This window comes from Rhodococcus sp. KB6 (assembly GCF_001445685.1).
GTDB classification, from domain to species: domain Bacteria; phylum Actinomycetota; class Actinomycetes; order Mycobacteriales; family Mycobacteriaceae; genus Rhodococcus_F; species Rhodococcus_F qingshengii.
In genome coordinates this window covers 372,724-486,092 of sequence record NZ_LNAK01000120.1, presented here as the reverse complement: position 1 = coordinate 486,092, position 113,369 = coordinate 372,724, and the positions used below count along the sequence as shown (strand labels likewise).

113 protein-coding genes (2 of these 113 only partly in view) are annotated in these 113,369 nt (G+C 62.2%); 58 read left to right on the top strand and 55 right to left on the bottom strand.

The annotated features are described in order from the left end of the window. Both ASU23_RS18670 and ASU23_RS34020 read right to left on the bottom strand, forming a co-directional pair. A protein-coding gene (locus ASU23_RS18670) for an ATP/GTP-binding protein (RefSeq protein ID WP_058038462.1) crosses the window boundary here: on the bottom strand, positions 1-916 show its 5' portion. Its footprint begins 335 nt before the window's first position; only the first 916 of its 1,251 coding nucleotides appear in the window; its start codon is at positions 914-916; the stop codon falls past the left edge of the window. Between the two features lie 4 nt (positions 917-920). Beyond that, a complete protein-coding gene (locus ASU23_RS34020) occupies positions 921-1,187 on the bottom strand; it encodes a hypothetical protein (RefSeq protein ID WP_156423173.1) in 267 nt (88 codons plus the stop codon). Positions 1,188-1,276: 89 nt separating this feature from the next. On the opposite strand from ASU23_RS34020, the gene ASU23_RS34015 reads away from it, so the two are divergent. The 3 genes from ASU23_RS34015 (at position 1,277) to ASU23_RS18650 (ending at position 3,274) form a co-directional block, all read left to right on the top strand. Next, positions 1,277-1,474, top strand: coding sequence for a hypothetical protein (locus ASU23_RS34015; RefSeq protein ID WP_156423172.1), 198 nt, complete (start codon positions 1,277-1,279; stop codon positions 1,472-1,474). A 70-nt stretch (positions 1,475-1,544) separates the two neighbouring features. Further along, complete coding sequence (locus ASU23_RS18655; RefSeq protein ID WP_058038460.1) at positions 1,545-2,573, top strand: nitronate monooxygenase family protein; 1,029 nt, start codon at positions 1,545-1,547, stop codon at positions 2,571-2,573. After that, on the top strand, positions 2,570-3,274 hold the full coding sequence (locus ASU23_RS18650; RefSeq protein WP_058038459.1) for a hypothetical protein: 705 nt from the start codon (positions 2,570-2,572) through the stop codon (positions 3,272-3,274). The genes ASU23_RS18655 and ASU23_RS18650 overlap by 4 nt, the downstream gene beginning before the upstream one ends. A gap of 18 nt (positions 3,275-3,292) precedes the next feature. On the opposite strand, the gene ASU23_RS18645 is transcribed toward ASU23_RS18650, so the two are convergent. The 3 genes from ASU23_RS18645 to ASU23_RS18635 form a co-directional block, all read right to left on the bottom strand. Further along, positions 3,293-3,778 carry a hypothetical protein gene (locus tag ASU23_RS18645; protein WP_007735610.1) on the bottom strand — a complete coding sequence of 162 codons (486 nt, stop codon included), beginning with the start codon at positions 3,776-3,778 and terminating at the stop codon, positions 3,293-3,295. A gap of 20 nt (positions 3,779-3,798) precedes the next feature. Then, on the bottom strand, positions 3,799-5,634 hold the full coding sequence (locus ASU23_RS18640; RefSeq protein ID WP_050654947.1) for an acyl-CoA dehydrogenase: 1,836 nt from the start codon (positions 5,632-5,634) through the stop codon (positions 3,799-3,801). A 397-nt stretch (positions 5,635-6,031) separates the two neighbouring features. Beyond that, entirely contained in the window at positions 6,032-7,054 is a 1,023-nt protein-coding gene (locus ASU23_RS18635) for a zinc-dependent alcohol dehydrogenase family protein (RefSeq protein ID WP_058038458.1), read from the bottom strand. A gap of 134 nt (positions 7,055-7,188) precedes the next feature. Between ASU23_RS18635 and ASU23_RS18630 the strand changes: the two genes are divergently transcribed. Further along, positions 7,189-8,085 carry a helix-turn-helix transcriptional regulator gene (locus ASU23_RS18630; RefSeq protein WP_058038457.1) on the top strand — a complete coding sequence of 299 codons (897 nt, stop codon included), beginning with the start codon at positions 7,189-7,191 and terminating at the stop codon, positions 8,083-8,085. A gap of 27 nt (positions 8,086-8,112) precedes the next feature. Here the strand turns inward: ASU23_RS18630 and ASU23_RS18625 are convergent, their stop codons facing one another. Continuing rightward, positions 8,113-9,321: an MFS transporter gene (locus tag ASU23_RS18625; protein WP_058038495.1), complete on the bottom strand. Its 1,209-nt coding sequence runs from the start codon at positions 9,319-9,321 to the stop codon at positions 8,113-8,115. A gap of 178 nt (positions 9,322-9,499) precedes the next feature. Here ASU23_RS18625 and ASU23_RS18620 point away from each other — a divergent pair, with 178 nt between their 5' ends. Next, the gene (locus ASU23_RS18620) at positions 9,500-10,585 is read left to right on the top strand and encodes a sorbosone dehydrogenase family protein (RefSeq protein ID WP_058038456.1); all 1,086 of its coding nucleotides are present in this window, start codon (positions 9,500-9,502) and stop codon (positions 10,583-10,585) included. A gap of 109 nt (positions 10,586-10,694) precedes the next feature. Next, entirely contained in the window at positions 10,695-11,099 is a 405-nt protein-coding gene (locus ASU23_RS18615) for a DUF4259 domain-containing protein (protein WP_042448139.1), read from the top strand. 25 nt (positions 11,100-11,124) lie between these two features. Here ASU23_RS18615 and ASU23_RS18610 read toward each other — a convergent pair whose 3' ends face one another. Next, positions 11,125-11,808 (bottom strand): SDR family oxidoreductase, encoded by a 684-nt coding sequence (locus tag ASU23_RS18610; protein WP_058038455.1) that lies wholly within the window; start codon positions 11,806-11,808, stop codon positions 11,125-11,127. A 77-nt stretch (positions 11,809-11,885) separates the two neighbouring features. On the opposite strand from ASU23_RS18610, the gene ASU23_RS18605 reads away from it, so the two are divergent. After that, entirely contained in the window at positions 11,886-12,494 is a 609-nt protein-coding gene (locus tag ASU23_RS18605; RefSeq protein WP_216637130.1) for a TetR/AcrR family transcriptional regulator, read from the top strand. 93 nt (positions 12,495-12,587) lie between these two features. Here the strand turns inward: ASU23_RS18605 and ASU23_RS18600 are convergent, their stop codons facing one another. Beyond that, on the bottom strand, positions 12,588-13,553 hold the full coding sequence (locus ASU23_RS18600) for a hypothetical protein (protein ID WP_058038454.1): 966 nt from the start codon (positions 13,551-13,553) through the stop codon (positions 12,588-12,590). Positions 13,554-13,836: 283 nt separating this feature from the next. Between ASU23_RS18600 and ASU23_RS18595 the strand changes: the two genes are divergently transcribed. Further along, complete coding sequence (locus ASU23_RS18595; protein ID WP_058038453.1) at positions 13,837-14,733, top strand: SDR family oxidoreductase; 897 nt, start codon at positions 13,837-13,839, stop codon at positions 14,731-14,733. A gap of 39 nt (positions 14,734-14,772) precedes the next feature. Here the strand turns inward: ASU23_RS18595 and ASU23_RS18590 are convergent, their stop codons facing one another. Next, positions 14,773-15,399, bottom strand: a complete 627-nt coding sequence (locus tag ASU23_RS18590; RefSeq protein WP_047889521.1) for an FMN-binding negative transcriptional regulator — start codon at positions 15,397-15,399, stop codon at positions 14,773-14,775. A gap of 79 nt (positions 15,400-15,478) precedes the next feature. Here ASU23_RS18590 and ASU23_RS18585 point away from each other — a divergent pair, with 79 nt between their 5' ends. Both ASU23_RS18585 and ASU23_RS18580 read left to right on the top strand, forming a co-directional pair. After that, entirely contained in the window at positions 15,479-16,813 is a 1,335-nt protein-coding gene (locus ASU23_RS18585) for an aminotransferase class I/II-fold pyridoxal phosphate-dependent enzyme (protein WP_231915169.1), read from the top strand. Positions 16,814-16,921: 108 nt separating this feature from the next. After that, positions 16,922-17,626, top strand: coding sequence for an SDR family oxidoreductase (locus ASU23_RS18580; RefSeq protein WP_058038452.1), 705 nt, complete (start codon positions 16,922-16,924; stop codon positions 17,624-17,626). Positions 17,627-17,676: 50 nt separating this feature from the next. Here the strand turns inward: ASU23_RS18580 and ASU23_RS18575 are convergent, their stop codons facing one another. After that, positions 17,677-18,045 (bottom strand): hypothetical protein, encoded by a 369-nt coding sequence (locus tag ASU23_RS18575; protein ID WP_058038451.1) that lies wholly within the window; start codon positions 18,043-18,045, stop codon positions 17,677-17,679. Between the two features lie 25 nt (positions 18,046-18,070). Beyond that, the gene (locus ASU23_RS18570) at positions 18,071-19,417 is read right to left on the bottom strand and encodes an APC family permease (RefSeq protein ID WP_172827074.1); all 1,347 of its coding nucleotides are present in this window, start codon (positions 19,415-19,417) and stop codon (positions 18,071-18,073) included. Between the two features lie 146 nt (positions 19,418-19,563). Between ASU23_RS18570 and ASU23_RS18565 the strand changes: the two genes are divergently transcribed. Together ASU23_RS18565 and ASU23_RS18560 are read left to right on the top strand one after the other, a co-directional pair. Beyond that, positions 19,564-20,235 (top strand): DNA alkylation repair protein, encoded by a 672-nt coding sequence (locus tag ASU23_RS18565; protein WP_253741393.1) that lies wholly within the window; start codon positions 19,564-19,566, stop codon positions 20,233-20,235. Positions 20,236-20,397: 162 nt separating this feature from the next. After that, positions 20,398-21,450, top strand: coding sequence for an ABC transporter substrate-binding protein (locus tag ASU23_RS18560; protein ID WP_058038450.1), 1,053 nt, complete (start codon positions 20,398-20,400; stop codon positions 21,448-21,450). A gap of 8 nt (positions 21,451-21,458) precedes the next feature. Here the strand turns inward: ASU23_RS18560 and ASU23_RS18555 are convergent, their stop codons facing one another. Beyond that, positions 21,459-22,403 carry a GlxA family transcriptional regulator gene (locus ASU23_RS18555; protein WP_047889416.1) on the bottom strand — a complete coding sequence of 315 codons (945 nt, stop codon included), beginning with the start codon at positions 22,401-22,403 and terminating at the stop codon, positions 21,459-21,461. 205 nt (positions 22,404-22,608) lie between these two features. Here ASU23_RS18555 and ASU23_RS18550 point away from each other — a divergent pair, with 205 nt between their 5' ends. The 4 genes from ASU23_RS18550 to ASU23_RS18535 all read left to right on the top strand — a co-directional run bounded on the left by ASU23_RS18550 (position 22,609) and on the right by ASU23_RS18535 (position 25,584). Next, the gene (locus tag ASU23_RS18550; protein ID WP_058038449.1) at positions 22,609-23,283 is read left to right on the top strand and encodes a DJ-1/PfpI family protein; all 675 of its coding nucleotides are present in this window, start codon (positions 22,609-22,611) and stop codon (positions 23,281-23,283) included. Between the two features lie 34 nt (positions 23,284-23,317). After that, the gene (locus ASU23_RS18545; RefSeq protein WP_003943264.1) at positions 23,318-23,788 is read left to right on the top strand and encodes a DUF2269 family protein; all 471 of its coding nucleotides are present in this window, start codon (positions 23,318-23,320) and stop codon (positions 23,786-23,788) included. An 82-nt stretch (positions 23,789-23,870) separates the two neighbouring features. Beyond that, positions 23,871-24,536 (top strand): HEAT repeat domain-containing protein, encoded by a 666-nt coding sequence (locus ASU23_RS18540; RefSeq protein ID WP_172827070.1) that lies wholly within the window; start codon positions 23,871-23,873, stop codon positions 24,534-24,536. 13 nt (positions 24,537-24,549) lie between these two features. Continuing rightward, complete coding sequence (locus ASU23_RS18535; protein WP_058038448.1) at positions 24,550-25,584, top strand: HEAT repeat domain-containing protein; 1,035 nt, start codon at positions 24,550-24,552, stop codon at positions 25,582-25,584. A gap of 44 nt (positions 25,585-25,628) precedes the next feature. Here the strand turns inward: ASU23_RS18535 and ASU23_RS33470 are convergent, their stop codons facing one another. Further along, entirely contained in the window at positions 25,629-26,000 is a 372-nt protein-coding gene (locus ASU23_RS33470; RefSeq protein WP_172827069.1) for an SdpI family protein, read from the bottom strand. A gap of 174 nt (positions 26,001-26,174) precedes the next feature. Then, positions 26,175-26,516, bottom strand: coding sequence for a VOC family protein (locus tag ASU23_RS18525; protein ID WP_198402560.1), 342 nt, complete (start codon positions 26,514-26,516; stop codon positions 26,175-26,177). A 123-nt stretch (positions 26,517-26,639) separates the two neighbouring features. Between ASU23_RS18525 and ASU23_RS18520 the strand changes: the two genes are divergently transcribed. Then, a complete protein-coding gene (locus tag ASU23_RS18520; RefSeq protein ID WP_058038446.1) occupies positions 26,640-27,134 on the top strand; it encodes a hypothetical protein in 495 nt (164 codons plus the stop codon). A 133-nt stretch (positions 27,135-27,267) separates the two neighbouring features. Then, positions 27,268-27,762 (top strand): DinB family protein, encoded by a 495-nt coding sequence (locus ASU23_RS18515; protein ID WP_058038445.1) that lies wholly within the window; start codon positions 27,268-27,270, stop codon positions 27,760-27,762. A gap of 182 nt (positions 27,763-27,944) precedes the next feature. Here ASU23_RS18515 and ASU23_RS18510 read toward each other — a convergent pair whose 3' ends face one another. Both ASU23_RS18510 and ASU23_RS18505 read right to left on the bottom strand, forming a co-directional pair. Beyond that, positions 27,945-28,202: a hypothetical protein gene (locus ASU23_RS18510; RefSeq protein WP_058038444.1), complete on the bottom strand. Its 258-nt coding sequence runs from the start codon at positions 28,200-28,202 to the stop codon at positions 27,945-27,947. Positions 28,203-28,325: 123 nt separating this feature from the next. Continuing rightward, positions 28,326-29,894, bottom strand: coding sequence for a M28 family peptidase (locus tag ASU23_RS18505; protein WP_058038443.1), 1,569 nt, complete (start codon positions 29,892-29,894; stop codon positions 28,326-28,328). Between the two features lie 940 nt (positions 29,895-30,834). Between ASU23_RS18505 and ASU23_RS18500 the strand changes: the two genes are divergently transcribed. After that, positions 30,835-31,500 carry a TetR/AcrR family transcriptional regulator gene (locus ASU23_RS18500; RefSeq protein ID WP_054782007.1) on the top strand — a complete coding sequence of 222 codons (666 nt, stop codon included), beginning with the start codon at positions 30,835-30,837 and terminating at the stop codon, positions 31,498-31,500. 722 nt (positions 31,501-32,222) lie between these two features. Here the strand turns inward: ASU23_RS18500 and dmpG are convergent. From dmpG to ASU23_RS18485, 3 genes are read right to left on the bottom strand one after another with little or no spacing between them, the layout of a single operon-like run. Beyond that, positions 32,223-33,251 (bottom strand): 4-hydroxy-2-oxovalerate aldolase, encoded by a 1,029-nt coding sequence (dmpG, locus tag ASU23_RS18495; RefSeq protein ID WP_020909650.1) that lies wholly within the window; start codon positions 33,249-33,251, stop codon positions 32,223-32,225. Next, on the bottom strand, positions 33,248-34,192 hold the full coding sequence (locus tag ASU23_RS18490; protein ID WP_054825055.1) for an acetaldehyde dehydrogenase (acetylating): 945 nt from the start codon (positions 34,190-34,192) through the stop codon (positions 33,248-33,250). Before ASU23_RS18490 ends, dmpG begins: the two co-directional genes overlap by 4 nt. Continuing rightward, entirely contained in the window at positions 34,189-35,016 is an 828-nt protein-coding gene (locus tag ASU23_RS18485) for a 2-keto-4-pentenoate hydratase (RefSeq protein WP_058038442.1), read from the bottom strand. Before ASU23_RS18485 ends, ASU23_RS18490 begins: the two co-directional genes overlap by 4 nt. Before the next feature lie 69 nt (positions 35,017-35,085). Here ASU23_RS18485 and ASU23_RS18480 point away from each other — a divergent pair, with 69 nt between their 5' ends. Beyond that, positions 35,086-35,847 carry an IclR family transcriptional regulator gene (locus ASU23_RS18480; protein ID WP_003942865.1) on the top strand — a complete coding sequence of 254 codons (762 nt, stop codon included), beginning with the start codon at positions 35,086-35,088 and terminating at the stop codon, positions 35,845-35,847. Here ASU23_RS18480 and helR read toward each other — a convergent pair. Further along, positions 35,809-38,031: an RNA polymerase recycling motor ATPase HelR gene (gene helR, locus ASU23_RS18475; protein ID WP_082661422.1), complete on the bottom strand. Its 2,223-nt coding sequence runs from the start codon at positions 38,029-38,031 to the stop codon at positions 35,809-35,811. The two genes, ASU23_RS18480 and helR, sit on opposite strands and share 39 nt — an antisense overlap. A gap of 281 nt (positions 38,032-38,312) precedes the next feature. Between helR and ASU23_RS18470 the strand changes: the two genes are divergently transcribed. From ASU23_RS18470 to ASU23_RS18455, 4 genes are all read left to right on the top strand, one after another. Beyond that, entirely contained in the window at positions 38,313-38,777 is a 465-nt protein-coding gene (locus ASU23_RS18470) for a hypothetical protein (RefSeq protein WP_225320190.1), read from the top strand. Between the two features lie 302 nt (positions 38,778-39,079). Then, positions 39,080-39,316 (top strand): CsbD family protein, encoded by a 237-nt coding sequence (locus ASU23_RS18465; protein WP_003943084.1) that lies wholly within the window; start codon positions 39,080-39,082, stop codon positions 39,314-39,316. Positions 39,317-39,459: 143 nt separating this feature from the next. Next, positions 39,460-41,628, top strand: a complete 2,169-nt coding sequence (locus ASU23_RS18460; protein WP_058038441.1) for a catalase — start codon at positions 39,460-39,462, stop codon at positions 41,626-41,628. Between the two features lie 87 nt (positions 41,629-41,715). Then, positions 41,716-41,985, top strand: a complete 270-nt coding sequence (locus tag ASU23_RS18455) for a Rho termination factor N-terminal domain-containing protein (protein ID WP_058038440.1) — start codon at positions 41,716-41,718, stop codon at positions 41,983-41,985. A gap of 57 nt (positions 41,986-42,042) precedes the next feature. On the opposite strand, the gene ASU23_RS18450 is transcribed toward ASU23_RS18455, so the two are convergent. After that, on the bottom strand, positions 42,043-42,348 hold the full coding sequence (locus tag ASU23_RS18450; protein ID WP_007735689.1) for a hypothetical protein: 306 nt from the start codon (positions 42,346-42,348) through the stop codon (positions 42,043-42,045). Positions 42,349-42,508: 160 nt separating this feature from the next. Between ASU23_RS18450 and ASU23_RS18445 the strand changes: the two genes are divergently transcribed. Continuing rightward, positions 42,509-43,657 (top strand): glutamate--cysteine ligase, encoded by a 1,149-nt coding sequence (locus tag ASU23_RS18445; RefSeq protein ID WP_058038439.1) that lies wholly within the window; start codon positions 42,509-42,511, stop codon positions 43,655-43,657. Between the two features lie 77 nt (positions 43,658-43,734). Then, a complete protein-coding gene (locus tag ASU23_RS18440; RefSeq protein ID WP_058038438.1) occupies positions 43,735-44,262 on the top strand; it encodes a CinA family protein in 528 nt (175 codons plus the stop codon). A 298-nt stretch (positions 44,263-44,560) separates the two neighbouring features. Here the strand turns inward: ASU23_RS18440 and ASU23_RS18430 are convergent, their stop codons facing one another. After that, positions 44,561-45,181 (bottom strand): hypothetical protein, encoded by a 621-nt coding sequence (locus ASU23_RS18430; RefSeq protein ID WP_253741391.1) that lies wholly within the window; start codon positions 45,179-45,181, stop codon positions 44,561-44,563. Positions 45,182-45,319: 138 nt separating this feature from the next. Further along, on the bottom strand, positions 45,320-46,009 hold the full coding sequence (locus ASU23_RS18425) for a TetR/AcrR family transcriptional regulator (RefSeq protein WP_007735696.1): 690 nt from the start codon (positions 46,007-46,009) through the stop codon (positions 45,320-45,322). Positions 46,010-46,237: 228 nt separating this feature from the next. Between ASU23_RS18425 and ASU23_RS18420 the strand changes: the two genes are divergently transcribed. From ASU23_RS18420 to ASU23_RS18410, 3 genes are read left to right on the top strand one after another with little or no spacing between them, the layout of a single operon-like run. Next, on the top strand, positions 46,238-47,608 hold the full coding sequence (locus ASU23_RS18420) for an MFS transporter (protein ID WP_058038437.1): 1,371 nt from the start codon (positions 46,238-46,240) through the stop codon (positions 47,606-47,608). A 14-nt stretch (positions 47,609-47,622) separates the two neighbouring features. Beyond that, complete coding sequence (locus tag ASU23_RS18415) at positions 47,623-48,087, top strand: MaoC/PaaZ C-terminal domain-containing protein (RefSeq protein WP_003943225.1); 465 nt, start codon at positions 47,623-47,625, stop codon at positions 48,085-48,087. Next, on the top strand, positions 48,084-49,739 hold the full coding sequence (locus ASU23_RS18410; protein ID WP_253741389.1) for an AMP-binding protein: 1,656 nt from the start codon (positions 48,084-48,086) through the stop codon (positions 49,737-49,739). The genes ASU23_RS18415 and ASU23_RS18410 overlap by 4 nt, the downstream gene beginning before the upstream one ends. 7 nt (positions 49,740-49,746) lie before the next feature. Here ASU23_RS18410 and ASU23_RS18405 read toward each other — a convergent pair whose 3' ends face one another. The 3 genes from ASU23_RS18405 to ASU23_RS18395 all read right to left on the bottom strand — a co-directional run bounded on the left by ASU23_RS18405 (position 49,747) and on the right by ASU23_RS18395 (position 51,357). Continuing rightward, positions 49,747-50,109 (bottom strand): hypothetical protein, encoded by a 363-nt coding sequence (locus ASU23_RS18405; RefSeq protein ID WP_225320185.1) that lies wholly within the window; start codon positions 50,107-50,109, stop codon positions 49,747-49,749. A gap of 88 nt (positions 50,110-50,197) precedes the next feature. Beyond that, positions 50,198-50,635, bottom strand: a complete 438-nt coding sequence (locus ASU23_RS18400) for a hypothetical protein (RefSeq protein ID WP_058038435.1) — start codon at positions 50,633-50,635, stop codon at positions 50,198-50,200. Next, complete coding sequence (locus ASU23_RS18395) at positions 50,632-51,357, bottom strand: TetR/AcrR family transcriptional regulator (RefSeq protein WP_058038434.1); 726 nt, start codon at positions 51,355-51,357, stop codon at positions 50,632-50,634. Before ASU23_RS18395 ends, ASU23_RS18400 begins: the two co-directional genes overlap by 4 nt. A 100-nt stretch (positions 51,358-51,457) precedes the next feature. Here ASU23_RS18395 and ASU23_RS18390 point away from each other — a divergent pair, with 100 nt between their 5' ends. Then, the gene (locus tag ASU23_RS18390; protein ID WP_030537422.1) at positions 51,458-51,835 is read left to right on the top strand and encodes a glyoxalase/bleomycin resistance/extradiol dioxygenase family protein; all 378 of its coding nucleotides are present in this window, start codon (positions 51,458-51,460) and stop codon (positions 51,833-51,835) included. Here the strand turns inward: ASU23_RS18390 and ASU23_RS18385 are convergent. Beyond that, positions 51,823-53,439: an AraC family transcriptional regulator gene (locus tag ASU23_RS18385; protein ID WP_058038433.1), complete on the bottom strand. Its 1,617-nt coding sequence runs from the start codon at positions 53,437-53,439 to the stop codon at positions 51,823-51,825. The genes ASU23_RS18390 and ASU23_RS18385 overlap by 13 nt on opposite strands. A 105-nt stretch (positions 53,440-53,544) precedes the next feature. Between ASU23_RS18385 and fepB the strand changes: the two genes are divergently transcribed. From fepB to ASU23_RS18360, 5 genes are read left to right on the top strand one after another with little or no spacing between them, the layout of a single operon-like run. Then, positions 53,545-54,558: a Fe2+-enterobactin ABC transporter substrate-binding protein gene (gene fepB, locus ASU23_RS18380; protein ID WP_058038432.1), complete on the top strand. Its 1,014-nt coding sequence runs from the start codon at positions 53,545-53,547 to the stop codon at positions 54,556-54,558. 4 nt (positions 54,559-54,562) lie between these two features. After that, positions 54,563-55,609, top strand: a complete 1,047-nt coding sequence (locus ASU23_RS18375; protein WP_253741387.1) for an iron ABC transporter permease — start codon at positions 54,563-54,565, stop codon at positions 55,607-55,609. After that, entirely contained in the window at positions 55,606-56,661 is a 1,056-nt protein-coding gene (locus tag ASU23_RS18370; protein ID WP_082661421.1) for an iron chelate uptake ABC transporter family permease subunit, read from the top strand. The genes ASU23_RS18375 and ASU23_RS18370 overlap by 4 nt, the downstream gene beginning before the upstream one ends. A 24-nt stretch (positions 56,662-56,685) precedes the next feature. Beyond that, positions 56,686-57,510: an ABC transporter ATP-binding protein gene (locus tag ASU23_RS18365; protein WP_058038430.1), complete on the top strand. Its 825-nt coding sequence runs from the start codon at positions 56,686-56,688 to the stop codon at positions 57,508-57,510. A gap of 21 nt (positions 57,511-57,531) precedes the next feature. Further along, complete coding sequence (locus ASU23_RS18360) at positions 57,532-58,374, top strand: siderophore-interacting protein (RefSeq protein ID WP_058038429.1); 843 nt, start codon at positions 57,532-57,534, stop codon at positions 58,372-58,374. 17 nt (positions 58,375-58,391) lie between these two features. On the opposite strand, the gene ASU23_RS18355 is transcribed toward ASU23_RS18360, so the two are convergent. After that, positions 58,392-59,741: a lipase family protein gene (locus tag ASU23_RS18355; RefSeq protein WP_058038488.1), complete on the bottom strand. Its 1,350-nt coding sequence runs from the start codon at positions 59,739-59,741 to the stop codon at positions 58,392-58,394. A 293-nt stretch (positions 59,742-60,034) separates the two neighbouring features. On the opposite strand from ASU23_RS18355, the gene ASU23_RS18350 reads away from it, so the two are divergent. Next, the gene (locus tag ASU23_RS18350) at positions 60,035-60,676 is read left to right on the top strand and encodes a TetR/AcrR family transcriptional regulator (RefSeq protein ID WP_058038428.1); all 642 of its coding nucleotides are present in this window, start codon (positions 60,035-60,037) and stop codon (positions 60,674-60,676) included. An 82-nt stretch (positions 60,677-60,758) separates the two neighbouring features. Here the strand turns inward: ASU23_RS18350 and ASU23_RS18345 are convergent, their stop codons facing one another. The 5 genes from ASU23_RS18345 to ASU23_RS18325 all read right to left on the bottom strand — a co-directional run bounded on the left by ASU23_RS18345 (position 60,759) and on the right by ASU23_RS18325 (position 66,348). Further along, positions 60,759-61,496: an SDR family oxidoreductase gene (locus ASU23_RS18345; RefSeq protein WP_054188305.1), complete on the bottom strand. Its 738-nt coding sequence runs from the start codon at positions 61,494-61,496 to the stop codon at positions 60,759-60,761. After that, entirely contained in the window at positions 61,493-62,968 is a 1,476-nt protein-coding gene (locus tag ASU23_RS18340) for an aldehyde dehydrogenase (protein WP_058038427.1), read from the bottom strand. Before ASU23_RS18340 ends, ASU23_RS18345 begins: the two co-directional genes overlap by 4 nt. A 133-nt stretch (positions 62,969-63,101) precedes the next feature. Continuing rightward, on the bottom strand, positions 63,102-64,286 hold the full coding sequence (locus ASU23_RS18335; RefSeq protein WP_058038426.1) for a winged helix DNA-binding domain-containing protein: 1,185 nt from the start codon (positions 64,284-64,286) through the stop codon (positions 63,102-63,104). Beyond that, complete coding sequence (locus ASU23_RS18330; protein ID WP_050654967.1) at positions 64,286-64,927, bottom strand: histidine phosphatase family protein; 642 nt, start codon at positions 64,925-64,927, stop codon at positions 64,286-64,288. Before ASU23_RS18330 ends, ASU23_RS18335 begins: the two co-directional genes overlap by 1 nt. 14 nt (positions 64,928-64,941) lie before the next feature. Continuing rightward, on the bottom strand, positions 64,942-66,348 hold the full coding sequence (locus ASU23_RS18325; protein ID WP_058038425.1) for an FAD-binding oxidoreductase: 1,407 nt from the start codon (positions 66,346-66,348) through the stop codon (positions 64,942-64,944). 140 nt (positions 66,349-66,488) lie between these two features. Here ASU23_RS18325 and ASU23_RS18320 point away from each other — a divergent pair, with 140 nt between their 5' ends. Then, on the top strand, positions 66,489-67,388 hold the full coding sequence (locus ASU23_RS18320) for a LysR family transcriptional regulator (RefSeq protein ID WP_042922908.1): 900 nt from the start codon (positions 66,489-66,491) through the stop codon (positions 67,386-67,388). A gap of 22 nt (positions 67,389-67,410) precedes the next feature. Here the strand turns inward: ASU23_RS18320 and ASU23_RS18315 are convergent, their stop codons facing one another. Next, positions 67,411-68,490, bottom strand: coding sequence for a helix-turn-helix domain-containing protein (locus tag ASU23_RS18315; protein WP_233405604.1), 1,080 nt, complete (start codon positions 68,488-68,490; stop codon positions 67,411-67,413). 9 nt (positions 68,491-68,499) lie between these two features. Next, entirely contained in the window at positions 68,500-69,471 is a 972-nt protein-coding gene (locus ASU23_RS18310; RefSeq protein ID WP_058038424.1) for an alpha/beta hydrolase, read from the bottom strand. A gap of 93 nt (positions 69,472-69,564) precedes the next feature. On the opposite strand from ASU23_RS18310, the gene ASU23_RS18305 reads away from it, so the two are divergent. The 3 genes from ASU23_RS18305 to ASU23_RS18295 all read left to right on the top strand — a co-directional run bounded on the left by ASU23_RS18305 (position 69,565) and on the right by ASU23_RS18295 (position 72,026). Continuing rightward, on the top strand, positions 69,565-70,158 hold the full coding sequence (locus tag ASU23_RS18305) for a hypothetical protein (RefSeq protein WP_054188299.1): 594 nt from the start codon (positions 69,565-69,567) through the stop codon (positions 70,156-70,158). A 161-nt stretch (positions 70,159-70,319) separates the two neighbouring features. Beyond that, positions 70,320-70,748, top strand: a complete 429-nt coding sequence (locus ASU23_RS18300; RefSeq protein WP_007735729.1) for a YciI family protein — start codon at positions 70,320-70,322, stop codon at positions 70,746-70,748. A 3-nt stretch (positions 70,749-70,751) separates the two neighbouring features. After that, a complete protein-coding gene (locus tag ASU23_RS18295) occupies positions 70,752-72,026 on the top strand; it encodes an RNA polymerase sigma factor (RefSeq protein WP_058038423.1) in 1,275 nt (424 codons plus the stop codon). Positions 72,027-72,041: 15 nt separating this feature from the next. Here the strand turns inward: ASU23_RS18295 and ASU23_RS18290 are convergent, their stop codons facing one another. Further along, positions 72,042-72,455: a hypothetical protein gene (locus ASU23_RS18290; RefSeq protein ID WP_058038422.1), complete on the bottom strand. Its 414-nt coding sequence runs from the start codon at positions 72,453-72,455 to the stop codon at positions 72,042-72,044. A 154-nt stretch (positions 72,456-72,609) separates the two neighbouring features. Between ASU23_RS18290 and ASU23_RS34280 the strand changes: the two genes are divergently transcribed. The 4 genes from ASU23_RS34280 (at position 72,610) to ASU23_RS18275 (ending at position 75,948) form a co-directional block, all read left to right on the top strand. After that, positions 72,610-72,780 carry a hypothetical protein gene (locus ASU23_RS34280; protein WP_007735738.1) on the top strand — a complete coding sequence of 57 codons (171 nt, stop codon included), beginning with the start codon at positions 72,610-72,612 and terminating at the stop codon, positions 72,778-72,780. A gap of 79 nt (positions 72,781-72,859) precedes the next feature. Continuing rightward, positions 72,860-73,531: a TetR/AcrR family transcriptional regulator gene (locus ASU23_RS18285; protein ID WP_172827073.1), complete on the top strand. Its 672-nt coding sequence runs from the start codon at positions 72,860-72,862 to the stop codon at positions 73,529-73,531. A gap of 145 nt (positions 73,532-73,676) precedes the next feature. After that, the gene (locus ASU23_RS18280; RefSeq protein ID WP_116057683.1) at positions 73,677-75,110 is read left to right on the top strand and encodes a lipase family protein; all 1,434 of its coding nucleotides are present in this window, start codon (positions 73,677-73,679) and stop codon (positions 75,108-75,110) included. 139 nt (positions 75,111-75,249) lie between these two features. Beyond that, positions 75,250-75,948, top strand: coding sequence for a type 1 glutamine amidotransferase domain-containing protein (locus ASU23_RS18275; protein WP_047272333.1), 699 nt, complete (start codon positions 75,250-75,252; stop codon positions 75,946-75,948). 81 nt (positions 75,949-76,029) lie between these two features. Here the strand turns inward: ASU23_RS18275 and ASU23_RS18270 are convergent, their stop codons facing one another. The 3 genes from ASU23_RS18270 to ASU23_RS18260 are packed head-to-tail and all read right to left on the bottom strand — an operon-like array spanning position 76,030 to position 78,829. Further along, the gene (locus tag ASU23_RS18270) at positions 76,030-77,334 is read right to left on the bottom strand and encodes an HNH endonuclease signature motif containing protein (RefSeq protein WP_058038421.1); all 1,305 of its coding nucleotides are present in this window, start codon (positions 77,332-77,334) and stop codon (positions 76,030-76,032) included. Positions 77,335-77,393: 59 nt separating this feature from the next. Continuing rightward, positions 77,394-78,248 (bottom strand): alpha/beta fold hydrolase, encoded by an 855-nt coding sequence (locus tag ASU23_RS18265; protein WP_058038420.1) that lies wholly within the window; start codon positions 78,246-78,248, stop codon positions 77,394-77,396. Continuing rightward, a complete protein-coding gene (locus ASU23_RS18260) occupies positions 78,245-78,829 on the bottom strand; it encodes a TetR/AcrR family transcriptional regulator (RefSeq protein ID WP_230359246.1) in 585 nt (194 codons plus the stop codon). The genes ASU23_RS18265 and ASU23_RS18260 overlap by 4 nt, the downstream gene beginning before the upstream one ends. 116 nt (positions 78,830-78,945) lie before the next feature. Between ASU23_RS18260 and ASU23_RS18255 the strand changes: the two genes are divergently transcribed. Further along, a complete protein-coding gene (locus ASU23_RS18255; RefSeq protein WP_058038418.1) occupies positions 78,946-80,379 on the top strand; it encodes an amidase in 1,434 nt (477 codons plus the stop codon). Here the strand turns inward: ASU23_RS18255 and ASU23_RS18250 are convergent. From ASU23_RS18250 to ASU23_RS18235, 4 genes are read right to left on the bottom strand one after another with little or no spacing between them, the layout of a single operon-like run. Beyond that, entirely contained in the window at positions 80,376-81,011 is a 636-nt protein-coding gene (locus ASU23_RS18250) for a DUF5701 family protein (RefSeq protein WP_058038417.1), read from the bottom strand. The genes ASU23_RS18255 and ASU23_RS18250 overlap by 4 nt on opposite strands. A gap of 10 nt (positions 81,012-81,021) precedes the next feature. Then, the gene (locus tag ASU23_RS18245; RefSeq protein WP_058038416.1) at positions 81,022-81,666 is read right to left on the bottom strand and encodes a TetR/AcrR family transcriptional regulator; all 645 of its coding nucleotides are present in this window, start codon (positions 81,664-81,666) and stop codon (positions 81,022-81,024) included. After that, the gene (locus ASU23_RS18240; RefSeq protein ID WP_007730221.1) at positions 81,654-81,917 is read right to left on the bottom strand and encodes a hypothetical protein; all 264 of its coding nucleotides are present in this window, start codon (positions 81,915-81,917) and stop codon (positions 81,654-81,656) included. The genes ASU23_RS18245 and ASU23_RS18240 overlap by 13 nt, the downstream gene beginning before the upstream one ends. Beyond that, positions 81,914-82,348, bottom strand: coding sequence for a hypothetical protein (locus ASU23_RS18235; protein WP_058038415.1), 435 nt, complete (start codon positions 82,346-82,348; stop codon positions 81,914-81,916). The genes ASU23_RS18240 and ASU23_RS18235 overlap by 4 nt, the downstream gene beginning before the upstream one ends. Before the next feature lie 140 nt (positions 82,349-82,488). Between ASU23_RS18235 and ASU23_RS18230 the strand changes: the two genes are divergently transcribed. After that, the gene (locus tag ASU23_RS18230; RefSeq protein ID WP_058038414.1) at positions 82,489-83,817 is read left to right on the top strand and encodes a diacylglycerol kinase family protein; all 1,329 of its coding nucleotides are present in this window, start codon (positions 82,489-82,491) and stop codon (positions 83,815-83,817) included. On the opposite strand, the gene ASU23_RS18225 is transcribed toward ASU23_RS18230, so the two are convergent. The 3 genes from ASU23_RS18225 to ASU23_RS18215 form a co-directional block, all read right to left on the bottom strand. Then, positions 83,798-85,183 (bottom strand): FAD-binding oxidoreductase, encoded by a 1,386-nt coding sequence (locus ASU23_RS18225; RefSeq protein ID WP_054188288.1) that lies wholly within the window; start codon positions 85,181-85,183, stop codon positions 83,798-83,800. The two genes, ASU23_RS18230 and ASU23_RS18225, sit on opposite strands and share 20 nt — an antisense overlap. Positions 85,184-85,301: 118 nt before the next feature. Beyond that, entirely contained in the window at positions 85,302-88,697 is a 3,396-nt protein-coding gene (locus ASU23_RS18220; protein WP_082661420.1) for a BTAD domain-containing putative transcriptional regulator, read from the bottom strand. 76 nt (positions 88,698-88,773) lie between these two features. Beyond that, the gene (locus ASU23_RS18215; RefSeq protein WP_058038413.1) at positions 88,774-90,219 is read right to left on the bottom strand and encodes an MFS transporter; all 1,446 of its coding nucleotides are present in this window, start codon (positions 90,217-90,219) and stop codon (positions 88,774-88,776) included. A gap of 173 nt (positions 90,220-90,392) precedes the next feature. Here ASU23_RS18215 and ASU23_RS18210 point away from each other — a divergent pair, with 173 nt between their 5' ends. The 4 genes from ASU23_RS18210 (at position 90,393) to ASU23_RS18195 (ending at position 95,095) form a co-directional block, all read left to right on the top strand. Further along, positions 90,393-91,052: a response regulator gene (locus ASU23_RS18210; protein WP_058038412.1), complete on the top strand. Its 660-nt coding sequence runs from the start codon at positions 90,393-90,395 to the stop codon at positions 91,050-91,052. Next, positions 91,049-92,743 (top strand): hypothetical protein, encoded by a 1,695-nt coding sequence (locus ASU23_RS18205; RefSeq protein WP_058038411.1) that lies wholly within the window; start codon positions 91,049-91,051, stop codon positions 92,741-92,743. Before ASU23_RS18210 ends, ASU23_RS18205 begins: the two co-directional genes overlap by 4 nt. Positions 92,744-92,817: 74 nt before the next feature. Then, the gene (locus ASU23_RS18200; RefSeq protein ID WP_003942973.1) at positions 92,818-93,495 is read left to right on the top strand and encodes a GAP family protein; all 678 of its coding nucleotides are present in this window, start codon (positions 92,818-92,820) and stop codon (positions 93,493-93,495) included. Between the two features lie 25 nt (positions 93,496-93,520). Next, positions 93,521-95,095, top strand: coding sequence for a carboxylesterase/lipase family protein (locus tag ASU23_RS18195; protein WP_003943103.1), 1,575 nt, complete (start codon positions 93,521-93,523; stop codon positions 95,093-95,095). A 4-nt stretch (positions 95,096-95,099) separates the two neighbouring features. Here the strand turns inward: ASU23_RS18195 and ASU23_RS18190 are convergent, their stop codons facing one another. Then, positions 95,100-97,058: a BTAD domain-containing putative transcriptional regulator gene (locus tag ASU23_RS18190; protein ID WP_058038410.1), complete on the bottom strand. Its 1,959-nt coding sequence runs from the start codon at positions 97,056-97,058 to the stop codon at positions 95,100-95,102. A gap of 98 nt (positions 97,059-97,156) precedes the next feature. Here ASU23_RS18190 and ASU23_RS18185 point away from each other — a divergent pair, with 98 nt between their 5' ends. Then, complete coding sequence (locus ASU23_RS18185; RefSeq protein WP_003942926.1) at positions 97,157-98,035, top strand: alpha/beta fold hydrolase; 879 nt, start codon at positions 97,157-97,159, stop codon at positions 98,033-98,035. Positions 98,036-98,106: 71 nt separating this feature from the next. Continuing rightward, positions 98,107-98,592, top strand: coding sequence for a hypothetical protein (locus tag ASU23_RS18180; RefSeq protein ID WP_042922885.1), 486 nt, complete (start codon positions 98,107-98,109; stop codon positions 98,590-98,592). Between the two features lie 33 nt (positions 98,593-98,625). On the opposite strand, the gene ASU23_RS18175 is transcribed toward ASU23_RS18180, so the two are convergent. After that, entirely contained in the window at positions 98,626-99,603 is a 978-nt protein-coding gene (locus ASU23_RS18175) for an ABC transporter substrate-binding protein (RefSeq protein ID WP_003942949.1), read from the bottom strand. A 244-nt stretch (positions 99,604-99,847) separates the two neighbouring features. On the opposite strand from ASU23_RS18175, the gene ASU23_RS18170 reads away from it, so the two are divergent. The 3 genes from ASU23_RS18170 to ASU23_RS18160 are packed head-to-tail and all read left to right on the top strand — an operon-like array spanning position 99,848 to position 103,746. Beyond that, a complete protein-coding gene (locus tag ASU23_RS18170; protein ID WP_003942885.1) occupies positions 99,848-101,401 on the top strand; it encodes an MBL fold metallo-hydrolase in 1,554 nt (517 codons plus the stop codon). Positions 101,402-101,415: 14 nt separating this feature from the next. Continuing rightward, positions 101,416-102,081, top strand: coding sequence for a YoaK family protein (locus ASU23_RS18165; protein WP_003943143.1), 666 nt, complete (start codon positions 101,416-101,418; stop codon positions 102,079-102,081). Positions 102,082-102,120: 39 nt separating this feature from the next. Continuing rightward, positions 102,121-103,746: a sodium:proton antiporter gene (locus tag ASU23_RS18160; RefSeq protein ID WP_054781195.1), complete on the top strand. Its 1,626-nt coding sequence runs from the start codon at positions 102,121-102,123 to the stop codon at positions 103,744-103,746. On the opposite strand, the gene ASU23_RS18155 is transcribed toward ASU23_RS18160, so the two are convergent. Then, positions 103,747-104,184, bottom strand: a complete 438-nt coding sequence (locus ASU23_RS18155; RefSeq protein WP_058038409.1) for a DUF2867 domain-containing protein — start codon at positions 104,182-104,184, stop codon at positions 103,747-103,749. Between the two features lie 53 nt (positions 104,185-104,237). Between ASU23_RS18155 and ASU23_RS18150 the strand changes: the two genes are divergently transcribed. Together ASU23_RS18150 and ASU23_RS35115 are read left to right on the top strand one after the other, a co-directional pair. Continuing rightward, the gene (locus tag ASU23_RS18150; protein ID WP_050654987.1) at positions 104,238-104,810 is read left to right on the top strand and encodes a TetR/AcrR family transcriptional regulator; all 573 of its coding nucleotides are present in this window, start codon (positions 104,238-104,240) and stop codon (positions 104,808-104,810) included. Positions 104,811-104,989: 179 nt separating this feature from the next. Continuing rightward, entirely contained in the window at positions 104,990-105,118 is a 129-nt protein-coding gene (locus ASU23_RS35115; RefSeq protein WP_003943237.1) for a hypothetical protein, read from the top strand. A gap of 61 nt (positions 105,119-105,179) precedes the next feature. On the opposite strand, the gene ASU23_RS18145 is transcribed toward ASU23_RS35115, so the two are convergent. Next, positions 105,180-106,064 carry an SDR family oxidoreductase gene (locus ASU23_RS18145; protein WP_058038408.1) on the bottom strand — a complete coding sequence of 295 codons (885 nt, stop codon included), beginning with the start codon at positions 106,062-106,064 and terminating at the stop codon, positions 105,180-105,182. Positions 106,065-106,120: 56 nt separating this feature from the next. On the opposite strand from ASU23_RS18145, the gene ASU23_RS18140 reads away from it, so the two are divergent. After that, positions 106,121-106,447 carry a helix-turn-helix domain-containing protein gene (locus ASU23_RS18140; protein ID WP_007730275.1) on the top strand — a complete coding sequence of 109 codons (327 nt, stop codon included), beginning with the start codon at positions 106,121-106,123 and terminating at the stop codon, positions 106,445-106,447. Between the two features lie 8 nt (positions 106,448-106,455). On the opposite strand, the gene ASU23_RS18135 is transcribed toward ASU23_RS18140, so the two are convergent. From ASU23_RS18135 to ASU23_RS18115, 5 genes are all read right to left on the bottom strand, one after another. Then, on the bottom strand, positions 106,456-107,517 hold the full coding sequence (locus ASU23_RS18135; RefSeq protein WP_082661428.1) for an alpha/beta hydrolase: 1,062 nt from the start codon (positions 107,515-107,517) through the stop codon (positions 106,456-106,458). A gap of 83 nt (positions 107,518-107,600) precedes the next feature. Then, complete coding sequence (locus tag ASU23_RS18130; RefSeq protein ID WP_058038483.1) at positions 107,601-109,070, bottom strand: cellulase family glycosylhydrolase; 1,470 nt, start codon at positions 109,068-109,070, stop codon at positions 107,601-107,603. 80 nt (positions 109,071-109,150) lie between these two features. After that, positions 109,151-111,274, bottom strand: coding sequence for a phosphocholine-specific phospholipase C (locus ASU23_RS18125; protein ID WP_058038407.1), 2,124 nt, complete (start codon positions 111,272-111,274; stop codon positions 109,151-109,153). Positions 111,275-111,378: 104 nt separating this feature from the next. After that, positions 111,379-113,124 (bottom strand): Ig-like domain-containing protein, encoded by a 1,746-nt coding sequence (locus ASU23_RS18120; RefSeq protein ID WP_228401465.1) that lies wholly within the window; start codon positions 113,122-113,124, stop codon positions 111,379-111,381. A gap of 29 nt (positions 113,125-113,153) precedes the next feature. Next, positions 113,154-113,369: the 3' portion of an Ig-like domain-containing protein gene (locus tag ASU23_RS18115; protein WP_030536192.1), read on the bottom strand. 927 nt of this gene lie beyond the right edge of the window; the window shows 216 of its 1,143 coding nt (coding positions 928-1,143); its start codon lies beyond the right edge, outside the window — the gene reads right to left on this strand; its stop codon occupies positions 113,154-113,156.

The following is a 113,369-nucleotide window of genomic DNA, read 5'->3' as shown; positions in this document are numbered from 1 at the left end:
GGAACACCTTTCCGGTCGATCCGTCCGCGACGTGCCATCCTTCCTCGACGATCAACACGGTCTGCATGTGCTGTGCGGACCGGGAAGCAAGCACGTTCGCGAGCCAGGTGTTGATCACGGTCATGATCACCCGCAACGCGGGCCCCTTGTTCGGCAGTGCGGAGACGTCGAAGTGCACGAACGGATGCTCGAGCGCCTCGCGAACCTCCGGTGAGGTGGCGCCGTCGACGAGGCCCTTGAGGTCGCCTTCGCACAGCTTGCGCAGCGCCAGACCTGGTGTCAGACCCCAGCGCTTGGCGTCCTCGGCCCACAGCTGCCCGAACGTCGCTCCGCTACCGGGGGTTGATTCGAGTAGTTCGTTGGCGAGCTCGCGCAGAATCGGCTCGCGTCCTTCCTTCGCGGCTCGTTCGTTGACGACCTGCAATGCCAACCGCAGTGCAGCGTCTTCTTTCTCGACCAATGGGCGGCCGATGGTGTCCTCGATGACGGCGCCGACGAGCGCTTCCTGCCCTGCCGGGGCGAGGCCGTCGGTTCGTTCGATTCCGCTGGCGATCGCCGGGTCGAGGAGGTTGAGGCGGATCCCGATTACGTCGGCGCCGCCGGCGTGGAAACGGATCGAGCGAGCACCGACGGAGTCGGCAATTCCGGAGTATTCGCCACCCTTGTTTCCTTGGCGCTTTTTGTCGACGACCACGACCTGTCGGTTCGGCAGGGCGAGTTGGCGCAGGCAGAATGCGGTTTTGATGAGCGAGGACTTCGCTTTGCCGATGTCTCCGATGACGGCGATGTTGATGTTCTCGATTTCCGTTCCGTACAGCTCGAACGGGTCGACGATCTCCATCGTCTGGCTGATCTTGTTCAGCCCCGTCATCAGGCCCTCGTGACGGACCGAGCGGCGCATCGTGGCCAGGTTCAAGGCCTCACCTTGGCAGGTGGACGTCCAGGCACCTTCGGTGCGGATCTCGTACCAACCCCACCGGTCCAGCCATTTGTTGCGCTTGGGGGGGCTGGCGCCGAACGGTGATCCGGTCCGAAGCGACCACGGCGTCGATCCTTGCGTCGATATCCGCGGTTTCCTCCGGGCTCTCGATCCGGACCTTCTTCTTTCCGAGCGAGGGCGCGAAAGACCACCGGCTGGTCTTCTTGTGTCCGCGTCGGTACTCGGTGCGCTGCTGTGTGTTCGTCATGAGGTGTCCTTCGCTCGCTACTTGGCGCGGGTCCACTTGGTGGCCGCGAGTCCGCGGCCGAGCGGGAGGGTCAGCAAGGAGGCGAAGTCGTGGCGGTTGTCCTGCCATTCGATTTCGCCGATACCGCAGTCCGCGGCAGCCTGTTCGACGCGAGTGCACGCACGCAGGGCGTCGTCTCTGTTGCTCGGCAGTGCGATCGTCCTTGCCGCGGCAGTGGCCGCCGCAGCATTGCGGTTCCGATTCCCTTCCGATCTCGATGCGGACCCTCGGACGGCTACCTCGACTGAGGAGGTAGTTTTTGATGTCAGATGACGAAACGGCCGGAGCACTATCCGACGTAGGACTGGAGATGTTCGAATGAGCGCACTCACAACCGATCTCGACCTGAAGGTCCCTGTCATCGCAGCGCCCATGGCCGGCGGCGCTTCCACACCGGCACTTGTTGCTGCTGCCTCTCGCGCAGGCGGTCTCGGCTTCCTCGCCGCCGGGTACAAGACGCCTCAGGCTCTGTCCGAACAGATCGACGCCGTGCGCGCCGAGGGAGTGTCGTTCGGTGTCAACGTTTTTGCGCCCAACCCGGTGCCTGTCGATGTCGATGCCTACCGTGCCTATGCCAGGGCGATCCAGGTCGAGGCGGATCGCTACGGCATCACACTGGCTGACGGTGAGCCTGTCGAAGACGACGACTATTTCGCGGACAAGATCGACCTGCTTCTGGCCAGCCCGGTTCCGGTAGTGAGCTTCACCTTCGGCATTCCCAGCCCTGTCGTCGTCAATGCGCTGCGCGCTGCCGGTTCGCTGGTCGTGTTGACGGTTACCTCAGCGGCAGAAGCGCTCCTTGCCGTCGAAGCCGGTGCCGATCTGCTTGTCGTGCAATCGTCAGCTGCCGGTGGTCACTCCGGAACGCTCACTCCTCTGGAGGTTCCGGCAGAAACACCGATCGCCGAACTTATCGCTCAGATCCGTCATCGCACCTCTGTTCCGTTGTTGGCGGCAGGTGGGCTGGCGACCCCAGCCGACGTCGCTGCGGCATTGCGTGCCGGAGCCGAGGCGGCGGTGGTCGGTACCGTACTGCTGCGCACCGAGGAGAGTGGCGCCTCGGCTCCGCACAAGGCAGCTCTGGCCGACACGTCCCGCGGGAACACGGTCGTTACAAGAGCTTTCACGGGACGTCCTGCACGGGCGCTTCGGAACGAGTTCATCGATCGCTACGACGCACAAGCGCCCATCGGGTACCCGGCCATCCATCACCTGACCAACCCGATGCGCAAAGCCGCTGTTGCGCAGGCAGATCCCGAGCGAATGCACCTGTGGGCCGGTACTGGCTATCGCCACGCGACGGAGGAACCAGTCGGGGTAGTGCTTTCGCGATTGGCTAACCTGTGACGGTGCGGACACCGGAAGCCGGATTGCCGGAAGTAGTGACATACGACGGGTTGCCCGGGTCCGCCGGTGGTGCACACTCGCTTCGAGTCAAGCGTCCCGATGTTGCATTTCAGCGGCTGCAGACGTTCCTGGAATCCTGCACCGAACCAGTGTCGTTGCCGTCGTGGACGTTCGAGATCTACCAGAGTGGGCCATCCGAGCCGACCGCGCAGTTGTCATCGTTCGCTACCGAGCTCTTCGGTGGGCCCCGCTACAAAGCGCAAACCCATACCGAATGGAACGTCCCACCTGGTTCTGTCAACGAAGCGCTCGATACCCTCGTTGGTTCCGATGCGGTCACAACCCACGGACGTTCTGTGGCGGCACTGACCTACAGTGCGCCCGTACGCCTGATCGACCCGGACAACCACGCGCCGTATCCCGACATCACGCCCGACGCGTTCGGCCGCTTTGCCGTCGACGGATACGGCCGGACTCTCGGCGAGTCAGGCATACGCGCAACCCTTGGGAACGCGGCATCCTCACTGTCCCTGTGGCTCAACCTGCCAGCAGACGAACGGTTGTCGTCCGGTGCTCGTCACCTACAAGACCATCTCCCGTTCCGGCTGTCCGCGAAGCACTGGCGTCTCTGGCGGCCGAACCGGAGCGCAGACTCTTATCGTTCCAACAAGATTCCGTCGCCGGTTCACGACCACGTTTGAATCACGCAGCAAGCATTCTCATCTCGGGCAGAGTTCGCCGATCTCGGAGACAATGCGATCAGTGCTGCGAACCACCCATACCGCGCGTCCGGCACGCAATGTCGGCATCAAGAATCGGTCCTTCTCGATGGGCCAGTGCACAAAGGGAAATCCGCCGGCCAGCTCGTCCTGGACTTCGCCGGCGATCAGGGCCGTCAACTCCTGTACAGGCTGTTCGGTGTGCGGCCCGCCAAACCCGAAGCCCCTCAACGGGCTGGTTCCTGCACTCTTGTGCTTCGGCCGTGGTCCAGCGTCGAGCGCGAGGTGGCAGTGGCCGTCATCGAGCAACGAGACCGTCCACAGGCAGTTCTCCATGTACGTATCGGGGCCGTGCCAGCGGCATTGCAGATCCTTGCCGACAGCCTGGCACGCCTCGACGACGTTGGCGGGAGCGTCGTCTGGTGCATCCGGCCCCATGATCGGAAAGCTCCAGACCCCTACGTACTCGATGTCGGGCAGATACATGCCTTCACTGTGGCACGTTGTCAGAATGCGTCTTCCTCGAGTTCCATGATCTCGTTGTCGAGGGAACCCAGGATTTCTTTGGTCGACGCCAGGACGGGCAGGATGTTCTTGGCGAAGTATGACGCGATGACCACCTTGCCCCGATAGAACGACCGGTCCTTTGCCGACGCGTCACGGTCCAAGGCTGCCAACGCGACTTCCGCTTGCACCAACAGGCGCCATCCGATGAGCAGGTCGCCTACCGCGTACAGAAAGCGCACCGAGCCGAGGCCTATCTTGTACAACTCGGAGGGTTGGTCCTGGGAAGCCATCAGATACCCGGTGAGCGTCCCGGCCATCTCCTGCACGTCGGTCAAGGCGATCTCGAGTAGGACTCGCTCGGCCTTGAGTCGACCGTTCCCGGCCTCACTGTCGATGAACTCTCGTATGCGACCGGCTACGTGAGCGAGTGCAACGCCGCGGTCGCGTGCGATCTTCCGAAAGAAGAAGTCCTGCGCCTGGATTGCCGTGGTGCCCTCGTACAGGGTGTCGATCTTGGCATCGCGGATGTACTGCTCGATGGGGTAGTCCTGAAGATAACCGGAGCCGCCCAGGGTCTGCAGGCTCTCGGTGAGCAGTTCGTAGGCCTTTTCGGAACCGACGCCCTTGACGATCGGCAGCAGCAGATCGTTGACCCGCGCCGCCAGTTCGGCATCCGCCCCCGAAACCAACTCGGCGACATCGGCATTCTGGTGTGCAGCGGTGTAGAGGTAGACCGCTCGGAGGCCTTCGGCGTAGGCCTTCTGCATCGCCAGGCTGCGTCGGACGTCGGGGTGATGCGTAATGGCCACACGGGGTGCGGTCTTGTTTGTCAGCTCGGTAAGGTCTGCACCTTGAATTCGTTCTTTCGCATACTCGAGGGCGTTGAGATAGCCGGTGGACAGTGTTCCGGTAGCCTTGGTGCCCACCATCATTCGAGCGTTCTCGATGACCTGGAACATCTGGGCGATACCGTTGTGGACATCACCCACGAGCCAGCCGACGGCAGGAACGTCCGTCGCTCCGAAGGTGAGCTCGCAAGTTGGGGAAGACTTGAGACCCATCTTGTGCTCGACGCCGGTGACGTACACGCCGTTGCGCTCTCCCAGTTCAAGTGTCTCCGAGTCGAAATGGGACTTCGGAACGTAGAACAGGCTCAAACCTTTGGTTCCTGGACCGGCGCCCTCGGGCCGGGCAAGTACCAAGTGGAAGAGGTTCTCGGCCGTGTCTCCGACATCGCCGCCCGAGATGAATCGCTTGACGCCCTCGATGTGCCACGTGCCGTCGTCCTGCGCGATTGCTTTTGTTCGGCCTGCGCCTACATCGGATCCCGCGTCTGGTTCGGTGAGCACCATCGTTCCGGCCCATCCGCGCTCGAATCCTTCTTTGGCCCAGTGTTTTTGCTGTTCGTTTCCGATGGTGTAGAGCACGCTCGCCATCAGTGGACCCATGTTGAAAAAGCTTGCGGATCCGTTTGCCGCGACCAACATTTCGCCGATCGCCCAGACCAATGGCGCGGGAGCAGGAACGCCACCCATGCCTTCCGGTAGACCGAGTCGCGACCAACCGGCCTCGTTCACCGCCTCGACCGTCTTGCGCAGAGGTTCCGGGACCACGACGGCGTGATTGGGTGCGTCGAATTCGACAGGGTTTCGATCCGCGTCGGCGAAGGACGCGGCGACCGGGCCTTCTGCCAGCCTCGATACTTCCGCAAGAATGTTGCGCACGGTGTCGGTGTCGAGGTCCCCGTAAGCGCCGGCATCCAGCAGTTCGCCGATCCCGAGTACCTCGAACAGATTGAACTCGATATCACGCACGTTGCTTTTGTAGTGACCCATTGTTCTCCGACCTTGGTTCGTCAGCAATACGATTCGTCAGCAGATACGGCTCGTCAGCAGTACACAAGAAAGCCTGCCCCACAAGGAATTCAGTACGCAACCGTAGGTAGAGACGAGTGCCGTTGCTACAAAGTAGCGCCGAGTCGCTCTCATTGAAACATTCACTCGTACAATCGGTTTCCGCTGGTGGGGGCGCATATCAGTCGCGAAGCATCCTCTTGGGTCAAAGCAGCTGCGCACCAATCGAAGTGCCCGTCCTCACCTTCGGCGTCATACGCATTCGGTGTGATCAGTGAACATGCTGATCGGTAGACCAAGAGCGCCTCTCGTTGGTAGCCGAGACGTTCCTCGACCGGCGTGTAGAGCCCAGTTCTGTCTCGTGAGCCTTTGGTATCGGTCAGAGGGTGAGTAGCACTTTGGTGGCGCGCCGCTCGTCCATCGCCCGGTAGCCTGCGGCGGCGTCCTCCAACGGGAGAGTGAGGTCGAAGACGATGCCTGGGTCGATCTGGTCGGTCATGATGAGCTCGATCAGTTCGGGTAGGAATCGCCTGACCGGCGCGGGACCGCCGAGCAGGCTCACCGTCGCGAAGAACAGGTTCATGCCGTCGAGTTCGACGCCGTGGGATACCCCGACGTAGCCGACATGTCCGCCGGGGCGGGTAGCTCCGATAGCCTGCATCATCGATTCTTGGGTGCCTACGGCTTCGACGGTCGAGTGGGCGCCGTAGCCGCCGGTGAGTTCCTTGATCTTCGCGATGCCCGCGTCGCCCCGCTCTTCGACGATGTCGGTGGCGCCGAATTGTGTGGCGAGTGCCTGCCGGTCGGCGTGACGTGACATGGCAATGAGCCGCTCGGCGCCGAGTTGTCTGGCAGCGAGGATCGCCAAAAGTCCGACTGCGCCGTCGCCGACGACGGCGACCGTTTTGCCAGGTCCGGCTTCCGCAGCTACGGCGGCGAACCAACCGGTGCCGAGTACGTCGGAGGCTGCAAGGAGGCTGCGGGCCTGCCGCTCGGTCGGCTCTCCGTGGACAGGGACGAGGGTGCCGTCCGCGAGCGGGATGCGAGCGTATTCGGATTGGGTGCCGACCGAGCCCATCATGACCTGGTGGATACAGCGAGACTGAAAGCCGGCCTCGCAGATTTCGCAGGTGTTGTCCGACGCGACGAACGAGCCCACGACGAAGTCCCCAACTTCGATGTCGTTGACGTCGGGGCCGACCTGTTCGACGACGCCCACGTATTCGTGTCCCATCGGCGTCGGGCCATTCAGCTCTTCGATGCCGCGGTACGGCCAGAGGTCGGAACCGCAGACGCAGGTGGCTGTAACGCGAATGATCGCGTCGGTCGGTTCGACGATCACCGGCGCTTCGATCTCTTCGACCCGGACGTCGCCGGGGGCATGCATGACGACAGCGCGCATGACGTGGCTCCTCACCATCGGTTTTCTCGTGTCACTTCAACCTGATCACGATTCGGCGGCGTGCGGGAGTCCCGCGCGATAGTGGTACTGCGAGGGACTCCCTCGCTACCGGTCACTGACTTACGCTCGATGGCATGGACGATCGAGCGCAAGTACGCGAATTCCTGACCTCGCGGCGCGCCCGAGTCACGCCCGAACAAGTTGGACTTCCGGCCGGATCGAACCGCCGCGTGGAAGGTCTACGTCGAAGTGAAGTGGCAACCCTCGCCGGCGTGAGCGTCGAGTACTACACGAGGCTCGAGCGCGGAGCGATCAGCGGCGCATCGCCGGGTGTACTCGACAGTATCGCGAAGGCCTTACGACTCGACGGCGCCGAGCGCGCCCACCTTTTTGATCTCGCGCACGCGGCAAGCCCGGTAGCCAGGCCCCCGCGTCGGCGAAATGCGAAGGGCTGGAAGCCCCATCAGAGCCTGCAGTGGGCGCTCGATGCAGTCACCGCGGGACCCGCTTTCGTGCGGAACGGTCGCATGGATCTTCTTGCTGTCAACCCACTCGCGCGTGCGTTTTACAAGGACCTGTACGACATGCCGGGGCAGCCCCCGAACATCGCGCGCTTCACGTTCCTCGACGATAGGGCTTTCGAGTTTTATCCGGACTGGAACGAGTTTGCCGAGGTGACCGTCTCGATTCTGCGAACCGAGGCTGGGCGAGATCCTCACAACAAGGAATTGCACGATCTGATCGGTGAACTCAGCACTCGGAGTGAGGAATTCCGGCGTCGGTGGGGCGCGCACGACGTCCGCCATCACGGCACCGGATTCAAGACTTTTCACCACTCCGCCGTGGGCGAGCTGACGCTTGCCTTCGAAGGTTTGGAGATGGCCGCCGAGCCAGGGTTGACACTCACGATCTACACCGCGGAGCCGGGATCGCCGTCCGCGGAACGGATGCAGCTACTCGCCTCGTTGGCAGCCAGTGAGGATGCGGACTCTGCGCCTCACGTGTCGGAGCGGTCGCTGACGGACGGCTGACGAACTGCGCGACGGTTGATCGGGTCGTCAGTTGACGACTTCGACGGCGGTGCGCTTCGTGCGTTCATTGCGCAACAGGATCATCAGCGGCAGAAAGTAGAGAGCGGCAACGCCGGTGCCTACCAACACCGGCCCAGTGGCACCGAGACTCGAGGCGAACGCGAACCCGGCGATCCAGGAGCCGACCGCCGTGCCCAGATTGAATGACGAGGTGCTGAGGGCAGAAGCCATCGTCGGCGCCTGATCGGCATAACGCACAGCCATCCCGATCAGGATGGGATTGGTCGACATGCCGAACAGTCCCAGCATGACTACGAGAATCACCGTCACGATCACGTTGTGCGAGAAGAGGCAGAGCGCCCCGAGTACGAGAAACGTCATCGCTGCCGAGACGAACAAGACCCCGTACTGATGCTTCGCACCGAGTCGACCGCCGAGATTGGAGCCGACGAACGCACCGAGTCCGTAGCCGACAAGCACTAGCGGCACTGCCGACGCAGCAAGTCCCGTGTTCTCGGTCAACAGCGGAGAGATGAAGCTGTACGCCGCCAGCGACGACCCGCACACGACGGCGCAACCGGACAGAACGAGCCAGATGCGTCCGTCCCGTAGACTCGCGATCTCCGCTCGCCAGGACGGCACCGCACCGGAGTCGGTGTCGGCGGGTACCAATCGGTGGACGACGGCCGCGGCAACGAGTGCGAGGGCGGCGAGGGCCCAGAAAGGACCACGCCACCCGACGGTCTGACCGGCCAGAGCGCCGAGCGGAACACCGATGACGTTCGCGAGCATGCCTCCGCCCAAGACGATGCCGAGCGCGCGCGAGGAAGACGCCGGGCCGGCCGCTTTTGCTCCGACCACTGCGGCGACTGCCCAGAATGCGCCCGTCGCCACGGCTGTGAGGAAGCGGGCGCCGAGAATGAGTCCGAAGTTGGACGAGAGCGCGACGATGACGTGTCCGATCGCGAAAACAACCAGCGCCGAGCTCAAGGTCACGCGTCGAGGAACCCTGAGTGTCAAGATCGCCATCGCCGGCGTGCCGACGATCATTCCGATCGCGAAGACGGTGATCATCAGGCCGACGTTCGCTATCGACGTACCGAGGTCACCCGCGATCTCGGGAAGAATGCCGGCGACGACGAATTCGGTTGTACCCATCAAGAAAACTCCGACGGCCAGCACGTAGATCACGAGCGGCAGGCGGCCGGTTTCTTCGACGGTCGGGGCGGAAATCATGAGGTGGTCAGTTCTCTTTCTGTTGACGACGCGCATGTCGTGGCGCACCCGTCCAGGGCATCACGCCTGTCGCCTGCGAGGGAGTCCCGGTCGTTGGGGGTACTCGAAGGGACTCCCGGTGTGGCCGATTGCGCGCTACCGTCGGCGCAAAGACTGCCTGAACCCGGGAGGCGCGCCCATGACACGACGACAGATCCGAGGGCTTGGCGCCGCCGTGCTCCTTTCGGCCTTCCTGACGGCCTGCGGTAGCGAGGATCCTGAAGGGCCCGGTCCGCAGGCAAGCACGACAACACGATCGGCGCCCGCCGCGGCCTTCGGTGAACCCGAGACCGTCGCCGACGGCTTGGACGCGCCCTGGTCGATCGAATTCCACGGCGATACACCACTTGTCAGTGAGCGCGACAGCGCGCGAATCCTCGAACTCGACGCCGGCGGAAACAGCCGCGAGGTGGGTGTCGTCGCCGGCGTCAGCCCCAGGGGTGAGGGCGGTTTACTAGGGATCGCAGCACGTGAAAACCGCCTGTACGCGTACTTCACCGCGAACGGGGAGAACCGGATCGAACGCTTCGACATCATCGGTGCTCCGGGGGAATTCGCGCTCGGGCCGGCCGAGACGATTCTCGACGGGCTCGCTTCGGCCAACTACCACAACGGTGGTCGCATCGCGTTCGGCCCGGACGGGATGCTGTACGCCACTGTCGGTGATGCCGGTAGTCGAGACAGAGCTCAGGACCTCGACTCGATGTCCGGGAAAATCCTTCGAATGACTCCGGATGGCGATGTGCCGCTAGATAATCCATTTCCGAACTCGTTTGTCTACAGCTACGGCCACCGCAACTCCCAGGGCATTGCCTGGACCGAGGACGGCACGATGTACGCCAGCGAGTTCGGGCAGGACACCTGGGACGAGCTCAACAAGATCGAAGCAGGCGGAAACTACGGGTGGCCCGAGGTCGAAGGGATTGCGGGTGAAGACGGATTCATCGACCCGCTCCAACAATGGTCACCTGACGATGCCAGTCCCAGCGGAATCGCCATCCACGACGGCACGATCTACATCGCCAATCTTCGTGGTGAGCGACTCCGCACGGTGCCCTTGACCGATCCCGCGACCGCCGACGAGCAATTCGTCGACGAATACGGGCGCCTCCGTGATGTTGTAGTCGCACCGGACGGGTCGCTGTGGATACTGACGAACAACACCGACGGACGCGGCGACCCCAACCCCGGTGATGACCGCATCCTTCGCGTGCCGTTGCGCTGATGTCGATTTCCGGCGAACGCAGTACTTCCAGCCCGAGGGTCCTGGCCGAAGCCTGTGATTCACTAATATCTTTACGACAGGTGCGCCGGGTACGGATCGGAGAGACAGCATGGGGACTTGGGGTTCAGGACCTTTCGACAACGACGTAGCGGGCGACCTGCTCAGCGCAGTACAGGCGGGTGACTACGACATCGACGATTACGCTAGCCACCCCGATGGCGGTTATCTCGATGCCGATGATGCTCAAACAGCAATTGCCGTCGCCGAGATTCTTGCGGTTGCGCACGGCGTTGCGCCGAAGCCTGTGCAGCTGGATGGAATTGACGCCGCCGGGTACGTCAGCACCTTGAGCCCGGAGCAGAAGAGTTGGGTCCTCGCCGCACTCGAGCGTGCAGTTTCCGACAGTGACACTTCGGAGTTGTACGAGTTGTGGGAAGAGAACGGTCCGGAAGACCTCGCAGCTTGGCGGGCACCGATCCTGAGCAGATTGGCCAGCCTCAAAACGGTGGGGTAAGCGTCACTAGTCTGCAGTCCCTTGCTTACTCGGAGTTCGACGAGGACAGACTCCCCTTGACGTACCGGGTGGTGTCGTCAGCGAGGATCTCGGCGAGCCCGCTTTCGATACCGTCCAGTGCTTGCGCGGCGACGTCGGCAGGATCGATCTTCTGTTCGGCGGGTACGCCAGCGGCCATGTCGGTATCCATGTATGCGACATGCAGTGCCGATACGGAGATTTTGCGCGGCGCAAGTTCTTCTCGAACGGCGTCGGTCATCGCCCAGGCCGCTGCTTTCGACGACGCGTAAGACCCGAGCGCGGCTGGATGGAACCAGGACAGCACCGACAGAACATTGAGTATTGTTCCGCCGTCGTTGTTTTCGATGACAGGAGCAAACGCCCGGGTCACGGCGAGCGGGCCGTAGAAGTTGACGTCCATCTCTCGTCGAATGTCATCGATGTCGCCCCCGATCAAGGGCGCCGAGGTAGAGATGCCTGCGTTGTTGACCAGCAAGGTCACATCCGATGCGATTTGCGCGGCGGCGGTTATCGATTCGGCGTCCGTCACGTCCAACCTCAGGGGGATGACACCGGGTAGATCGACAGATTCCGGATTGCGCGCAGCCGCGTACACCTTTGCGCCGCGCTCGACGAGTCCCGCAGCCAGATGGCGTCCGAGCCCGCGATTGGCTCCTGTGACGACCGCAACCGTCTTGTTCAGGTCCATGATTCTCCCAGAGTTGTGATTGCTCGTGACATTTAGATTATGAATCAAATCTAATTATCAGCTAGGATAGATGTCAAGTGAAATCCAAACTGGAAGGCGTTGTGATGGGCCGCGTATCGCAGCAACAAGCGGAAGAGAACCGTCGGCGCGTCGTGGAAACCGCAGCCCGACTGTTCCGAGAGAAGGGCACTCACCTCAGCGTCGCCGACCTGATGAAGGCGTCGGGGCTGACCCACGGTGGCTTCTACAAGCAGTTCGCGTCCAAGGACGCTCTCATCGACGAAGCGACCACCCACGCCTTCAAGGAACTGGCTCAGCTGCACTCTGCGGGACTCGAAGAGTATGTAGGGCAACGTGACTCCGCCCGAAAAGCTTTGATCGATACCTATCTCTCGGTGGCGCATCGCGACAACCCGGCAGACGGATGCCCCGCTGCTGCGCTCGCCGCCGACATGGCGCGCGAGCCTGCAGACAGCGAGGCCCGTCGGGTTTACACGGAGGGAGTGGGGGATTTTGCCGCAGCTCTTGCCGACGACGAAGCTGTCGGTCTCCTCCGGCTCTCCACCATGCTCGGTGCACTGGTTCTTTCGCGAGCTACCAAGGGTTCCCCGCTCTCCGAGGAAATTCTCGATTCCGCGCGCGTCGAACTGATCAGAGGGCTTCGAGAGCCGCTGTCATCTTCTTGACGGTCTCGGGTGCCCTGGCCGCGAATCCCGCTTTCACGAGGTCCAGTGCTCGCGGTTCCGAGAGTCGGACTCTCGATATGTCGATTGAACGCTCTAGTTGATTCCGACGACTTCCTGGGCGATCGCTGCGAGTCTTGCCTGGGCAGCGGATACGACGCCGTGTCGGTTCTTGTGCGCTTCCTCGTACGCAACGATGTCCCGCACCTGTGCGGCGTCGGTCAGTTCCTTCACGGCGGAGACGGCTTGGGTGACGTTGAGTTCGTCGAAGTCTTCGATGGGAAGTTCAGTGGGGTCGAGTAGCCCACTCGACTTCCGTACCGAACGGAAGACGTCGGCGGCACCGTCAGCACCTTCTCGGCGAGTGACCTTCTCAGCCGTGGCGATGGCCGCATCCCTACTGGCCGAGAGTGTTTTCACAGTCACGTCACCGGCATATGCGCCCCAGCTGATCAGCTCACCCAGTACCGGCGGTGAGGTGCGAACAGCGTCGATGGCACGGTCGAGACTGCGGGTGGACCAGGAGACCGGAACGTTGACCAGCCGTATCGCCGCGCCGGTGGCAGCTTGCATCGGTGTGCGGCGCAAAGCTGCCGGTCCACCGAGCGCCTCTTCGGCCAAGACAGTCGTGAGCCAGTCCACGGTCGCGGAGTGTGCAGCGATGAGGCGGTCGGCCAACACCGCGACGGTCTGATCGCCGCCGGCAGTGGCCAGGGCCTTGAGGTAGCGGGAGCGGTCGAGGAGTTGATGTTCGAGCGCAAGGTCTCCCAATACCGCTTCGTCGAAGGGCTGAGCCTGTTCGACCATCGCTTTCACTCCGGCTGTCGCGCGTCCGATGAACGGACCGATCAATTCCGGCACGCCCCCCAGATCGCGAACAGTGGACTCTATGGAACTCGCCCTTTCACGGCCGTTCTCTGCGTTTTCCGTCAATTCGCGTCGAACAGCCTCGGTTCTGGCCTGTGCGACGCGCGTTTCGGCGACCTGGATCTCGGTGTGCGTCAGACCGAGGAGGATGCGTAACTGGGTGATCAAGGCGGACGTGGTTTCGGAGTTGCTCATATCGGGGTCGTCCCTTCGTCGGTGCGTGCTTTACGTGATGTTCAGCTTCTGCTCGACGAGTGCTCCGCGGGTCGCGGAGCCACCGCCGCTACGCGGGCTACCCCGACCTACCGCGTAGTAACCACAACGAACAAGTGGGGTCGACGCACCGAGATCGTCGGCGCCAGGACGAGTGAGATCCCGGCCACCCCGAGGTTTCGATTTCTATTCGGCGGGAAGGAGGCATGTGCGGTGCATCCATCCAGAAGCCCACGAGAAACTGCGTCACCTGAGGAGTATCGATATGCCGGACCAGTACGCAATGCAGGACCCGACCACGCGGTTCCCCGCTCCTGTGCGTGAGCGGCAGGCGGAGATCGCACACCCCGGTCTCACCGCAGACATGATTTCTCCTCCCGACCACGGTGAAAACACCTATCGAGGAAGCGGTCGACTCGAAGGAAGGCGTGCGATTGTCACCGGAGCAGATTCGGGCATCGGACGTGCGGTCGCGATTGCATTTGCCAGAGAAGGCGCGGACGTTGTCCTGAGTTATCTCGACGAGGAAGAACAGGACGCTCGGGAAACCGCTCGCTGGGTCGAGGAGGCAGGTCGCAAAGCCGTCTCGGTGCCGGGAGATCTCCGAAGCGAGGAACACTGTTCTGCTTTGGTCGAAACCGCGGTGCGTGAACTCGGCGGACTCGACATCTTGGTGAACAACGCCGCGTTTCAGATGGTGCAGATGGGCGGCATCGCCGATATCACCACCGAACAATTCGACCGTGTGATGAAAACCAACCTCTACGCACTATTCTGGCTCTCCAAAGCAGCGATCGCGCAGATGGAGCCCGGATCGACGATCGTGAATACCTCGTCCATCCAAGGTGCGTCCCCGTCGCCCGAGCTGCTCGATTACGCCACGACAAAGGCGGGCATCATCGACTTCACCAAGGGGCTGGCCGCCGATGTCGCACGGAAGGGAATCAGGGTCAATGCCGTTGCACCTGGAGCGATTTGGACGCCACTGATTCCGGCGACGATGCCCAAGGAGAAGTTCGAGACGTTCGGGGACGACGTTCCGCTCGGGCGCGCAGGTCAGCCGGCCGAGCTTGCTCCCGCCTATGTATTTCTCGCCTCTGGCGAATCCAGTTACACCACTGGGGAAGTCATCGGCGTGACGGGTGGAAAACCGCTCACCTGAATGTGCGACTAGACAAGGCGTACGACGACGGCGTAACGGTCAACCGTTGTCGAGGCCGGCGGCGACCATCGCTGCGGCGGTCTCTCGTTCGGAGAATGAGCCCTTCTCCAGACCCCGGATGACGCCGGAGCGATCAGCGGGGGAACGGTTTTGGTTCAACTTCGCTTTTCCGTAGACACGGGCCACGTGCAGTTCGATCCCCACAATCCCTCGCAGCTGCGCATCGACGAACTGCGGCGGCGCGTCGGTGACCTTCCATTCGTTCTCACGGCCGGATTCATGTCGAGCTGTCAGTGCGGTGACATGAGCACGCAGCCACTGCTCGTCGTCGTGCGCAACCAGTTGGCCGTAGACGTAGAGAACTTCGTAGTTCCACGTCGGGACAACCTTCCCGTGGACGCTCTTGCTCGGGTAGAACTCGGGGCTCACGTAGGCGTCGGCGCCGGGGAGGATCACCAGAGACTCCGATGTCCCGGTGTATCGCCAATGCGGATTCGTCCGGGCGAGATGCCCCTCCAACACGTTTCCTTCGGCGTTGTACAGCAGTGGCATCGACGTGACTTCGAGGGTCTCGGGGCCCGGTGTGACCAGGTGTCCGAATCCACCGGCGCGGAGAGAGTCGGCGACCGCGTCGTCCGAGAGGCGGAATTGTCCGGGCAGTATCATGTGTCTCCTCGCAGATTTTTTGTCATGTGACAATGTGTCACAGCGTGGAGGTTTTGTCATGTGCTAATAGAGTGAGCCTGTGACCAGCACTGTGGCGGACCAGGTGAGGCTCTATGTCGTCCGCGGGACAGCGGGCGAGATTTCCGAGGGCATCCGCAATCTCATCAGTGCTGGGGTACTGGCTCCAGGGGATGCGTTGCCGCCCATACGGGCCTTGGCCGACGATCTCGAGGTTCACCGGAACACAGTTGCCGGAGCCTATCGCTTGCTCGTGGCGGCGGGAGTTGTGGAGACACAGGGCCGGCGCGGCAGCTTCGTGCGAGCCATACCGTCCCTGGAAGGAGAAGGCGGTATCGCTCTTCCTGGCAGCGTGGATCTCGCCAGCGGAAATCCTGATCCGGCATTGCTGCCTGATCTCAGAGCCTCGTTGGACCGGACCACTTACACGCCCCGGTTGTACGGCGCCGCAGCCACCGAGCCTCTACTCGATTCCTGGGCACGTTCCTCGATCGAGGACGAGGTTCCAAGGCCGTGTTCGATCACCATCACCAACGGTGCCGTTGACGCGGTCGAGCGACTGTTGACCGCTCATTTGACCCGAGGTGACGCCGTCGCGATCGAGGATCCGTGCTTCCTGGCGAGCATCGGAACGCTCAAAGCCAACAGCTTCCGAGCGGTACCGATGGACATCGACACTTCGGGTATTACCCCGCAAGGGCTGCTGCGTGCTCTCGAAAGTGGTGTGCGCGCGATTATTTGCACCCCTCGTGCGCACAACCCCACCGGGGTCAGCATGAGCGCCGACCGAGCGGCGATTCTCGGAAGCATCCTGGCCGAGTTCCCTCACGTTCTGGTAATCGAGGACGATCACTTCTCTGCCGTGTCCAGCAATCGGTACTGTCGGCTCGCTCCGATGAGCACGACGCGGTGGGCGCTTGTTCGTTCCGTGTCGAAATTTCTCGGGCCCGACCTGCGCGTGGCAGTGGTCGCCTCGGACCTCGACACCGGCATTCGGCTGAGCACTCATCTCCGGTCGGGCGCCAACTGGGTCAGTCACCTGCAGCAGCGCTTGAGTGCTGAACTGCTGAGTGATCCGACGGTGATCGACGGCCTCGCCAATGCTCGCGCTGTCTACGAGCGCCGCCGAACCCTTCTGAAATCTGCACTGTCAGAACATGATATCGAGGTTCCTGACACTTTCGACGGACTCAATGTCTGGGTTCCGCTGGATCGGGATTCCGAACCGATTGTCGAGCGACTCGCCGAGTCTGGCTGGCTCGTGCGGGACGGAAGTCAGTTCTCGGCGACGCCGGGTCAGTGCCACCGGGCACTTCGTGTGACCGCCTCCACCATCACCTCTGACCAAGCACGCGAGTTCGCCAGTGCCCTGGCTGAAATATTGGCGAGCCCGTAGTTGTCCAGCTGCACTACGGTGCGAATCTGAGTCTCTCGCTTCTCGACGAAACTACCGGCGACGGCTGGATCGATAGGATCGGTTCGAGCGACGACGAAGGGTGTAATTGTGGCGAGGGCGGTTGTTGTCGGTGCGAGCCGAGGTCTTGGTCGTGCTTTGATCGAGGGTCTGAGAAGCGATGGCGACGAAGTTCTCGGCATATCGCGTCGGCGTCCTGACGGGTTCGACGTCTCCGAGTGGATCGAAGCCGACCTGACCGATCCTGTTACGGAAGCGAATTCGATCGATCAGGAGCTTGTCGGTGGTGTAGATACCCTGATCTGCAACGTCGGAATTTGGGAAGGGGATGCCTTCACTTCCGATTATGCGTTCACAGATCAATCCGATGTCGAAATGCTCGAAATGATCAACGCCAACATCACGGCCACAATTCTCCTGCTCAAGCGCCTGATCCCGAGAATGATCGGCCGTCCTCGACCTCGGATCATCTTGACCGGGTCCACCTCGGGACTCCCGCGAAGCGGTAGGCCGGAGGTTGCGTTCGGTGCATCGAAGTTCGCGATCAACGGCATTGCCGACGCGTTGAGAGAGGGCTACCGGAAGGACAGACTCGCAGTGACTGTCCTTCATCTCGGATATCTCAATACAGAAGACGGACTCGACGTGCCCCGAGACGTCGCTGCCGCCAGGGGAGAGGGATCTCTGGTCCCGGTACATGACGTTGTGGATACGGTGCGCTCGATCTCGAGTTTGTCGTCTTCGACGTCAGTGCGGGAAGTAGTCCTCACTGCGATCGACGATCCGCGATTCTGATTTGCGGCTGTCGACTCAATCTGGTTGCTGAACAGACGTATTCAGAGAATCTAAACCCCGATCAAGAAGTAAGCTCCGGTCAGATACGTCAGGGTGAGGCCCGCCAAGGCCCACGCCATGTACGGCCGAATGTAGAGGCGCCGCAGGCGGTGCAATCGCAGGGAGGCTCGCAAGAACGCGCCCACGGTCCCGAGCAGCAACATCAGGCTCGGGACGAAGACCGCCAGTCGGCGATCCTTCTGTGAGCACAGCAAGGTGTCGGTACCGAAGCATTCGCCCCGCCGGGAGCCCAACCACACGATCGCGATAACCAAAACCGCGGTAGCCAGAACGACTGACAAGCCGTACGTCAGGGTTCGCCTGTTGATCTTTCGCTCTCGACGCTGAATTACATCTGACGCGTCAGAACTGTCGGTCATCACACCGGCTCCTGTACATCGCACCTCACTTCGTGGATCGGCGGTGGGAGAGGGCGTACAGCACTACTCCGACGGCCAAGAGTAATGATGCGCGTAACCACGTCGCAGCGCTCTGCTGGGTGAGCAACGCAACGCACGTACCGAGAGCGAGGATCGGGAAGATGATCGGCGTTCGGAAGTGTTTGTGTTGCACTGCGTCACGGCGCAGAACCAGGACGGCGATGTTGGTGCTGATGAATACGAAAAGCAGCAGGAGTACCACCGTCTCCGCCAGGGCTGACAGCGATCCGGTGACGCAGAGAGCCATGGCAACTGCTGTGGTCGCGATAATCGCCACCCAGGGGGTCCGTCGCTGCGGCAGTACCCGAGCGAAGACGCTCGGGAGCAAGCCTTCCGATGCCATCCCGTATGTCAGCCTGCTCGCCATGATCATTGTCAGCAGTGCGCCGTTGGCGACGGCGACCAACGCGATCAGGCTGAACAGGCGAGGCGGAACGCCGACGTCGGCAGCTGACACAACTTCCAGCAGTGGCCCGGAGGATGCGGCAAGTTCGTCGGCGGGCAGGACCACCGAGACAGCCAGGCCGACAAGGACATAGGCGGCGCCGGCTGTCAGTAATGCTCCGAACAGTGCGCGTGGGTAGACCTTGCTCACGGTCTTCACTTCTTCGGCGACGTTCGCGGACGTTTCGAAGCCGACAAAAGAGTAGTACGCGAGGAGTGCCGCAGCCAGCACCGCGAGTGCAGGCGATCGGCTGTCGTCGAACTCCACGACGCGGCTCAGGGTTCCGTCGCCGCGCCCGAGAACTATGCAAGCGAGGACGACAACGAGGACGAGCCCGGTGACCTCCACGACTGTCATGACGACGTTGGCGCGCATCGACTCCTTGATGCCTCTGGCATTGAGAAGTCCCACCAGGAGCAGGAAGACGAGCGCCGCTGGAACGGTTGGGACGTCGATGAAGGCTTTGAGATAGTCGCCCGAGAATGCGAGGGCGAGTCCCGCCGCACTGGTTACGCCGGCCGCCAGCATCGAGAAGCCGACAAGGAACGAGATCAGTGGTTTCCGATACGCCCGTTGGGCGAATACTGCTGCACCGCCCGCCCGCGGATATTTGGTGACCAGTTCGGCATACGACGTTGCTGTCAGCAATGCCATGACGAGCGCTACGAGCAGTGGTACCCAGACGGCTCCACCAACTTCACCGGCGATGACGCCCACCAATGCGTAGATGCCGGCACCCAGAACGTCTCCGAGGATGAACACGAAAAGGAGTGGGCCGGTTATGGCCCGAGTGAGAACGCTCTTACCGCCGTCTTCATCTCCGCGTGCGGTTTCGTCCACGTTCTCAGCACCCGCGGCGCGTCGCATATGCAAGGTTCGTCCTGTCTTCATGGTGACGTGCCGCCACCTCAGGAGCAGACATGTACCCAGTGGTCGAAGTTTCAAACGTGGGTCGCTCGCCTTCTCGCGCTTTGCTTGTAGGTGAATCGCAGAAGTAGTGACTGGAGGACGACGTGGCTGAAACGACGGTTGCCGCGGTGATGGACGAGCTGGCTGCGCTCGAGGATCCGAAGGCGCGCGCGGTGAACAAGAAACACGGTGACGATCACGGTGTGAACCTCACAAAACTGCGCGCTGTTGCGAAGCGATTGAAGACTCAGCAGGAACTCGCACAACAGCTTTGGGCGACGGGCGATACCGCGGCGCGATTGTTGGCCCTTTTGATCTGCCGCCCGAAGGCGTTCGAGCGTGACGAGTTGGATGTCATGTTGCGAGAGGCCCGCACTCCCAAGGTGCAGGACTGGCTCGTCAATTACGTGGTGAAGAAGAACCCGCATGCCGAGGAGTTGCGGGTGGCCTGGACCGCTGACCCTGATCCTGTGGTCGCTAGCGCCGGGTGGGCTCTGACTACCGAGCGCGTAGCGAAGAAGCCTGAGGGACTTGATCTTTCAGGATCGCTCGACGTCATCGAGGCGGAGATGAAGGATGCTCCTGATCGCCTGCAATGGGCGATGAATCACTGCCTGGCTCAGATCGGGATCGAACATGCCGAGTACCGCGCCCGGGCAATCGAGATCGGTGAGCGACTGCGGGTGCTCGAGGATTACCCGACTCCACCGAACTGCACCTCGCCGTTTGCGCCCATCTGGATCGCGGAGATGGTGCGACGACAGAGGGCAAAGTAGAGCGCACGACAACTGAGGATAGGGTTACCTTCGTGCTACGTTAGGCGCCGTCACCCGCTCGGGGTGTCTGAGCAGGTCGATCGACCGGGAGGTCCTGGCGTGGCGAGAATTTTGGGACGAGGGCTGTCAGAGCGACGAAGTGGTGGCAGCCGTGTCCGCCGGATGGTAGCCGTCGTGGCGGCGTGCGGGCTGGCGGCCGGAATGGCGGCCTGCAGCAGCAACGGCGACAAAGACAGCACCGACGACAAAGACAGCACCCGGACTTCATCCGCAGTCGACGCCGCGTTCCCGGTGACGATCACGTCGGCCCTCGGCACGGCCGAGATCAAGGAGGAGCCCAGGCGGGTCGCAACCTGGGGATGGTCCAATCAGGACGCCCTCCTGGCGCTCGGTGTCGTCCCGGTCGCGATGCCCACTTTCTCCGGACCTCAGTACGGGGCCGACGCGCAGGGCATTCTGAAGTGGGACGCCGAGGCACTCGACAAGCTCGGTGGCGAGCAGCCGATCTTGTTGTCGGGTGACGGAACGGGCGAAGCACCTGTCGAGCAGTTCGCCAGGGCTGAACCAGATCTCATCTTCGCCCCGTACTCCGGGCTCACTCAGCAGGAATTCGACGCACTGTCGAAGATCGCGCCGGTGGTTTCCTTCCAGGACGAGCCGTGGACCGCGTCGTGGCAGGACCAGGTGACCATCGCTGGTCAGGCGCTGGGTAAACAGGCCGAGGCCGGCACGCTCATCGACAAGACCAACGCCGCGATCAGCGCGACGGCTGCGAAGAACCCTGCGTTGCAAGGTAAGACCGTCACCATCGGACTCCCGAACAGTCCGAGCACCTTCGCGGTGAGTAAGAACGCCGACGTGCGTGTCGAGTTCCTCGAGCAGCTGGGTCTGAAGAACGAGCCGACGATCCAGCAGGCCGATCCCGCCAAGGATCCCGAGGCCGTGTACTTCGAGCTGAGCACCGAGCAGGCGCCGCTGATTGCGTCTGACGTGCTGTTCGTGGTGGCCTACGAGAAGGACTCTCTGAACGCGTTCCTCGCCGAGCCACTGGTGGCAGCTCAGCCGGTGATCGTCGATGGGCGTACGGCATCCACCAAGGACTTCAGCGTCGACAAGAACTTCGCGTTCGGCGGACTGACGGTCCTGACCATCCCGTACATCCTCGACGACGTCGCCACAGTTCTGAACACCGCTGCCGGCAACGTCAAGGGCTGACCGGCCCGCTAGCGGGAAGTTCGAAACTGTGTCCGGTATCGCTGTGGACTGGTGCCGACCAAGTCTCGGAAGCGTTCGCGGAACGTGGTGACGGCATTGAATCCGACTTGTCCCGCAACACGTTCGATGGAGTGGTCGGTGGTCTCGAGCAGAAATTGCGCTTGACGGAGCCGCGCGTGATGGAGCCACTGCAACGGCGTCGTACCGATTTGTTCCTGGAAGCGGCGGTTGAGCGTGCGAGTGCTCATCGTTGCCTTGGCCGCGATTGTCGTGATGTCGAGTTGCTCCCCGAGGTTCTCTTCCATCCAGTTCAGTAGTGGTCGAAGGGTTGTTCCGCTGGGTACGGGAGGCTCGTGAACGATGAATTGTGCTTGCCCTCCGGCACGTTCGAGCGGCATCACACTCAGCCGCGCCGTGTCGGCGGCGACCGCGGACCCGTAGTCCTGACGAACCATGTACAGACACAGGTCGAGTGCGGCCGCGGCGCCGGCGGAAGTCAGGACGTGCCCGTTGTCTACGTAGAGAACGGCAGCGTCGACGTCGATAGCCGGGTGCCGGCGGGCCAACTCCGACGCAGCCGCCCAGTGCGTCGTCGCGCGAAGTCCGTCGAGCAGGCCTGTGTCGGCGAGGGTGAATGCGCCGACGCACAGTGAGGCGATGCGCGTGCCGCGATCCGCGGCAGTTCTGAGGGCTTCGATGATCTCGGGGTCGATCGGCACGTCGAGATCGGCGGTGCCCGGGATGATGATCGTGCTTGCCTGGGCGAGGCGTGAGAGTCCGTGCGGTACTCGCATCGTGAACGTTCCGGTCTCCACCTCCTCGGTGAGCGCGCACACGGAGGTCCGGTACGCCGGTGCACCCGAGGGGAGCCTGCATCGTCCGAAGACTTCGAGGGGTGCCGCCAGGTCCATCGGCACCACCCCGGGCAACGCGAGAACTGCAACGTCATGCATGTCTGAAACGTAGCGTATGTCACGCGAGATTCGGTGATCTCGTGTCTTGAAATATCCTCTCAACTGGTATTTCGCAGAATATGTGAGGTTGGCTGAAATCCGTCGAAGGTTGGCTTTCAGCCGTCGCCATAGAGGTCAACTTCCTCCTACTGTCGTGGGAACAGCGACGTGCACAGGAGCGCGTCGCACAAAATCGGAGGTTGCAGTGCACGCGCAGATCGTGTTGTTCGACGGATTCGATCCCATGGATGTCGTGGGTCCGTACGAGGTGCTCTACGCCGGGGGTCTCGCCAGCGGTGGGGCGTTGAGTGTCGAACTCGTCAGTGCGGAGGGGCCTGGGACCGTCCTGAGCGGAAGTGGTGAACTCGCTATGACCGCCACTGCAACCCTCGATGTCGAACACGCGGATCTGATTATCGTTCCCGGAGCATCGGGTCTCTTTGAACCCGATGCGGACCAGCCGGGCACCAGTTTGCCGGAAAGACTCGCGGCCACAACGGAAACCGAACTGCCTGTCATGATGCGGCGTGCACTTGACGATCCTGGTGTTCTTGTTGCGACCGTCTGTGGAGGATCTTTGGCGCTGGCGATGGCGGGGCTTCTCGAAGGGCGCCGCGCCGTGACGCACCATCTTGCCGTGGACGCACTGGCGGCCGGCGGCGTTATTCCGATCCAGGCGCGAATCGTCGACGACGGTGACCTGATCACCGCCGGCGGTGTGACATCCGGTCTCGACCTTGGCCTGTACCTGTTGGAACGATGCCTCGGGCCCCGGATAAGTCTCGAGGTCGAAGCGCTCTTCGACTACGAGCGTCGTGGAACGGTGTGGTCGGCCAATGGCGCCGAGCCTGTAATCACCTTCGCCCCGGACGCTGCGTGAATACGCTTGTGCGTACCGAAACGCGAGAAATCCCATGACCGGAATCCTGCTGTCCCTCCACGTGATTGCGGCCATTCTTGCCATCGGCCCCGTCGCGGTGGCGGCGAGTATGTTCCCGGTGGCGAGCCGCGCCGCGCTCGCCGATCCGGACAGCGCCAGTGTTGCGACGACGGGCATGCTGCATCGCATCGTTCGGGTGTATGCCACGATCGGCGTTGTCGTTCCGATGCTCGGTGTCGCCACCGCCGTCAATCTCGGAGTGCTCGGTGACCTGTGGATCCTCACCTCGATCGCACTCACCGTCGTTGCCGCCGTGATACTCACCGCGGTCGTGCTTCCCGCCCAACGGCTGACAATGGCGGCGATCGAAGGAACCGGGTCCGTTGTGGATGTCGCAACGCGGCTCACCCGTCGACTGGGCACAGCGACGGGGATCTTCAATCTGCTCTGGGTCGTTGTCGTCGTGCTGATGATCTTTCGGCCAGGATCGACCACCGGCGTGTGATCCGAGGCGATATTTCCCGTGTCGGAGACAGCGACGCTTGACCTTGACACAGTGACAAGGACTCCAATGGTCGACGAAGGAGGTGGTTGTCGTGAACACAACCAACCATGGTGGGCAGAATGCTCACCTCGTCGACGCATTGGCCGCGGCTGATCCCTCGGTTCGGCTGCGTGCCGCGCTCGCTGTCGGCACGCGCCCGGACCCTGAGCTGACGGATGCCCTGATCGATCGGTGCGCCGTCGAGCCGGACTTCTTCGTCCGCGACATGCTGACCTGGGCATTGTGCCGCTTGCCGGCCGAAATTACGGTGCCGAGGCTGATCCGTGAGCTCGGGTCCGATGGTTCGCAAGCCCGCAGTCAGGCGCTCCACACCTTGTCCAAGATCGGCGATCCGATCGCGTGGCCCGAGGTCTCTGCGCTGGTGCACGACCAGGACGACGAGGTCGCGCGCAGTGCGTGGCGCGCCGCAGTGGCACTCGTGCCGGCAGGAGTCGAGGGTGCACTCGCAGCGGATCTGGCGACCGAACTCGGGCGGGGTGAACTGCAGATGCAGCTCAGTCTGAGCCGTGCTTTGACCGGGCTCGGCGAGGCTGTACTCCCGGTGCTCGACGCGGCCGGTATGAGCCCGAATCCGCGTGTCCGGGCGCATGCTGATGCTACAAAGCAACTCTGGCACGACCCCGACGGTGGGTTCGCTCTCTCACACGAGTTGGCGAAGCGCGTCGCGGCAATCGGCCCGGACGCGTAGGAAGGGCAGACGGATGTTGATCGGCGAGGTGTCGCGGCGTTGTGGTGTCAGCACACGGATGCTGCGTCACTACGACACGTTGGGACTGGTGAAGCCGACGGGCCGCACGTCCGGCGGTTACCGCGAGTACTCCGCCGACGACATCCGTCGACTCTTCCACGTCGAGAGCCTGAGGACGTTGGGGCTTTCGCTGAACGAGGCCAAGCGTGCACTGGACGAACCCGACTTCGCGCCGGCCGATTTGGTGGGTGAACTCATGCAACACACTCGGCAACGGATCGCGGCGGAGGAGGAATTGCTGACCAAACTCGAAAGGGTCGATGCCAGCGCCCCTTCGGAGTGGGACGACGTCCTGCGCATGGTCTCGCTGTTGCGTGCACTCGAATCCGAGTTCGCTGCTCATCGTCAGCAAGCGATCCTGTCGCAGGAGCTGAATGCGGCGTTGCCCGTCGACGCACTCGTCGAGGCCATCCTGTCGGAGAAGGATGCCAACGTGGCCGGAGCGTTACAGTGGGCGTTGGCGAGGACCGAAGGTGCGGGCCTTGCAGGTCTCACGAAGGGGCTCGAATCGGAGGACGTCGAGGTTCGACGCCGCGCGACGTCGGCCATCTCCGGGATCCACACCGAGGAAGCAACTCGGGCGCTGAAGCGAGCTCTCGATGATTCGGACGCGATAGTCCGCGCTGATGCCGCTCTCACCCTCGGATCTCGCGGAGAGGCCGTCTCGATGCCCGCTCTCCTCGAGATGGTCGCCGACGGGCGACGCGACGTCGAGGCCGGCGAGGTGCTCGGTCTTCTCGCGGAGCACTCACCGACAAGCGGTGAGGTCGTCGATGCCGTGCAGGCAAGGCTCGACGGCACTGACAACGCCCCGACGAGGTTGCGAATCACGCAGGCACTCGCTGAGATTCCCGGCGCGGCGGCCCGGGAAGCGCTTGCCCGGCTGACACGCGACGACGACAAGACGGTCGCGTCCACGGCAGCGGCGATCCTCGCGATGCGGGACCGTGGACCACGCCGACGCGAACGACCGCGTATCGGGAACTGAAATCGGAGAACTAGGGCACCTCTGAAAAATGCGGGCCCGGGTGGTCAGCGCCGCAACGATTTTGCCGCGGCGTTGCCCTTCAACGCTGCACAGAGCAGGACAAGGAGCACCGCTAGAAACACGACTGTTGAGGCGACAGCCGACACCACAGATCCGAAACCTGTCACGACACCGATGGCGACCTGCATGCACAGTCCCACTACGGCTGTCCACACCGTCCGGCGTAGAAGGGGCCACGCAATCCGATGGGCCAATTGCCACGCCTCGGGGCTCGAGATCGTTGCCTTCGTTCGTATGCCGACAACGGGATTCGGTTCATCACCGACCAGTCGCGGCATGAGCCCAGCAACGAAGGCGAGGATAAGCGTCGACGACGACAGCGAGGCCGTCAGACCCAGTAAGTCAGGCGATCCCACCCGTCCAGCCCCCCTGTCGGCAGATTTGACACAGCGGACATTCCAGTCTGGGTTGCCGCTGGGACACACCCGACCGTATGCGAACGAATGCATGTACGGCTGTGCGGGTGACGCACTTTCAAGCTTTGCCGAATGAGCAGTGGACTCGATCTCGGACTGGTTGTCGGACAGACCCTAATGCGGATCACCCACGCAGAAAAGGTTTCCCGCCGGATCCGCCAACACGTCCCAAATTGATCCGCCCGACTCATGGCGCTCGATGTGGGCTGCTCCTGCCGCGACAAACGTCGCGACGACCTCGTCCCGCGGAGGATCCTGCGGTTCGAGGTCGAAGTCGAGGTGAACCGTATTCCTTTGGCTGCGAGCCTGATCGATCCGTTGGAAACCGAGAGTGAGTGGGAGATCCGGGGCCGTCACCGTCAGGAAATCTTCGTCACCATCGGTACTCGCCTCGCCGAATCGCTCCGACCACCAGGTGGCAAGTGATCGGGCATCCGTTGCATCGAACGTAACCATGGCCAATCGCACCATCACACACCACAACCTCTTTACACGTGACTGCCTTTCGATCGATCTTAGGCAAAGCCCTGCAGCTGCTGCGCACCCGCTGCGGAGTGATCGGCGGATAGGGTTTCTTGCGTGGTAGATCAACGGCGAAAGAGTTTGCGACGCAGGTACCTGAGCCTCGGCCTCGGCGAACTGGCGGCCGCGGCCGTATTTGCCGCTGTGGCTGTCGGCGTCGTGATGCCTCGGCTCGAAGGTCCGAAAGACTCCGCTGCGTTGTGGTCGGCGCTGGCCCCACTGCTTGTGATACTCGTACAAGCAGGTGTCTACTGGCTGCTTGCGCGAGGCTGGGTCGAGCAGGCACCGATGCCGGTCCGCCTCGCAGCGCTCTACCGCGTGTTTCGGGTCCTCGATGTTCTCTTGTTGGCGATAGCTCTTCTCGGCGTTGTCATCTGGCTACCAGATCACTCCGGCGCGGCTGTGGGAGTCGTGGCGGTGTGGGCTTTCGGCGTCGCCGAGTACGCCAATTATTTCGTGGCTCGTCTCGCCTATCCGCTGCGGCGGTGGCCTTTCGAGGTCGGCAAGTTGCGGAGGCCCCAACTTGTGCACGACCTGCATTCGGCGCGGTGATACCGGCGATGAAGCCGGCCCTTGCCGCAACAGCAAAATTTGATGCGGGATCGGAGTGAATTCGGAAGGATCGGTTCTGCCCACCCAGGAATGAAGCCTCTATGTCGTTCTTCACCGAGGAAGGAGAACCACCATGGCAGCGTCGCGTCGCAGCCGCCGTGATGCCCCACCGCCCCGGGCCGGAAACAGCGAGGTCGATACGCCACGCGCGTTTCTCGACTACTTGCGTGATTCGATCGCTGCCAAGGTCGAGGGTGCTCCGGAACCTCAGGTGTGCACCACAATTGTTCCGTCGGGGACAACCTTGCTCGGGCTGGTCAATCACTTGATCTTTGTCGAACGATCGATGTTTCTCGCAGAAAACGTGACGGATTGGAAAGCGACGTTTCAGCCGTCATCGGAAGACAGCGTGGACGGTGTCGTCAGTCGCTATCGCGAGACGGTCGAGCGTGCCAACGCAGTTCTCGACGGATGCACAGATCTTGCCGCGCCCATCCCGCGACCGGGGGCGAAACGACCCGCTCCCAGTGTCCGCTGGGCGCTCGTGCACATGATCGAAGAGACCGGACGCCATGCCGGCCACGCTGACATCCTCCGCGAACTGATCGACGGTTCGACCGGCCGGTGACGCTGTAACAAGGAATAGAGTTCCCGGTGAAGACGATAGGTCTCGCCGAAGTTGAATCTGTCTGAAGCAGAGGGTAATTGGTTTCACATCGAGAGTGACCAGCCTCTCTGGTCGCACGCGTCGACGTTGCCGCTGGGACTCAAGGCTATGGACGCCAATCCTGGAAACGAAGCACCGACCGACTACTCGCCGCAGCGGTAGAGTGTGACGACGACCACGTGGCATTCCTCGGCAGATGGGACGGTTGCTTCGATCAGCGAGGCCGGCTGCGACAGGAACTGGGTGACGACGAGGTAGCCGGGCGCGGCATGGATCTTTACTCCGTCGAACTCGGCGGTTTCGGCCACCGCCGACGCGGTAACGAACCGACCGATGATTTCGAGGATCTCCAGTTCGGTCAGGGCACGGGGCGCGACATTGCCGGAGACCCTCGCCCGCAATCGCTCTGGCCGCGACGGGCTTCGTCCAGCTGAGCCGATGAGATTGCCGAACAGGGTGATTGATCTGCATCCACGGCGCGGTGTCGGCTCAGTGTCATAGCCCGTCGAGGTTCTTGATTCGTCTCAGCAACATCCACGCACTGCGCCTCGAACAGGTGTCGAGTTGCCGTCACCGCCGACGGGTTGAGCGTTTCGGATCAGATCACTATCGACAGTGTGCAGCGCGTCTACAACGTCTCTCAGGACGAGGGTCATTTGCCGAAGTGAGGCCGGAGGGATCCGGTCGATCGTGTCTTCGATCGTGTGATACCGCGAATGCGCTGTCGTTATGTCAAAGCTCGGGACGAAATCGGGGACTCGCGCCAGAGATGACTTGATCGGGAGCGGAATGGGCGGGACGACTCCATTCTGAACGCACTCCTGAAGTACGAGGTTCAGCAACACAGGATTGAAAGAGCCGAGTACGCCCCTGATCTCGTCCAGCCCGGTGGGGATATCGACCGAGGACTGGGTCACACGAATGGTGCCCGCGGCGGCGAGGTGGTCAAGCCATGCGAACGTGATCACGCGCGGCAGCATGTCCTCTAGATGGGTTTGCATAAAGTGCGTGAGGTCGAAGTCCCCGCAGTCGTGACCTCCTGCCGCGAGAAACACCAATGTTCTCGGACGCTCGCTCCTGGCTTTCGCTGCGTAATGACGCATCAGCGCCAACATGCCCGCAACACCGGTGCCGTTATCCATTGCGCCGCCGTAGGTGCTGTCGTAATGCGCGCCAATGAGAACAATTTCGTCACTGACCCCGGGAAGTACACCCACGACGTCTTCCATGACTGCGCGCAGCTCGTGAGTTCCAGGGCCCAACGATCCCCCGGTAACGGAGCGGGTTCCACCGAAGGGGGGATTCTCGGTCCGAATCTCGAGCGACATGGTCACCGGTCCGCCACCGAGAGCGGTGCGGATTGCGTTGAAGTCATCCGATCCCAGGACAAGCCCTGGGATCGACGCTTCCGTTCTCTGCCGAAAGGTGTTCTTGTCGATACCTTTTCCGTGCGTCAGCCGCGTCAGATTGTTCGGAGCATCGGCAGTTCTGATGTAGCCGACGGCGCCGTGGGCGACGGCTGACTCGTATGCATCGAGCATTCCATCGGTGTTCATCACATTGATCAGATATACGGATTCGACCATTGCGATCTTGCCTCTGACGTCGACACGGTCGAAGTCGCGCGCAGTTCCGGCACCGACGTGGACAACCTCGGCCTCGACCTGTCCTGCACTGGTGTACCAGATCGGGTACGAGTTCGTTTCCCACGGCAACGCCGGGGCAGGGGACGCCGCATTGGTTACCTTCGCGTGCCACACGCTCGGGTAGTACACATCGAAATCCCATTCCTCGGTGTGGGTCTGGAGCCCGGATTGCTCGAATGACTCGCGCACCCATCGCGCCGCGTCGCGAACTGCGGGAGATCCCGGACGACGCCAGCCAAAGGACGTCATCGTCTCTACGTCACTCATCAGGGCGTTCTCAGAGAACACGTCGCCGGGCGAGGTGCCTGGAGTTGATGCTTTGGGAATCAGATCGGCCGCAGCCGAATTATGCGTGGCCAATGGCAGTCCGATACCGGCGGCTGCCGCCCCAGCCATCTGCATCATGCGGCGGCGACTGAGTGCTTTGCTATGTGTTTCGTCGTTCATCTTGGGGTCCTTACTATCTCGGGTTGACGATCGCTACTGAGTCCGCGTGACGGTCAAGGCTGGTCCCCTGCATCTCCAGCGCTGGGAGTCCTGCGAGCTCGAGCTGTCACGATGACCCCGTGTCCTGTACGTAGACGCGGACTCGGGGTAGGCCACGACACGCGCGAACGAACCCGACGAACTGGACGACAGCACTGCGCCTGACGTGGCGAGGCACGTGTCGGCGAGTGTGGCGGCGGTCGCGAGAGTCGGTATCGCACGGTCAAGGATCATGGGGTCTCCGGCTTTCGAGCTATAAAAGTTACGTGCGATTCTTTTATACAGTGTCGGGGTGGCCTGTGTCACTATCGGATGGCAGTGGAGTCGACGCCGAACAGGCGGCGAGGTGGAAATCCGATATCAAAGTTCGTTCGACTTCACGAGGAGTAAACCTCGATCAAGGGTGCTGCATCGGACCCAACGCAGAATGCCCCCTTCGGGATCGTCGAGAATATCCGAGGCCACCAGCTAATGGCGCATACGTCACGCACGTGGCGGTGCAACACAAACGTAGGCAGCACTCAGGATGCGTCAATTCTATCCTGAATTTGTTGCGCCATAATGTGTTCCGAACTCCTGGCGGCTAGGTAACCCAGCGTGATCGACGTAACTGTGTGGCCGGACTCCATCGCCACACTCAGCATGAGTTCACAGATGCGCGTGACAAAATTCCGGCACTAAGCCTGACATCATCAACTCGATCAGGGTGATGTCGTCAACCTAGGAACCTTCCCCTCAAAGATCTGAACTGGCTGTTTCACCAATCGTTGCGCTGACGTGAACGAGCACGTCAGTACGCACGGTGTGCCTGGCATCCGGTCATCCCTCATCGTTTTCCCTCATCCTTCATTGGCTACTCTCACTGGATCGGTTCGTGTCTGCGGCAGGGGAAGGTGTGGTCTTGACTTCGAGAATCACGGAGGGTGTCTTCTTCAGTGCTCCGGCGGACCTGCCTCGAGGCAGGCACGAGTTGAGTAGGGACAAGGTCCTTTCCGCTCAGCGTGAGCGGCTCATGATCGCGACAACTGAGTTGATGGCGGAGTCCGGATATCAGGGCGTGGCAGTCCGTCGGATAGCCAAGCGCGCGAAGGTCTCACCCGCGGCCTTCTACGAATGTTTCCCCGACAAAGATGCGTGCGTGTTCGCTGCCTACGGTCGGTTCATCGAAGTATTGCTCAACCGCATTCGTGATGTCCTGCCGACCGCATCCTTCGCCTGGGATCATCGAACCATCGCAGTGGTGGTCGACGGTTACTTGAGTGCTTTGAATGCAGATCCTGTGGTGGCGAGGGCATTCCAGGTGGAGATGGACACTGTTGGGCGACGCGCACGTGTACAACGCCGAGCGGCGCTGGTGGGCATGGCGCAGGCATTGAAGTCAGAGCGCGAGCGCTCTCCCGGTAACCCGCGCGCACCCCTCAGTGCATATGTGGGCGCGGTATACGCAATCCGACAGCTCGCGTCCGATGCACTGGACGAACCTGAAGAAGGATCGGTTACCGATCTGTCAGCGGAGGCCGGCGTGTGGATCGCTGCAATGCTCTCCTCTGCGCAGGATGGAACGTGACCTGGGCGTTGGGCGCGGAGTAATCGATTAGGCGGTTGATCGCCTGAGCAAGCTCTGTCTGGTCGACAGATTGCGGCAGCTGCAAGTCGAGTGCCGCAATCGGGCGTCGTATCTGGTGACATAACGGCCCACTGCGAGCCGCGCCGCATTCACCGCATGTACCCAACGTCGCTGCATGTTGACCAAATCGGAGGAATTCAAAGCCTTCTGGCCCGGTGGCACGAGAACCGCGACAGTCGACGCGATCATCCGAATCGCCGGGTACGCCCCTGTCTGAACTAACTCACAGAAGGCGGAGCACTTGCCGGTAGCGTCCATCCTCAACCCTGGAAGTACTTGTCCACCACACACCGCGCACTTGGGTATGTGGACCGGAATGCCGACGAAGCCTACCGTCCGCGTCCCAACGAGCAGTGGGGCGCGATGAACGTTGAGCGGACCTCCCCGTGCTCGGAAACTGAATCCGTACCGAATTCCTCGCGGTAGACGGATCTTACTCGGATGACGAGTCTCTCTGAATTCGACTGCAGCGGAAAAGGTTCAGTTCCGGCAGTCGGAGGCGCGGTGGGAAGGGCCCGATCAACTGTTCGAGTACTCTGCCGGCGGGTTCAGGCTGATCGCGCGTATGACAGCGAGGCGAAATGTTCTCAGCGGAACTGAGAAGTCCCGCCCCCGTCCGGAGACGGGAGCGGGACTCGGGTGTCAGCGAACTCGGCAGCGCGTCAGACTGCTTCCTTTGTCGCCTGCGCTGCGAGGGTGAGCGCGATGTCGACGATCATGTCCTCCTGACCACCCACCAGACGGCGGCGTCCAGCTTCGAGCAGCAGTGTGCGAACGTCGATTCCGTAGCGCTCCGACGCAGCTTCGGCGTGGCGCAGGAAGCTCGAGTACACGCCGGCGTAGCCGAGAGTGAGGGTTTCGCGATCGACGCGGACCGGCCGGTCCTGCAGCGGTCGGACGATGTCGTCGGCGGCATCCTGCAGGGCGAACAGGTCGCAGCCGTGCTCCCACTCCTCGATGTTGGCGACGGCGATGAAGGCCTCGAGGGGGCAGTTGCCGGCACCGGCGCCGTGACCGGCAAGCGAAGCATCGACGCGGGTGACGCCGTTCTGCACTGCAACAACGGAATTGGCAACCGAGAGCGAGAGATTCTCATGGGCGTGGATACCGATTTCGGTGCCCTCGTCGAGGATGTCGCGGTATGCACGAACACGATCCGCGACGTCGTTCATCACCAGACGTCCACCCGAGTCGGTGACGTAGACGCAGTGCGCGCCATACGATTCCATCAACTTGGCCTGCTTGGCCAGTTCCTCGGCAGGCGCCATGTGGCTCATCATCAGGAAGCCCGAGACGTCCATGCCGATCTCGCGGGCGGTTTCGATGTGCTGCGCGGAGACGTCGGCCTCGGTGCAGTGCGTGGCAACGCGAACCGAGCGAACACCGAGGTCGTAAGCATGCTTGAGTTCACTGATCGTGCCGACACCCGGAAGCAGCAGCGTGGTGAGACGAGCGTGCTCGAGTACCTCGGCCGCTGCTTCGATCCATTCCCAGTCGGTGTTCGAGCCGGGGCCGTAGTTGAGCGAGCCGCCGGCGAGGCCGTCACCGTGTGCTACTTCGATCGCGTCGACGCCGGCAGCGTCGAGAGCTGTGACGATCCGCTTGACGTCGGTGGGCGAAATGCGGTGGCGGACAGCGTGCATGCCGTCACGAAGGGTGACGTCCTGGACGAAGATCTTGCGGTTGCTCACTTGGTTGCTTCCTTCTGCTGGGCGATGCGCTCCGCGATCTGCATTCCGGCGGACGTCATGATGTCGAGATTGCCGGCGTACGCAGGCAGGTAGTGTGCCGCGCCCTCGACCTCGAGGAACACCGACACCTGGTGGGTGGGGCGATTGCCGTCGACGAGCAACGTCTCGACGGGCTGGTCGGCCGGGATCTCGGTGATCTGGACTTCCTGCTTGAGCCGGTAGCCGGGGACATACGCGGAGACGTCGCCGACCATCTTCTCGATCGACTGACGGATCTCGTCGTGAACAGCCGGGTCCGGTGCGTCGACGAGGCAGAAGACCGTGTCGCGCATGATGAGCGGCGGCTCAGCGGGGTTGAGGATGATGATGGCCTTGCCGCGACGAGCGCCGCCGACTGCCACGATCGCCTCGGACGTGGTCTCGGTGAACTCGTCGATGTTGGCGCGCGTTCCGGGACCGGCCGACTTGGAGGCGATGGACGCGACGATCTCCGCATACGCCACCGGGACGACCCGAGAAACAGCGGCAACCATCGGGATGGTGGCCTGGCCGCCACACGTCACCATGTTGACGTTGGGTGCGTCCAAGTGCTCGTCCGCGTTGACAGCCGGTACGACGTACGGTCCGATCGCGGCAGGCGTCAGGTCGATCATGCGCTTGCCGAGGGGAGCCAGCCGCGCGTTGTTGGCCACGTGAGCCTTTGCCGAGGTGGCGTCGAAGACGATCTCGATCTCGTCGAAGTTCGGCAGACCGACAAGGCCTTCGACGCCTTCTGCCGTGATTGGCACGTTCAGACGCGCGGCGCGAGCGAGGCCGTCGGACGCGGGGTCGATACCGACCATCGCGCCCATCTCCAGATGGTCGGAGTTGCGCAGCACCTTGATCATCAGATCCGTGCCGATGTTGCCCGATCCGATGATCGCGACCTTGACCTTGCTCATGCGTTGTCCTCTTCGCTGGAGAAACTGGTGGTGACGGAACCGAGCCCGGAGACGGTCACGGTGACTACGTTGCCTGCGGTGACCGGTGCCATGGGGCCAAGAGCGCCGGACAGGATCACCTGCCCTGCGGTCAGCGGCTGCCCCAACTCACGTGCAGTGCGGGCGAGCCAGACGACGGCTTCGATCGGATCGCCCAGGCAGGCGGTTCCGACGCCGGTGGACACCTCGGTGCCGTCGACGGACATCGACATGACGACGCCGGCGGGTTCCACCTCGTCGAGGGTGCGTCGTTCGGTTCCCAGGACGTACACGCCCGAGGACGCATTGTCGGCGACGGTGTCACCGAACTTGATGTCCCACGACTCGATGCGGCTGTCGCAGATCTCGATCGCGGCGACGGCGTAGTCGATCGCACCGCGCACCTGCGCACTGTCCAGCGGTCCGTCCACGAGGTCGGCACCGAGTACGAAGGCAACTTCCGCTTCGACCTTGGGCTGGATCAAACGGCTCATGGGGATGGCGCCGTCGGCGGGGAACTCCATGTCGGCGTACAGCACGCCGAGGTCGGGCTGGTCGACACCGAGCTGCTGCTGGACTGCCACCGAGGTCAGGCCGATCTTGCGGCCTACGACCACGGCCCCTGCCTGCCGACGGATTTCGTCGACGCGGCGCTGGACGGCGTAGGCGGCGACGAGGTCGTCGGCGCCGATCAGATCGCGCACGGGCGCGCAGGGAGTGCCGCTCGCGATGGCGGCTGCGAGGCGGTCCGCAGCAGCTGCGATGTCGGTCTCGCTAGCTGTACTGGTATTCGTGGGCTGGCTCATGGCCACTACTTTCGCCGCGGCACCGAGATTGCGCCAGGGAACTGTCTCACTCAGCGATACGCTGGGGAGGTGACTGGCAGCGCGAACCTCGACACCGTGCTCGGCAAGGCGGTGACGATCCTGCGCGCCTTCCGGGCCGACGACCACGTGTTGCCTCTGGCCACCCTGGTCCAGCGGACGGGCCTGCACAAGGCGACGGTGCACCGCCTGGCCAACGAACTGGTCGCGAACCGGCTACTCGACCGTATCGACGGTGGCTACCGGCTCAGCGGCGGCCTCTTCGAACTCGGCATGCTCGCCTCTCTCGAACGTAGCCTCCTGGAGATGGCGATGCCGTTCCTCCAGGACCTGTACGAGCGGACCCACGAGACAGTCCACCTGGGGGTCCGTGACGGCCACGACGTCGTATACGTCGCGAAGATCGGCGGACACCGGCAAGCCAACTCGCCGTCCCGGACCGGTGGCCGGATACCGCTGTATTGCACCGCAATCGGCAAGGCGCTCCTGGCATTCTCCGACAACGAGTTTCGCCGCGAGGTGCTGTCGGAGCCGATGACGCGCCGAACCCCGCACACAATTGTTGCGCCCGGCATTCTCAACACCCAACTGAACCGAGTGGTCGAGACCGGTATTGCGTTCGAGCGCGAGGAATCAGCGCCGGGTCTCGCATGCGTTGCGGCGCCGGTATTCGGAACCAATGACAAACCCGTCGCGGCCATCAGTGTCACCGGTCCCACCAGTCGCTTCGTCCCCGAGAGCCAGGTGTCCTACGTGCGCGCTGCTGCCGAAGGCCTACACAGCACGATCGCTCGCCGCGAACGATTGCGGTGATCTGGCCGTCCCGACCCGGACGAGCCCGGTCAATGCGTGCGGCAATGGCCTCTCGTGTAAGACGCCGAGACGTTGGGTCGCGCGGGTGAGGGCGACATAGAGTTCAGACGCACCGCGTGGGCCGTCGGCGATGATTCGCTCCGGTTCCACGACGAACACGGCATCGAACTCGAGGCCCTTCGTTTCCGAAACCGGCACAGCGCCGGGCACGTCCTCAGGTCCGATGACGACGCTCGTACCCTCGCGTCCGGCCTCGTCCTGATTGAATTCGTCGATGGCGGAGGCTAGTTCGTCGGCGGATATTTGTCTGGACCACGGTTGGACCCCGCAGGCGCGGACGGACTCGGGTGGCTGGACGTCTGGCGCGAACTCGGCGAGCAAGGCGGCGGCGACGCTCATGATCTCGGCGGGGGTGCGATAGTTCACCGTCAGGGATCGGTAGATCCAGCGGCCGGGGACGTACGGCTCCATCATCGTCGCCCACGAGCGAGCACCTGCGGGCGAACGTCGTTGCGCGAGATCACCTACCACCGTGAAAGACCGGTCCGGGCAGCGGCGCATCAGGACTCGCCAGTCCATCTCGGACAGCTCTTGTGCCTCGTCGACCACGATATGCCTGTACGTCCAGTCTCGGTCAGCAGCAGCGCGTTCGGCGAGCTCCCGGGTATCGCGTTCGACGAAACGATCCGCCAGGTCCTCGGCGTACAGCATGTCCTGGGCGAGGAGATGATCCTCGTCGTCCATCAAGTCTTCACGACTGATCATCATGTCCAGCACGCCCGCTGCATACGCAGCCTCGTCGCGGCGTTCACGTTCGGCACTCTGGTCGACGGGCTTGTCCCGGCCGAGCATGTCCACCAATTCGTCGAGAAGCGGAACGTCGGACACCGTCCAGGCATCGCCCTCTCGGCGCAACAGTGTCTCGTCTGCGCCTGCCTTGCGTAGGCGTTCCGGCGAAGTAAACAGCTGTGTCAGTAGCTCTTTCGGTGTCAGGATCGGCCAGAGTGCGTCGAGTGCGGCGGCAAATGCGTCATTCTCCGCCAACTCTGCGGTCAGATCTGCGCGCACTTGTTCCCAGGCTTCACGGTCACTGCGTGTCAACCATCCCTTGCCGATCCGCGCTATCGCCCGCTCGGTCAGTGCCCAGGTGACGATTTCGGTGAACACAGTGCGAGCGTCGTTGTGGGGGAGTCCGCTCGAACGAGCTTCTTCTCGGGCCCACTCCGCCATTTCGGCGTCGATTCGCACTGTGACGTCCGCCAATTCGATCAACAACGGGTTCTCGGGCAATCGCTGATGATCGGCAATCGCTGCGCCGAGAACGTCCAGGATCTTCAGCGAGCCTTTGAGCCCAGCGGCCTCAGGAGCGTCCTCGGCGGTGACGCGTAAACCCGGAACGAGATCACCGGTGGTCATGAACACCACGTCGGACTCGCCCAGCGAGGGCAGCACGCGGCCGATGTGGTTCAGGAACGCCGGGTTCGGCCCGACCACGAGAACGCCATGACGTTCCATTCGCTCTCGCTGCGTGTAGAGCAGGTAGGCGACGCGGTGCAAGGCGACGACGGTTTTCCCGGTACCGGGGCCACCTTCGATCACCAGAACCCCGGGGTGTTCGAGTCGGACGATGTCGTCCTGCTCGGCCTGGATCGTGGCCACGATGTCGCGCATGCCCTCACCTCGCGGTGCGTTAACCGCAGCGAGCAAGGCGGAATCGCTGTGGGTGTCGTGTTCTGCGCCGTCAGGGCGCCCGAGTACCTCGTCGGTGAATTCGACCACGTGTCGACTGCGTGTGTGGAACTGACGGCGTCGACGCATGCTCTCCGGGTTTGCAGCGGTGGCAACGTAGAACGGGCGAGATGCCGGCGCCCGCCAATCGAGCAGCACCGGTTCGTAGTCGTTGTCCGCATCGAGAAGGCCGATTCGGCCGATGTACGAAGTCTCACCCGACAGCGAGTCCAACCGGCCGAAGCACAGGCCGTTGTCGGCTACGTCCAGCCTCTTCACCTCTTTGGCGAGCGCGCGCACCTCGGCGTCGCGTTCCATGAGTGCTTCGCCGTTTCCGCGCAGAGCGGTGTTGTACCTGCCCTTGACTCGGGCGCGCTCCGCATCGAGGCGAGCGTAGAGCCCCTCCACATAGTTCCGCTCGGACCGCAGTTCTTCTTCGTATCCCTGGGTTGGCACGTGCCCTCACTTCCGCTGGCTGTTCCGATCCCGTAGTGGGTCGTGCGGGATCGGAAGAGCCATTTTGCGGCACTACCCGGGCCTTGCCGCAAGGCCCCCGGTGCGATATACATTGGTAGTGGAAGGGAGTGTCGATCCTCCCCCGGCTTTTTCCCACAGATCCTCTCGCGACCCCCCAGCCTGATGCACGGCTCCCAGCCTGGTCGATGTTTGGACCCCGAGTGTCACGGGTACAAATCCAGTGACCGGTGTTCCAAAATCGGTTCCCCTCATGAACTTACGTGGATCGAGGGATTGTGAAGGCGATACTGGCAACGGCCGCGAGCATCCTTCTGGTGGTTGCCCTGGCCGTCGCCGTCTTGCTTCTCCTTTCCGGATCACCGCGCGAAGGTACTTCGCACGAGCTCGCCGATACGGTTCACACGATCGGTGGGAAGCCGACAACCTGCACCGAGTTGTTCGGTGAAACATGCAGCTTTGCTTTGCAGTCGGACTACAACCAGTGGGGACAAAACCTCGAGGGTTTTGTCAATGCCGGGACCCTCGGACCTTTCGCCCGCAGTATCGGCTTCGTGGCGGAGGCGAAACTGAGCTTGCAGGCATGCGAGGTCAGCGCAACCGCCGGGCGGACGATTCTAGATTTCTACACTCTCGCCGAGATCGACCACCCCACGGCCACCACCACCGACCTCTTCCCCTTCTGGAACGAGTCCCGCCAATTCCTGTGCCCGGTAAACAGTTTCTGAGAATGCTGTTTGCTATTTGAGATGTTCGAGACGCATCGCTCGATCGGAGCCAGGTTGGGCGCAAGCGCGCGAATCGTGGACAGCGTTCCGCCCACGGGGGGATCGGTCTGTAGCTGGCTCATGAGCACTGAATAACACACGAGAGTGAACGGCTCTCCTCTCGGTGGCCGCTTCTTGTACGCGTTGCGGCGTGTCGGTGCACGGATGTTTATGCGAATTTCGACGGGGTAGGGCCTTCTGTAAGGGAGTCCTACCTGTGTGGGATCCCCGAGCGAGAATCCGAAACGTATTGGAGGGTCAACGTGCCAGATGACAAGAGCGGTCCCAGCGAGGGAATCAAAGGCGTCGTAGAGGACGTCAAGGGTAAGGCCAAGGAAGCCGTGGGTGCGGTTTCCGGAAACGACAGTTTGACCCGAGAGGGCCGCGCCCAGCAGGACAAGGCCGAAAGCCAGCGAGAAGTCGCGAAGAAAGAGGCAGAAGCCGAGAAGGCTCGCGCAGAAGCGGCCGCGGACGAAGCGCGACAGAAGTCCGAGCAATAGCCCCTGACGCACTCGTCACCCTCGGCCTGGGATTGATCCCAGCCGGGGGTGAGTCGTGGCTCCGCGTTCAGTTTGAAATCTCTACTTACATAAGGCGTAACAAGATTCTTGCGCCCAGCATGACGATCAAGAGGAGCTGTTCGATGCCTTCATCTCAGTCCGTCCCAGGTGCACCGGCCCCGAAAGCGCCGGACCTGAAAGAGCCGGTCAAGCCTCGACAGCCGTTGCCGCCCAAGGATGACCAGCGGCAGCCGGAGGTGCGTACCGTCGCGGGTGCCGAGGAGAAGGTGAAGGGAAACGGTCGCGGCCAGCGGGGGGAGTACCTCACCACCGCAACCGGTACACGTCTCTACGAGACCGACCACTCACTCACTGCCGGCGAGCGCGGCCCGACTCTTCTTCAAGACCACCACCTGCGTGAGAAGATTACACACTTCGATCACGAGCGAATTCCGGAGCGCGTCGTCCACGCCCGCGGGGCGGCCGCACACGGAACGTTCCTGGCGAATGGCGCGGCCGAAAACATCTGTAAAGCATCGGTGTTCGCTTCCGGTGCTCGAACCCCGGTGTTCGTGCGGTTCTCGACGGTGCTGGGTTCACGAGGTTCGGCGGACACCGTACGCGACACACGCGGTTTCGCCACCAAGTTCTACACCGACGAAGGTGTCTTCGACTTGGTGGGCAACAACATCCCGGTGTTCTTCATCCAGGACGGCATCAAATTCCCGGACATCATCCATGCCGCGAAGCCCCACCCGGACCGCGAGATCCCGCAGGCGCAGAGCGCGCACGACACATTCTGGGATTTCGTGTCGCTGCACACCGAGGCCACGGCGCACACATTGTGGAACATGTCCGATCGCGGCATCCCGCGCTCCTATCGCATGATGGAGGGCTTCGGTATTCACACGTTCAGGCTCGTGAATGCCGACGGCGAGACGAATCTGGTGAAATTCCACTGGAAGCCGGCCGCCGGAGTGCATTCACTCGTGTGGGAGGAAGCGCAGATCGCCGGCGGTGTGGATCCGGATTTCCATCGACGCGATCTTGCCGACGCCATCGAGGCGGGCGCATATCCGTCCTGGGATCTGGGCGTGCAGGTGTTCCCTGATACCGAAGACGAAATGTTCGAAGGCATAGATCTATTGGATCCCACCAAGATCGTGCCCGAAGAACTCGCGCCGGTTCAGGTCATCGGAACGATGACACTCGACGCCAATCCGACGAACTTCTTCGCTGAGACCGAGCAGGTTGCATTCCATCCGGGTCACTTGGTTCCGGGTGTCGACATCACCAACGATCGTCTCCTGCAGGCACGTTTGTTCTCGTACCTCGACACCCAGATCACGCGACTCGGTGGCCCCAATTTCGATCAGATCCCGATCAACCGGCCTCACGCGCCTGTCAACGACATGCTTCGCGACGGCTTTCATCAGGACGGTGTACATACCGGAGTTGCGCCGTACCATCCCAATTCGTTGGACGGTGGGTGCCCGTTCTTGGCCTCGGCGGAGAGCGCGGCCTATATCGAGGTGCCCGAAGAAGTTTCAGGGCGAAAGGTGAGGCAGGCGCCGGCATCGTTCGACGATCACTTCTCGCAAGCTCGACTCTTCTATCGCAGTCTCTCCCCTGTCGAACAGGAGCACGTCGCGCAGGCGTATACCTTCGAATTGGGTAAGTGCTACGAGGAGAACATCAAGACCCGGAATCTGGGCATCTTGGCAAATATCGACGCGGGTCTCGTGTCGATCGTCGCAGGGGGGCTTGGCCTTCCGGTTCCCGAACCGACCGAGCCGTTGAGTGATCCGGAGCTCAGCCCTGCACTGTCCCAGGTTGGTGCGGAATGGCCGGTAGACGGAAGGATCATCGCACTACTGGTCGATGAGAACTCCGATCTCGAAACGGTTGTCGCCGTTCGAGACAAGATCTTCGACGCCGGCATGGTGCCGCTGATCCTCGGCCCGCACGGCGGAACCATCGGGGACGGTGACGACGCGGTGACGGTGCAGCGAACGTACCTCACAGCTCGTTCGATCGAATTCGATGCAATCCTGCTGAGCGGCGACGTTTCTCGGATCGGCGAGGGCAAGTTGGATCCACGGGTGGAGACTCTGCTGAACGAAATGTATCGTCACAGCAAGGCAATTGGTGGTTGGGGAGAGAGCATGAGTACGCTGGCTGCGGCCGGTATCGACGAGTCTGCATTGGGAGTCGTCGTCGATGCAGACGCGGAAGGAGCGCTCGCCTCGCTGGCTCAGCTTCTGAAGACGCACCGCGTGTGGGGGCGTTTCGAGGTGCCGCCTACATCCTGAGTGCCGACGTACGTTCGAACCTGCGGTGTGGCCGAATTGCCAGTTCGGCCACACCGTCGGAGTGAAGACGAGTGAAGGGACGAAACAGTGGCTCGCAAGGACTCACAACCTCAACTCAAGGATCAAGAACTCTACGAAGAGCTACGCGAGAAGGGCGATTCCAAGGAGAAGGCGGCCCGAATCTCCAATGCGGCCGCCAATCGAGGGCGGTCGAACGTCGCCAAGTCCGGCGGACAATCCTCGCCGTACGAGGAGTGGACAGTCGACGAGCTGAAGAAACGTGCCAAGGAACTCGATCTGCACGGCTATTCGAAGCTGAACAAGAGTGAGCTGATCGAGCAGCTCCGCACTCACTGAGCTGTGTTCTGCTCGAGTCGTATTCTGCTTGAGCAGAATACGACTCGAGCGGTCGGTTCAGTGCCCTTCTTGATCGAAGAGTTCCTGACCTTCCAGTCGTTTGACCCGTCGGTGTTCCATCAAGATGGCCAGTGTTCCGACGATGAAGGACACCACACACACGACGCCGGCAATGACTGCCCAACCACGAAATCCGTAACCTGCTGCCACCAAGGTCAATCCGAGTGTTGCCAGACCCAGCCCGATCAGCAGGTATCCGGGATAGTTGCGACCGTCGCTGATTGCCTCCCCTACGTGCGATCGATTTGTGTGTTCGTCATCTACCGGTGAACTTTCGCTCGCGTTTGTCACGGCACACTCCATCCTGAGCTCATGAAGACTTGCGATTCTTCGCTCGTCGTCGGTCCACAGGGCAACTACCCGATCGGTGACTGGATGAAACGGTCGGAGTAGTGCCGAAAGGGGTAGAAGGTCGTACGCTCGAAGTATCGGATGTGGATGAAAACCGGTGCGAGGAAGCCCTATGAACGCGAAGCCGACTCCCGACATATTCTCGGTAGGTACACCGACTCTCGGTGTCGAAGAGGAGTTCTTGCTCTGCGATCCGCAGACTGGACATCCCACTCTGCGCAACTCCGAGGTTGCTGCCGCCGGGCGGGAACTCGGTATCTCGCTGCAACTCGAACTCACGCGCTGTCAGGTGGAGACGTCTACGTCGATCGGAAACCATATTCGTGATCTTCGTGATCAACTCTGTGAGTCGCGTGCCGTCACCGCCGACGCCGCTGCCCGTGTGGGTTGTCAACTCATCGCAGTCGGGACGCCGTTCTACGATCCGCCGGTAGACGAGATCACTCAAACGTCGCGATACCAGCGAATGGCCGGTCAATTCGGAGCGATCACCGAAGGTGTGATGTGTGGTTGCCACATTCATGTCGGTGTGGAAGATCGAGAACGACCGGTCCAGATCATCAACCATCTGCGCCCATGGTTACCGACCTTGTTGGCACTGACGGCGAACTCTCCGATCAGCGCCGGTCGCGATACCGGTTATGCGAGTTGGCGTTACGTTCTGTTCGGCCGATGGCCCAGTTCGGGTCCGCCGCCCTACTTCGAGTCCGTGGCGCACTACGAAGATGCTGTTGCAGCAATGCTGGAGACAGGGGTCATTCTCGATCCACACATGGTCTATTGGGATGTGCGCATGTCGGATCACCTTCCCACCGTGGAGATTCGGATCAGCGACGTGCCCGCCACCGTGGAGGAGACGATGACTCTGGCCACACTGGTGCAGGCACTCGTCGGTACCGCATCCGCCGCGATCACGAAAGGTGAAGCAGCGCCTGCTGTCGATCACGAGCTACTCCGCGCGGCTTGCTGGCGGGCGGCGCGTGACGGACTCGACGGGAGGTCGTTGGACGTGGAGTCCGTGCGCTTGCTGACTGCACACCAAGCGGTTCGGCAATTGGTGGATCACGTCGAACCTGCGTTGACTGCATTCGGCGAGTTCGAGCAGGTCACGGCGTCCTTGGACAAGGTCTTCAGTAGCGGAAACGGGGCGATCGTGCAGCGCCGTCAACTCGCGCGTCGGTCACGTGTGGCTGATGTGATCGACGAGTGCGCTCGACGCACTTTCGAAGGGTGCAGTTCGCAAGGGGGCAGTGAACTGTAAGGCACGGTTGGAATGGGCATTCAAGAACTTTCAATGTCTTGTCGAAGTCACCGATCGGACTGCAGGAGGAGGAACATATGAAGGGCGATCCACGACCCGAGCTTCCGTCGGACAAGGATCTCGACGATATGTGCAGGCAATTGGCTGCGGCAGTAGAGGAACACGGTCTGTCGGTGGCGACGGCGGAATCGTTGACTGCCGGGAACATCGCCGCACATCTGGGAAAGGCGCCGGACGCCGGATCGTGGTTTTGTGGTGGGATCGTCGCGTACACCCGCGAGGTGAAACATTCCGTACTTCATGTTCCGGACGGGCCAGTGGTCTGCGAAGAGGCAGCCCGGGTCATGGCGCACAGCACCGCCACACTGATGGGTGCGTCGCTGGCGCTGGCCGTCACCGGTGAAGCCGGTCCTGATACCCAGGAGAACGTTCGACCCGGAACTGTGTGGTTCGGAGTCGTCGACCATGGGACCGCCGAAACGGAGAAGCAGGTTTTCTCGGGCGACCCCGAAGCTGTCCTCGGTGCAACTGTCGAGCACGCGATCCAACTACTTCTGCGTCACGCATCCGGTCGCCACACACCGAGTTCGAGAGTTGTGTACTAGTCGAGTTTTCAACTCTTCGAACGGTTCTTCTTGTGACGACCTGTGTGTTTCGCAGGCGCCTGCGCGGTTGGAACCAGATGACCGTCGGCCGTGTATTTTTCGACTACGAGGTTCTTGCTGACTCCTCGGTTCGCATCCACTGCGCAAGTGATTGCTTCCTTGTCGGAGTTGAAAGGTTCCTCGGTCGAAGAGCCGTCGGGCATCGTGATTTTGTACCGATCCATACATCGACTATTGCGGGTTGATCCGTCTCCGACAACCCGAGCTCACGGAAATATCGGTCTGGGAGTCAGGCGGATCAGCGGGTCCAATACTCTTCGGGACGTTGACCCGGACGGAATCCGTAGTGCGCGAGCATCGCGGTCGCTTCCGGAAAATTGGCTGCCAGAGCTTCGGGCACATGTGCATCGCTGCCGAATGTCACCGCTTTACCTCCCTCTTCGCTCCACCATTGGGTTATCCAGGGCCACAGCCGACGGGTGTTCATCTCGAGGATCCGGTCGCTGTCGGCGATGGCGCGCATCGCATTTCGGAATCCCTCTTCGAATCGACGGGGATCGAAAGGTCCGGCACTTTCGATCGGCCATGCACGCACCGCGTAGTCGATATGGGTGAACACCTCGAAGGTCCGAGAGCCAGCCACCATACGCGGGATCTCATCGAGGTATGCCCACATGACTTCGTCGGCGCTCCACTTTCGAAACAGAGTGTTCGGTTCACTCCGATCGTCGCCGACTTCGAGCGTGTGCAAGGAACCCAATACCAGGTCGATGACACCGAGATCAAGGAGGTGCGACGCCTGCGCTTCGTGCAGGTGCGGTTGTCCGAACTCGACGCCGGTGAGTATCCGCAATTCAGGAAAACGGTGTCGGCATCGTTCGATGCTGTCGAGATAGCCGTCGACGTCGAGGATCGGCACGCGCGCAAGTCTGTTGCATTCGTCCGGATGCGTGCGACAGCGGTCCGCCGGTGTCCCACGACCACTCGCTGTGAACATGACTGTCCGCGGGTAGTTGCATGTTCAGTTCGTACCAGAGCCGGGAGTTTCGAGGGGCGGTTAAAGCTCGGACTGTCGCGCGAATTCGCTCTGTGCAGTGGTTCCCCAGATCTCGGAGGACTGAGTCTCGGGCTCGCTGTCCAGCTTTCGGACGTCGTGAATGAACTCCACACCGTGCAGTTCGTCGGACGGAACCGACAGAAGCTTGCACGTGGTGCTGACGAAGAATCGCTGGACATCTTCCAACTCGAGACGCCCACCGGGCCGGTACCAATGCGCGACCCCGGTACACATCTCGAGTATCGCGAGTCGGCTCAATGCCAGATCTTCGATGTCGAAGGCGCCCACGCGTTGTCCGCGTTCGAGGATCTGTCCGAAAAGTTGCTCGTACTCGTCGCGCAGGGTCTGCAACTCGATGCGGTTGTCTCCGGTCAACCCGCGCATCTCGTACTCGGCGACGCGGGCAGTCAGTTGGTTGACGGCGGTAATGCCGACGTGTGACGACACCAGGCCGGCGAGCTGGACTACGGGATCGGCGCTTCGGCGCATTGCCCGCTCTCCCGACTGCGTCAGCTCGTCGAGGCAGGACCGAATGATCGAGGCCAACAGTGACTCTTTGCTGCCGACGTAGTGGTAGAGCGTTGCCGAGTTGATGCCGGCTTCGGCTCCGAGCTCACGAATGCCGGTGGCGGCGAATCCTTTCGTCGCGAACAGCGTGACTGCCGCCCGTTGAACGCGCCCCAGGTCCATGATCCTCATTTCGGTTGGTTGCCCAATCATGCTAGCATCGCCGCCGAAATCGACCGGCTGTCAATCAGTCGATTGATAGCTGTTTGTGTACTGGCAAATTGCATCTAAACTAATCAATCGATCGATTGAAATACGCTTGACTGTGCCCTGGGTCACTGCATAGTCTCCTTGTCGAGCCTCCCTCTCGGTGCGAGAGCTAACAGGGCACTCCATACAAGGAGCAATGACATGAACGACGCGAATCCCCCATCTCCCGCAACTGTCGACAGGCCTGCCCTGCGGCGTGTGGCCGGATCGGTTCTGGTCGGCACCACGATCGAGTGGTACGACTTTCAGATCTACGGCGCCTCCGCCGCGTTGGTCTTTGCGCCGCTGTTCTTTTCGGGCGCAGACCCCGCGCTGGCGACAATTCTTTCCTTCGCCACCTTCGCTGTCGGCTTCCTGGCGCGGCCACTCGGCGGTGTTGTGATGGGCCACTTCGGCGACCGCATCGGACGCAAGAAGGTCTTGGTGCTCGCACTTCTCTTGATGGGAGCAGCGACGTTCCTGGTCGGCGTCCTTCCGACCTCCGCCCAGATCGGTGTGTGGGCCCCGATTCTTCTCGTATTGCTGAGACTGATTCAGGGCTTCGGCGTCGGGGGTGAGTGGGGCGGTGCAGTTCTGACTGCTGTGGAATACGCACCCAAGAACCGCCGCGGTTTCTACGGCAGTATGCCGCAGGTCGGTGTGCCTGCTGGCCTTCTGCTGGCGACGGCCGTCATGTTCGGCACCAAGGCGCTCACCGGGGACCAATTCCTGGTGTGGGGGTGGAGAATTCCCTTCCTGCTGAGTATCGCGTTGGTCGCCGTCGGGCTTTACATTCGCACCGCGTTGGAAGAGACTCCCGCATTCGCTCGCGTGAAGCAGCAGAACACTGCGGTCAAGATTCCGATGGTCGACGCGTTCAAGAACTACCCTCGTCAAATCATTCTTGCCGCAGGTTCGATGATCAGCACGGGCGCTTACTTCTACATCCTCAACACCTACAGCCTGACCTACGCCGATCAGTTCGATCTGCTGTCCGGAAACCTCATGCTCGGAGCGGTCATGGTGTCCGCGCTCGTTGCAGTCATCTTCATTCCGATCTTCGGTCAACTGTCCGAAAGATTCGGCCGACGCCGGATCCTGATGGTCGGCATCACCGGCATGGGAGTGTGGGTCTTCGTTGCATTCGCCGCGATAGATACCGGCAACTTCTGGATCACCACCGGCGCATTGGCAGTCGGCGCATTCATGCTCAGCATCTCGTACGGGCCGCAGGCGACGTTCATCGCGGAACTGTTCGACGCACGGGTGCGGTACAGCGCAGCGTCCATCGCTTTTCAGATCGGGGTGCTCTTGGGTGGCGCAATCGCGCCGATGGTTGCCGCCATGTTGGTTCGCGCAACCGGCGGATCGTTTGCGGTCGCTGTGTATATCGCTGCCCTGTCGGTTATTTCGCTGATCAGCGTCTACTTCGTCCGTGACACCGACCTCGACGAAGGAAGTCGCGACATGTACATCGATGACAACGGGGCGTATCTGCCGCCGGTCGATCAACGCTCCACGGTTGTCAACTAATAGAGGAAACTTCAATGATCACAAAGAGTTTCGAAGAGATCTCTGTCGGAGACATTGCGGTGACGGACCCGCGGGTCGTCACCGAAGACTATGTGCGAAGTTTCGCCGACCTCACCTGGGACCGCCATCCTCTTCACCTCGACCCCGACTACGCGCAGCAGACGCGCTTCGGTCGCCAGATCGCCCACGGTGCCCTCATGTTGTCCACCTTGCTCGGTCTGGTGGAGTTGGACCCCCGTTACCTGCAGTGCTTCTACGGGCTCGATCAGGTCAGATTCCACCGGCCGACTTACCTCGGCGACTCGGTGCATGCGGTGTCGGAAGTGCTGTCGGTGCGCCCTCGCTCGGACGGTGAGACCGCGATCGTGACGTCGAAAGGCTCACTGGTCAACCAAGACGGAGACCTTGTCTTCTCCGGCGAATTCTCATTCCTGGTAGGCGAGACCCATTCCCTCGACCTCGAAGTGGGTGCTCGGTGAGTTCTCGGCGGCATATGTCATGGTGGCAGGACCTCGAAGCAGAACACTTCGAATGGGCTGTGCCAGAGCACTTCAACATTGCGCACGCATGTGTCGATGTACAGAATCCCGATGATCTGGCCCTCGTCGTAGACACCGGTGGGCACTGGGCGCGGTACACATTCGGTGAAGTCGCCACGATGAGCCGAAAGTTCGCGACCGTGCTCGCGGATCTCGGCCTGGTCTCAGGCGATCGCGTCGGTGTGATGGTCCCACAGGGAATCGAGGTTCTGGCGACACATCTGGGCGCCTTCCGATCCGGAATGGTCACCGTTCCACTTTCGGTCAAGTTCGGATCGGATGCGTTAGTACATCGGATGCGTGACTCCGGCGCGAAAGTTCTTGTGGTCGAGAAGGACTGCTATGAAAGAGTTGCCGACGGAATCGGTGAGATACCGGGTCTCGAAGCCGTAATCGTGGTCGGAAGGCTCGATCGGCTCTCCGATTCGACGCCCGTGCAAATCCTCGATTTCCACAGCCTCGTCGACGATGCCGCAGAAAGTAGTGAACTGGTAGCCACGGGCCCCGATTCACATGCCATCATCATCTACACCTCAGGGACGACCGGGAATCCGAAAGGCGCGCTCCACGGGCACCGAATTCTCCTGGCGCACATGCCCGGTATGCGGACGGCGTTCGACAATGCTCCGCAGCTGGGAGACGTCTTCTGGACGCCGGCAGACTGGGCCTGGATCGGTGGTTTGTTCGACGTACTGTTCCCCGCACTTGCGTTGGGGTGCCCCGTAGTTGCGACGCCCGACAAATTCACGCCTTCGCGTGCGGTCGAGATTCTGAGCCGCCACAAGGTGACGGGCGCCTTCATTCCGCCCACTGCGCTCAAGCAGATGCGAAGTATCGGCATCGACAAGACTGCTGCCCGTGGTATTCAGTTGCGGGCATTGGGAACTGGTGGTGAGGCGCTCGGTGAAGCCCTGCAGGCCTGGGTTGCGAGCACGCTCGGTGTAGATGTCAACGAGTTCTACGGGCAGACGGAAATGAATCTGACCATCGGGACTTCGCGGTCGAAGTGGAGTCCCGCCAGCGGCTCGATGGGTCGCGCCTTCCCCGGCTTCGAAGTCACCCTCCTCGATCCACTCGGCGAGCCGGTCGAGATTGGTGAGGTAGGCGAGATCTGTGTGAAGGCAGGCAATCCCGGACAGTTCCTCGGATATTGGAACCAGCCGTCGAAGACCGATGAAAAGGTGTACGACGGTTGGATTCACACCGGTGATCTGGGTCGGACTGATGACGCCGGGAACTTCTGGTACCAGGGACGTGCCGATGACGTCATTTCGTCCGCGGGGTACCGAATCGGCCCCGGAGAGATCGAAGAGTGCCTGCTCTCGCACGACGAGGTAGCCATGGCAGGTGTCATCGGTGTTCCGGATCCGTTGCGCGGCGAAGCGGTTCACGCTTTTGTCGTACTGTCCGAGGGGTCGAACTCCTCGGAGGAGCTCCGTCAGGAGTTGCAGACCCACGTGAAAAGTCGCCTTGCTTTCTACCAGTACCCGAGGGAGATCACGTTCATCGACAGCTTGCCGCTCACCACTACCGGCAAGATCCTCCGACGTGAACTCCGAGCGCTGGCCACCTCCGCGAACGGACTCGGCTAGCAGAGGGCTACATGTTGGGTAGGACCACCACGAAGAACCAGCCGCTCAGTGCCAGACCGATGAATCCGGTGAAGAGGCCGACTATTGCATCCCATGGCAGCTGGCGGGCATTCGAGAGCAGATGCCCGCCAGACTTCTTCGGGTGACGTCGGAGCGCGAAGATTCCTGTTGTGATCGCGCCGACGCCCAGCAGGATGCCGAAGCCGAAAGCCCAGAACAGGAGTACCGACAGCGCGCCGAGCATCTCAGACCGCTCACTCCAGCGTGCGATGCGCTGTGTTTCGGTGGGCGGAGGCCACTTGTGTGAAGGCGACAGAGCTGCTCCGAAACGGCGGGTGTGGTGACGAATTGACTGGTCGCTGAGAAACATTGTCCACCACGCCTGGAGTTGAGTCGATGTGCCGCTGGTATGTACTCGTCTACCCCGTCTTCGCGGATATATGCCGCTGATTTCGAGGCTAGGTGGATGCCGCTTCTTCCCAGGAGTTTCCGTTCCACACGATGGAGATGGGGTATTCGTTGTTGACCCCGTTTTCCCAGTAGTCGATGACGCCGTGGCGCTCCGATTCGAGTTCGATCCAGCCGATGCTGAATCCCCCTCGAAGTACGCGTTGAGCCCGGCGGTCGATCTTGTCCAGTGAACGGCAGAGTCCTCGCACGCGGGAGTCGATCCAGCCCGCAGAGGCATCAAGAACGGTGATCTCGACGATGCTCGCGTCGCTCAGCGGAATCTCGATGAGAAGCTCGCCGGAATCTCGTACCTCTCGGGTCGATCGATTCTCGTAGGCGTGCAACAGCTCTCGCGGTTCGAACACCGAAGGGTCGCCGTCGGACCGTCGAGACCAACCGAAACGCTGCACGGGCACATTGTCTCCCACGAATTGCAGGAATGTCATTCGATGTGAATGAGGCCGTCCAGGGCGTCCAGTACCCGGTCCAGCCCGAACTCCCAGGCCGCCTCGGGGCTGTACGGGGAGTTCTTGGCCTCGCCGGCCGCCCCTCCGACTCGCTGCGCCAGCGGGAAGTCGTCGCCGAGATAAGCAGCCAGACGCTGGTTCCAGGACGACCACACCTCGGCCATGTCGGTTGCTCGGGGGTCAGGGCGCCGCGCTTGCGCCGAGGATCGGGCGAAGTCGGCGACAAATGTCAGGGCGGAGTCCCGGTCGATGTCGCTCAGTCCCGTGCCGTCGAAGGCGTGAAGTTCGTGGTCGTACTTCGCGATAGTTCCCGGACCCAACGCGGAGCGCTGATCGGAGATGTCCAGGAGCCACCAATGCTCCGTATAGAGGGCAAGTTCTTCCTCGGCGACCCGACGCACACGTTGGCGCCAGGTCATGTTCCCGTACGGCAGGAGCGGGCTGCGTCCGTGTACGGCGTCGACCATGAGCACCAGCAGATCGTCGCGGGATCCGACGTGGGTGTACACCGCCATGCCCGAGATTCCGAGTTCGGCGGCCAATCGGCGGACCGTCACGGCGTCGAGGCCGTCGGTATTCGCGACGGAGATCGCGACGTCGACCGCCTGTGAGGTGGTGACCTTCGCTCGCGGGCCGCGGGTGCCACCCTTCGGCGCGAGGGGGTGATCGCGCCAGAGCAGGTCGATCAGTTCGCGTGCCATCAGTCGTCTCCAGAAATCGGGAATACCTCAACGGTGGTATACCTTATACGGTGCATACTGTATGCACTGCATAAGGTTTATCGATCATGGGAGGCCCACGATGAAAATCACCAGCACTGCTCTGTCCTTGAACGTCGCCGACACCGACGCATCGGCAGACTTCGCGAAAACCCATTTCGGTTTCACCGAGGCCATGGCCGATGACGGCTTCGTTTCCCTGAATCATCCGGATGCCGGGGTCAACGTGGTCTTCCTGCGCACCGGGCTCGGGACGTTCAAGCCCGACTTCGTCGCAGGTCCGGCCGGTCAAGGCTTGCTCATTGCATTCGTGGTCGACGATGTCGACGCCGAGTTCGCCCGCATCGCTGCTGAAGGTGCCTCCGTCGTCACCGAACCGGAGACGGAACCGTGGGGTGAGCGTTACTGCCAGTTCGTCGACGCCAACGGAATCGTGTGGCAACTCGTTCAGTGGGTGTGAAGAACCCGAGCGCTCGGCTCCGCGGCGCGCGGCACAGAACGTAACCAGAGGGCGCGTTCGACGGACTGGGCTTGGAAGCGCTGCGGTGAGATCCCGTGCGCAGTGCGAAACGCTCGGCTGAATGCGGGCAGGTGCGCGTAACCCAGGTTCCTCGACACCGTGCCGGGTGCAACCCCGAGTTGGAGTTGGGTGCGTGCCTGGGTCATCCGTGAAAGCGATCGCCACTGCGGATACGTGGTGCCGGTTTCGATACGGAACTCCCGGCGCAGCCTGGCCGCGTCGGTACCGAACTCTTGCGCCCACTCGTCCAGAGTGCGAGGGTCGGCCGGGCGGGCGGCGATCGTCGCTGCCAGTCGTGTGGCAATCGAATCGGCGGGCGAGGTGTTCGAAACCGGTTGTGCAAGAGGGCCGGTGGCGATGATGTCGAATGCCGTGGCGCTGTCGTGGCCGCGCGGGCGCAAGGGCGTGTATGCGGCGACGAAAGTGTGCAGCAATGCCAACTCGTCAGCGGGGGAGAACTGCACGGTCTCGAGGGCGTCGGCAGATACGGTCGACCCGTTCGAGGAACGGAAGCCGAGCGGCAGAAGCAGTGAACCAGTCGGAACCGTGACGGTATTGAGGACGCCTGCAGGAAGAATCATGGCCTCTCCGGTGCGCAGTTCCCAGCTGCGGTCCGCGACGTCCACCCGGGCTTGGCCTCGGTAGACCCACACGGCGACGTGGGCGCCGTTGACGCGCGGCCACGTCGCATTGGCCGGTATCGGCGGCGCTGTTTCCCCGGGCTGCCTGGTCTCTGCGAGCATGCGGACCAATGCTTGATCGTTGTCGGTGTCCACGCTGCGATCGGTTGGACCGGAGAGGGCCCGGCGGCGATAGTCGCTCGGGCTCTCTCCCATCTGGGACCGGAACGCACGCGTGAATCCGCTGCCCGTTTCGAAGCCGACTTCGTTTGCAATCCAACCGATCTCGCGGTCCTGCTTCAGGTACTCCAACGACGCGGCGATCCGAGCTCGAAGCCGCCAGCGCGTGAAGGTGAGGCCGGTTTCTTCCACGAAGTATCGCTGGAGCGTTCGAATGCTGATCCCGGCACGCTTCGCGAATTGTGCCTCGGTGTCGTCGGTGCCAGGTGTTCGCAACAGGGCGTGCGCGATCTCGAACGCTTCCCGTGATTGCGGCAATTGCGGCAGCGAGGTGGCCCCGTCGTCGGCCCGGGTAATCATTTCGAACAAGGACGACGGGTGTGCAGCGTCGCCGCGCAGATAGCCCAGGTTGTGAACGAACTCGTGGATCAGTCTGTCTTCCCATCCGGGCGGAACGCGCAGACGCGTCACGGTAGCCGGCCCGGCGCTGACGCCGTTCGAGGGCGGAAGCAGGATGGGAAACGCGACGGAATCCGAGTCCGTCTCCATCGAATATCGCACGCTCGCCGGGATCCACAACAACTCGCCCGCCGGCACCTCGTAGACGGTCGATCCGGTCCTGACGCGTCCACTACCTGCGAGAACCCAGAACAACAGCGGTGAGCGGCCGATGCTTGGCTCGGTGCGGCAGGCGCGGATCGGCCCCAAGTCGATTGCGTCCGACCTTCCCGATAGTGGTAACACGTTGGCGCTCCTGGACAACCCTTGCGACTTAAGTATGGCTAACTTTACCTCTGCCGACTGTGTTCGCAGCGGCGCACTCTCGTATCTTCAGAAAGCCACATACTCATGCGCAGATCTCTACGCCCGACGGCGGCAGTACTCGCCGCGGTCGTCGCCCTCGCTCTTGCCGGCTGCTCGAATTCGTCAGGTAGTGACACCGGAACCGAGGGCACCCAGGAAACCTCCGGGGCCACCGAGGGCTGGCCGCGCACCGTCGATCACGGCGGCCGCAGTACCGAGATCACTGCAAAGCCGACTCGGATCGTGTCCACCTCGCCGTCGTTGACCGGCACGCTGCTTGCGATCGGAGCGCCGGTGGTCGCGAGTGCGGCGACAACGCCGTCGGGAATGACCGATGACCAGGGGTTTTTCTCCCAGTGGTCGGGCGTGGCGGCTGATCGTGGCGTCGCGGTGCTCTACCGAAATCTCGAGCTGGACCTCGACGCGATCGAGACCTTCGAGCCCGATCTGATCATCGGCTCCGCCAACGGCGGCGACTCGACACTCGATGCCTACTCACAGCTGAGCGACATCGCACCCACTGTTCTTCTCGACTACGGCGCCAGCTCCTGGGAGGAGCTCGCTGATCAGCTCGGGACTGTCACCGGACTCGAGAGCGAGGCCGCCAAAACCGTCGACGAATACGACAGCTGGGTCACCACCCAAGCCGCGAAGATCAAACTTCCCGAGCAGCCGGTGACGGCACTGGTCTACATGGGTGCCGACGGTGTCTGGACGTTCCGAGCCGACAGCCCGCAGGGCAATCTGCTGGCCTCGCTCGGCTTCACCTATGCCGAGCCCGCCGAGCAGTTTGTCGCTCCGGACAAGCGGGGTGCCTCCGGCGTCGCGATCGTCAGCTCCGAAAACATCTCTGCCGCACTAGACGGGGCGCAGACGCTGTTTGCCGTCTCGATGGGGCCCAAGGACGTGGAGAAGCAACTCGCGGCCGACCCGCTCCTTGCGAATCAACCTGCGGTCAAGGGTGATCGGGTATACGCGATGGGAACGGCAGCCTTCCGTCTCGACTACTTCAGTGCAAAGCAGACGGTCGAGTCGCTGGTGTCCACGTTCGGTGGATGACCGCGTGGGTGTTTCTGTGCAGTCCCGGACCGAAGCGCCACTGCGGTCCGGGACGGCAGCGCGTGCGGGGTTGTTGGTCCTCGTCTCCATCGTTGTAATCGTGCTGGCATCCGTCGGCGGACTCGTCATCGGCTCACGCAACATCCCCGTCTCCACTGTCCTCGATGCAGTTCTTTCCTACGACGCCGGTAACAACGAGCACCTGATTGTGATCGAATCACGTTTGCCTCGAACAATTCTCGGGCTTGTGGTCGGGGCCGCGCTCGGACTGGCCGGCGCGCTGATGCAGTCGATCACCCGCAACCCTCTAGCCGATCCGGGACTACTCGGTGTGAACGCCGGAGCATCAGCAGCAGTCGTCGTTGCGATTGCCTATCTGGGGGTGACTTCGGTCGGCGGCTATCTGTGGTTCGCGCTTGCCGGCGCGGCCGTTGCCTCGGTAGGTGTGTACATGTTGGGGTCGGCGCATCGCAGCGCCGCGACCCCAGCGCGCATGGCGCTTGCCGGTGCCGCTGTTGCGACGGCGATCACGGCTCTCACCAGCATGGTTCTCATAAGCAACGAGGCCGCATTCAATCAGTTCCGATTTTGGGCAGTGGGTTCGTTGCAAGGCCGCGGCGGAGACGTGATCGTCACTGTTCTGCCCTTCGTCATCGTCGGTATCGTGTTGTCGTTGTTGCTGATTCGTCCACTCAACGCAATCGCGCTCGGCGAGGATGTCGCCAAAGGGCTCGGTGCCAGCACCGGACCCGCACGGGTCGGATCCGCTGTCGCAGTCATCCTGCTGGCAGGGGCCGCAACTGCGGCGGCTGGACCGCTCGGATTCGTGGGCCTGGCTGCGCCGCACATCGTGCGCGGCGTCGTCGGGCCGGATCTGCGATTTCTTCTGCCGTGCGTGCTCGTTGTCGCCCCGGCATTTCTGCTCTTGGCCGACGTTCTCGGTCGCGTTGCCACAGCGCCGGGAGATCTGCAGACGGGGATCGCCGTGGCGGTGCTCGGTGGCCCCTTGTTTGTTGCGCTTGTTCGCTCGCGGCGGGTGGCGTCGCTGTGAATGCGATTGCAGCGCAGCCGGTTCCACCGCTGTTCCGCGGTTGGGTGGTTCGAATCGGGTCGTACTCGTGGCGGATAGTTCCGCGAGTGCTGTTCGTAGCCGTGGCAATCAGTGCGGCATTGGCGGCGCTCTCGTTTGCCACGCTGATGTATGGAACCCTGGATCTGTCCTTGGGTGAAGTATTGCGTGCCCTGCACGGCGAAGGCGCCCCAGCGGCGGTTCGGTCCGTCCAGAATCGCAGGCTGCCGCGGCTGATCACGGCGATCGGCGTGGGCGGAAGCCTCGGTGTGGCCGGCGCGGTTTTCCAGACGCTTTCGCGCAATGTTCTCGGCTCGCCGGACATCATCGGTTTCACCACCGGCGCTGCGACTGCAGCCGTGGTTCAGATCGTCTTCTTCGGAGGCGGGGTACTGCAGACCGCGGGCGCCGCTGTTCTCGGCGGCATGCTGACGGCGCTTCTGGTGTACGCGCTGGCACGCAAAGACGGCGTCAGCGGCGGTCTTCGACTTGTCTTGGTCGGTATCGGCGTGGGCGCGATGCTGAGCGCCGTGATGTCGTTCCTGGTGGTGCGTGCGGATATCGACGACGCCACCGTTGTGCAGCAGTGGACGGCCGGCTCGCTGACCGGGCGCGGTTGGCCACACGCGGTCAGTGTTGCGATCGCCGTCGGTGTTCTCGTTCCTGCTCTCGTCGTGGTGTCCCGGCGCGTCACCATGATGGAGATGGGCGACGACGCTGCGTCCTCGCTCGGGATCTCCGTGGAGCGATACCGATTTGCCGGCATTCTGCTTGCGGTCGCGCTCACCGGCGCGGCGACCGCGGCCACCGGCCCCATCGCATTTGTGGCGCTCGCCGCTCCCCAGATCGCACGACGGTTGGCACGGCGCAGCGGTGTTCTTGTCGCGACTTCCTTCCTGCTCGGCGCAGTTCTGCTGGCGGGCGCCGACTTGATCGCGCAAGCGGTCGAGGTCGGTCTCCGCACTCCGGTCGGTCTCGTCACCAGTCTGCTCGGTGGTGCCTATCTGATCTGGCTGCTCGCTCGTCAGGCCTGAAAAAACTCGCTACGAAAGAGATTCATGACTACTGCCACCCCAACATCGCGGCTGCGTGCCGAGAAGATCGAACTACGGTACGCCGATCGAACCATCGTGGACGAGTTGAGTCTCGAGATCCCCGATGGAGGGTTCACCGTCGTCGTCGGACCGAACGGGTGTGGCAAGTCGACTTTGTTGCGTGCGCTCGGCAGAATGCTCGCACCTCGATCGGGTCGTGTTGTGCTCGGCGGTAACGATATTCGGTCCTATCGAACCAAAGAAGTCGCCCGGCGAATCGCCCTGTTGCCACAGTCCCCGCTCTCTCCTGGAGCGATCAGTGTCGCAGACCTCGTATCCCGCGGCCGATATCCGTATCAGAGCATGCTGCGCCAGTGGTCACCCGAAGACGAGCATGTTGTCTCCGAGGCCCTGAATGAAGTCGGAATGCGATATGCAGCAGACCAATTGGTGGACGAGCTGAGTGGGGGACAACGTCAGCGGGTATGGATCGCCATGACGCTTGCGCAGCGCACCCCGGTGTTGTTGCTCGACGAACCGACCACCTTTCTCGACATCGCACACCAGATCGAGGTTCTCGACCTCTGTTCCCAACTCCACCAGTCCGGTCGAACATTGGTCGCGGTCCTGCACGACCTGAACCTCGCGGCCAGATATGCCACGCACGTAGTTGCCATGCGGTCCGGAAAAATTGTCATGCAGGGCAGTGCCTCGGACGTCTTCACCCCTGAGTTACTGCGCGAAGTCTTCGACCTCGAGGCGCTGGTTCTCGAAGACCCGGAAACCGGACGGCCACTTGTTGTTCCGCGTGATCGAAGACCTGTCAGTCAGCTACCCGTCCACAACTGAACCACCGATCAGGAGATATCAATGACTACCGCATCTCGACCTGAAGAAACTGAAACGTCTGCGTCGGCAAAGGCGCCACGCGGAGAAGACCACGACCGCGGTCTCAACGACGTGGTTGCCGTCGTCGAACGCGTCGAACGGCCGACCGAGAGCATCTTGCGCATCGCCGTCCAGTTGACTTCGTCGGCGGACGACCCGAATTGGTTGCGGCCCAACGTCGCATTTCGCATCCAGCTCGGTCCGCAGTACGGCGACGTCTCTCGCGTCTACACGGTGCGCACCTGCAACGCGCCGAGCAGTTCGATGACCTTCGACGTAGTGCTGCACGGCCACACCAGCCCGATGATGAGGTGGGCCGCCGACCTGCGTGTGGGTGACACGTTCTCACTCACCGGTCCTCGCCCGCACTTCCTCGTTCCCGAGATCGCCGGGCGCCGCGTCGCACTGTTCGCCGACGACACCGCGATACCTGCCCTCTATTCGATTCTGCTTCAGTGGCCCGAGGGACTGACCGGCGTCGGCTGGGTCGCCACCGGTGACGCCGAGGCTTTCGCGGAACTACCCGTGATCCCCGGCCTCGAGCTGCACCATGTCGAAGACGGCCTCGCCGGGTACGCCGTCGAACTCGATAACCCAGGAGACTACGCGGTGTGGGGTGCCGGGGAACGGGACGAGATGCGAGCCATTCGAGCGCATTTCCGCAAGACAGTCGGCCTGGCGAAGGACGATGTAGTTGTCTTCGGGTACTGGAAGCGAGGGGTCAGCACTACCGAGATAGATCAGAACCGACTTCGGAACTACACGAGCATCCTCGAAAACGGCGGCACGCTCGCAGACATCGACGATCTGGCAATCGGTATCTGATGCGACTGTTGGATTCGTCAGCCCACCGCGTGTTCTTCCGGCGCCAGGGAATTGCCCGGTGCGATGTTCGAGCAGTTGTTCGGCAACTGATTTCCGTTGAAACGGTCGTTGAGCCAGGTGATGGCGCCGGGGAGCCACAGCGCGCCACCCGGAACGTGACTGATGGTGTCGTACTGGTCGTACTGGATGGACAAACCTGCGTCGCAATAGCGAGTGGCGAGTGAGCGGACGTCCCCGGCAACCATGACTCCGTCGCCAGGGCCGACGCCCGGTCCACCTGGCTGGGTGCCCTCGAGGGCTCCGTTTGCGGCTTGAGCGATGAACATCGGGATGGTGGGTATCGGCGCGTTGCCCATGTTGATCTTGTTGGCCACGTCGACGTACTCGGGCACCGAGTTGGGGTTCGCATACTCTGGTTTGGCAAGGTCCTGCCAGGTCACCCCCGGGTACTGCAGGATGACGTTCCCGATCGAGGCATCCTCGATCCGAGGTAGGAGTTCGCGTCCGCGATCGCCGAGATACGGGTCGAAATCTATGTCGTAGGCACGGGCAAGTCCGACGACCGCCATCCCGACAACGCCTGCCCAACCGATGCTTCCGTTTGCGTACCGGAGGTTGTTTGCCGGGTTGACCAACAGACCACCCTGGGCGGCGCCGATCAGGTCCTCGTTGATGTCCGGGGCGTAGTCCGGCGCGAGGATGGACGCCCAGTTGGTGGCGATTGCTCCGCCCGAGTATCCCATCAGACCGATCTCGGCTGAGTCGGAAATACCTGTCTCGGATGTGTTGCGAGCGGCACGGAGGGAGTCGAGAGTCATCATTCCGTATTCGGGTCCTGCCGCGAAGTCCGCGTTCGGGCCCTCGGTGTCGGGAATGACGACGGTGTAGCCCAGCGCCAGTAGAGGACCGAACATGACGGCTTCGCCGGAAGCGAGAGTCCCGCCGAAGGCGACATTGCGCCCGCTGACGGTAAGGCTGCCGATCGGGGTGTCCCCCGCGATTGCTCGTGACGGTCCGTCTTCCGGGTTCAGCGAATCGTAGGCAGACTGGAACGAGACAACTTTGTCCGGCTGGGCATTGGGTGGTCGAAGAATCGATGTGACATTCGCAGACGGCCGGCCGAGAGCGTCGGTCGACCGGTACAACACCTGTACGGCTTGCAACGGGGTAGGAATGTTGACGACGTGATAGGGCAAGGTTCTCGTTTTGAGCACGGCCCCAGGCTGATACGACGACAGCGGTGCCGAACCGTCGTACTGATAGAAGGAATCCGCCGACGGTTGCGCGGCGACAGTAGGTGCTGTGATGCCTGTGAGTGCAATGGCTGTCAGCGCCACCGCTCCCTGAAAGAGAATCTTTGATGCCACGATCGACCCTTCGGTTTCGTATGTCTCTCGGTACTTGACGGGCTGGTGTGATGACGACCACACGTTATCTTACTTTTGAGTAATAAACGAGAGGCTTGCGCCGGTTGTTTGAATCATGCATGGACGCAATGTGATTGAGATCTTTGAAGTGGCCTTGCTAATTCTGCTCAGGATGCCATGTGTACGATACGACTAGTAGCTATCGCGACGAGCTGCTGCCTTGGGCTGTTCCGGGTTGTCCGATTCCGGGAAATGTTCTGTGCTGCACGGTATTGAAGGACGAAGGAGTGGACATGGGTAAGCGCGCTCCCGATGACGGCGTGTTTCGAGACTCGGCCGGCGCCCAGGCTGGACTGCTCACTCCTCCGAGCGGTGCACGTAGCGAGGCGGCCCACGAGAAGGCCCTTCGGTCAGCGGAAGCGCTTCTGAAATCCGGGGGAATGAAGGCGGCGACCATCGATGCGATCTCCGAGCAATCGGGCGTCAGCAAAGTCACGCTGTATCGGCACTGGCCGTCGCGGCAGGCGATCGCCGCTGAAGCGTTCGGTGTGCTCATGGCCCGGCACTTGACGTTTCCGGAGACCGACAGTGCGCAAGACGATTTGAACGATTACCTCGAGGACATCGGAAGGTTCTACCGAGGTCCACTCGGGTCGATCTTTGCCGAACTTGTCGGCGCGTGTGCCAACGACCCGACGACGGCTGCATACTTCCGTACCTTCTTCCTCGACGAACGTCGTCGCGGCTTCGCCGAACTGATTCGACGATGCGTTGAGTCCGGATACTTCCGCGACGACATCGAGATCGAGGAAGCGATCGATCTCTTCTTCGGTCCCTTGATCTACCGGATGTTGGTGGGGCACGCGAGTATCGACGACAACACGGTGCGCTCGATCATCGATCATGCAGTTCGTGGACTCCGGAACGGTGTCTAAAGGGGATATTCGCTGAAATCCTTTGTGCTGGAGAGGGTACTGCCCTCTCCAGCGTTGCGCGATGTGTGTCAACTCGGCACTGTCAGCTGAGCATTTTCAGCACGTTCTGGTACTCACCGTTGATCTCGGCATGACGAAGTGGCTTGGCCGCTTCGACCACAATCTCTGTGGCGTTGTCGTCAGCTTTCAGTAGAGCAATGGTTTCTTCGATGTAATCATCAAGGGGTAGAGCCGATTCCGAGTTCTCCTGGTTCATCAGTGTGGTGCGGACGCCCGGTGGGATGAGTTCGATGCACTGGATCGAAGTATCGGCGAGTTGAACGCGCATGCTCTCGGTGAAGAGATGAACGGCAGCTTTCGTGGCGTTGTACGTGGGCGTGATGGGAAGTGGGACGAAGCCGACGGCGGATGACACAGTGACGATGGTGGCGGTCGGCTTCGTTAACAGATGCGGAATGAACTGGCCGACCAGTCGAATAGTCCCGAGTAGGTTCGTCGTGATCGTTCGTTCGGCGACGTCGAGGAAGTCCGGGTTCTTCAGGTCCTCCGGGTACATGATTCCCGACATCGTCACAAGGACGTTCAGATCGGGAAAGTCCTCCGTTACGGATTCATACGCCGTTCGAATGGATTTCGGGTCGTCTACGTCGATGACGACGGTACTGATCTTCGGATGCTTGCTCGAGATCTCTTGCAGCAGAGTGGATCGCCGTCCACCGATGATTACCTTGTTCCCCTCGTTCTGCAATGCCACTGCAAGTGCGAGCCCGATACCGGAGGTTCCGCCGGCAATGAAGATGGTATTTCCCGAGATATTCAATGTGTGTTTCCTTGGTTTGTCGTGGGCGTCGACGTGGCGACAGTGATGGATTTGAGTTGGGTGTATTCGTTGAGCGTCTCGAGGCAGAACTCTCGCCCGAGACCGCTTTCCTTGAATCCGCCGAAGGGGACGCCGCCTCCCAGATTGAAGTACTGATTGATCCAGACGCAGCCCGCATCGAGACGGTCCGCGGTTTCCATGGCGTTCTTCAGGTTCGAGGTATAGATCCCAGCAGCGAGTCCGTATGGAGTGTCGTTGGCTTCTGTGATCACTTGCTCGTAATTGTTCCACTTGAGGACGCACAAAACAGGCCCGAAGATTTCGTCCTGCGCAATTCGCATCGAGTTCGTGACCTCCAGAATTGTCGGTTCGACGAAGTTTCCGGCTTCGAATCCCGGCACTACTGTTCGGTTGCCGCCGGTAAGTACTTGTGCGCCTTCTTCGATTCCGGAATTGATCATCGAGATCACACGATCGGCATGTTCCTTGTGGATTAATCCACTCAGTTCGGTGTCCTCCTCGAGTGGTGGCCCGACTCGCAATGATCGGAATCCTGCGACGAGTTTTTCCACGAAGGCGTCATAGATATCCTCGTGGATGAAGAGACGTGTTCCGGCCAGGCAGGATTGGCCGTTGCACATGAGGACACCCGCGGTGGCATCGGCGACCACTGCATCGATGTCCTCGATATCAGGAAACACGATGCTGGGACTCTTGCCGCCGAGTTCGAGAGTGGTCGAGATCAGCCGTGAGGCTGCGGCGTGTGCCACGAGTCGGCCGACTTCGGTGCTTCCGGTGAAAGCGAGTTTGCTGACCTTCGGATGGTCTATCAAGGCGGCGCCGGCTTCCTCGCCAAGACCAGGGACAACATTGAAAACGCCTGCGGGAAACACGTCGGCGGCGATCCTGGCCAGCTCCATGACTGAAACACAGGCATTTTCATCAGGTTTGAGTACGACGGTGTTTCCGGCTGCGAGAGCCGGCGCGATCTTGAATGCCGTCATCACCACGGGATCATTCCAGGGAATGATCTGTCCACATACGCCCAATGGCACTCGCTTCGCGACCAGGTATCCCGATGCCAACTCGCGGCCGAAGCCATGGTGGGCCAACGAGATTGACGCAAAGTATCGCAGGTGTGAGACGGCGGCTCGATAGTCCTCTCGCATCTCCCTGATATGCCGCCCGGTATCCCTGCACTCGAGTTGGGCAAGCTCTTCGGTTCGATCCTCCACGAGCGCGGCAAACTGCAAGATTTTTGCGGATCGTTCTTCAGTGGTCAGGTTCGCCCATGCAGGAAATGCCCGCCTGGCGGCTTCGACCGCATCATTGATTTCTTCTGCCCCGCATCGGGACAGTGTGGCGAGTAGAGCGCCGGAAGCGGCGTCACGCGCCTCGAAGGTGGATGTGCCGATGGCTCGGAACGCTCCATCGATGTACGCACCGTATTCACGAACTGCTTGACCTTCCATGGATCCTCCTAGATCGGTCAATCGGTGAAGTTCGAAGTGTACTGTACGTTTCGTACACTTGTCGATGGTTGCCTTGCCGCGTATGGATGGCGTTAGCAGAAAGACCAGCTAGAACAGTGTTCTGGTCACATAGTCAAGGCGTGGCTCCAGCAATTTCAGCCGCCTGCTTCATAGCCCGTGAGACGTACCCCGTGCCGATTCTGACGCCGCCCAGCCACTCGGTGAGGCGCGCCGCCTCGGCATCGAGAGAACGTCGCGCAGACGCTGACACGGTCTCGAGCAATCGAACGTGCACCACACCGGTTTCGTCTTGGATCCAGCACCCTACGACGCGACCGTCGACCCATGCGGTGGTGCCGGCATTACCGCGGGTGTCGAAGAGTTGGTTGCGGTGCGGGCCGAGGTAGAAGTCACGGTTCTTCCACCCCATGATCGTCGGGTCGAGCACCGGTAGGAGTGCCACCCAAGGACCTGGATCAGGCACCGTGGCGACGTCATCCGGTAGCAACCAGCCGGTGTCGCCTCCGTCGAGTGAGACTGCAACGGCGTCGAGTTCGGCGAGGGCGGCCCGGACGACCGTCTTCGTCGAGCCCAGCCACCAGACGATGTCGTCTTCCGTGCCCGGTCCGAAGGTGTAGAGCCAACGGCGGACTATTTCTCGATAGCCGTCTGCAGATTCGAGATCGACGGGGGCGTCGTCGAGCCAGTGTCGAGTGAGAGTCCACAGTGGGCGTGAGACGGGGAAGCGGGCGGTGTTGGTGCCGCGCATGATGTCTGCGGTCGCCCCGAGATGCGTGAGAACCCTGGGTGCCGACCAGATTTCACCTGCCGAACCCTCGACCTTGACGTCTATCATCGGCACGGCCTGACGAATCTCTACCGCTGAAAGCCCTTCAGGCCTATCGGTGAGCAACTTCAGCACTTCCGTCCGTGCGCGATCGAGCCAGTCGTTGCCGTCGACGGCGAGTCCGGCCTTGACGACATCCTTGGCCATTCGTGCCCGCTCGGTGTTCGCGACGCGGGCGGACGCACTCGACCACGCGGCCGGCAGCAAGTCGCGGGGAAAGGTGAAGAGTGTGCGGCGCATTGCCAATTGCTTCACGAGACTGCGTTGGTCGTACAGGGCGCGGTCGACGTCGGCGGCGTCCACGGACCGAACCCTCGCCCGGCAAGACAGATAGACCGTCGCTGACTCGGTGGCGTGCAGTACCGTCATCGCCCGCGTGGCAGCTTCCGGCGAATCGACGTGAAACATTGGCTCCAGCGCATGACGTACTCCTATGCGAGCACGGCGTTCGTCGTCGGAGACATGGCGCATCAGGCCATCGTGCCACAGTCCAGGTGCGTCGTATCAGCTAGTTGCACGAGGGTTCGGTTGCGCCAGTAGTCGTCGTGTCGGAGATGTGTGATTGCACCCGGGGTGGTCGCGAAGGTCGCAAATCCTGCGGCTTCGACGGGAATCTGTAGCCAGGCGGAGACGACGAATGTGTGTGCAAAGCCGTGGGTTACGACGATGTGATCGTGATCGAGATCGTCCATCAGTTCGCACATGCACTCGTGAACCCTTGATGCGATGTCGCGGCGGGTCTCGGCACCGGCAACGGGGCCACGGTGATCGAGGCGGTTGTTGTCAGGGGCCGGGACCTGCCGCTGGGCCAGCCACGAGTTCGGGCGTCCTTCGGCTTCGCCAAAGCTGATTTCGCGCAATCGTGAATCCGTTGTCGCCGGAGCATCGAGTGTCCGGGCGATGATCGTGGATGTCTCGGTGCACCGTTCGAGGTCGGACGAGGTGATGCGGACCGCGCGCGAAGTTCCGGTGCGTCGTCGTTTCAGTGCTTCGGCGATCAAACCTGCATCGCGCCGACCAGCGGGGGTGAGAACCGAATTGTGCCAACCGCCGACTACGTCCTGCGCTGTGTGTTCGGCATGAGGATGAGTGACGACGTAAAGATCCTGCATGAGACCCCTTTTGCTTACCCGACTTTTTCCGGCAACAGTATTCCAGGATTGAGGATTCCACGGGGATCCCAGGACGATTTGATCAACTGCATTGCGGCGATGTCGGTTTCAGTGCGCCCCAGCGATATCCACGGCGACTTCGCGCGGCCTATCCCGTGCTCGGCGCTGATGCTTCCATGGTGGGCGGCGACGAGTCGGAACACCATATCGGTCAGTTCGTGTGCGACCCTCGGCTCGGCATCCAGAAGGTTCACATGAATGTTTCCGTCGGCGAAGTGCCCGAACAGGATTGGCCGCACGAGGGGGAATCGTTGTGCCAGGCTTTCTCGGAGGTTGTCGATGAACATTCCCATCACGGACAAGGGGACGGAGATGTCGAGCTTGACTACCGGCGTCGTCGACGACGCGCTGATGCTTTCGGTATGGCTTTCCCGCAGAGTCCACAGTTTTCGAGCCGGCCCAGGCTCGACCGTCGCGTCCTCGATGAGGTCGGCAGAGTCGGAGAGTACTTCGAGGAGCGACTCTTCCGTCTCGCGCGGTGATGACACCTCGATGAGTGTGTACATCGGTGAAGGGGTGCCGAACGGGCGACGGGCATCGGTGTGTGCGCAGACGAGGGAGATGCCGTCGTCGGTCATGATCTCGGCGGCTTCGACGGTCAATCCGCTCTGACGCACGCGATTACACAAATGAAGCGCTTGATCGACGTCGCGTACACCCGCGAGCACGACCTGGGTGTCGGTCGCCGGGGTGACCAGCTTCATCAGGACCTTGGTGATGACTGCGAGCGTTCCCTCACTTCCGGCGAGAAGTCCTGGAATGTCGTATCCGACATTGTCTTTGACGAGTGGAGTCCATCTACTCAGTACCGAACCGTCCGCGAGCACGGCTTCGATACCGAGTATCTGTGCGCGCGTATTTCCATGTCGGACCATGCGCGTCCCACCGGCGTTGGTTGCGACTATGCCGCCGAGTGTCGCGGATTCCTTTGATGCCAAATCGATTCCGAAGCGGAGACCGTGTGCCGATGCCGCCAGGTCGGCGCGAGCAACGGTCACGCCGGCGCCGGCTGCGATTGTCCGACCGATGGGGTCGACGGCTTCGATCGTTTCCAGACGCCTGGTACTCAGCACCACGGACCCAGCCGAGGCGATTCCACCACCGACCAGTCCGGTGTTGCCGCCTTGCGGTGTGACGGGAACCCCCGCGTCGAAGCATGCTCGAAGAACCGCAGACACTTCGGAGGTGTTGCCGGGGCGGATGACCGCGATCGCGTCGCCGATCCAACGTCCCGTCCAGTCACGTGTGTAGCCCTCGATCAGTTCGGGATCGGTAAGCAGATGCGTGTGGCCGACGATCTCTGCGAGGGCGTCGATAAGCCTCGCGTCTGTTGCAGGTTCAGTGAGTGCTCGGGGATTCATGTGCAACCTTGTGATCGTTCGGGTGACAATTTTCGGGAGACAGACGGTGGATCAACGTGAACTCGATCCTCCGACCTCAGGTGATGCCGTGTCCAAGACCAAGTAGTGACACCACCATCTGTTTTTCTTATAATCGCCGTATGAACCTGCAGCGTGCCCGTTATCTGATCGCTCTGTCGGATCATGGGAGCTTCACTCGAGCCGCTGCGAACGTCCACGTCGCGCAATCGGCCCTCAGCCAACAGATCAAGGTTCTCGAGCGCGAACTCGGAGTTCCGCTGGTGGATCGTCGGGGTCCGCAGTTCACCTTCACGGAAGCCGGCAAGGTGGCGGTACGAGAGGCGCGCTTTTTGATCGGGTGTGCGGACCGGGCGGTCGAACGAATTCGGTTGGCCGCGCGCGGTGTGGACGGAGAACTGCGCATCGCGTACACCCGTTCGTGGGCGGGCGGCGCAGTCGCGGATCTGGTCAGCACCTATCGAAGGCTCTACCCGGGCGTCGAAGTTGTCGTTCATCGTGGCACTTCGGCGCAGACTGTCGACCTCGTCCGAACCGGAGCCGTCGACATTGCGGTTGTTCGCCCGCCGCTCGATGAAGACGATCGAGAACTTCCCCTGATCGTCCTCGATACCGAACCTATCTTGGTCGCTGTTCCCGTGGATCATCCGTTCGGTGGTCGAGCGACGCTCGAACTCGGAGATCTGGTGGACGTCCCCGTTGTGTTCTGGCCGGAGGCCAACGCCCCGGGGATGTATTTGCGTACTCTCGAACAACTTTGGCCAAACGGGGCGCCCAGCATCGTTCGATTCGAGGCCGACGACGAGCAGGTGCTGCATGCCGTCTCGGACGGGGTGGGTATTGCGCCGATCCCCCAGGGCAGAGCGCGGATGCTCCGCATCCCGGGTGTCCATCTATGTGAGATCGCCGGTGAGCAACCAACTCTCGACGTGGCAGTGACCTACCGCCCGGATAATCCGAATCCGGCGCTTGCGCCGTTTGTTGCGCTCGCTGAACGCGAAAGATCGTCAACCACTGCGTAGTGCCTGTGATGCGCGGTGGGTCCTATCCGCCATCGAGTACCAGCATCATGGCCGTTGCGCGTGCTCGGTTCTCGATGGCGTCGACGTGGAATCCGACGTGCTGGGACAGTTTCGCCAATCGGTGCGCGACGCTGCTGTGGTGAAGATGCATGGAATCGGCTGCGGCCCTCAAGGTTCCGGACTGCAGGTATGACCTCAAGGTTTCGAGTAGTTCTAATCCCTGTTTGGTGTCGCCGATCTCTTCGGCACGAACCAGATCCGGTATTCGCGAGTGATCGATGTGTGGTCCCGGCGCCAGGAGGTTGAGGGCGCCGAGATTGTCGGCGTTCACGATCGGTGTTGTTGCCGACGCCTGTGCTCGAGCGAATCGTGCAGTGCTCAGTATTGTGCTCACTTCGGAAGCGGGAGCAGTCAAAGATATTCCGGCGCGAATGAATGACGACAGCGCGGCCTCGGACAGCTCGGGTGTGGGTGCGAACGAACCCGTCACGAGATTCAGATACTCGCCGTCAGCGTCTATCCCAACGGCTTTGCCAGGTGTGCAATCTGGCGAAATGGCAAGGTGTGCAGTGCCGTCGGCCGTGTCTGAGACTGCCTTGGTTGCCATTACACGGACTGGGGTTTGGGGTGCGATACCGAGACCGGCGCAGGAGGTGAGCACCGCGAGTTCATCCATCGGGAACAACAGATTTCGAGTGTGCTCGGCTTCGGTAGGCAGGCGTCGCGGTTGCAGAATTATCGCTGCGGTCAGGGCCATCCGGTCGACGAGCATTTCGTCGAGTGGCAAGCTGGCCCCGGGTCGTTCGATCCATACCGTTCCGAGAACCTCGTCGTCTACGGCAATGTTTCTGGTCATGCTCGGTGGGAGCTGAGGATCGGGTGACCAGCGGCCGCGCGGATCGCAACGGCGCAAATTCTTCTTGCTTCTGCCGCGCTCGACGATCTCGATACCCACGACGCAGTCCGCCAACTGCGCGCTCGCACGAAGCAAAGACGCGGTGTCGGAGCCGTGCCGCACGAGGGCGTCGAAGTAATCGATGACACGTACCAGGCCTGCCGAGTCTGCATCGAGCTCGGCAAGCCGGTACATCAGTCCTTGCATCTCGCAACGCTACGAGACCGGCGAGAGCGAACGCAACCCTCTCCTGAGCGCAGTGAGGGCTTCGGCGGCACCTCTTTCGCTGACCGCGGCGGTCGCGACCAGTGCCGACCCGTGAAAGGTTCCGGGGAAGGAATGCAATTCGACGCTGACTCCCGCTTGCAGCAGCCGAAGGGCGTATTCGATTCCTTCGTCGCGGAGCGGGTCGAGTTCCATGGTGGACAGGTAGGTCGGCGGCAGACCGGTGAGGTCGGTAGCCCGGGACGGCGCAGCGTAAATGGACACGTCAGGATCTTCGGGACCGGAATATGACCCGCCGAGATAGTACTTCCACGACAGGATGGCGTTAGGGCGGTGCCACAAGGGGGTGTCGACGAAGTTCGTCATCGAGACCGTCGCCAGGCGGTCGTCGAGTTCAGGGATTTCGAGGAATTGGAAGGCCACGGGCACAACGCCCTCGTCACGGGCTTTGAGGACAGTGCCTGCGGCCAGTCCACCGCCTGCGCTCTGCCCTCCCACTGCGATGCGGCGTGGATCGACCCCCAGCTCCTCGGCATGGGCGTGGATGTAGAGGAGTGCGGCGTAGCAGTCGTCGACGGGGCCGGGGAAGGGGGTTTCGGGGGCGAGGCGGTACTCCACGTTCGCAACGGCGAATCCGAGTTCCCGCGCCACCTCGACGCAAAATGGATCGCTGGATTCTGCGGTGCCGATTGCGAATCCGCCGCCATGGATCCAGAGCAGAACGGGGACAGGGCCGGCAGTGTTGTCCGGGGTGAAGAAACGAATCGTGACCTCCGGATCGCCGTCCAGGCCGGGTGCCGACAGTTCACGAAGCGTGACCCCGTCGAATGACAGGTCGGCCGACATGGTGCCGACCAGAGCGTCGTAGGTGGCCCGTGCGTTGGGGAGATCAGCGAAGTCCACCTTCGGGAGCATGGTGAGTGCCGCGGCGAGTTCGGGGTCGAGAGTCGGGAATGTTGTCATGCACCCATCATCGAGCCTGATTGTGGCCTACGTCACCAGCGGATTGTAGGAAATCGGAGAGTCTCCCTCCGACACCCGTCGGATCTCCCTAGGATGACGCCGGTGGACAGGGTACATCTCGGGGTGGGTTCGAGCGATTCGAAAAGTGGGGCACGGATTGGTGGACGACCTCCGCAGGTTTTCGCTGGTCAGGCGATTCTGCGGTCGCACGAGTACCTTCTGACGCTCGAGGCACACACGGCGCCGTGGCTCGGCGTGCGAGAGCTTTCGATCTTCATCCGTCGAGGTTTCTCCATCGGCGACGACGACCTCGAATACCCGGACATCGGGGTTAGGGCAGTCCTGCACTTGCCGTCGTCACGAAGTGCGGAATCGGCGGGCAGCCATGCGGGCCTTGGCAGCGCGGCGTTGATCAGGATTCCCTCGGACGACGAGGTGATGCCGTTGGTGTTGATAGCTCCGCAACCGGTGCTCATTCAGAACGAACCGTCCTACGCCGATGCCGTCGAGGCAGATGGACACAGCTTCCTGTTCCAGATCAACGAAGAGGGGTGGCCGGTGGTTGCTGAGTCCCACCCCGATTTCGTAGAGGAGTACCTATTCGGTTACGGGTCGGTGTATTTCTACGGGAGCTCTGACGCGACCGGGCTCGTTCGCGAAGTTGTGCCGGGATTTCTCGACTTCTGACCGGCCCGACGGCCCGTCCGCCGATACCGTGGGCAGCGTATCGCGACCGGCGGTTATGTCCTCGGAAAAATTGTTTCGGAAGTTTGTCGATCGGTGAGTGCGCCGTTCGACGTGTAAGCAGAGGGACCGAACAGAGCGGTCCACGAACGAAGGAGATTCTCATGAAGTACATGCTGATCATGCGTTCCACCGATGAGGCCATCGAAGCATCCAAGGACATGGACTTCGACGAGATCATCGCGGCGATGGGGCAGTACAACGAGTCCCTGATCAAGGCAGGTGTCTTGCTGGCCGGTGAGGGACTGGCGATGGAGGAGGGATTCATCGTCGATTTCGAGTCCGATCCTCCGCTGGTCTCCGACGGCCCGTACGGGGAGACGAAGGAGTTGTTCTCGGGATTCTGGATCATTCAGACGTCGACCAAAGACGAAGCCTTGGAATGGGCGAAGCGCTGCCCGCTCGGGCCGGGAAGCAAGCTCGAGGTACGCCGCGTGAGCGAGATGTCGGACTTCGATCAGGACAACGAGTACATCCAGAAAGAGGCCGGCTGGCGTGAAGAGCTCGGTACCGATCGTCCGGTCGCAGGCTGAACCATGACCGACGAGGCGGTGCGAGAAGAAACGAGAAAGGCTGTCGACGCGGTCTGGCGTATCGAATCCGCGAAGATTGTCGCCACGTTGACTCGCACCGTCGGAGATCTTGATCTCGCCGAGGATCTGGCCGCGCAGGCTCTGCTCGAAGCCGTCGAGCAGTGGCCCGCGACGGGGGTTCCGAGAAACCCCGCTGCCTGGCTGACATCTGTGGCGACACGACGAGCGATCGACGGGTGGCGACGACGTGAGAGGTTGGACGAGCGCTACGCCCACTTTGCGCGTGAACTCGAGAACGACGCTTCACATTTCGACGACGTCAGCTGGGATCCGGACCGCATCGACGACGATGTCCTTCGCCTGATGTTCATCGCCTGCCATCCCGTGTTGAATCGAAAAGCGCAGGTGGCGTTGACGCTTCGGGTGGTGGGCGGTTTGACCACGGAAGAGATTGCGAAAGCGTTCCTCACACCGACGGCGACGGTGCAGCAGCGGATAGTCCGCGCGAAGAAGGCGCTGACCGCCTCGAAAGCGGTTTTCGAAGTTCCAGGGCGAGAAGAGTTTTCGAGCAGATTGAGCGCGGTCCTCGGAGTGCTGTACCTGGTGTTCAACGAAGGCTATGCAGCCAGTTCCGGGGACGAGTGGATGCGGGCGGAGCTCAGTGCTGAGGCTCTGCGGCTCGCGCGAATACTCGCCGAATTGGTCCCCAGGGAGTCCGAGGTACACGGCCTTGTCGCTTTGATGGAGCTGACAGCCTCGAGATTCGGCGCTCGGACAACCTCGACCGGTGAACCCATCCTGCTGGCTGACCAGGATCGGACGAGGTGGGATCGCCTACAGATCTCGCGTGGGCTTGCCGCGCTGGAACGAGCTGACGCCGTCGGGCGTGGACGAGGCCCGTACGGCCTGCAGGCGGCGATTGCCGAATGTCATGCGCGAGCAGCAACTTTCGAAGACACTGATTGGAAGAAGATAGTCATCCTCTACGAGGCTCTGGCGCAACTGACGCCATCGCCTGTGGTCGACCTCAATCATGCGGCGGCGGTATCCATGGCATACGGTCCTGGCCCTGCGCTCGAATTCGTCGACAAGCTTGTCGCTTCAGGTGAACTGGCCGACTACCACCTGCTTCCCAGCGTTCGGGGGGAGTTGCTCAGTCAGCTCGGCCGATCCGAGGAGGCTAGAACCGAACTCCTCGAAGCGGCTCGGCTGGCCGGGAACGAGCGTGAGCGCGCTGTGCTGGTCGCGAAAGCCGATGCGCTGCTGCCGGATCGGTAGTCACGCGATTGTTAGTCAGGGCTGAGTCGGATCATCATTCGGCACCAAGGGCGGCATCCCGACTCCGTAGGGATCGAGCATGTCCGATACACGTCGACCCCACCGTTCATGCGCGGACTGACGGGTAATTCCCGCTGCGCGGCCGATGGTTGACCATGTTGCGCCGAATCTACGCAGGCTCATGACGCTTGCCGTCGAATCGATACCCGCGGCGAGCTGAATCCGGAAACAGGCCAACTGCCACGCCATCTGACGCTGCGCCGGGATGTCGGTGTCCTGTTCTGCCTCCCACTCAGGGCTACCAGGTAAAGGATCTGTTCCGACAATCTTGTCTGCCTGAGTGCCGGCCTCGGTGATCGCGGCGTTGACCGTGGTGATCGCGGCGGTCTCGATCTTCGCAGTCAGGGCGCGTTCGATCAGGTCTTCCATGAAAAGTTCTCCTTTCGTCAGGACTAGCCTGACAGGCGCTGTTGAATTCTGTCAAGAATCCCCTGACAGACTTTGAGTTTAATTAATGCACGATTTATTTGTGTACTATCTAAATAGTCTCCGGTTCTGTTGACCGTCGTCGAAGGGGTTGCTGGTGAAAATCGTGGTTTTGTCGTTCCTGGTGGCATTGACTTTGATGACGGTCGGGATCATCGCCGCGCGCAACCGCAGCACTCGACCTGCCGTGACCGGGGCAGTTACTGCGGCGTCAACGGTTCTCGCTGCCGCCTGGACACTTTTTGCCGTGGCCTTCGTATTGGCCTGATCGTGCTGCAGTGCCGATGCGCCGGTAGTGGTGGTGAAGGAACTTCGCAGCAGGTCAGATGCGTTTTGTGTGCGGCGCGATGCCGCATACTCTGGCAGACGTGGCAATCGCTGAAACGGACAGAAATTACGGCGGAAGGTCGGTCGCGGCTCGCAAGGCCGAACGCCGTTCCCTCTTTTTGAATGCTGCTCTCAGCGTGTTTGCAGACCAGGGGTATGCCGGAAGTTCGGTGGCGGATATCTGCGCGTCCGCGAGTCTGGCCAGAAGGCAGTTCTACGACGAGTTCGGTAGTCGCGAGGATCTACTCCTCGCGCTGTACGACCAGATCCAACTCGACGCCAGAATTGCAATGGTCGACGCACTCGATGCAGAGCCTTCGGTCAATCTCCGTGACAAGGCAGCGACGGCCATGGCCGCCTTCGTCGAGTCGGTCGGAAGTGACCCACGACGCGCACACGTTGCCTTCATCGACGTCGTAGGTGTCAGTCCCCGGGTGGAAAAGCATCGTGTGGACCAACGTTCGGTCTGGGCAACATTTTTCGAGTCGATCATCAAAGGGATCGTGGGCGAAGATTACGAACCGCCGGGCGGTTACCGGTGGGCGTCCACCGCCTTCATCGGCGCGCTTACCGCGCTGGTGCACCAGTGGAGCACTGCGGAGCCTCGTCCTCCCGTGTCGGTACTGGTCGATCTGATGACGGTGCTCTTGAATGCGTTGATCGACGACGCGCCCCTTCACGCCGACGAATAGGTCACGAACACCAGGGGATTGTAATCCGGCCCACAACGCTCTACTCTCGTCCTCAATGTGTTAGACACTCGCATCTAACTTGTGTGCTCGTGATGAGAACTGCGGCAACACAAGGCAATCTGTGCTTTTCCGGGGAGGAATTGGTATGGGACGACGCTGGACAACTGACCGACAACGCGGGGGCCTCGCAATTGCCGTGATTGCAGTAATCGGGCAGATCGGACTTTCGGCACCTGCCTCAGCGGCACCGGACGAAGGTGTTCCCGCCCAAATTCAGGTCCAGCCTGCCCTGCCGCCTGCGGTTGCACCGCCTTTGCCTGAACTGGACCAGGCCTTCTATGAACCGCCTGTCGAGGTCGTCGAATCCAAGCAACCGGGTGAGATCATCGCCGCTCGTGCGGTGAATCTCGGTACTCTCAACCTGATTCCGACCAACGTGGATGCGTGGCAGATCTCGTATCGATCCAATAATGCTGCGGGCGAGGCAATTCCTGCTGTCACCACAGTGATCAAGCCGCGTGGCGACACTCGCGATGGGGGCCCGCGCCCGCTGCTGTCCTTTCAGATGGCAGAGGATTCACTCGGAAACTACTGCGCACCTTCGTATGTCATGCAGCAAGGCGCGTTGCCGTGGCTGGTGACGGGCGCTGCGACCGGTGGGGCTCAATTCCTCGAAGTGCAGGCGGCACTGGCGCAGGGTTGGGCATTGTCGGTGCCCGATCATCAGGGACCCAATTCTTCCTTCGCCTCCGGCCCCGTCGCGGCCCGGATCACGCTCGACGGTATTCGTGCTGCTGAGAACTTCGAACCCATGGAGCTGCAAGGGCGGTCAACTCGCGTAGGGCTGCTCGGCTACTCGGGTGGATCGATTCCTACCGGTCACGCAGCTGAAATACGGCAGGCGTACGCGCCGGAACTGAATATCGTCGGAGTCGCCGAAGGTGGTGTTGCCGCGGATCTCGGCGCTTTGCTCGACAATGCCAACAACGCTCTAGGGGCCGGGATCGTCGCTGCCGGTGTAATCGGAGTGAGCCGAGAAGATCCTGAACTTGCAGGCTTCATCGATCAGCACATAAACCCTGCCGGCCGAGCGCTTTTCGCTGCCAAGGACAACCTGTGCATGCTCTGGACGTCAGCTGCAGTGCCCTTCCTCAACATCAAGGGCTTCCTCGATGTCCCGGGAGATCCCGTCCAACACCCCACGGTGAGAGCTGCGCTCTCCCGAGCTGCCATGGGTAAGTCTGTTCCTGACGTGCCGATGTACATTTATCAGTCGAATCCCGACTGGTTGGTGCCTGTTGGCCCGGTGAACAAACTTGTCGATACCTATTGCCAAGATCCTTCTGCGAGTGTCGTTTACACCAGAGACCACTTCAGTGAGCATGTCAGCATGGAAGTCGTCGCTTTGCCGAGTGCTCTACTGTGGCTTCGCGATCGGTTCGCTGGTGTGCCTGCTCAGCAGGGATGCAGCACCTTCGACGCTGGATCCATGGCGCTTGATCAGAGGACCTGGCCAGTCTGGGTGGATGCGGTTGGTGAACTCGTCGCGGGACTGTTCGGCAAGCCGATCGGGACCTGACGGGTGACGTGATTCTGCGGTGGTGAGGAATTCTCACAAGGGCAGCGTGTTGCACTGACTGGACGTTATTTCATTGATCGGGCCTTGAAGATGGTGTCTTGTCACCAATGGGTTCCTTTTACCGACGAAAGGTTGCGCGATGACAAAGCTGTTGTTTGCGGTCACTTCTGCAGATCACTGGACGCTGAAGGACGGAACACCCCACCCGACCGGGTACTGGGCGGAAGAACTGGTCGAGGCGCATCGCGTTTTCGTCGACGCTGGCTACGACATCGTGATCGCGACGCCTGGCGGTAAAGCTCCCGTTGTGGACGAGGGAAGCCTGGCGCCCGAGGTGAACGGCGGGCAAGAAGGCGCCGACCGTATGCGCAAGTACATCGCCGATCTGCAGCCGGTGCTCGATTCGCCGGAGATTTTGGAGAACGCCGATGCTGCCGATTACGACGTGGTCTTTGTACCGGGTGGACATGGACCGATGGAGGATCTTGCGGTGTCGGCATCCTTCGGTGAGCTTCTCGTGAACTTCTTGGACGCGGACAAGGTGGTCTCGGCGGTCTGTCACGCGCCGGCGGCACTCCTGCCGGCCCAGAGACCCGATGGAAGCTGGCTGTTCGACGGCTATCAGCTGACCGCGTTCACCAACGAAGAGGAGACGCAGGCTGGTCTGGCGGACAAGGCTCCGTGGCTGCTCGAAACTCGCCTACGCGAATTGGGCGGCAAATTCTCGAAGGCTGAGGCGTGGTCGCCTTATGTCGTGGTGGACCGCAAGCTCTACACCGGTCAGAATCCGGCGTCGTCACGGCCTCTCGCCGAGCGGATTGTCGCCGACTTGGGCTGAGCATGTCTTTTGGCGCCGCATCGAGGTCTCCTCGATGCGGCGCTGGTCCGTGTTCTGTTGTCGCCAAAGAGGTTTGACCTCTCAGGTTTTGAAGGTGGTGTTCGCCGGCCTGGGTTGCTGTCCGGGGTCGATCGAGGGTGGTGGGATGAACCAGGGCTTGTTGTCGACACCGATCCGAATCGCCCACTTCCCGACGAACCCGGATTTCCGGTGCATCAACCGGTGGTGCGAACGGCACAGCAGGACCAGGTTGTTCATCACCGTCGGGCCACCGTTGGCCCAGTGCCGGATATGGTGCGCATCCGTCCAGGCGGGCACGCATGTGCAACCCGGGAACGCACAGCCTCTGTCTCGGGCAATCAACGCAGTCCGTTGTTCGGCGTTGACCAACCTCTTTCCTGGTTTCGCATCGAGCGGTGCGCCGTGATCGTCGAGCAGAACAGTGGAGAGGAAACAGTCACACCCGAGGAGCCTGGTCTGCGATACGGACAGTGGTCCGAGCCAGGGCATGTGCCCGACATCGAGATCCGATACAGCCATTCCGTCATCAGCAGTGGAGGGTGTTGCGGCGCAGTCCCGGTGCTTGGCCAGATCCCGAGCGTTGATGTGCACGTTCACGTGCGGACGCTGACCACCATCGGTACCGGTTTTCGCGCAATCGAGATACCGGCGGATCAGTTCGGTGAACCCGTCCGCGGTGCGTTTCGCCGCCGACCGGGCATCGGGGGTCCCGTCCGGTGCTGGGGTCGGCATCGTCAGATTCGACAACGCCGACAACAACATTTCGCCGGTGAGGGCATCGAAATCACCACGCACCACCACCCGACCATTGAGCGTCGAAGCAATCCGCAACTCATTGAGATCGACATCCTCGGCGGGCGGGATCTCATCCGATTCGAACAACCGCTCCAAGGTCGCGATCACGTTCCGCACCTTCGTCGTCGTCGCCTCCACACCCGACGCAGCAGCCAACAACAAATCGATGCACTTCGGTAGCGCCTCCTCCGGCATGCCTTTAGGTGGTGATTCACAGAACGCCACGATCAACACAGCATGCTCGAACGAGCAATCCCCGCCATCGAACCGAGCAGCCACCGCCGGAAACGGCCGCAAACCAGTACCCAACGCGGCGATCTTCTTCCCGTCCCGAACCTGCAGCATCGTGTTAGCCGCCAACCAGGACCCCACTCCGCGGCTGGCAATCACCTGATCATCCGGGCGCAACGACAACTCGTCCACCACCGCCACACGCACAGCTTCGAGGCGCAGAATCTCCGCACTCGCCGACACCGCAGCAGCGCGCAACTCTGCAGCAGACAACTGCCACAACCGTCCGCGTAACCCCACCGCAGAACCCGAAACCACGTCCGACAACAAGACACTCATTGAATCCCCCGATCCCCTCCCCAAAGGATACTCGAACACGCGTTCGAGTCAAGAGGGAATTAGGCGAGGGCGCGAAGGAGTGGAGTGGGGTCGGCGACGACGAACAGATGGCCGCCTCCGTTGATCTCTTCGAAGCGAGAGTCGGGAATCAACGAGTGTGCCCAGCGGGCTACTTCGATGGGTACGTTTCCGTCGTCGGTTCCGTGTAGGAAAACCGTTGGTACCGAGATCGATTGGAAGAGTCCAGGCACCTCGTGGCGATACCGAGCCAAGTCGACAACCCCTGCGGATCCACCCTGTGCGATCCCTTCGGATGAATCCAACTGGAGAGCGGGGCGATGTACCTCGTCGGTCATGACGGCCTGATCGGCGGCCGGCCAGATCGAGACTGAGTCGCTGCGTAGCTTGGAGAACACTCCGGTTCCTGCGAGCATTGCGCCGGCCACACGGGGAGCCCAGGTGGCGGCAAAGTACAACGCAGATACCAGTTTTATTCTGCGTCGCAAAGTATCTCGCGGTGCCCCGGGGATCATGGCGCACGCCAGCACCAGTTTCGAGACTCGTTCGGGAACGGCTGCAGCGACTGCGAGCGCGTAACCGCCGCCTCCGGAGAAACCCATCAGTGTGGCCGAGTCCAACTCTAGGTGATCGACCAGGGTGACGTAGTCGTCGTCCCAGGAATGAAATCCCTTGTCCGTGTACGGATCCGTGCGTCCGAAGCCGGGTCGATCGGGGACTATCAGCCGCATGCCTGCCGTCGAAGACGCGTTGTGGAGTGAGAGCCCTTCGTATCGGCTGCCAGGTGATCCGTGGGCCACGACTACCGGGTGGCCAGTCGGATCGCCGTACTCGCAGAATGCGATACGACGCCCCGACGCGTCGCGAATTTCGGTTGTGGTCACGCTGCTCGTCATGATGTGGTTCCTTGCTGCGCGATCGACGCCACACCGTCCAGGATGAGGGCGACTCCGAACTCGAACCTTCGGGTGGGATCGTGATGAAGTGCGAACACCGATGCCTCGCGTCGATCGGCAGGTGCGCTGTCGAAAGCGCCGCGTCCCAATTGAATTGCGACGTGTCCGGTGACGAAATCATGCAGCGCGCCGTATGCGTACGTGGCCTGCTCGTCCTCGAGGCCGGCCAAGGAAAGGGCGCTCACGACTCGGTGGGCGGTATCGTCGGCCCCGGGTGCTTCCAGTGATGCCTGCCGATGGGCTTCCAGGACCAGGGGATGGCGCATCAGGAGATCGTGGAGGCCGTAGGCGAACGTGCGGGCAACCCCGCGCCAGTCGGTCGGCCAGTCGATCGACGAGACGGCTTCGCCTACGAGAGTCGAGATCAGATCTCGCCTCAAGGCGTCGATGCCGCCGGTTGTGCGGTGGACGGACATCGGCGATATGCCGAGTCGTTCGGCGAGCACTCGAAATGACACCGCATCCAGGCCGTCCGTATCGGCGATCTCTGCCGCGGCATCAAGAATCTGTCTGTGACTCAATGCTTTTGGTCGACCAGCCCTTGCAGAGCTGGTGGATTCGGATACCATGCTGACAACAATAGCGATACGCGTATCGAAATTACAAGTGTCCATCGACCTCCAAGGAGCGCTGCCCGATGACCGATCTCCATCAACTGTCCGCCGTCGAACTTGCCGGTGTTATCGCCGCCAAACAGGTCTCGATTCCCGAAGTCACCAGGTACTTCGTCGACCGTGCGACCACTTCCGATGACGTCGGCGCCTTCACGACGATCGCCGGGGAGCACGCAGTCGCCCTCGCCGAACAAGCGCAGCGCAGGTTGGACGAGCGGGACGCCGGGCCCCTTCCGCGTCTGTTCGGCGTTCCGACGGCAATCAAAGACCTCGACGCAACGCGCGGCATTCGCACGACCTTCGGATCGGCGCTCTTTCGCGACTTCGTGCCGGACGCTGACGACGAGATCGTCGAGGCGATCCGAGAAGGTGGGTTGATCGACATCGGGAAGACGACGGTGCCCGAGTTCGGGGCAGCCTGTTACACCGAGCCGGAAGTCGCTCCGCCTGCTCGCAGTCCGTTCGATCGCACGCGGAGTGCCGCCGGCAGCAGTGGCGGCGCTGCTGCCGCCGTCGGCGCTGGTCTGGTGCCGTTTGCACAGGGAAGTGACACCGCCGGTTCGTTGCGTTCGCCGGCAAGTACGTGCGGAGTCGTTGGCCTCAAGCCGAGCCGCGGTTTGATCACGATGGGCGTGGCGGGGCATGACAACTTCGGATTTGCGAGCAAGGGGCCGATCGCCCGGACAGTTCGCGATACCGCTGCGCTGCTGGACGTTCTGGCGACGCGACCCGGCGCCGGAACTATCCACCCGCCTCGGCCGAAGTCGTTCGAAGAGTTCGTCGTACAGGCTGGGGGAGTTCGGGCTCGCCCCTTGACCGTCGCTCTTGCTCACGGATCGGTCTCCGGCGGAGCCGTGGATGCGCAGCTCTCGGCTGCTGTATCGAAGGTTGGGTCTGTGCTGGAGGGTCTGGGCCACAACGTGTTCGAGCGACCGCAGGCTCGCGATGACATTTTCATCGATGCTTTCGTCAAGATGTTCTCGTCTTTGGCGGGAACCAAGCCGATCCCGGAGGAGTACGAACACCTTCTGCGTCCGATAGTGCAGCACTTGCGAGTTCAAGCAAACCAGGTGTCTTCGGGTGAGCTGGCCGCGGCAATCGGTATTGTTCAGGCCTGGGCGCGGCGATGGAGTCTCGACTACGCCGACGCCGACCTTGTCGTCACTCCGACTGTGACGAAGCCGCCGCTTGCGATCGGGGAGTTGCGCAACGACGAAGACCCCGCGACCGAACTGATCGACATGGTCGCTTTCACAGGAAACACCGTCGTCGCCAATGCAACCGGTTTCCCGTCGATCAGTCTGCCACTCGGTTGGACGGAAGACGGCGTTCCACTCGGCGTGATGATCTCGGCGAAATGGGGTTGCGACGCGGAATTACTTTCTGCCGCTGCAATGCTCGAGGCCGAGATGCCGTGGAAGGATCGGTACCGATTCGACCGCGCAACCGTGCTCTAGTTCGGGAGCGGTACCCGGTCGCTCGCCGATGCGAACCCCAACCACGTGTGGCGGTTACCCCACCAGCACCACCCGACTTTCGGGGCGTTGCGGTTGTCTTTGCCGTCGCGACCGGTTCCGTTGCTGATCCACACGGCGGGAGTTCTGGTGTCGAAGGATCCGTCAGGTTTGCGCAGTCGGGAGCCGATGGTCATGAAACACTTTCCGCGTTCGAGAATGTCGGGGCGCTGCAACAGCCAGTGGATGCCTTCGGTAAGCGTCAGCGGCGTACGGTGTGCGTCGACGATTGCGGGCAATGCTTCGTCCGGGCTCCAGTTGGCCAGGTGATCCCCGCGGTCGACTCCACTGAGCAGATGTAATGGGCTTTCGGGCAGCGTTGACTGCTCGGTGGGGGTGAACAGATCGACGTCCGCCATGTCGACGACTATGAATCCGCGCTTGTTCCCGAGCTCGAGCAACGGAGTCAGAACTGAAGCCGGAGCCAGTTTTTCGTGCACGGTGAGTAGTCCGACATCACCGTGCCCGGTTGCGGCCTCCCTGACATCGCCGGCAGAAAGTCCGGCCATCTCGTGAACACCGAGTTCGATCAATCGCTCGGCTTGCTGATCGATGGGCGGGAGGTCGAAATGCATACCTGCGATCCTACCGATCGTGAGCAGAGCGATCGGAGGGTTCGGCCGCGAGGGAGGCCGGCCACGCAACGCCCAACGCGCGCATGATGAACGGGACGGTGGTCGCTACGACGGCGTCCACTCGGTCGCCGGCCATGAGCATCGGCCGTCGGCTTTCCACGCAGGCGAGGATGAGTTGCGCGGATGCGGCAGCATCGGAATCGACAAAGACACCGGCGTCGACACCTTCCTGAACGAGCTGTTCGACCAGAACCGACAGCGGGACAATATGTTCGAGGAAAATTTCGCGATCCTGCGCTGACAACAATTCGACCAACGCGATTCCTGTGAATCGTTGCAGTGAGAACTCGACGAGTGTCAGTTTGACGAGGATTTCGAGTCGGTCCACAGGATTCTCGCGGTCCGCGAGTTCACGCTCGGCCAGGAGTAGGAATCTGTCCATCTCGCGTGTGGACCAGGCGAGCAGTAACGCGGATTTGTCGGGGAAGTAGTTGTACACCGCTGTCCGCGAGACGCCGGCCGCCTGGGCCACCGTCTGCAGCTTCACGTTTTGCCAGCCCTGCTCGTGAAGTTCGCGAATGAATGCGTCCAACATGGCTTCTCGGGTGGCGATTTTGTGCTCTGCGGTTGTCGCACCACCGGTCAACTTCGGCATGGTCGATCCTCCTGGGTCTGATTCACGGTCACGGGGAGGTCGAACAGGTCCGCAACAAGGCGCGGATCACCTTGCCACATCGATACGGGTGCGAGCATCATCTGCTGCGCGATCGAGCGTACGGATCGGCAGACCTCTTGTTCTTCGGCGAGTGTGAGCGTCGTGCGTTTGCGCAATCGCTCCATCTCCGCGGTAGTGAGATCAGTGATCCATTCCTCGGCTGCAAGCGAGAGGGGTGAATCCGGTGTCACGACCGATCCAACTCGGCACTGGAGAACCGCGAGGTCATCACGGACAGCGTGATGACGGCGACGACCGAGACGGCGTGTGCCGCCGCCAGCCAGAGCGACTCGGGTGCATGTTTGTGAAGGGTGGGCGCCATCAGCATGGCCATGAGGAGGGCGAGACTCGACAACATCGCGGGACCGTTGGGGCGGCCGACAAGCAGGCCGACCAGAAGAACGAGCGCGACGACGCTGCACGCCACATCTACAGGCGGGTACGTGGCCGGAACGATTCCGCTGACAGTGTCGGTGAAGTTCAGCCCGATCGACACCAACTGTGCGAGACCTGTCGCGCCGGCCAACCAGGCCGTCCAACGTAGTCCGTGGAGTCCCGCTTTCCGAATGCCGGTCAGGGTTCCTTCGGCGGATTCCCACGCTTCGGACGGCGGTGTTGTCACGGCTACTCCTTTTTATGACGAGGTGTCGTCATAAAGTAGCAGTGCGCGATCGCGAGATTCTTGCCGGTAGGTGACTGGCCTGCTTCGAAGGGATAGCGTCGAAGTACCGGCCGAAATGACAATCGCGGGGAGGTGGCTCGATGACGACCTCTGCCCACACGGATCGGCCCTCGTCGAAACAGAGTTGGTTGGCGCGCGCAGCCTTCGCGGCCCTGGTTCTTGCAGTCGCGGTGCTCCTGATCTTCGCCGGACTGAAAGCCTTGACCATGCTGATCCTGGGGATCGGTGGGGTGGTCGTGTGTGTCGTGGCCGTGTACTGGTTTCTGACCACCCGCGGATTCCTCCGCTGGATCTCGTTGGCGATGGTGGTACTGACCCCGATCGTGGTGCTCACGTTCCTGGTCCGAGAACGACTCCTGTGGGTGGTGCTGCTCGCGATCGGGTTGTTCGTGGTAGCCGGTATCTGCGCTCGCACCGCCTTGGCGGGGGAGGAGAAGGAATTGCCGGTTGTCGAGCGACCGGCACCGCCGCCCGTCAAGCCGTTCTTCGTGATGAACCCGAACTCCGGTGGTGGCAAGGTCGAGAAGTTCGACTTGAAACGCAAGGCCGAGGAACTGGGGGCCACGGTCGCACTGCTCGAGGGGCCCGAGAAGATCGACGTGACGGCCTTGGCCAGGCAGGCGGTCGCGGACGGCGCCGACCTACTCGGTGTGGCCGGTGGCGACGGAACACAGGCACTGGTTGCTGCTGTCGCGGCCGAACACGACCTGCCCTTCCTCGTCGTCAGTGCGGGAACGCGCAACCACTTCGCCGCGGATCTGGGGCTCGATCTCGAGGATCCATCTCGGTGCCTCGACGCGCTCGTCGACGGCGTCGAGGTCACGGTGGATCTGGGAAATGTCGGCGGTCGAACTTTCGTCAACAACGCATCGTTCGGGGCGTACGCCGAGGTAGTCCAGAGTCCGGAGTACCGCGACGCCAAGACCAGCACCTTCTTGCAGATGCTCCCGGATCTCCTCGCCGGACGTGCCGGAGCGGTGCTGACCGCGCGCTCCCCGAGCGTGTCCGCGGTGGGTCCACAGGCTGTGCTTGTCAGCAACGGCCCGTACGAGATGAACGACCTGGCGGGGCTCGGTCATCGGCCGCGATTGGACCGGGGCACTCTCGGAATCGTCGCGATCTCCGTCAGCAGTGCACGTCAGGCCATCGGGTTGCTCCATCGGGCGCATCAACACGGTCTGGCTCAGGGCACCGGATTCGAGGTGATCGTCGACGCCGACACCGACGAGATTCCGGTCGGCGTCGACGGCGAGGCGCTGGTGATGCCAACTCCGGTCAGATGCACGGTCAGTCCGCAGGCGCTGAGGGTCAGAGTCCCCCGAGATCGACCGGGCATCCGTCGCCCCCGGCACGCCTGGGATCTGGTCCGGTTGCGAGAGTTGGCGAAGTTCAGGCGATCCGGCGCATGACCTGACCGACGGCCAGGACTCCCTGCGGATCATGCGTGTCCGCCAAAGCGCTCAGCCAGTGAGCGGTGTCCTCGTCGTAGGTGCGGGCGATCTTCTCCGGGTCGACGCTCGGCGCGAAGTTGGGCAGTGCATGCCCGTTCGTCCATGGCGCCATCGTTCGTCCGAGAGTCTCGGCGTGCGGGACTACCGCGTCGACCATCGGTGGGGCAAGAACTCCGACGGTGAACAGCGAGAAGGCAGCGTCACGATGGCAGAAGGCGCTGCGGTGCTCAGGTTCCCGTGCGAGGGCGCCCCCGAGGAGTCGTAATTCGACGACGGTTTGGGGTGAACCGGATCCGGGGCCGGCAGCGGCGAGCAGTGCGTCGACGGCCTCGTGTGACAGCTCGTTGGTCAATGCCGTGGATTCGTGCGTCGGCATCGGGTCGACGGGATCGGCGTGCACTGCCCCGAGGGCGGCATAAGGCAGCACACCGACTGCGTCGATCAAGGGTGTTGCGATTGAACGGATTCGGTCGATCAGTGACTTGGCATCGGATTCCTCGGCAAGACTTGCGAATCTGACCGCGACGGTGAGCCTGCCGGCCAGCGGTGGCGGAACCTGTGGAAGGGGTGGAAGTTGCAGAAAGGCAAGAGAGGTCGAGCTGTGCTCAGGCAGGTCGGCGCCCCAGTCCAGCCAGGCGTGCGCGACCGCACTTGCATCTGCGCCGTCGAAATAGAGTGCACCGCCGTAGAAGTGGGTGACCGGTAGTAGGTCGATCTCGATGGCTGTGACAATGCCCAGTGTGGCCTTGCCGCCGCGCAGTCCCCAGAACAATTCGGCATGTTCGTCGGGGGTGACATGAATGAGTTCGCCACTGCCGGTGACGATGTCGAACGAACGAACGTGATCCGACGACAGCCCGTACGTGCGCACCAACGGGCCGATGCCGGCGCCGGTGAGGAAGCCGGCGACTCCGACAGTGGGTGAAGAACCTGCCAGTGGCGCCAAGCCGTGGGGTGCGGCAGCGTCGATGACGTCCTGCCAGATCAAGCCCGCGCCGATTCGGGCAGTGCGGTTTTCGGGGTCGACGACGCACTCCGTGAGCCTGCCGGTGTGGACGAGGAGAACGTCACTGCCGAGAGGGACCGCGCCGTGGCCGGTGCGCTGAACACCGACGCGCAGACCCAACTTCGCCGCGAATCGCACCGTTGCGGCAATGTCTTGCGCGCTCTCGACTGCCACCACAGCGCCAGGCGCGACGGGAACCGCTGCATTCCACGGAATCGCCAACTCGTATCCCGTTTCGCCAGGCAGGGAAACGGAGCCGGTCACCTCTGCGCGCAGTGATTCGACCGCGGCGTCGAGCGTGGGGGTTTGAAGGTTCATGGTCTTCCTTTCCTCATCCGTCTTTCGGTCAAGGGAAGGATGTCCGAACAGGCTTGGGTGGTTCTTGACGTATGTATCCCGAGCGGATCCAAGTTTTATCCAAGCGCATTCTCGCAGTTCAGGGCCATGTCGATCGCGCTCGTTCAGCTACGCCCCGCATGCCGAGTGTCTCCGATTCGGCCGCCACTTCCGTCAGCTCCCGTTCACGTTCGGCGGACGGCTCTCGAAGCAGCGCCCGAAGCAGTCGACAGCGCAGCAGTGTTGGTGCTCCACCGGAGCCAGTTGCGATCTTCTCGGCCTGATCCAGGAGAGTCGATGCCTGCTCGACGTGACCGAGAAGCGCGTGCAGCCGAGCGGAGGCTTCGGCGACCGAGCCCAGTTCACCGACATGGCCCACCGTTGCGATGCAGCCGGTGTGTGGCGAGAGAAGTTCGATGAAGGTGTCGGCGTATTCGACCAGTTCCAGATCTGCCACGACGCGTGCAAGTAGTGTCTGGTGTCCCAATGTCGTCCACGTCTGTGGCCCGCGATTGATCAGCCACTTCTTGATGCCGTCGGAAGTGGCCTCGCGCTCGCCTCGGGCGGCGTCGATGGCGATGGTCCACGAATCAGGTTCCACGACACCGGGATCAGATTCGGCCAACGCACCTCGCTCCCATTCCAGAGTGTTGAACGCCAGATCTGCGCTGCCAGCCGTGTACAACTCCGTTTGCAGATGGATCTGCCTGGCCGTCTCGTACTGTCGGCGGGCTTGCGCGAAGTCTCCGTACCATTCGGCGAGAGTTGCTTCCATCCAGCGTAATTGGACCCGAACCACCGGGAGTCTCAGTAGCTCGCAGCCGATGATCCCCTGCCTGACGTGTTTGACGGCAGCATCGACATTGGCCAGATTCATCTCCGTCATGCTCGCGACGGCGTGTGCGACGACGCTGTCGACACGCGATTGTTGGTGCGGCAGTTCGAAAAGCTCGCGCAGTAGGCGCATGGACTCCGCGCTGTGCACCGCGACTCCGGAGAAAAGCAGAATCCGTCCGAGCAGCGCGTCCGCGATCACATCCGGATCGTCGAGTTCGCGGGCGATGTCGAGAGCACGGGCGCTCCATCGATTCGGGATCTCGGCTTCGGGGTGGTAGCAACTTCCCACCGCCAGCGCAGCAAGAACCCGTGCGTGAGCTGAACTGTCGTTCTCGACCAAGGGCTCGACCGCCGCGAGCCGTTCGAGCAGTGGTCCCGGATCGGTACCGTAGGAAACCCACGGCCACGCACCGGCGGCCCGAAGTAATGCGCCTGCCAATCGTCCGACGGCGGAGGTTCGCCCCTCCCGAACAGCCTCGAGGAGACCGGCATTGACGACGTCGAGAACTGTCTGCCCTCGACCTGCGCGGGCGAGGGCCTCGACTCTGGCCACCAGCAGGTCGTCCCGATCGTCAGCGGATTGCTGGGACACCGGAAGTAAGTCGAACGCGCGGACAGCTGCCTCCCACCACTCGGCCGCGGTCTCCGAACTCCACCGATCGGTCGCATCCTGAGCTGCAGCCGTGCATGCCTCCAGAACGACGAGTGGATCGACCAGGGGAAGTGCCGACATCAGATGTTGCGCGCGGCGGCTCAGCCGGTCCGGATCGGAGGAATTTTCGAGCACTTCGGCAACTCGGGCATGTATCCGCTGGCGACGAAGCGTGGGTATCGCTTCGAGGACTTCGTCTCGGAGAAGGCCGTGAGCAAAGACGTAACCGCCGTTTGCCGAGTCCGCGACGATGATTCGTTCATCAGCAGCCGCGTCGAGATGGTCGGCGAGAGTGTCGACATCGAGACGGGTGGCTGCGGCCAGTGTGTACACCTCGATGGCGTCGCCGATAACTGCGGCAACCCGAAGAGCGTGCAACACTGCCGGTTCCACTGCGGCAAGCCGTCGACCGAGGACAGATCGAACGGCGACGGGGATGCCGTCGCCCAGTCGCTCGTTCCGGGGAAGCCTGGCGTACTCCGAGACGAACAGCGGGTTGCCGCCGGTTCGTTCCGCCAGGGTTCGCGCCTCCGCGTCGTCGAGCCAGTCCCCGGAGACGCACCTTGCGAGTGTTGCAACCTCGCCCTGCGCGAGCGCCGGCACAATCATGGTTCGGTTTCCTTCGCCGTGGAGTACGGCTTCTTCGAACTTGCGCACTGCCGGCCCGACTTCCGAGTCTCGGAGCGTCGACACGAACCAGACTCTGGCACTGGTCATTGCGCCGACCAGGTAGGTCAGGCAACGAAGGGACGTGGGATCGGCCCATTGAATGTCGTCGATGACGACGGTCAACAGTGCATCTTTCGCCGCAGCTTCGATGGTGGTGCGAACCCGTTCGTAGACGGCAAATCTCGCTTCGTCCGGATCGATGTCCGTCGGCGGCGTCAGTACGAAATCGGCGTCGGCTCCGAGTTCCCGAACCAGTCGGCGGATCGGCCACCACGGCGGCGTTCCGTCGTCCTCCGGGCAACGTGCCCAGACGGTGGCTCCTCGAATGGACGTTGTTCTCGACGAACACTCCTCGGCGAATCGTGTCTTGCCGATGCCGGCGGGGCCGGTCAAGATCAACCAGCGAGGTGAGCCACGGCGAACGTCGTCGAGCATCTTGTCGGCGACAATCGTCTGAGCGTCGCGCCCGACGAACAAGCGTGAGGAATCCGTCTCGGGCATCGCTGCTACGGCTGGGGGAGAAGCCGGGACCGACACTTGTTCGGCCCCCGTCCATCCCGGAGTGCGCGGCCAGGCGGCCAGGCCGGGTTCGTGGCGCAGGATTGCGCCTTGCAATGCTGTCAGCTCCCCGCCGGGCTCCAGTCCCAGCTCGGCGTCGAGCCGAGACGCGTGTAATCGAAACTGTTCCAAGGCTTCCGGTGACCTGCCCGCCCGATGCAGGGCAACCATTCGCAGCCAGCAGGTCCGGTCGCGGAACGGGTACTCGCTACAGAGTTGAGCAGCTTCGACCAGCGCGGGTGCCAGGCGCCCCAGAGCCAGAAGCGCCGTTATCCGGGTCTCCCGGCACTCGGTCCGCACTTCCTCGAAGGCTGCGGCTTCCACCTCCACCCAGTGCGCGTCGTTCAGGTCGTCCAGAAGCTGCCCCCGGACCGAGGCGAGGGCACGGTCAGCGGTCGTCAAAGCCTGCTGCCACCGTTCGTTCTCAGCGTGTTGTCGCGCCGTTTCGGCGTCGTCGAGAAACACCGACAGATCGACGTCTGCCGGAGCGACCTCGAGGACATAGCCCGGCGATTGACGCACTATCGGTGACGCCGTACCGGTTTCGACGCGTAGCGCTCGGCGCAGGTTGGAGATATACGCCTGGATGCTTGCCATCGCACTCGCCGGTGCGTCGTCGTGCCAGAGAGCATCGATCAGCCGGTCGGTGGAGACGACGCGACCACGGTTGAGCAGTAGAACGGCAAGGACCGTTCGTTGTTTTCGAGGGCCCAGATCGATCACGTCGCTCGTCGCCGGACCCCGTGCGACCTCCAACGGCCCGAGCAGTCGATAGATCATCCGTTTCCCCTCGTACCTGCGGACGCAGGACGGTTCGATTCTAAGGAGCGAAATTCATACATGCAGGACAAAACGGTCAACTAGTTCTCGTCAACATCTGCTCGGATTCCTCGGAAAGAGTCTGGTTGACGCTGGTAGTGCGCAGCGTCGCCGCACAGACCAACGCACCGAGAGCTGCGATGAAGGCTGCGACAAACAGTGCCAACCGAAGTCCACCGACAAAGTCGTCCGGTGGTCCGCCGGGCAGCATCGACTGCGCCGGAAGGAAGGCGCCGAGCACGGCAACCCCGACTGCGATGCCGGTCTGCCGGAACGCGTCGTTGATCCCTGCGGCCAATCCGGAATGGTTCGAAGTGCTTTCGCCCAGAACCAACCCACTCATGACGGGGTTGAACACCCCGGCCCCCACGCACGCGACAACAAATCCGGGAAGTATCGCGTACGGCGAACTGGTCACGTCGACGACGGTCATCATGACCAGCCCCACCGAGACGAGTAGAAGCGAGCACGTCAACGAGACCGAGACGGGGATGCGCCCGTCCAATTTCGCGGTGGCGCCCGCGACGACGAACATCGCTATCGTCGCCGGTAGATACACCAGGCCGGCGTCCACGGGAGACAGATGCAGCACGTTCTGCAGGTAGATGGTCGTGTAGACGAACACCGCGAACAGGGAGGCGGAGATCGAGAACGCTGCGATCTGCGCTCCGGCGAAGGCCCGATTGGCGAGCAGATGCGGGGGCAGCATGGGCTCGGTGGTACGAAGCTCGTGCAGGGAGAAACCGATCATGGCGGCCGCGGCGATCACCGCGGCGATCATCGGCTGCGGCTCGAACCACCCATCCTCGTTACCGCGTAACAAACCGAACACCAGAGCTGCCAGGCCGGTGGACACCAGAATCTGCCCGGGCACGTCCGCGCGGCGAGGCCGAGGATCGCGTGACTCGGGAACCCACCGCACCGTCATCGCCAGTGTGATCAACCCGATCGGAACGTTGATCAAAAAGATTGCGCGCCAATCCAACAACTCGGTGAGCAACCCGCCCACCAGTGGGCCGACGGCAAACGCGCCCCCGATCGTGGCGCCGTATGCAGCCAGAGCAGTCGCGCGCTGGGGACCCTTCTCGAACACGTCCGCCAGCAAGGCAAGTGAGCAGGCGAAGAGTACGGCACCGCCGATACCCTGAGCGGCCCGCGCGAGGTCGAGCACCCAGATGTTCGGCGCCAGAGCGCAGAACAGAGATGCCGTGGTGAACCACAGAATGCCGATGATGAAAACATGGCGTCGACCCCGTCGGTCTGCCCACGATCCGGCGCTGAGAACCACCGTCGCCAATGCCAGCGTGTACGCGTCGATCACCCATTGCAGGGCGCTGACTTCGGTATCGAGATCGGATGCGATCGACGGCAGGGCGGTGTTGACGACGGCGATGTCGAGCATGAGCATTGCGGTGCTCACGCATACTGCCAGCAAAGTGGCTCGTCGTACTGCGGTGTTCTTCGGGGTGATCGGTGCGGTCATGGCCCGTCCTGATGGTCGAAGGGGTGTGTACTCGGAACACCCTGCGCTCCGACGCTTGGGACATATCGGGCGAAATGCTTGGAACCCGCGTGGTTGATAACTGCTGTGTTACTCGGAATCCGTCACCACCTGCTCGGTCGAATACGCACTCTCCCAACGGTTAATCTCTGGTCATGGAGACCAGCCAGTGGGTGCGACGGGTGTTGGTGGTGGAAGACCAACCACTGATGCGTGCGCTCGTCGGTGACACGCTCACACACGCCGGGTTCGTGGTCCATACGGCCGGATCGGCGGTCGAAGCGCTCACGGAGTTCGACGGATTCGATCCTGACCTCTTGGTCACGGACATCGACCTTGGCGTGCGGCCGAACGGCGTCGATCTCGCGAACATCGTCACCGTGAAGGCTCCGCATTGCGCGATCGTGTTCCTGACGAACTACCCCAACGCATCGACAGCGCCAGGTTCTGCGGGTGTGCCGCCGAAATCGCTGTTCGTGGACAAGGCGGCTGTCCAGTCGGCGGATCAGTTGATCGGCGTAGTGGAGGCCGCGTTGACGGAAACCGAGCCACCGGCGCTCGGGAGTGATCCGGACTCCGCCTTGTCGAGCCTCACCAGATCACAGCTCGATCTTCTGCGTTACATCTCGCTCGGGTGGTCGAACAGCGCAATCGCAGCGCATCGTGGGTCCTCGATCCGAGGTGTGGAGAAGCTCATCGCGCGCACTCTCGAGAGCCTGGGATTGACGCACGATTCGTCCACCAATCCGCGAGTGCTTGCTGCGAGTATCTTCATCCGCCATTTCGGTGTGCCCGAAGTGACCGACTCGGTGTGAACCCGCGCGAGTGGTGGCTTCGACTCGGTGATCGGAACATCGTCACCAAGTGGTCCTGGATTCTGACGCTGCCGTTCGCGGTGACCGTGATGGCCAACTACTACCTGTGTACCGGGGTGCGCGAAGTAGGCGTGATGGCAGTCGGCGCCTTCGCGACCCACTGCGTCGTCGGGCTGATGCTGCTGATGGCGAGGGCTGTTCTTGCAGCACACCGATCGCAGCTCGCAGCCCTGGCCCTGTTCGCAGTGATCGGCGCGATCCGCCCGTTCGTCCTCGACGCGATCACCCGCTCGCTCGAACTCCCCGTCGACCCCAGACCGATGCTCGTCCGTGTGGGACTCAACGTCGTGTGCAGCGTTGTCTTCTTGTCGTTGACCGCCGTACTGGTAAGCGCTCTCCGTGACCGCCTCGCGCTGCAACGGAGTTTGAAGGTTGCCGGGGCCGCCGTCCAACTCCAACAGACCCGGGATCGATTCCGCCTCGGCCAAACCCGTGCGCAGTGTCGGCGAGAGCTCGAGCGCAGTATCGAGACGGTCATGCACGCGGTTGCTGAAACGGAACTCGAGGGAGTGCGAGGAGCAGCTCTCTTGAAGCGAATCTCCGACGACGTGGTTCGCCCGATGAGTCATCGACTGTTCCGGGAGATTCCCCCGATCGAATCACCGACGCCGACTGTGCGGCTGACGGCGAGAGATCGACTGATCGGCGTCGTACGCAGCGTTGAACCGGCGCCACTGTACGTACCGGTGTTCGCGTACACGGCACTGGTGACCGTCTACCTGCTCACGACTTACGGCGTGACGTTCACGGCGGTCCAGCTCGGCGTCGGTTTCTGGCTCTTCGTCGGTGGCAATGCGTGCGCTCGCCGAGTTGTCAGCAGCGGAGACGGCCCTCTGAGACGGATCGCGACTCTTTCTGCGGTGTACTGCTCGAGTGCGCTGATCAGCAGTACCGCGACGTGGCTGCTCCTGACGGTGTTCGGCCGTACCCCGACTTTCTATCTCTCGTCGATGGCCGTCTACCCGTTGGTTGCGCTGTCCGTCTGCCTGATCAGGGCTGCGGATACGCAGCGTCAGGACGAGGAGCGTCAACTCCGCAGTGCCCTGAGCCGGCAAGCGCTCGATGCAGCTCGTATCCATGCCGAGCTCATGCACACCCGACGTGGACTGGCCAGGTTGTTGCACTCGTCGGTGCAGGGCGAACTCGTAGCGGCCGCATGGTCTTCGGGCGCCGTTGCCGGTCGCCCAGTCGATGTTGCGGCAACCATTGCCCACATTCTCGACGGCTTGGAAAGCGACCTGACTGCGTCATCCGATCAGCCGGCTGACTCCGATGCCCGAAAGCGTATCGATGATCTTGTCACGGTGTGGCGCTACGCAATTCCGGTCGTCAGTCACGTCGACGACGAAGTCTGGGCGGTGATCGGTTCCGGCTCCGCTCGGCTCGACAGCGTGGTGGAGATCCTGTCGGAGGGACTGACCAACGCCGTGAAACACGGTGCAGGAGGGCCCGTCTTCCTCGAGGTGACACTCGCCGATGCTCGGGCGGTAGTAGTGCGGATCAGCTCGCCGGGTCGGATGCCGGTGGCACGGGACTCAGGGATCGGGCTTGAATCGCTCGCCGGTACGGTAACGTCCCTCGAACTTGTCGAAGAGGAAGACCGTGTGGTCCTCACAGCCGTGCTTCTGTGACACCGTGAGTGGCGATGTCGTGGAGGCCGAACGTTTCGCCAATGGCCGGATTGGCCGCTTGTACGGTCGCAGAAATGGAATCGATTACTGCGCAGCTCATCCCACTCGCCACCGGCGTCGTCATCAGCCCGATTCCTCTGGTTGCGATCATCGCGATCCTGCTGTCCACTCGGGCGAAGGCAAATGCATTCGCGTACACCGCGAGCATCGTGCTGGCCGCGGCAGCGATTACAGCAGCGACGGCACTCTCGACCACCGGAGTGGAATCGAAGTCCAGTGGCAGCGCGCATACCGTCCAGACGGTGTTCGCCGTCGTGTTCACTGTCGGTTTTCTGGCGCTCGCGTACTCGAGTTGGCGTGGCCGTCCGAAAGACGATGCCGAGCCGGCGATGCCGTCGTGGCTGGCGCAGATCGACTCGATGCAACCGGCCAAAGCTGCGGTTCTGGGACTGTTGTTGACCGTACCCAACGCGAAGAACCTGCCGCTCGAACTCAAGGCAGGTTCGATCATCGGTGGCGGGCACCTCGGCTGGGTATCAGTGGTCGCGTACTCCGTTCTGTTCGCGGTAGCGGCGTCCATCGCCTTGATCGTGCTGTCAGCATTGGCTGCCGTGCCCTCGGCGAAGGTGACCGATGCACTGAGCGCCACCAAAAGCACTCTGATCCGCCACAATGCGGCAATCATGACCGTTTTGTTCCTGATGCTGGCAGCATTGGAACTCTCGCACGTTGTCGAAGCCCTGTCGAAGTAGCAACTTGTTTTCGAGGAGAAATCGAATGACGATCACACCCAGCGAAGCGCCGGTAGTCGAGACAACGTACGGGCCGGTTCGAGGATCGACGAAAGGCTCGGTGTCGAGTTGGAAGGGGATTCGTTACGCGGCACCTCCGGTCGGTGCGCTGCGATTTCGCGCGCCGGTTCCGCCGCAGCCGTGGACCGAGGTCCAGGACGCAACAGAATTCGGACCGTGTGAGCCGCAAAGTCGGCTCGCGATGATCCCGCTCGGTGAGAACGTTCCGATGGACGAAGACTGCCTGTTCCTCAACGTGTGGGCACCGGGCCCCGTCGGTTCTGATGCGCCGGGTAAACCGGTGATGGTCTGGATTCACGGCGGAGCGTATTTCCGCGGAGCGTCCAGCCAACCACTTTTCGACGCAACCACATTGGCTGAGAACGGCGACGTTGTCGTCGTCTCGATCAACTACCGCATCGGTGTGTTCGGCTTCGTCGATTTCTCGTCCTTCAATTCGAGTGAACATACCTTCGAGCCCAATGTCGCTCTCCGCGACATGATTGCAGCGCTGCAATGGGTTCAAGGCAACATCGCGGCTTTCGGTGGCGATCCCGACAAAGTGACGTTGTTCGGCGAGTCGGCAGGTGGCGGCGCGGTGACGACGCTGATGACCGTCCCGTCCGCTCGCGGCCTGTTTCATCGCGCTATTGCCGAAAGTTCGCCCGCCACTTCGGTGTACGGTAGTGAACGTGGTGAGATCGTCGCGAAGCTGTTTCTCGAGATCTTCAGCGGCGGAAGCGATCTGGGTCTGTTGCGGTCCACGTCTGCCGAAGACTTGATCGGGCCGTCAGACGAACTGTTTGCTCGCGTCCCCCAGGAGACGCCTGGCACTTTGGCGTTCGCGCCGATCGTCGACGGTGATCTGCTCCCTGACTACCCGGTGCGCGCGTTCCGTCACGGCAATGCACACCCGATTCCGCTGATCATCGGAACCAACAAGGACGAATCTTCGCTCTTCCGGATGATGAAGTCGCCGTTGATGCCGATCGATCCCGTCGTGATCACGTCGATGTTCGCGGAGATCGCCGACGAGCATCCAGGACTCGAGCTACCGGATCATTCTCAAATCGAAGGCGCGTATTCGGGACTGTCCAAGCTGGGCGCCGGTCTCGGTTTGACCCGTGATTTCGGATTCCGGCTGCCTACGTTGTGGATCGCCGAGGCGCACAGCAAGGTTGCGCCGACGTGGTTGTATCGCTTCGACTACGCGCCGCCGATGCTCAAGGCGCTGAAGATCGGTGCGACCCACGGCACCGAACTTGCCTACGTCTTCGGCAACATCAACCACGGGGCACGAGACATTACCTACAAGTTGGGTGGCTTGAGCGCGGCGCGTCATGTCTCTGAGCGCATGCAGGCGAGGTGGTTGGACTTTGCCAGAGCTGCAGGCGATTACGACGCCGGGGACGATCGCGAACTGGGTGCGGACCCGGGGTGGCCCACTTACGACACCGACACACGCTCGACACTGTTGATCGACAAACGCGATGCCGTCGTCGCTGATCTCGACCGCGAGATCCGGGAGGCGTGGGGTGAGACGGTGATTGCATTCACCTGACGGTTCAGCCCTGCTCCAATTCGGCCAGGTAGTGCGAGACGGGTCCCACGGTGAGCATTCCGCTTCCGGCGCCGGCTATTTCGGCGGCGGCAGGTAGGAGCGCCGCTCGCGCACGCTCCTTGACTCGACGGTCGCCGACTGCAGTCGCCGCTGCGGCAGTCAAGCACCACAGTGCCTCGGAGAGTAGGTCTTCGGGCGGGTCCGGCAATGCCTCGACGGCCTTCGCTGCTTCGTTCGTCTGCCCCTGTGCGATGAGCAGGTGTGGCCGGGCCCAGGATTCGTAGGGGCCCCACTGCGTGGTCGGGTCGAAAATCGCCGGCAGTCCCCGCCATACGCGGAGGGCGAGAATTGCGAGAGGGAGTATGCCGTCCGCGAGACCCGGCATGCCGGCATCGGAAAGATTGACCGCCGCAGCTTCGTACAGCTTCTCGCAGTGCGCGGCCTCCGCGCCGGCAGCGGCAGTACGCATAGCGCGAAACCAGGTGGTGAACACCGCTGCCAACGGGCGTTCGTGACGTCCGGCCAATCGATCAACCGTCTCGGAATGTAGCTCGGCTGCATCGAATTGCCCAAGGGCGCTGAGGGCTTGCATGCGGATCAGATGGCCGAGGATCTCGAAGGTAGCCAGGCCGTGTCGAATGGCGAGGTCGACCAGTTCACGGCCGATGTCGTCGCGCTCGGAGGCCAGACCGTTAGTCCAGAACGTCTGCATGAACAATCCGTTCAGAGCGAAGGCCAGGAGCCCTGGATCGTCGAGAGCGCGACCGATCTGTACTGCGGCACGGGCACATTCGAGACCGTGATGACCGGGCAGTCCGCGCGATTCGAGTGCGATTGTCGCCAACAGTCTCGCCCGAGCGGGTTCGTTGCCGGCCGGAAGTCGATCGAGAGTGCGCTGAGCGGTCTCGACGATCTGCGTAGCCTGCCGAGGATCGTCGGATCGCGTCCAGATCCCGGGCACGTCGTAATTGCCGATGATCCGCGCGGTGAGTTCGACGTCGTCCAATTGTTCAGCGGCGCCGATGATTGTCAGTCGTTGGTTTCGGGCAGTCTCGAGTCCGCTTCCGCCCGCAACTGCCAAACTTCGGAGGAGGCCGACGGTTGACTCCAATCTCGATTTCGATCCTGCCGCTACGGTCCGGTCGTACGCTGCCGAAACCTGACTGAAGATCTGTTCTGCCCCTACAGGATCCAGGCGGGTTTCCCGGCGGAGAATGTCGGACTCGAGGTCGTTCAGTCGTGGACCAGGGTCGATGCCCAACTCTTCGGCGAGTAACTTCCGTGCGCGACGTAGGACTGCCAGAGCATCGCCTTGACGATCGGACCGGTACAGCGCCAGAGCGAGTAGTCGCCAACCCTCCTCGCGCCAAGGGTGTTCCGTCACGTGGGCATCCAGATCGGGAATCGCTTCGGCAGCTCGCCCGAGATCGAGCTGCGCGGATGCCAAGCGTTCGACGGCAGTCAGACGCAGTTCCTCCAAGCGTGATCGCTCCGTTCGGGCCCAAGGCTCGTCGGCGAACTCCGCGTAGGCCGGCCCTCTCCACAGCTGCAGCGCGGTTCGGAGCAGTTCGAGTGATTGCGCCGGCGTCGAATCTGCGGCTTCTCGCACCAGTCTTTCGAATTCCCAAGCGTCGACCGCGTCGGGTGCTGCATGAAAGGCGTAACCGGGCCCTTCGGTGACAATGACTTTCGGCTTCTTTCGCGGCGCGCGATCCGGTTCGAGCACACGCCTCAATGCGGAAACGAACGTACGTATTGCGCTGGTAGCGCCGGACGGAGGATCGACCCAGAGGTCGTCGACAATCACGTCCACGGGAACAACACGGCCGCGGGCGACGACGAGACGAGCGAGGACCGCTCGGTGTCGTGGACCCTTCAGATCGATCTGGTGTGAAGACTCGTTCCACGCGACCACGGGTCCGAGCACTCCGAAAGCCGGGGCTTCAAATGTGTGGTCTCGCATTTCCCCACGCTATCGCGCTCATCGAACGCTCATCGACTGCGGCGAAGCTGATTGCCATCACCCCGACCTGCCATCACCCCGACTAACGAGAGCGATCGATGACTATCACCATTCCAGGCTTCGACTACCAGCAGATTTCCACAGCAGACGGAGTGCGGCTCAACGTCGCGGTCGGCGGAAGCGGAACACCACTCGTCCTTCTGCACGGCTTCCCTCAGACTCACCTCATGTGGCGTCACGTAGCCACTGCCTTGGCGTCGGATCACACCGTCATCTGCCCGGATCTCCGCGGATACGGAGCCAGCGACAAACCGGTCGAGGAAAACCCGGACACCTACTCCAAACGAACAATGGCTGCCGACATCGTCGAGGTGGCGAGGAAATTGGGACACGAGAAGTTCGCCCTCGTCGGCCACGATCGTGGCGCACTGGTTGCCGTCAGAGCGGGGCTGGATCATCCGGATGTGATCACGCAACTCGGCTCGCTGGACGTGCTCCCCACCCTGGATATGTGGGACATCCTGCATGGATCGAATGCTGCTGTGGCGTTCCATCTCTATCTCATGGCTCAGCCACCTGGTCTTCCCGAGCAGATGATCAGCGCCAGCGCCGACGCGTTCTTCGAGTACTTTCTCGACGTGTGGACGCAGAACCGCGAAGCGATTCCGGTAGACGTGCGGGCGGAATACCTGCGCGCCTCACGGGAGGCGGTGCCGTCGATCGTTGCCGATTACCGGGCGTCGGCAGGCATCGACATCGAACACGATCAGTCCGATCGGGAGGCGGGCAACCAACTGCACATGCCGGTCACGGTCATTCAGCAGGACTGGGGCTCGATGCTCGGCTACGACGCCGAGGCCCTGTGGAAAGCGTGGGCGCCCGATCTCGAGCACCGCACGCTGTCCGCAGGTCACTTCATGGCAGAAGAGGCGCCTGCCGAAGTGGTCGAGGCGATCCGGACCCTACTCGAGAGGTAGTTTTGACGCTTCTCGGCTGTCGAGGTACTGGCGAGCGCATCACGTGCGTCGCGAATGGACGAGGGGGATCGATGGGTTTCTCGCTGCACTTCATGCGGGTGACGAAGGACGTGCAACTCGATGTTGATCGGGCGGCGGTCGCCGCTTTCCTCGATCAGCACGGGCTGCGCGTGGTCGAGAGCCCGTACGGAGGCGAGATCGTCGACCGTGACGACAGGGCATTGACGATCGACGGGGCCTTCTCCGACCTTCATCTCGACTCGCTCGAGCAGAGCGATCCACTCAGTGGTGGAATCTTCCACGCGACGCTGTCGCCTGCCGAGTGCGCGTTCGTCTACGACCTCTGCGCGGCGGCTGGGTTCCTGATCGTCAACCCTCAGGGTGACCCGACGTTTCTCGTTCCCCAGCGCAATCACGAGCCCGACGACGTTTCCGAGTTGGAGGACGTCGTCTGGGTCGACAGCGCCGAGGAACTGGCGCGGGCGCTCACCGGTGGTTTCCAAGCGTTCCGCGAGTTTCGGGACCGTGTGACAGGACGAGCCGCCGGTGCCGAATGATCGGGGCCCCGTCGGGTCGACGAAGGTCGGGTTCTACCGCTTGACCCCGGCCGCCAAGTCGTCGACGAGAACCTTGGCGGTCAAGGCGTATCCCGCGGCCTTGTAGTAGTCGAAGGGAATCACTCGACCAGCCTGCGCGGCGGGCAGACGCTGCCACGTCGGCGAGGTGTACACGCTGCCGGAGGCGCTGCGATCCAAGGCGAAGATGACGTCGGCTTCTTCGAGACGGTTGAACTGCTCCGATCCGAGCATCACGCGAAGGTCGGGGCCTTCACGGAGCACCTCGAATCCCAGGTCCTCGGCGACGGCGGTGCGGAAATCGTTCTGGAACCACGCGATCTGATCCTCCGCGGCGGCGACGAAGGCAACCTTCTTGCCGGCCATCAGCGGTTCGACGGTCGGGCGGACCTGAGCTACATGGGCGTCGTACTCGGCGAGTACTTCTTCGGCGCGATCGCTGCGCCCGATGCCGGTGAGGAAGTCCGACATGACCTTCCGCCACTCCGGGGTGAAGTCCTTGCCGACGGGCAGGACCGGTGCGATCTGCTGCATCCGGTCGTTGCCGTACGACCCGGTGTCCCACCAGCCGGCGCTGAGGACGAGAAGGTCGGCGCCGAGAGTCGAGATGTATTCGAAGTTGGGATCGGAAGCACCTTCGGCGAAGATCTCGACACCCGTGGCATCCGGGACCTCACGGCGCAGGTGTTCGGCTGCGCCGGTCGGGTAGGCGGTCACCGGGTATCCGGCGAGGATCGACAATTCGAGGCCGTCCCGCGGATCGAGGGCAACGACGTTCTGTGGGTCCGTCGGAATGATCAGCTTCTCGTCGCCGCGCGTGAACTCGAAGGTCTCCGCGTTCTCGGGCGTCGAACTTTCCGTGCTGCCGCAGGCGGCGAGAAACGCGGCCGCAGCGACGCCCGCGCCGACGCCGAAGAAACCGCGTCGCGTCAGGTTGTCCACGATCGCCCAGTAGTCGCGATCGGTCGTGGAGGGAGAAAGGAGTCGAGTCATGCTTGTTAGGTTAGCCTTAGGGGCTGTCTTCGGGAATGCTGAAACAGCTCCCGCGAACGCCAAGAAATACGGCGAACACGCCAGCACAGAGAGTGTTGTCCGCGTCACCGGCAGGTCTGATTCACAACCCACTTTCGACCTCTGACGTGCATGACGTCACAACCGGCCGCCTCCTCGATCGCGATTTGGCCCTGATCGCGCCGACTATGCTGAGTTGACCAGCAGTACGATTTCGGAGGTTGCAATGCAGATCACCAGCGTCGGCCACGCAGGATTTCACATCCAGACCGAGGCCGGATCCATCCTGTGTGATCCATGGGTGACCCCGACGTATTTTGCGTCCTGGGTTCCGTTCCCCGACAACACAGAGTTGGACTGGGACGCGCTGGGCAACTGCGACTACCTCTACGTCTCGCACCTGCACAAGGACCACTTCGATCCGAAGAATCTGATCGCGCACGTCAACAAGGACGCCACAGTCCTGCTCCCCGATTACCCGGTGCCGGACCTCAAGCGTGAACTCGAGAAGCTCGGCTTCCACAAGTTCTTCGAGACGGAAGACTCCGTCAAGCACACCGTCAGCGGTCCCAAGGGCGATCTCGACATCATGATCATCGCTCTGCGCGCTCCCGCGGACGGTCCGATCGGTGACTCGGGCCTCGTCGTCTCGGACGGGGAAACCACCTGTTTCAACATGAACGACGCCAGGCCCGTCGATCTGGACCCGCTGACCGACGCCTTCGGGAAGGTCGACATCCATCTGCTGCAGTACTCGGGCGCGATCTGGTACCCGATGGTCTACGACATCCCGAAGGGCACCAAGCGCAACTTCGGCAAGCAGAAGCGTCAGCGCGGCATGGACCGCTGCCGCAACTACATCTCCCAGGTCGACGCTGCCTGGGTTGTTCCGTCGGCCGGCCCGCCGGTCTTCCTCGACGACGACCTGCGTTACCTCAACGACGATCACGGCGACGAGGGAAACATCTTCCCCGACCAGATCACGTTCCTCGAGCAGATGCGCATCAACGGCAACGATCGTGGTCTGCTGATGATCCCCGGCTCGGCCGTCGAACTTCGCGGAAGCGAGAAGGTCGCGCTGACGCATCCCATCCCGGACGCAGACGTCGACAAGATCTTCTCCAACAAGGCCGAGTACATCGAGAAGATGGCGCAGAAGATGGCACCGGTCATCGCCGCGCAGAAGGCCACGTGGGCTCCGGCCGAAGGCGAGCCGCTGCTCGACGGTCTCAAGGCCAAGTTCGAGCCGATCATGGCTCAGTCCGATCTGATCTGCGACGGAATCGGCTACCCCGTCGGACTCGTGATGGGAGAGGAGACGGTCGTCCTCGACTTCCCGAAGCGGATCGTTCGTGAGCCCATCGACGGAGAAGGTAAGTACCGCTACGGCTTCCGCATCGCTCCCGAACTGGTTCGCACCGTTCTGCGCGACGACGAGCCCGACTGGGTCAACACCATCTTCCTGTCGACACGCTTCACGGCGTGGCGCATCGGTGGGTACAACGAATTCCTCTACACGTTCTTCAAGTGCCTCACCGACGAGCGCATCGCGTACGCCGACGGCTGGTTCGCCGAGGCCCACGACGACAGCGCGTCTATCGAGTTGGGCGGGTACGAGATTCAGCGTCGTTGCCCCCACCTCAAGGCTGACCTGTCGAAGTTCGGTGTTGTCGACGGCACCAACCTCACCTGCGATCTGCACGGCTGGCAGTGGGATCTCGAGACCGGCCGCTGCAAGACGTCCAAGGGCCACGAGCTGCGCACCAGCAAGCTGAGCTGAACCGAGCTCGTCGGGTGACGGGATACAGCAGGTCGCTGATCGGCCTGGCGACAGCGCTCGCCGGGTTGGCCGGTTACGTCGACGCGCTCGGATTCATCACGCTCGGTGGGCCTTTCGTTTCGTTCATGAGCGGCAACATGACGCAGGCGAGCGTCGCATTTGCCGACGGGGTGTGGTCGACCGCGAGAGTTGCCGGCGGAATCATCGTGCTCTTCCTCCTGGGAATCGCGCTGGGAACCGTCGTCACCCACTTCACGGAGCGCTATTCGGTCCGGGCTCGCAAGGTCACGGTGCTCGCGGTTGTAGCCGGGCTGCTGTCCATCGGTTCGGTGATGAGCAGCCTCGACGTCACCCCCGGCGCGATCTCGGCGATGGCCTTGGCGATGGGAGCCGTCAACTCGGTGTTCCAGCGCGACGGCGAGGTGACGATCGGTGTCACGTACATGACCGGTGCGCTGGTCAAGATGGGCCAGCGTCTGACCGGAGCCTTTCTGGGTGGCCCGAAGTGGGCGTGGCTGCAGCACTTCGGGATGTGCGCGGGGTTGATCGCGGGCGCGGTGGTCGGTGCGCTCGTTCATCGGTGGATCGGTCTTCACGCTCTGTGGCCCGCATCGGCGTTCACGGTTGTTCTGATCGCCGTTGCCTGGCAGGTCTCGCCCCCGTCTCCGGCAAAGGTGTAGAAAGAGCCAGACACAAATCCGGGGGTACAGGGGGACGCAGTGGACGCTCTGATCATCGTGGTGCTCGGTCTGCTCGGAATCGTCGCGGCCTCGACGCTCGGAGCGCGGATCGGAGTCGCAGCACCGTTGATTCTGGTGATGGCCGGGATCGTTGTCAGCCTCTTACCATTTGTCCCAGCAGTGGACATCGACCCGGAATGGATTCTGGCAGGCGTGCTTCCGCCACTGCTGTACTCCGCCTCGGTCTCGATGCCGTCGATGGAGTTTCGGCGTGAGTTCGGTGCCATCGGTGGGCTTTCCGTTCTGCTCGTGGTCGTGAGTGCGCTTGTTCTCGGTGTGTTCTTCTCCTGGGTGATACCAGGACTCGGTATCTGGTGGGGCATTGCACTCGGTGCGATCGTGAGCCCGACGGATGCCGTCGCGACGTCCATCGTCAAGAAACTCCCGGTCTCGCCGCGGGTGGTGTCGATCCTCGAAGGCGAAAGCCTGCTCAACGACGCCACCGCTCTGGTTCTGTTGCGTACTGCCATCGCCGGGGCCGCCGCATCGGTGTCGCTGTGGAGTGTGTTGGGCAAGTTCGCTTTTGCCGTCGTCGTGGCCGCGGTCATCGGAGTTGTCGTCGGCAAGGTCAACCTGATGGTTCGCGCCCGTGTCACCGATTCGACGGTCAACACGGTCATCTCGTTCACGGTGCCGTTTCTGGCGGCGATCCCCGCCGAAGAGTTGGGTGCGTCAGGGTTGGTTGCTGCCGTCGTGGCCGGGCTCGTCACCGGCTACGACGCTCCTCGGAAGCTGTCACCGCGTCATCGGTTGTCCGACTCCCAGAACTGGCGCACAGTCGAATTGGTCCTCGAAGGTGCGATCTTCCTGGTGATGGGCCTCGAACTCTCGTCGATAGTCGACGATGTCCGGGTCGACCACGAGGGCATATCCACGGCGGTCTTCGTGGCGGCGGGTGCACTGTTCCTCACGATCTTGGTGCGGGCTCTGTACGTGGCCCCGCTCCTGCGAGCGCTCCAAGCGCGGGCGAATTTTCGTGAACGCATGAAACCCAGACTCTCCGACATCGCGAATCGCCTCGACAATCCCGAGGATTACCCGCCAGACGAACGACGCAGCAGGCGCCGGGCACCTTCGGCGAATCAGATGGAAAGGTTCAAGGTTCGGGTTCGGCGGACGGTTGCCGATATCGACTACTACCTTGCTGCGCCGTTGGGATGGCGTGAAGGCACGATCGTCATCTGGGCCGGCATGCGCGGGGCGGTCACTCTGGCTGCAGCGCAGACTCTGCCGGAAGACACCCCGAGTCGATCGCTCCTGATCTTGGTTGCGTTCCTGGTGGCAGCAGGCTCGTTGATCCTTCAGGGAGGAACGTTGAAGCGCGTCGTAGTGGCGACCGGTCCGGCCTCGCAGGATCTCACCGAATCCGAACTAGACGAGCATCGCAGGTTGCTCGACCTCCTCGAAGATGCTGCTGCGAGTGTCGTTCCGCCAGAGGGTCGGTCGAAGAAGAGGATCCGCCTCGACGTGATCGACGCGCAGCGTCAGGCACTGCTCGACGCACGTGACGATGGCGTGTTCGACGCACGGATGCTCGGATCGGCACTTGCCGCGCTGGATGCCGATCAGATCAGCCTCGAACTCAAGGGCGGTCCGGACGGTTGATCACGTGCACAGTCTCTTTCGAGCGGACGTCATCATTGCCCGCGTGATCACGCCGTGCAGTACCTGAACGGGTGCGAAGTAGATTCGGCCCGCGCGGTTCTTCAGCTCCACGGCGGTGACGACGTGCAGGAGGCCGGCGTCGTTGTCGGCCTGAACCGAGGCGACGAATCGTAGGTGTTTCTCGTCCGCTTCGATGAGGGCCTCGCCGTCGGCGATCTTGTCGACGGCAAAGGTGTCGGGGCGTCCCTTGGCGATGCCGAGCAGTCCGACTATCCGCTCCCTGAGCCAGAACATCGCGAGGACGGGTGCGGGGACTTTCCTGACGTCGAAGACTGCCTGCGCCCACTCCTCGGATGTATGGGTCGGAACAGACGGGATGGTGATCGTGGTGGCTTCTGCCCAGTCCGGTGCAGGCATTGCCTTGAAAGCGAGTGTCATTTCGTCCTCCGTACGGTGCCGTATGGAACTTACCCATACGGTACCGTACGGAGGTGACGAATGCCCGCGCCCGACTCTCTCGTGACCAGTGGATCGATGCAGCTTTCCAGGCTCTGACAAGCCATGGGCCTGATGCAGTTGCAGTGGAAAAGGTGGCGCGCACGCTCGGATCGACCAAGGGTTCCTTTTATTGGCACTTCGCCAACCGCGACGAATTGCTGCAAGCTGCGCTCGGCCGGTGGGAAGTTTTGGCAACCGAGAGACTGATCTCCTCCGTCGAGTCCTCTGGTGAACCGGCGGAGGTGAGGTTGCGTCGTCTGGTGGATTCGGTCACGACCGGATTGGCCGGTCGCCGTGCGGAGTTGGAACTGCTTGCCGGGATCGGCCATCCTTTGGTTTCGGCGGCGGTTCGACGTGTCACCGAGCGTCGAGTTACCTACATCGTGACGTTGTTGGTCGATCTGGGGATGGACAGGCAGAAAGCGGAACATCGTGGCGTACTTGCCTATTCGATGTACCTGGGGCAGATGCAATTGGTACACAGTGCGCCCGATGTGGTTCCTGGCAGCGGTGCGGACGCTCAGGCGCTCGCCGACGAGTTCGTGAATATGGTTCTGGCCAGGTAAGTCCGCCGTCGAACGCAGCGTGATCTGCGCATCACCCTGCGCTTTCAGGTGAGGGACCACACATTGCGCGTAACCCATAGTTACAGATACTTTGAGGTCAGCTGAAGTGGGGTGCCGGATATGTCGACATTTCCCGGAGGCGCAAAACCGTTTCACGACAGGAAGAAAGGTGACTCACCATGAGCGTTGTGCTTATTTCGTTGCTGGTCGCCGCTGGACTCACCGTGCTGGCCACCAGTGACGGTGCCGGTCTGGACTTCGGGAGTCGGCAGCTGAACCGCCAGTTGAAGACCCGCACGCACCGGTAACCCCGGAAATCGGCCGGCTCCACGCGATACTTCGCGGAGCCGGCCGATTGCGTTGCTCCGGTCAGTTCACTCCGAGATCTACCAGCCAGGCCCGGGTGCTGCGGGCGACGATGCCCAAGGCAACGGCAGAACCCGTCGCGGAGTCGAACGCGACGCTGTCGGCAGATTCGAGTCCCGTGTAGAGCTGGGAAACCCCGGCTGCTGCGCCCCCTCCGATGATCGGCGCAATCGACGCACCGAAGGCATCGGGCGTCACGGCTTCGAAAGTTACCGCGCGCGAGAAGTGTTCGGCGAATGCCTCGGCCAGTTCGATGCCGGTGATCGCCGGAATCTGTCCGATGTCGACCGCGTCCGGTGCTACGTCGAGAGTCAGGGCCGCAACGGCTGCATCAGCGACGTCGAGATGTGAACTCCATGCGACCGCGAGATCGGCACGCAGTGGGTAACGCAGGACCCCTTCGTCTTTCACCCCCGACAGCACGGTGGGCAGAAGAAGATTCTCGAGGAACAAACGCGGGGTCAGGACGGTCACCGCGATACCTTCGGCGCGGAGTCCGTCGACGAGCTCGGAGAGAACGGGTGTGTTGGGACCGGCAAGCGGCGAAGTAGCGTCGCGGGTCACCGTGCCGCTGGTAGAGATCACGAACCGCGAAGGACCTGTCACTCTTGCTGCTGCCAGAACGTTGTGGGCGTAACCAGCTAGCGTCTCGGTGTCACCGGCGAGTGGCAGGTGGAAGAACACCCCGTCTACCCCGCGATAAGCGTCGGCGAGAGAGTCGACTGACGCATTGTCCGCGACGACGGTGTTCGCACCCTCGAACGTCTGGTCGGGGTTGCGGGTGATTGCTCGGACTTCGGCACCTGTCGATCCGGCGAGAGCCGCGACCAATCCCGCGAGAACGGGAGAACCCTGTGCGCCGGTGGCGCCATGCACTGTGTAAGTCATGACGCCTATAATTCAGATTGGGAACCAGTTACTTCAAGTGAACTAATGGGGAATCGATGAGTGAATCAGGTCACGAGCTTCCGGAGTGCGGCGTCGCGCGCTTTCTGCTGGTTCTGGACGGACCGTGGGCAACGCTGATCGTTCGTGAGCTCACGCACGGCCCGATGCGCTTCACGGAACTACGACGCGCATTGCCCGGCATCAGTCCCAGGACACTGTCCGCCAGACTCAAGCGATTCGAGGAGTTCGATCTGGTGACCCGGACTGCCTACGCCGAGGTGCCGCCGCGAGTGGAGTACGAACTCACCGCGACGGGGATGGAACTGCGCTCCGTGCTCGAAGCGATGGTCGAGTGGGCGGATCTGGCACTCCCCGTTTCGTGACCCTGCCCTCAGTGCGGGCCCGAAAGTCCAACCCGCAGAGCGCCGCAGGCCTCGAACATCGCATCTTGACCGGTATGGCCGACACCGGTGGTGTTGACGAAGGCATGGATCAATCCACTGTGACGCCTGAGTGCAACCGGGACTCCGGCCTCTCGCAGCCGGTTCGCGTATTCCTCACCCTCGTCGCGTAGTGGGTCGAAACCGGCGACGGCAACGTACGCGGGCGGTAGGCCGGCCAGGTCCGGAGTGAGCAGCGGTGAGACTCGCGGGTCGAGAGCCGAAGCGCCGCCCGACAGGTAATGGGCTGCATACCAGTCGAGTTGGGCGTCGGTGAGAAAGAAGTCGGTGCCGAACATCTTGTGCGAAGGGCGCTTCGACGAAAGGTCCACCCAGGGGAAGAAGAGCAGTTGGAATACTGGTTTGACGTCGTCTTCGGTCGTGGACTGCGCGACGACGGCAGCCAAGTTCCCACCCGCGCTGTCTCCGCCTACCGCAATGGATTTCGGATCTGCACCCAGCTCTGTGGCATGCTCGACGCAGTACCGGAATGCGGCGACGGCGTCATCGACCCCGGCGGGGAACGGGAACTCCGGTGCTAACCGGTAGTCCACCGACAACACACTGACCTCGCCGTGGCGGGCCAGGAAGCGGCACACACTGTCGCCGCTCTCGAGGCTGCCGAGGACGAACCCGCCGCCGTGGAAGTACACCAAAAGTGGAGCGGGCGTTGAGACTCCGGCCGGGCGATACAGCCGAGCCGGAATCGCGTGATCCCCGGCCGGGATCTCGAGGTCACGTACCGTCTCGATGTCGATGGGCGTACCGCCGAACAGTCGCGATTCGGCGTCGATCTGAGCCCGTCCCTCTTCGACCGGAAGATGCTCGAAGCTCGTACCTTCGACCGCTGAGAGCAATCTCAGCGCAAGCTGGATCTCGGGGTGCAGAGTCTGCCCGTCGATCTCCTTCGGCTTGCCACCGAGAATGCGCTGCGCGCCGGTCGGTAAGGCGCCGACGACATCGAGCAGCACCCGCGCAACACGATCTTGGACAGACATCTTCTCCGTGGACATACTCGCCTTCCGTCGGCTGATCACCCGTCGCTTGTACGTTACGAAAGAACTGGACAAATATCCAGGAATCTCGACGCCCGCGATCAGCTTGCCGGCGTCACCGTGACTGTGACGGGGCCCGCGTCGTCCGCGGTTTCCACTGTGAGAAGACGGCTTTGGGGGTTCCAGTTCACGATGTCGGCGCCCGCGACGTCGACGCCGCCGGGAAAGCCGCTTTCGGGTAGGTAGATCTCGGTCGGTGCCGTTACCGCGGGGTTCGGGGTGAACGTCAGCTGAAGGCGGTCAACGGTCGAGGACCATTCGGTGGGTGTGCCCGCGACGGCTCGCGGATACGGCTTGTTCAGGGTGTCGACGAGGAGTGTCTGCGATCCGTCCGGCAGGTACGGGCCCCAAGGACCTGGATCACTGGACCAGTAGGAGACACCCGCGCCGAGTTCTCGGGCGGTCGTGTAGACGCGGTCGATGTAGTCGGTTGCGCCGGGCAGTGTTGTGTCGAGCCCGAATTCGCCGAGAATGATCGGAACGCCGCCGAGTACGTTGCCTGCGATGTGTTCGACGCTGTCGCGCCAGGTGTCGATGGTCGCGTCGGTGAGTGTGCGTGAGAGGCCGGAGTATCCGTCACCGAGGTCGAGGGGCAGCGGGTACAGGTGTGGGCAGTAGGCGATTCGCTGTTCGCCGGCTCGTGGGTCGTTGATCTTCGTGAGCCCGCTGGGGACACCTTGGTTGACGCCGACGGCCTGCGGGGCCACACACACCCAGCTGTCCTGATCAACTTCCCTGATGGCGTTGGTGGTTCGCTGATACAAGGCAGCGAGGGGCCCACCTTCGAAGGCGGGGCCTTGGAGGGAACCGCCCCACGGCTCGTTCATCAGGTCGTATGCCACGACGGTGTCATTGCCTGCAAAACGTTCGGCCACCGCCTGCCAGGCGTTCGCGTAGTGCTCGACCAGTTCGGGATGTTGGCCGGTGGTGTTCCAGAAGTTGTCGAATGCACGCATCACACCGGGTTGGACGTAGTACAGCTCCCACCGGTCTTGAGGGCTGACCGGAAGGCCGTCCATGTAGGTCGCCCAGGCCGGCGCGCCGTTGCCGATGTTGCCGGCGCCGTTGCCACTGTTGCCCTCTGGTGTGATCGCGCCGGAGTAGACGTCCTGATGCATGTCGAGCATGACCTTGTAGCCGCGCTCGGCGTACCAGCTGACTCGGTCCTCGACGCGGTCCAGATATTCCTGGTCGTACTGTCCCGGCTCTGGCTCCACCGAACGCCAGGAGATCAGGAAACGCACGAAATTTGTTCCCATGTCGGCATGTTCGCGCTCGAGATCGGCTTCGGTGAACTTCGGCATGCCGTCGGGTGCGCTCTTTGCGCTCGACGCCGTGTTGAACCCTCGCAGGATCAAGGAGCGCCCGGCGTCGTCGGTCAGGTACGACGGTGGCACCGACGTGCCATCGGCGCTCCCCGACGTGGGCAGGCTGCCCTGAGCCGCGGCAATTCCGCCGCCCAGTATCAGTGAGCCCGCGACTATCAGTGCTGAGAGCGGGATACGACGCACGGAAACTCCTTCTGGGTGTGTGGATGGATTGACTTGTCCGAATGGGGATTCGGCCCTGGGCTTGAACGCTCGGTGTCGATTCACGTCGGTTGGCTTACGCTGGTCCGCCCGTTTTCGATGTGTCCGACGAGCACGCGCTTGAATTCAGGATCTTCGTCGACCGTCACGGCGGCCTGATACCAGCCGTCCACCGAACGCACCGTCCACCGAGAGTGTGCACCGGCAGCGAGTTTGCGTCGGTTTCCGTCCACATTGACCGTCAGTGCACGACTTCCGGAATTGGTCGCCGTCAGTACAAGCGTGCGCGTCCCTGCGTCGACAGTTGTCGAGACGTCGAGCGAGGCTGCCGCACTGTCTGTAGCTCCGCTGAACTCGCGCCTGAAACCGTTGGGACCCAACAGGGTCAGGCTGTAGACGCGATCACTGAGCGCAACGGTGTCATCGACCTCACCCAGGAGGTCGTAATGCCGTGGCTCGTCGAACTCACCTGCGTACGGGTACAAGGCCAGGTGAGTTGATGCGGCACCGGCATTGACCAGATGGACCGTCAACGAGTCGGTTTCCGGGTTCACCGTCGTGTAGGCGTCGGGCTGATAGGGAAGGGCCCGTGCTGGTCGAGTGCCGCTTTCCTGCAGGGGCATTCTCTGTTCGGTGGGTGGGGTCGGTGTCCACCGTGGTTCCAGAGGCGGAGTGGGCTGCGGGCGCGCCAAAGTCGGTCGGCTACGCGGGTTGGCGAAGTCGAACGCCGACGTCAGGTCGCCACTCACCGTGCGTCGCCACGGGTCGATTTCCGGCTGCGTGATTCCGAACCGCTTCTCCAGGAATTGCGTGACGGACGTGTGGTCGAACACTTGTGAACAAACGAAACCGCCAACAGTCCACGGCGAGATGATCGTCATCGGCACCCTCGGGCCGAGGCCGAGCGGCTGATTGCCGACCCATTCGGTTTCGACCGAGCGCGGTGGTCGAGGTGGCGGTACATGGTCGAAGTACCCGTCGTTCTCGTCGAAGTTGACGATCACGGCCGTCTTCGCCCACAGATCGGGATCGGAGGCGACGGCGTCGAGCACTTGATAGAGCAGTGTTGCGCTCGCCGCAGGTGAGGAACCCGATGGATGCTCCGAATCCACCTCGGACGGAACGAGATAACTGACTTGCGGCAGTCGGCCCGACTCGACGTCCTTCCTGAACTCGGCGGCCAGTGTGCCGGGCCGGGATCGGTACAGTGCGCGATCGTAGAGTTGGCGATCAGCAGGCGACAGTTGGTCTGCAGCATTCTCGAGGGCCAGTACCGCTGCGTCCTGGACCGGCGCCGGCATCGACGGCAGGGCGAGATAGAACCCGGCCAAGGTCTGCAGTTCGTAGGGGAGCAGGCTTGGCCGGCCAAGCAGCCCTGCCGCCACTTTCTTGAAGGCAGTGAAGTATTCGAGGTTGTTGTCTCCGAAGTTGTCCCACTCCTGGTAGGTCTTCCAGGAAATGCCGGCGGACTGCAACCGCTCGGGAACCGTCGTCCATCCGTAGCCGGCGTGCCAGGGGTTGTAGGCCGCATTGGTTACAGCTCTTCCCTCGGGGCCGGGCGGATCCGAAGGCAGGACCGACTCGGTCGGATTAGGCGAAAGTGGCTCGTATCCGGTGTATCCAGAGACCCAATAGTTCCGGTTGGGGCTCGTCGATGTCGGTACGGAGCAGTGGTAGGCGTCGCAGATCGTGAACGCGTCCGCCAGTTCGTAATGGAACGGGATGTCTTGCCGGTCGTAGTACGCCATTGTCGTACTGGTTTTTGCCGCGATCCAACCGTCGTGCCAGCCGTCGGCGAGTGCGGCATGTCCGCCCGCCCAGCTGTGGTCGAGTCCGGTCACGTTCTGGGTGTCCATGCGTTGTGCCGCAGCGGAATCGCGGATGGGGAAGGGGAGCACAGGACCGGTAGGACCGGGTTGTTCGAAGACACTGTTGCCGCTGCGTAGACGCAACGCATTCGGATCACCGAAGCCGCGAACACCCCTCAGCGCGCCGTAGTAGTGGTCGAAAGATCGGTTCTCCTGCATGACGAGGACTACATGCTCGATCGAATCGAGCCCGCCGGAGTTTGCGGGTGTCGCCAGTACACGTTGAAGCGACGGCGGCAGAAGGGAAGTAGCGGCGACTGCAGTTGCACCGACCCCGGCGGCGAGAAACGACCGTCGAGAAAGAGAATTCCTGGACACTTGTGCTCCATCGATAAATCAATCAGTTCTATGACCACGGCCGCGACATGCTGCTGCCGCTGCTCCGAATCGGTGCAGCGGCAACAGTGTCGAGAAGAATTCGATCAGGAACCGAAGAGACCGCCCAGTGAACCGAGGCTGCCCGAACCGCCGTTCCCGCCGTCGTCAGGCGCAGCAGAAACCTTGACGACGGATTCGTCCGACGCGGACTGTGTGAATCCACTTCGCCCGGCGTATGACGCCTTGATCCGATGATCGCCCGTCGATGCGAAAGTGTGCGTCAGTCGCGCCACTCCATCGACTCCGACGACAACGGGCTGTCCGATGGGTTGGTCGCCGTCGTAGAACTGAACCGAGCCCCCGCCGGGGTTGGGGGTGACCGTCGCGGACAGTTCTGCCGCGACATTCTGCTTGGTCGTCGCGGGAGCTGCCAGTGAGGTCGAGGTGGTGACATCGGACGGTGCGGGATCAGACACGGTGACCGTTTGAGCGGGTGCCATCGACGGCATGAATCCTGTTGCGCCGGAGTAGTAGGCCGAGACGGCATGAGATCCAGCCGAGGTGAAGGCATGTTCCAGAGTGGCTTTGCCGTCAGTGCCCACCGGGACCGGAGCGCCGATATCTGCAGCGCCGTCCTTGAACTGGAGAGTGCCACCGGTGGGTGTCGGCGTGACCTGCGCCCTCAGCGACACCGAAACGCCCGTCTTAGCATCGGTGGGAACGTTCACGGCCGTGTCGGTCTGCTTGACGACAGGTGCGGCAGTCACCGTCACCATCGCCTCGGTCGAGTTGGAACTCTGGAATCCGTTGACGCCCTGGAACGTTGCGGAGACCCGCGCGGTTCCGGCGGTGAAGAAGGTATGCGGTAGCCGGGCAGTGCCGTCGGCGCCCGGAGTGACCGGTGTACCGACGTCGGCGCCGTCCACCCTGAACTGCACGTTTCCGTTGACCGGAGCCGGATCCACCTTTGCGACAAGCTCGGTCGGTGTGCTGGCTTGGATCGAGCCGGGCATCTGGATTGTGGTGGTTGTCGGTTGGCTGACGTAGATGGTGGTCAGGGCCTGCCCACCGGCGTTGAGGCCGGAGTTCCTGTTGTCCCGCGGGGAGCAGTTGTAGCGCTCCCAGTAGTTGACTGTGAAGACATCCTTTTCGCGCTGGACGAATGTGAGCGCATTTCGGTCGTCGTCGTAGTTGGCGGAACCGGGATCGGAAACCCTCAGCGAAGGCTTGATCTCGGTACCGGCCGCACCGGCTTTGACCGTGACGTCGACTGCGGGGAGTCGGAACTTGGTGTTGGCACCGACGATGATGCCGTCACTCGATCGAACTGCGGAGGACGGACCGTTTCCGGTGGTCCGATTCGATCCGGAGATACGCAGGTGCGTACCGGATGCCGATGGATTACCGCCGTCGTCGATCCGTGTGACTGTCGGAGTGGCACTGTCGGATCCGAGGCCGTACGCACTGTCCGCCACAAGCTGGGAACTCACGAATTCGACGCCGGACGGGATGTCGAAGTCGTACTTGATCCGGGCCCAATGTACGACTCCACGGCTGGCATGACCGCCGCTGTTTGCCTTCATCTCGTTCGGCTGCACGCGGTAGGTGACGGTCTCACCTGGTGCCGCGGTGGTCGGCGCGGTGATGGTGACTCCCGAGCCGAGTGTCTCGTTGAACGTGATCGGGCTTGCCACACCGTCCATCTCGCGCACATGGCATGCAGTTGTGAAGGCCACGCTCTTGGTCTCGGGGGCAGCCGAGGCGATCCCGCCGCCGACGATGGAGAACAAGCCGCCGGCCAGTACCGAGACGGTTGCAATCGCAGAGCCGCGTAGGAGTTTCGAGTTCATCGTCGAATCCTGGTTTCTGTTCACAGTTTTCACGACCCGAATCCGGGGGTACCAAGGCTGCCGAGGCTACCGGTGCCAGGCTCGGGCTCGGACGGTTCGACGACGTTGATCGTCACGGCGCCCGACATCGACTCCATGAAACCGGCCGATCCCGTGTAGTACGCCGTGATGTTGTGGTCGCCCGCTGTTGTCATCGTGCGGTTGGCCTTCGCGACGCCGTTGACGACGGCCACCGGAGCGCCGAG

Bases quoted from the DNA above. Each gene is read 5' to 3' on its own strand.
- ASU23_RS18630 (WP_058038457.1), top strand. From the start codon at position 7,189: ATGGACGATCGAGCGCAAGTACGCGAATTCCTGACCTCGCGGCGCGCC.
- ASU23_RS18155 (WP_058038409.1), bottom strand. From the start codon at position 104,184: ATGACACTCGCTTTCAAGGCAATGCCTGCACCGGACTGGGCAGAAGCC.
- ASU23_RS18325 (WP_058038425.1), bottom strand. From the start codon at position 66,348: ATGAATCCCCGAGCACTCACTGAACCTGCAACAGACGCGAGGCTTATC.
- ASU23_RS18400 (WP_058038435.1), bottom strand. From the start codon at position 50,635: ATGACATTCCTGCAATTCGTGGGAGACAATGTGCCCGTGCAGCGTTTC.
- ASU23_RS18560 (WP_058038450.1), top strand. From the start codon at position 20,398: ATGGTAGCCGTCGTGGCGGCGTGCGGGCTGGCGGCCGGAATGGCGGCC.
- ASU23_RS18595 (WP_058038453.1), top strand. From the start codon at position 13,837: ATGCCGGACCAGTACGCAATGCAGGACCCGACCACGCGGTTCCCCGCT.
- ASU23_RS18320 (WP_042922908.1), top strand. From the start codon at position 66,489: ATGAACCTGCAGCGTGCCCGTTATCTGATCGCTCTGTCGGATCATGGG.
- ASU23_RS18445 (WP_058038439.1), top strand. From the start codon at position 42,509: ATGAACGCGAAGCCGACTCCCGACATATTCTCGGTAGGTACACCGACT.
- ASU23_RS18280 (WP_116057683.1), top strand. From the start codon at position 73,677: ATGGGACGACGCTGGACAACTGACCGACAACGCGGGGGCCTCGCAATT.
- ASU23_RS18600 (WP_058038454.1), bottom strand. From the start codon at position 13,553: ATGAGCAACTCCGAAACCACGTCCGCCTTGATCACCCAGTTACGCATC.
- ASU23_RS18170 (WP_003942885.1), top strand. From the start codon at position 99,848: ATGCAGATCACCAGCGTCGGCCACGCAGGATTTCACATCCAGACCGAG.
- ASU23_RS18270 (WP_058038421.1), bottom strand. From the start codon at position 77,334: ATGAGTGTCTTGTTGTCGGACGTGGTTTCGGGTTCTGCGGTGGGGTTA.
- ASU23_RS18485 (WP_058038442.1), bottom strand. From the start codon at position 35,016: ATGAGCCAGCCCACGAATACCAGTACAGCTAGCGAGACCGACATCGCA.
- ASU23_RS18135 (WP_082661428.1), bottom strand. From the start codon at position 107,517: ATGTCCACGGAGAAGATGTCTGTCCAAGATCGTGTTGCGCGGGTGCTG.
- ASU23_RS18330 (WP_050654967.1), bottom strand. From the start codon at position 64,927: ATGCAGGATCTTTACGTCGTCACTCATCCTCATGCCGAACACACAGCG.
- ASU23_RS18305 (WP_054188299.1), top strand. From the start codon at position 69,565: ATGACGCCGGTGGACAGGGTACATCTCGGGGTGGGTTCGAGCGATTCG.
- ASU23_RS18230 (WP_058038414.1), top strand. From the start codon at position 82,489: ATGACGACCTCTGCCCACACGGATCGGCCCTCGTCGAAACAGAGTTGG.
- ASU23_RS18265 (WP_058038420.1), bottom strand. From the start codon at position 78,248: ATGACGAGCAGCGTGACCACAACCGAAATTCGCGACGCGTCGGGGCGT.
- ASU23_RS18555 (WP_047889416.1), bottom strand. From the start codon at position 22,403: ATGCATGACGTTGCAGTTCTCGCGTTGCCCGGGGTGGTGCCGATGGAC.
- ASU23_RS18575 (WP_058038451.1), bottom strand. From the start codon at position 18,045: ATGACCGACAGTTCTGACGCGTCAGATGTAATTCAGCGTCGAGAGCGA.
- ASU23_RS18365 (WP_058038430.1), top strand. From the start codon at position 56,686: ATGACTACTGCCACCCCAACATCGCGGCTGCGTGCCGAGAAGATCGAA.
- ASU23_RS18425 (WP_007735696.1), bottom strand. From the start codon at position 46,009: ATGGACCTGGGGCGCGTTCAACGGGCGGCAGTCACGCTGTTCGCGACG.
- ASU23_RS18405 (WP_225320185.1), bottom strand. From the start codon at position 50,109: ATGTTTCTCAGCGACCAGTCAATTCGTCACCACACCCGCCGTTTCGGA.
- fepB (WP_058038432.1), top strand. From the start codon at position 53,545: ATGCGCAGATCTCTACGCCCGACGGCGGCAGTACTCGCCGCGGTCGTC.
- ASU23_RS18640 (WP_050654947.1), bottom strand. From the start codon at position 5,634: ATGGGTCACTACAAAAGCAACGTGCGTGATATCGAGTTCAATCTGTTC.
- ASU23_RS18590 (WP_047889521.1), bottom strand. From the start codon at position 15,399: ATGATACTGCCCGGACAATTCCGCCTCTCGGACGACGCGGTCGCCGAC.
- ASU23_RS18460 (WP_058038441.1), top strand. From the start codon at position 39,460: ATGCCTTCATCTCAGTCCGTCCCAGGTGCACCGGCCCCGAAAGCGCCG.
- ASU23_RS18185 (WP_003942926.1), top strand. From the start codon at position 97,157: ATGACTATCACCATTCCAGGCTTCGACTACCAGCAGATTTCCACAGCA.
- ASU23_RS18315 (WP_233405604.1), bottom strand. From the start codon at position 68,490: ATGCAAGGACTGATGTACCGGCTTGCCGAGCTCGATGCAGACTCGGCA.
- ASU23_RS18250 (WP_058038417.1), bottom strand. From the start codon at position 81,011: ATGCATTTCGACCTCCCGCCCATCGATCAGCAAGCCGAGCGATTGATC.
- ASU23_RS18360 (WP_058038429.1), top strand. From the start codon at position 57,532: ATGACTACCGCATCTCGACCTGAAGAAACTGAAACGTCTGCGTCGGCA.
- ASU23_RS18415 (WP_003943225.1), top strand. From the start codon at position 47,623: ATGATCACAAAGAGTTTCGAAGAGATCTCTGTCGGAGACATTGCGGTG.
- ASU23_RS18175 (WP_003942949.1), bottom strand. From the start codon at position 99,603: ATGACTCGACTCCTTTCTCCCTCCACGACCGATCGCGACTACTGGGCG.
- ASU23_RS18275 (WP_047272333.1), top strand. From the start codon at position 75,250: ATGACAAAGCTGTTGTTTGCGGTCACTTCTGCAGATCACTGGACGCTG.
- ASU23_RS18655 (WP_058038460.1), top strand. From the start codon at position 1,545: ATGAGCGCACTCACAACCGATCTCGACCTGAAGGTCCCTGTCATCGCA.
- ASU23_RS34020 (WP_156423173.1), bottom strand. From the start codon at position 1,187: ATGACGAACACACAGCAGCGCACCGAGTACCGACGCGGACACAAGAAG.
- ASU23_RS18245 (WP_058038416.1), bottom strand. From the start codon at position 81,666: ATGCCGAAGTTGACCGGTGGTGCGACAACCGCAGAGCACAAAATCGCC.
- ASU23_RS18310 (WP_058038424.1), bottom strand. From the start codon at position 69,471: ATGACAACATTCCCGACTCTCGACCCCGAACTCGCCGCGGCACTCACC.
- ASU23_RS18225 (WP_054188288.1), bottom strand. From the start codon at position 85,183: ATGAACCTTCAAACCCCCACGCTCGACGCCGCGGTCGAATCACTGCGC.
- ASU23_RS18335 (WP_058038426.1), bottom strand. From the start codon at position 64,286: ATGCGCCATGTCTCCGACGACGAACGCCGTGCTCGCATAGGAGTACGT.
- ASU23_RS18610 (WP_058038455.1), bottom strand. From the start codon at position 11,808: ATGGACCTGAACAAGACGGTTGCGGTCGTCACAGGAGCCAATCGCGGG.
- ASU23_RS18295 (WP_058038423.1), top strand. From the start codon at position 70,752: ATGACCGACGAGGCGGTGCGAGAAGAAACGAGAAAGGCTGTCGACGCG.
- ASU23_RS18635 (WP_058038458.1), bottom strand. From the start codon at position 7,054: ATGCGCGCTGTCGTCATGCATGCCCCCGGCGACGTCCGGGTCGAAGAG.
- ASU23_RS18290 (WP_058038422.1), bottom strand. From the start codon at position 72,455: ATGGAAGACCTGATCGAACGCGCCCTGACTGCGAAGATCGAGACCGCC.
- ASU23_RS18505 (WP_058038443.1), bottom strand. From the start codon at position 29,894: ATGAACGACGAAACACATAGCAAAGCACTCAGTCGCCGCCGCATGATG.
- ASU23_RS18515 (WP_058038445.1), top strand. From the start codon at position 27,268: ATGGCAGCGTCGCGTCGCAGCCGCCGTGATGCCCCACCGCCCCGGGCC.
- ASU23_RS18255 (WP_058038418.1), top strand. From the start codon at position 78,946: ATGACCGATCTCCATCAACTGTCCGCCGTCGAACTTGCCGGTGTTATC.
- ASU23_RS18180 (WP_042922885.1), top strand. From the start codon at position 98,107: ATGGGTTTCTCGCTGCACTTCATGCGGGTGACGAAGGACGTGCAACTC.
- ASU23_RS18390 (WP_030537422.1), top strand. From the start codon at position 51,458: ATGAAAATCACCAGCACTGCTCTGTCCTTGAACGTCGCCGACACCGAC.
- ASU23_RS18615 (WP_042448139.1), top strand. From the start codon at position 10,695: ATGGGGACTTGGGGTTCAGGACCTTTCGACAACGACGTAGCGGGCGAC.
- ASU23_RS18340 (WP_058038427.1), bottom strand. From the start codon at position 62,968: ATGGAAGGTCAAGCAGTTCGTGAATACGGTGCGTACATCGATGGAGCG.
- ASU23_RS18140 (WP_007730275.1), top strand. From the start codon at position 106,121: ATGAGTGAATCAGGTCACGAGCTTCCGGAGTGCGGCGTCGCGCGCTTT.
- ASU23_RS18190 (WP_058038410.1), bottom strand. From the start codon at position 97,058: ATGCGAGACCACACATTTGAAGCCCCGGCTTTCGGAGTGCTCGGACCC.
- ASU23_RS18450 (WP_007735689.1), bottom strand. From the start codon at position 42,348: ATGGAGTGTGCCGTGACAAACGCGAGCGAAAGTTCACCGGTAGATGAC.
- ASU23_RS18395 (WP_058038434.1), bottom strand. From the start codon at position 51,357: ATGGCACGCGAACTGATCGACCTGCTCTGGCGCGATCACCCCCTCGCG.
- ASU23_RS18215 (WP_058038413.1), bottom strand. From the start codon at position 90,219: ATGACCGCACCGATCACCCCGAAGAACACCGCAGTACGACGAGCCACT.
- ASU23_RS18210 (WP_058038412.1), top strand. From the start codon at position 90,393: ATGGAGACCAGCCAGTGGGTGCGACGGGTGTTGGTGGTGGAAGACCAA.
- ASU23_RS18200 (WP_003942973.1), top strand. From the start codon at position 92,818: ATGGAATCGATTACTGCGCAGCTCATCCCACTCGCCACCGGCGTCGTC.
- ASU23_RS18300 (WP_007735729.1), top strand. From the start codon at position 70,320: ATGAAGTACATGCTGATCATGCGTTCCACCGATGAGGCCATCGAAGCA.
- ASU23_RS18440 (WP_058038438.1), top strand. From the start codon at position 43,735: ATGAAGGGCGATCCACGACCCGAGCTTCCGTCGGACAAGGATCTCGAC.
- ASU23_RS18625 (WP_058038495.1), bottom strand. From the start codon at position 9,321: ATGATTTCCGCCCCGACCGTCGAAGAAACCGGCCGCCTGCCGCTCGTG.
- ASU23_RS18545 (WP_003943264.1), top strand. From the start codon at position 23,318: ATGACCGGAATCCTGCTGTCCCTCCACGTGATTGCGGCCATTCTTGCC.
- ASU23_RS18145 (WP_058038408.1), bottom strand. From the start codon at position 106,064: ATGACTTACACAGTGCATGGCGCCACCGGCGCACAGGGTTCTCCCGTT.
- ASU23_RS18350 (WP_058038428.1), top strand. From the start codon at position 60,035: ATGGGTAAGCGCGCTCCCGATGACGGCGTGTTTCGAGACTCGGCCGGC.
- ASU23_RS35115 (WP_003943237.1), top strand. From the start codon at position 104,990: ATGAGCGTTGTGCTTATTTCGTTGCTGGTCGCCGCTGGACTCACCGTG.
- ASU23_RS18220 (WP_082661420.1), bottom strand. From the start codon at position 88,697: ATGATCTATCGACTGCTCGGGCCGTTGGAGGTCGCACGGGGTCCGGCG.
- ASU23_RS18285 (WP_172827073.1), top strand. From the start codon at position 72,860: ATGCCGCATACTCTGGCAGACGTGGCAATCGCTGAAACGGACAGAAAT.
- ASU23_RS18525 (WP_198402560.1), bottom strand. From the start codon at position 26,516: ATGGTTACGTTCGATGCAACGGATGCCCGATCACTTGCCACCTGGTGG.
- ASU23_RS18620 (WP_058038456.1), top strand. From the start codon at position 9,500: ATGACACGACGACAGATCCGAGGGCTTGGCGCCGCCGTGCTCCTTTCG.
- ASU23_RS18420 (WP_058038437.1), top strand. From the start codon at position 46,238: ATGAACGACGCGAATCCCCCATCTCCCGCAACTGTCGACAGGCCTGCC.
- ASU23_RS18120 (WP_228401465.1), bottom strand. From the start codon at position 113,124: ATGAACTCGAAACTCCTACGCGGCTCTGCGATTGCAACCGTCTCGGTA.
- ASU23_RS18535 (WP_058038448.1), top strand. From the start codon at position 24,550: ATGTTGATCGGCGAGGTGTCGCGGCGTTGTGGTGTCAGCACACGGATG.
- ASU23_RS18645 (WP_007735610.1), bottom strand. From the start codon at position 3,778: ATGTATCTGCCCGACATCGAGTACGTAGGGGTCTGGAGCTTTCCGATC.
- ASU23_RS18490 (WP_054825055.1), bottom strand. From the start codon at position 34,192: ATGAGCAAGGTCAAGGTCGCGATCATCGGATCGGGCAACATCGGCACG.
- ASU23_RS18195 (WP_003943103.1), top strand. From the start codon at position 93,521: ATGACGATCACACCCAGCGAAGCGCCGGTAGTCGAGACAACGTACGGG.
- ASU23_RS18570 (WP_172827074.1), bottom strand. From the start codon at position 19,417: ATGCGACGCGCCGCGGGTGCTGAGAACGTGGACGAAACCGCACGCGGA.